Genomic DNA, 112,217 nt, shown 5'->3' with positions numbered 1-112,217 from the left:
CCCTCGCGGCGGGCGGCGACGTAAGCGGGGGCGGACGCGTAGCCGCCGAACCCGATCACGACGTCGACGCCGTGGGCGCGGATGTGCGCGCGCACCTGCGCGATCGCACGCCGGAAGCGCATGGGGAAGGCCAGCGCCTGCCCGCCCGGCCGTCGAGGGAACGGGACCTTGTCGACGATCAGCAGCTCGTAGCCGCGCTCGGGTACCAGCCGGGACTCGAGTCCCTCCTTCGTGCCGAGCACCAGCACGTTCGCCCCCTCACGGTCGCGGAGCAGATCGGCGACGGCGAGCAGCGGATTCACATGGCCGGCGGTGCCCCCGCCGGCGAGAAGGTACGTGGTCACCTCGTGACCTTACCCTTGCCACCCCGGCCGGACGACATCGACGACGTCTCCGCCGGGGCCGCCGCGGGGAGCGTGCGGGAGAACGCGAGCAGCACGCCGCTCGCCATCAGCACCGAGAGCAGAGCGGTGCCTCCCTGGGACATGAAGGGAAGGGGGACGCCGAGCACCGGGAAGATGCCGATGACGACGCCGACGTTGATGAGCGCCTGACCGACGATCCACACCACGATCCCGCCGGAGGCCACGCGGACGAACTGGTCGGGCGACCGGCGGATGATGCGGAAGGCGCCGATCGCGAAGGCGGTGAGGAGGCCGAGCACGAGCACACAGCCGATGAGGCCCAGCTCCTCGCCGACGATCGCGAAGATGTAGTCGTTCGCCGCCGCCGGGAGCCAGCCGTACTTCTCCTGCGAGTTGCCGAGACCGACGCCGAAGAAGCCGCCCTTGGCCATCCCCCAGATGCCATGGATCGCCTGGTAGCAGTTGCCGCCGTACTGGGACATGTCGCTGCAGTCGGCGTTGATGCGCCGCATCCGGTCGCCGCTGAAGATCGCGAGCGCTCCGACCGCGGCGCCGCCGAGCAGCACCGGGATGATGAAAAGGCGCAGCTTGACACCGGCGAAGAACAGGCAGCCGAGCACGACGAGCACGATGATCATCGCCGTGCCGAGGTCGTGACCGGCGAGCACCGTGCCGATCGCGAGCATCGAGACCGGCACGACGGGGATGAAGACGTGGTGCCAGATGCCCAGCCGCGCCTCCTTGCGCAGCAGCACGAAGGCGATCCAGATCGCGAGGGCGAGTTTCATGAACTCGGAGGGCTGCATCGTGAAGCCCGCCACCCTGATCCAGTTCTGGTTGCCGTCGGAGGAGACACCGAGACCGGGGACGAAGACCAGCAGCTGCAGCAGCACGCTGCCGATCAGCACCGGCCACGCGAACTTCTTCATCAGCCGGATCGGGATGCGGCTGATGACGAACATCAGCGGGACGCCGAGCAGCGCGAACACACCCTGCTTGATCGCCGCCTCGAAGGGCGCGGTGGGGTTCGCGCTGGTCGCCGAGAGCACCATGACGAGTCCGAAGACCGTGAGCAGCAACGCCGCCGAGGAGATCAGCAGGAACTCGGTCGAGACCGGGGTGAACAGTCTGCCGAGCGAGACGCGGGCCGCGAGGCCGCCGCGCGATGCGGCGTCGGAGGGTCCTCGGTCAGTCCGACCCGGGCGAGCCGTCTGCGTCATCGGCGCTCCCCCGCTCGATCCAGTGCTGCACCGCCTCGGCGAAGCGATGGCCGCGATCCGCGTAGCTGGAGAACTGGTCGAAGGATGCCGCCGCGGGGGCCAGCAGCACCGTGCCCTCTTCGCCGACGATCCCCGTCGCGAGTTCGACGACACGGGTCATGACATCTCCAGTGTCAGCGGGGATGACCTCGAAGACCGGCACGTGCGGCGCGTGTCGCCGGAATGCGGAGAGCACCGGCTCCCGTTCGACGCCGATGACGATCGCCGCTCCGGCGGTGGCACCGGCGTCGGCGACCAGATCGGAGAGGTCGACGCCCTTCAGGTCGCCGCCGACCACCCACACCGCACCGGGGTAGGCGCGCAGCGACGACGCGGCGGCGTGCGGGTTGGTCGCCTTGGAGTCGTCGACCCAGCGGATGCCGCGGTGCTCGGCGATCACCTGGATGCGATGTGCGTCGAGGCGGAACTCGCGCAGCGCGCGATGGATCGCGTCGGGGGGCACATCGAGCGAACGGGCCAGCGCCGCGGCGGCGAGGATGTTCTGCACGATGTGGGGTGCGGCGAGACCCGCGGCGCGGAGCTCGTCGACCGTGGTCAGCTCGAGCGCCTGACGACGCCTCTCGTCGAGGAACGCGCGGTCGACCAGGATCCCGTCCACCACGCCGAGGTCGCTCGGACCGGGGCTGCCGAGGTCGAACCCGATCGCGCGCGCCCCCTCGACGACGTCGGCCTCCTCGACCATGCGCATCGTGGCCTCGTCGGCTTTGTTGTAGACGCAGGCCACCCGGGTGTTCCGGTACACGACGGCCTTGGCGTCGCGGTAGGCCTCGGCGCCGCCATGCCACACGAGGTGGTCGTCGGCGAGGTTCAGGCACACCGCGGCATGGGGCGAGAGCTGCCCGACGGCGTCGGCGTTGCCGATGTACCAGAGCTGATGGCTGGAGAGCTCGACGACGAGCACGTCGAAGCCCTCCGGGTCACGCACGGCGTCCAGGACCGGTACCCCGATGTTCCCGCAGGGAGCGGCACGGAGCCCGCCCGCGACCAGCAGCGACGCGGTGAGCTGCGTCGTCGTCGTCTTGCCGTTGGTCCCGGTGATGAGCACCCAGTCGGCGGGCGTGCCGTCGGCGCGGACGACCTTGTCGCGCACGCGCCAGGCGAGCTCGACGTCGCCCCAGAGGGCGATGCCGGAGTCTCTCGTCCACCGGATGACGGGATGCGAGGGCGGGAAGCCCGGCGATGCGATCACGACCTCCGGCGCGAAGGCCTCGAGAGCCGGCGGCACCGCGTCGAGAGGACCCAGCACGAGACCGGCGCCGATGACCGGGACCAGGCGCTCGTGGTCCTCGGATGCGGCCTCGCTGAGCACCAGCACCTCGGCGCCCAGCTCGGTGAGCGTGTCGGCGACGGAGAAGCCGGTGACCGACAGCCCGAGCACGGCGACGCGCAGACCCTTCCAGTCCGCGTGCCAGCTGGTCAGGGCGTCGAGGCGCTCGCTCATCCGCTGACCTGGGTGAGCCAGTCGACGTAGAAGAGCCCGACGCCCACCGCCGCGAGGAGACCGGCGATGATCCAGAGGCGGACCACGATGGTCACCTCCTGCCATCCGCGCATCTCGAGATGGTGGTGGAAGGGGCTCATGAGGAAGAGGCGCTTGCCCCGGGTGATCTTGAAGTACGCGCGCTGCAGGATCACCGATCCGCTGGAGAGCACGTAGACGCCGGCGATGACCAGGAGCAGCAGCTCCGTGCGGGTGAGGATCGCCATCGCGGTGATGACGCCGCCGATGGCCATCGAGCCCACGTCGCCCATGAACACCTTCGCCTTGGGGGCGTTCCACCAGAGGAAGCCGATGAGCCCCGCGGCGAAGGCGGCGGCCACGGTCGCGAGGTTGAGCGGCTCCCGCACGTCGTAGCAGCCCTCGAGCGAGGCGGCGGCGCCGACGCAGGACTGCTGGAACTGGCGGAAGGCGATGAGGGCGTAGGAGCCCACCACGAGCACGCCGGAACCGGCTGCGAGACCGTCGAGGCCGTCGCTGAGGTTCACGCTGTTCGAGGTGGCGACGCCGATCACGGAGATCCAGGCGAGGTAGAGCAGCCAGCCGAGGATCGGGCCGCCGATCACCATCAGGTCGAGCCACGGGATGTCGCGGAAGAGCGAGACCGAGCTGCTCGCCGGGGTCTGTCCCCAGCGGTTCTGGAACGCCGGGAGCAGGGCGACCACGCCGAACGGCACGATCACGAGCAGCTGCCCGATGACCTTGCGCCAGCCGGAGAGACCGAGACTGCGCTGGCTGCGCACCTTCATGTAGTCGTCGATGAAGCCGACGGCGCCGAAGCCCACCATCACCCAGAGCACGAGGAGGGCGGAGAGCGAGGGCGTGCTGCCGCCGGCGTAGACGCCGGCGAGGTAGCCGACGATCGTGCCGGCGATGAAGATGAGCCCTCCCATGGTGGGCGTCCCGCGCTTCGCACCGTGACTCGGGTTCTCGACCGCTTCCGGGGTGCGGATGACCTGCCCCCAGCCCAGCTTCCGGAAGAGCTTCAGGAAGACCGGTGTCAGGAAGAGCGTGAAAGCGAGAGAGATGGCCGCCGCCATGATGAGTGACCTCACGAGAACGATTCTCCCAGACGGTCGCCCAGATGCCGAAGACCGGCCGAGTTCGAGGACTTCACCAGCACCAGATCACCCTCACGGAGTTCGTCCTTCAAGTAGTCGAAAGCGGCGTCGGCGTCGGGCATGTGGACGGCTTCGCCGTCCCACGACCCCTCGCCGACCGCGGCGAGGAAGAGCCGCCGCGCATCCGCGCCCACGACGACGATCCGCTGGATGTTCAGTCGCACGGCGAGAAGCCCGATGCGATCGTGCTCCTCCCCCGCGCTCTCGCCGAGCTCGCTCATCGCGCCCAGCACGGCGACGGTGCGCTGCCCGGGCGCGGCGATCTGCGCGAGGGTGCGCAGCGCCGCAGCCATCGAGTCGGGGCTCGCGTTGTACGCGTCGTTGATGATCCGCACGCGGTCGCCTCCGAGGGGCTGCATCCGCCAGCGCTCCGCGATCTCGACCGTCTCCAGCCGCGCCACCGCGTCGGAGACGGGGACCCCGAGCACCCTGGCGGCAGCGATCGCCGCCAGGGCGTTGCTCACGTGGTGGGCGCCGAGCACCTGCAGACGCAGCGGAAGCGCGCCGCTCGCCGTCTCCACGACGCAGGCCGTGCCGGTGGCGGACACCTCGATGTCGTGGGCGCGGACGTCCGCGCCCCCGGTCTGCCCGAACGCGACCACGTGCATGCCGCGCTCCTCGGCGATCGACCGCATGGCCGCCACGCGCGGATCGTCGGCATTCAGCACGGCGACGCCGTCGGCGCGCGCGACCTGCACGAGCTCCGCCTTCGCCTTCGCCGTCAGCTCGATCCCGCCGAAGCCTCCCGCATGGGCGAGTCCGACCATCAGCACCACGGCCACGTCCGGCTCGACGAGACCGGCGAGACGGGCGATGCTGCCCGCGCCGGCGGCGCCGAACTCGCTGACCAGGAAGCGGGTGTCGTGCGTGACCCGCAGCATCGTGAGAGGGGCGCCCACCTCGTTGTTGTAGGACGCCCGGGGCGCGATGGTCTCCCCCTCGTCCTGCAGGATGCGGGCGAGGAGGTTCTTCGTCGTCGTCTTGCCGTTCGAGCCGGTGATGCCGACCACGCGCAGGTCGCCGCCCGCGCGGACCCGGGCGACCACCTCACGGGCGAGGTCCGCGAGGGCCTGCACGACGTCAGGGACGACGATCTGGGTGACCTCGACGTCGACGACGTGCTCGACGACGGCGAGCACCGCGCCCGCCTCGACCGCGGCCGGGACGAAGAGATGCCCGTCGGTCACCTCGCCGGGCTTGGCGAAGAAGATCGAGCCCGGCTGCATGTTCCTCGAGTCGGTGTCGACGTTCCCGTCGACCACCGTCTCGGGGGCGTCTGCTCCGACGGTGCGCAGCTCACCTCCGAGGACGGCGGCGATCTCGGCGAACGTCAGGGCGATCATGGGTGTCTCCAGGCGCGGCGAATGCCGGTGTCATCCGAACTTGGGAAGGAGCGCGTCCATCGGTTCGGTCGACGGGGCTACGCGGTAGGTCTTCAGCACCTGGGTGAGCGCCTTCTGCAGAGCGGGCGCGGTTGCTGCGGACGAAGTAATCCTAGTCGGCTGGTCCATCGTGATCATCACGATGTACTGGGGGTCCTCGATCGGCGCCACCCCGACGATGCTCGTGAAGTAGACGCCGGGCTTGTAGCCGCCGCGACCGTCCGCCACCTGGGCGGTGCCCGTCTTGGTGCCGATCCGGTACCCGGGGACCTTGATCGTGTTGGCCAGCTCGCCCTGCACGGCGACGTTCTCCAGCATCCGGCGCACCTGCGCGGCGGTGTTCTCCGACACCACGCGCTCGGTGGAGGGCTTGACGGCGTGCTCCTTGCCCTCGGCGTCCTTGCAGGACTCGACCAGCGACAGATCGATCCGTTCGCCGCCGTTGGCGAGCGTCTGGTATGCGGATGCGACCTGCGCGGCGGTCACGGTGAAGTGCTGCCCGAAGGTGGTGGTGTACAGCGACTGGTTGTCCCACTTCTCCGGGGAGGCGACGCCGCCCGGCTCCTCGGCGTAGAAGTCCACCGCCGTCTTCTGCCCGACCCCGAACTTCTTCAGGTAGTCGTATCGGGTCTGCGGCGACACCTTGGTGCCGAACTTCGACAGCGCGACATTGGAGGAGTCGATCAGCGCCCCGGCGAGCGTGTAGTTGTTCTGGGGGTGCGAGAACGCGTCGTTGATCACGGCGCCGTTGGGGAACTTCTCCCGGCTGGACGCGGAGACCACGGTCCCGGGCGTCGCCGCGCCCTCTTCGAGCAGGGTCGCCGCGGTGATGGCCTTGAACGTCGATCCCGGCTCGTAGGTGTGCGAGAAGATCTGCGAGGTCCAGTAGTTCGACTTGGTCGCACCGACGTTGTTCGGGTCGAGCGACGGCCACTCGGCCGCGGCGCGGATCTTGCCCGTCTTGACCTCGACGACGAGGGCGCTGGCGCCCTGCGCGCCCTGCTTCTGAGCTTCTTCGGCGATCATCTGCTGGAGGTACCAGTTCAGGTCGCTGTCGATCGTGAGCTTCACCTCGCCGCCGTCGACCGCGGGCGTCTCCCGTTCGCTGCCCGGGATGATCACGCCGCCGGTGCCGCTGAGGTAGCTGCGCTCGCCGTTCTTGGGGGCCAGGCACGAGTCGTCCATCCGCTCGATGCCGTACTGGGCCTTGCCGTCGCCGTTGAGGAAGCCCACCACATTGCCCGCGACGGCCCCGTTCGGGTACACGCGCACGCTGCGGGAGGGCATCGCGAGGTACGGCAGCTTGAGTTCGCGGAGCTTCAGGTACTGCGCGGTGGTGAGGCCCTTGGCGAGTGGCGCGTACTGCGAGTTCGGGTTCGTGGCCCGTGCGTCGTCCACGACCTTGCGCACCTCGTCGCCCGTCTTGCCGATGACCTCGGCGATCCGGTCGCTGGCCTCCGCCCACGGCATCTTCGGCTTCGTCTCCGACTCGGGATCCTCCAGCTGGAAGATGACCAGCGGGTCGAGCTGCGCGTCGTAGACGAGCTTGCTCGAGGCGAGGACCGTGCCGTTCTCGTCGACGATGGAACCCCGGTTGCCGGCGATCGTGACCGTGGAGCCGAGGTTCCCCGTCTTGAGGGATGCCGCGATGTGGTCGTCGGCGTGCACCACCTGGATGTCGACGAGGCGCACGACGAAGGCGCCGAGGACCACGAGCACGAGCCCGAAGGCTGCGACGGTGCGACGACGTGGTCCGCGGGTTGCTCGGCTCGTCATGGGATGCTCCGTCCGGTTCTCGATGTGCTCAGTGCGTCTGGGGGGTGGGCAGGCCGTCGGTCAGGGACGGCGGGAGCGAGGACTTCTGCTCGCTGTCGTTGACCGGCTTGTCGGCGTCAGCGGGCGGCTTGGGGACGACCAGCAGGGAGTTGCCGACCTTGCCCGGTCCGTTCGGGTCGACGGTGGACGTCCAGCCCGACCCCTCGCCCGCCCCCAGCACCTTGCCGTCGCTGAGCCGGAGATAGGAGGCGCTGCCGGCAACGACGAGCCCCATCGCGGCGGCCTTGGTCGCGAGCGCCTGCGGCGAGCTGAGACCGGTCAGCTCCTCCTGCAAGGCGTTCTTCTCCAGGGCCAGCGCCCGCTGCTGCGAGGTGAGGTCGGCGAGGACGAAGGAGTCCTGCGTCGCGGCGAGCGAGATGCCCATCTGCGCTCCGCCGATGATCACGGCCCCGGCGACGGCCAGCAGCGCATAGGCGAGCTTGGGCCGGCGACGCGGCGACGGCGCCGAGACCGGACGCAGCCGGCGCTCGCGGGGGCGCTCCGGATCCTGCCGGCCGGGGGCGGCGAGCGGCTCTGCGCTCAGTGCGGAAAGGCTCATGCCGTCTCCCTGATCTTCTCGGCGGCGCGGAGACGCACCGGGATCGCACGCGGGTTGCGCGCGCGCTCTTCCTCACTCGCCTGCTCCGCACCCTTGGTGAGGATGCGGAACCTCGGCGCGTGTTCGGGCAGTTCGACGGGGAGCCCTGCAGGTGCGGTCGAGGCCGCGCCCGCGGCGAACGCCTGCTTCACGAGGCGGTCCTCGAGCGACTGGTACGACATCACCGCGATGCGGCCTCCCACCGCGAGCGCGTCCATCGCCGCCGGAATCGCGTCGGCGAGGGCGCTCAGCTCGGAGTTGACCTCGATGCGCAGCGCCTGGAAGACGCGCTTGGCGGGGTGACCGGAGCGCTGCGCGGCCGCGGGCGTGGCCGCGACCAGGAGGTCGACGAGCTCACCCGAACGGAGGATCGGCCGTTCCGCACGCGCTTCGACGATGAACCGCGCATAGCGGCCTGCGAGCTTCTCCTCGCCGTACCGCTCGAAGATGCGCCGGAGCTGCCCTTCGCTGTAGGTCGCGACGATGTCGGCGGCGGTGGTCCCGCGGGTCTGGTCCATCCGCATGTCGAGCGGCGCGTCCTTGGAGTAGGCGAAGCCGCGATCGGCCTCGTCGAGCTGCAGGGACGAGACCCCGAGGTCGAAGAGCATCGCGGATGCGTCCTGCGCGTGCAGGCCGATCTCGTCGTACACGGTGTGCACGAGACGCACGCGATCGCCGAACGGGGCGAGCCTCTCCCCCGCGATGCGCAGCGCGTCGGTGTCGCGGTCGAGGCCGATGAGCCGGATGCCGGGGAAGCGGTCCAGGAACGCCTCGGAGTGCCCGCCCATGCCGAGGGTGGCATCGACGAGCACGGCGCCGTCCTTCTCCAGGGCGGGGGCGAGCAACTCGATGCAACGCTCGAGGAGCACGGGGATGTGGATGTCGCGGAGGTTCATGATCTTCTGGGTCTCGTCGTGAGGGGTGACCTCCGGCTCTGATTCCCCTCCGCTCGACCCGGCACCGGGGAAGTGTGTCGGGGCGGAGCGGCGGGGCATCACAGCCGAGGTCAGAACAGGCCCGGAATCACCTCCTGCTCCAGATCGGCGTAGCTCTCCTCGTTGCTCGCGAGGTAGTCGTTCCAGGCCGTGGCATCCCAGATCTCGGCGTGGGCGCCGACACCGGTCACGACGAGCTCCTTCTCGAGCCCGGCGTACTGCCGCAGATGGGCGGGGACGGTGATGCGGTTCTGGCTGTCCGGCATCTCGGCGCTGGCGCCGGAGAGGAACAGCCGCAGGAAGTCGCGCGCCTGCTTGTTGCTCAGCGGGGCCTGGCGGATCCGCTCGTGGACCGCTTCGAACTCGCTGGTGCTGAACACGTACAGGCACCGTTCCTGACCTCGGGTGACCACGATGCCGCCGGCGAGGTCCTCGCGGAACTTCGCAGGGAGGATCACCCTCCCCTTGTCGTCCAGTTTCGGCGTGTGGGTCCCCAGCAGCATCGGCCATCACCCCCTCTGCGTCCGGCCAACTCGAGGTGATCCCCACTTTACTCCACTTCCCTCCACATTCAAGGAATATCTGACCGCGTCTCGGGGTTCTCTTGACCCCTCTTCCGCACATGTACGCAGAAAAGCCGCGGAATCATGCGGATTCCGCGGCAGTGGAGGACGGTGGAGCGTCAGTGGAGGAAAAGTGGAGGAACGAAAGAAGCCCGGATGCTCAGGGCATCCGGGCTTCGGAGATCAGAGGGCGGCGGTCAGCGCTCGCCCTGCCGCCGATCCCAGCGGTCGTTCATGCGATCCATGAAGGAAGCGGAGCCGGCGGACTCCTTCGCGTGCGAAGGGCGGGGGGCCTCGGTGCGTCGCACCGGGGTGAAGGCCACCATGACGCCGGCCAGCATCGCGAGGAACGCGACCACGCCGATGATGATGCTGAGGACGTTGCCGAGAGAGCTCCCGAGAGCGACGGCGGCGATCAGGCCGCCGACTCCCGCGAGCAGCAGCAGCGCTCCGTAGACGAGATTGCGGTAGCTGAGCGAGCGGTCGCCCGACGGCGCGGTGACGACGTCGGCATCGTTCTGCAGGAGATGGCGTTCCATCTCGTCGAGAAGCCGCTGCTCCTGTTCGGAAAGAGGCATGTCCATCCCCCTCGGGTTCGTCTTCCCATCTTACGCGCGCAGAAGCGCGAGTGGCCAGCATCCCGCCTCTCATTCGCTGCATCTAGGCTGAGAATCGTGTCTGCATCAGCTGCGGTCCCCGACGCCGTCGCCACCCGCCTCCGTCTCTTCGTCACCCGGATGAGGGAGGAGCGGGCCGCGGACGGCGACGACGCCGCCGCGTTCGTCGACGCCGCGTCCGCCACCCTTCGAGGCGGGAAGCGACTTCGAGCGCGTTTCTGCCGCACCGGGTGGGCGGCGATCGCCCGCCGCGAGGACCCCCGCGCGACGGAGTCGGACGCCCTGTGGGACCTCTGCGCCGCGCTGGAGGTCTTCCAGTCCGCCGCCCTCGTGCACGACGACCTGATCGACAACTCCGACGTCCGCCGCGGCCTCCCGGCCGCGCACCGCGCCCTCGAGCAGGCGCACCGCGATGCGGGCTGGCTCGGCGACTCCGAGGCTTACGGCCGCTCGGCGGCCATCCTCCTCGGCGACCTCCTCGTCGCGTGGAGCGACGATCTCGCCGAGCAGTCCCTCCACGACCACCCCCATGCCGCAGCGGTGAGGGCGGAGTACGCCCGCATGCGGCGCGACGTCACGGTGGGGCAGCTTCTCGATGTCGCCGAGGAGTCCGCCTGGAGCGTGCACGACTCCGCATCCCATGTCGAGCGGGCCCTGCGGGTGGCATCGCTGAAGTCGGCGAGGTACAGCGTGGAGCAGCCGCTCGTGCTCGGAGCCTGTTTCGCCGGCGCCTCCCCCGTCGCCCTGGCCGCCCTGCGCGCGTTCGGGCACCCCCTGGGGATGGCCTTCCAGCTCCGCGACGACGTCCTCGGCGTCTTCGGCGACGCGTCCGTCACCGGCAAGCCGGCCGGCGACGACCTGCGGGAGGGCAAGAGGACGGTGCTGATCGCGCTGACCAGGGCGGCACTCGCACCCGGGGCGCGGCGCACCGTCGACGAGGTCCTCGGGGATCCCGGGCTGGATGACTCCCAGATCTCCTCGCTCCAGGCGACCATCGTCGCCTCCGGCGCTCTGGAACGCGTCGAGGAGATGATCTCCGGCTATGCGGCGGAGGCCGATCGGGCTCTCATCGGAGCCCCGCTGGACCATGCGGCCGTCGGAGAGCTGCGCGACCTCCTCCGGGCGGCGACCAGCCGTACCCGGTGAGGACGCTCAGGCGAGCGTGCGCGCGACGCGCCGGACCTCGCTCTTGTGCCCGGCGAGCAGCGCGTCGATCGGGCTGCGCCCCAGGGTGTCCTCCTCGGCGAGCAGCCAGTCGATGACCTCGTCATCGGAGAACCCGGCGTCCTGCAGGGCGATGATCGTGCCGCGGAGAGACGGGAGCGGATGCCCGTCGACGACGAACACCCCGGGCACGGCGAGCGGCCCGTTGCGACGGGAGCCGATGAGGTAGTGCTCGTCCAGAAGACGTCGCACCCGGCCCTGCGATTCGCCGAGGATCTCGACGAGGTCGGGGATGGTCAGCCAGGCGGTCGATGCGGAAGCGTTCTCGGACACGTGCCCACTATCTCACGCCCGCCGTGCAGACGCATTTCGTCACTGCAGTAACACCAGTCTCATCAGCCACTCCTGTTGACATGCGTATACAACCATGCCAGCGTGTCAAGTGCTGTCCACAAGGGGGAACTGACATGAGCACCGCCACCGCCCGCGATCGCCGGCTGCCGCTGAGCCTGTCGGCCGTCGTCGTCGGCGCACTCGCCGCGACGCTCGCCGCCACCCCCGCCGGGGCCGAGGAGGTGCCCGCCGCCCGCGGAGACCTCCGCCCCGCCGGAGGCGCCGCGTCCGCTCTCCGCACCCCCTCAGCCGCGAAGCCGACGACCCATCAGGTACGTCAGGGGGACACCGTCTACGGCATCGCGAAGAAGTACGGCCTCCGCCCCGCCGACGTGCTCTCCTGGAACGGGCTCACCGCCCGCTCGGTCATCCATCCCGGACAGACGCTGCGTCTCGTTCCCCCCGCGAAGGCGCACGCCGCTCCTGCCGCGGCCACCGGAGCCGTGTACGTGGTCGCGCCGGGCGACACCGTGTACGCGATCGCGAAGCGGAGCGGGACCACCGTCGCGGCGATCCTCTCGGCGAACGGGATGAACGCGTCGTCGATCATCTATCCGGGTCAGAAACTGCGTCTCAACGCCGCACCGGCGGCCGCGCCGGCTTCCTCGTCAGCACCGGCCAGTACCGCCGAAGCCCATACCGTGCGCCCCGGAGACACTCTCTTCGCCATCGCGAAGAAGTACGGCACCACGGTGTCCGCCCTCCTCGCGGTCAACGGGCTCGGGGCCTCCGCGATCATCTACCCGGGCCAGACCCTCGACGTCCGGCCGCCTCGGAGCGGGGGCCAGCGCTTCACGACGCTCGATGCGACGCAGACGGCGAACGCCCGGCTGATCATCCGCATCGGGAAGCAGCTCGGCGTCTCCGAGCGCGGCATCGCCATCGCGCTCGCCACGGCGATGGTCGAGTCGGGACTGCGCAATCTCGACCACGGCGATCGTGATTCCCTCGGGCTCTTCCAGCAGCGCCCGAGTCAGGGCTGGGGCACCGCTGCGCAGATCCGCGATGCGGATCGCAGCATCCGGGTCTTCTACGGCGGTCGCCAGGACCCGAACGGGGCGAAGTCCCGCGGGCTCCTCGACATCGCCGGCTGGCAGGGCATGAGCTTCAGCGGAGCGGCGCAGGCCGTGCAGATCTCGGACTTCCCCGATCGGTACGGACAGTGGGAGCAGCAGGCCCACCGCTGGCTGGCGACCATCCGATGACCGCCTCCTCCCCCGCCTTCCTCGCCGGGAGGGCGAGCCGTTCCGCGGGCTCGCAGGCACTTCTCCCTAGACTCTCTTCGTGACCAATCAACAAGCCGACCCGCTCATCGGTCGGCTTGTCGACGGTCGGTACCGTGTCCGCGCGCGGATCGCGCGCGGAGGGATGGCGACCGTCTACGTCGCCACCGACCTGCGCCTCGAGCGCCGCATCGCGCTCAAGGTGATGCACGCGCACCTCAGCGACGACTCGGCGTTCCAGAGCCGTTTCATCCAGGAGGCGCGCGCGGCCGCGCGGCTGGCCGACCCTCACGTGGTCAACGTCTTCGACCAGGGACAGGACGGCGAGCTCGCCTACCTGGTCATGGAGTACCTGCCCGGCATCACCCTGCGCGAGCTGCTCCGTGAGCAGAAGCGGCTGAGCGTGCCGCAGACCATCACGATCATGGACGCGGTGCTGTCCGGTCTGGCCGCCGCGCACCGCGCCGGCATCGTGCACCGCGACGTCAAGCCCGAGAACGTGCTGCTCGCCGAGGACGGACGGATCAAGATCGGCGACTTCGGGCTCGCCAGGGCGACGACGGCGAACACCGCGACCGGGGCCCAGCTGCTGGGCACGATCGCCTACCTGGCGCCCGAGCTCGTCACCCGCGGCACCGCCGACGCCCGCAGCGACATCTACGCGCTCGGCATCATGCTCTACGAGATGCTGGTCGGCGAGCAGCCCTACAAGGGCGAGCAGCCGATGCAGATCGCCTTCCAGCACGCGACCGAGCAGGTGCCGCGCCCGAGCGTCCGCAATCCCGGGGTGCCGGAGCAGCTCGACGAGCTGGTGCTGTGGGCCACCGAGAAGGTGCCGGACGAGCGTCCGATCGACGCGCAGGAGATGCTCGACCGCCTGCGCGAGATCGAGCGCCAGCTCGACGTCAAGCCGCAGGTCACGGCCGCCGTCCCCGTGCCTCCGCAGAGCGCCGCGGACACCGGCGGGATGACCAAGATCCTTCCCGGGACCGGTGCGATCACCGGGCCGACGGATCCGGTGCCGCAGAACGTCGACAACGCGACGCTGCTGCGCCGTCGCACGGCGCACCGACGCTCCCGCGGGGCGCTGCTCCTCTCGCTCGTGCTCCTGCTGGCCGTGCTGGCCGGCGGGGCCGGGTGGTGGTTCGGTTCCGGCCCCGGCTCGCAGATCGCCGTGCCCGCACTGCAGGGCAAGACCTGGGACGAGGCGTCCGCGGTGCTGAAGAAGGACGGCTTCGTGCCGGTCCAGGTGCCGAAGAACTCGGTCGACGTGGATGCGGGCAGGACGATCGAGACCTCGCCCGGCGCCGGAGAGCGTCTCGACAAGGGCGCGAAGGTGCGGGTGGTCGTCTCGACCGGCCCCGCCGAGCACAAGCTCCCCGCACTGGCAGGACAGTCCCAGGACGACGTGCGCCGGATCCTCGCCGAGGCGAACCTCAACGTCACGGACAAGGCCGAGGAGTACTTCGCCGACATGCCTCGTGACCAGGTGCTGAACGTGCGGATCACCCCGCGCAAGGGCGGGGACGCCTTCGGCTGCGGCGAGGGATGCACCGTGTTCGAGCAGGACGCGGCGACGATCCAGGTCTCGCTCGGCGCGCTCCCGAACGTCGTCGACCGCCCCGTCGACGAAGCGGTGAAGACCCTCACCGACGTCGGGCTGCAGGTGAGCGGCGACCGGCCCGAGGAGTGGAGCGACACGATCGCGAAGGGCAACGTCATCCGGCATTCGGACCGCGCCGAGAAGGGCCTCTGGCGACCCGGCGACGCAATCCAGCTGGTGGTCTCGAAGGGCCCGCAGCCGGTGAAGATCCCCGACATCTCGGGCAAGAGCCTCGCCGATGCGATGAAGATCCTCCGCGACAACCATCTGAACCCCGTCACGAACGTGCCCGAGTTCATCTGGAACCTCTTCACCGCGACGGGAACGGATCCCGGCGCCGGCAAGACCGTCGACCGCGGCACAGAAGTGCGCGTCCGCGTCGCCGACTGAGGTCGGCGCGGTCACCTCCCGTTCACCGCCGGGTCGGCGAGACTTCACCGGATCGGCACGCGGGCTTCTCCGGCGCTCAGCAGTCTGGCGGTGTCACCCGCCGCCGATCTGGAGCCTCCATGCCCTCTCGACCCTCCCCGCTGCGCACGGCGATCCCCGTCGCGCTGACCGCCTGTCTCCTCGTGGGCGCGGCCGGCGCCGGCGCCGCGCCGTCCTCTGCTCAGGCCGCCGCCCAGGCGCCCTCGTTCTCGCGTGCCGCGACCTATCCGGTGTACCTCAACGTCCCCGCGGGGGTCGATCCCTCGCTGCCGACGGTGTCGGAGATCTCCACGATCACCGACGACGGCACCGTGATCTACACCGACGCCCTCGGAAAGCGCGTCGGCTTCCTCGACGTCACCGACCCGAAGGCGCCGAAGGGGATGGGGACCGTCTCGCTCGCCGATCTCGGCCACGCCGACGACCAGCCGACATCGGTCGCCGCCTACGGCGACTTCGTGCTCGTGGTCGTCGACGAGACCGGGGGTGAGTTCACCGCGCCGAAGGGCCGCCTCGACGTGCTGCGCGCCTCCGACCGCTCCCTGGTGCGCTCGATCGATCTCCAGGGCCAGCCCGACTCGATCGCCATCTCCCCCGACGGCGCTTATGCGGCGATCGCGATCGAGAACCAGCGCGACGAGGAGTTCCCCCCAGCGGGCGGGAAGAAGGGCGACCTCCCTCAGCTCCCGGGCGGCTTCGTCCAGGTGATCGCCCTGGGCGCCGACCCCGCGGCGTGGACGGCGATACCGGTCTCCCTCCTCGACGACGCCGGAGCCCCTCTGCCGATCGTCGCCGCCGCAGGCCTCGACACCCCGCAGGATCCCGAGCCCGAGTACGTCACGATCGACGCGAAGAACCGCCTGGCCGTGACCCTCCAGGAGAACAACGGCGTCGCGGTGATCGACCTGCCCACGCGTGAGATCCTCTCGGTCTTCGGGACCGGATCCGTCGCGGTCGACGGGATCGACGTCAAGAAGGACGGGAAGATCGACCTCACGGGCTCGATCCCCGCCACGCCGCGCGAACCCGATGCGATCGCTTGGGTCGGCGACGGCCTGGTCGCCACCGCCAACGAGGGAGACTGGAAGGGCGGCACGCGGGGCTGGACGGTGTTCGACGCGCTGACCGGCGAGGTGGCGTGGGACGCCGGGAACACCTTCGCCAACCTCGCGGTGCAGTATGGACTGCACAACGAGGACCGCGCCGCGAAGAAGGGCGCGGAGCCCGAGGGGCTCGCCTTCGCGAAGTTCGGCGACACCCCCTACGCCTTCGTCGCGAGCGAGCGGTCGAACTTCGTCGCCGTCTACGACATGACCGACCCGAGGAAGCCCGCCTTCCGCCAGGTGCTGTTCACCACCAACGGCCCTGAGGGCATCCTGCCGGTCCCCGAGCGCAACCTGCTGATCGTCTCGAGCGAGACCGACGACGCGCCCAAGGGGGTCCGCGCCGCCGTCAACGTCTTCTCCTTCGGCACCGGGACGACCGGACAGCCGAGCATCGTCTCCGACGTCGTCGGCGGTCACCCGATCGGATGGTCGGCGCTCGGCGCCCTCTCGGGCGACCCGGCCGATGCGTCGACGCTGTACGCGGCCAGCGACTCCGCGCTCTCCCCTGCGACGATCTACTCGGTCGACGTGTCCGCCGAGCCGGCGCGAATCACCTCCTCCTTCGCCGTGACAGAGGACGGCGCCCCCGCCGACCTCGACGTCGAGGGGATCGCCGCCGCGGCGGACGGAACCTTCTGGCTCGCCGTCGAGGGCGCGACCGGAGAAGGGAACGTCGTCGTCCACGCCGATGCCTCCGGAGCGGTACTGAAGCGGTACCCGCTGCCGGCCGAGGTGGCGGCCCATGTCGGGAAGTGGGGCTTCGAGGGCATCACGCTCACGGGCGCCGGCGCCGACCTGCAGGTCTACACCGTGCTGCAGCGACCGCTCTGGAACGACCCCGCCGATCTCGCGAAGGGCACGGTCGACGGCGAGGACGTCACCCGGATCGGCCGCCTGGACCCGGCGTCCGGGCAGTGGCGCTGGTACGGATATCGTCTGGAGGGCACCTCGGTCGCGGGCGACTGGATGGGCCTCTCCGAGATCACCGCGATCGGCGACGGGACGTTCGCGATCGTCGAGCGCGACAAGCTGAACGGCCCGGCGGCGGCGGTCAAGCGGGTCACCCGCGTCGACATCCCCTCCGACGACACCGGCGCGGTGTTCGGCGAGCCGCTGAAGGTGCTCGAGAAGAAGACCGCGATCGATGTGCTCCCCGCGCTGCGCACCACCGCGGGATGGACGCAGGAGAAGCTCGAGGGCTTCGCCAAGGCGGCCGATGGGCGGCTCTACGCCGTCACCGACAACGACGGGTTGAAGGACGCCACCGGCGAGACCGTCTTTCTCCGTCTCGGGGATGCCGCGCAGGTGTTCCCGGGAACCGAGACCCCCGCGACGCCGACTCTGAAGGCGTCCTCGACGACCGTCCGGGCGGGCGCGAACCTCACGCTCACCGGCACCGGCTTCCCGGCCGGCGCCGAGGTCCAGTTCACGCTGCACAGCACGCCCGTCGCGCTCGGGACGGCGAAGGCGGATGCCTCCGGCATCGTCTCACTGACCGCGACCGTCCCCTCTGCGACGACCGCGGGAGCGCACGAGATCGTCGGAGAGGCGGGCGACGCTTCCGCCCGCGTGTCGATCACCGTGACCGCGGGGAACGGTCCGGGCGACGGCGACGGCGGGCCGTCGGACGGCGGCCCCTCCGACGGCGGCGACCTGGCGACGACCGGCGGTGACAATGCCTGGCTGCTCCCCGTGGGGATCGGCGCGGGTGTGCTCCTCCTCATCGGGGCCGGGCTGCTGCTCGCCCGACGCCGCTCCTGACCGCGGACAGGGGAAGGGCGCGCCTCCGTGGAGGCGCGCCCTTCCCCTGCAGGTCATCCGGGGACCGGACTCAGCGCTTCTCAAGCTCCTCCGCCACGAGGAAGGCGAGCTCCAGCGACTGCATGTGGTTCAGCCGCGGATCGCACAGGCTCTCGTAGCGGGTCGCGAGGCCCTCTTCGTCGATCTGCTCGGAGCCGCCGAGGCATTCGGTCACGTCGTCGCCGGTGAGCTCGACGTGGATGCCGCCGGGGAACGTGCCGATGGCGCGGTGCGCCTCGAAGAAACCGCGCACCTCGTCGATGACGTCGTCGAACCGGCGGGTCTTGTAGCCGGTCGCGGAGGTGATCCCGTTCCCGTGCATCGGGTCGGTGACCCACAGCGGCGTCGCGCCCGACTCCTTGACGGCCTCGAGCAGCGGCGGAAGCGCGTCGCGGATCTTCCCCGCCCCCATCCGCGTGATGAAGGTGAGGCGTCCCGGCTCCCGCTCCGGATCGAGCTTGTCGATCAGCGCGAGCGCGGTCTCGGGCGTGGTGGTCGGCCCGAGCTTGACGCCGATGGGGTTGCGGATCTTGGAGAAGTAGTCGACGTGTGCCCCGTCCAGCTCACGCGTGCGCTCACCGATCCACAGGAAGTGCGCCGAGGTGTTGTACGGCGTGCCGGTGCGGGAGTCGATCCTCGTCATCGGGCGCTCGTAGTCCATCAGCAGCCCCTCGTGGCCGGTGAAGAACTCCACTCGCTTGAGCTCGTCGAAGTCGGCACCGGCCGCCTCCATGAACTTGATCGCACGGTCGATCTCCGCGGCCATACGCTCGTAGCGCTGGTTGGCGGGGTTCTTCGCGAAGCCCTGGTTCCACGAGTGCACCTCGCGGAGGTCGGCGAAACCGCCCTGGGTGAACGCCCGGATGAGGTTCAGCGTCGACGAGGCGGTGTGGTACCCCTGCAGCAGGCGTCCCGGATCGGCACGGCGAGATCCCTCGGTGAAGTCGTAGCCGTTCACGATGTCGCCGCGGTAGGCGGGCAGGGTGACGTCGCCCCGGGTCTCGGTGTCGCTCGAGCGCGGCTTGGCGAACTGCCCGGCCATCCGCCCCATCTTCACGACGGGCATGGAGGCGCCGTAGGTGAGGACGACGGCCATCTGCAGCACGGTCTTGATGCGGTTGCGGATCTGGTCGGCGGTCGCCCCGGCGAAGGTCTCGGCACAGTCCCCTCCCTGCAGCAGGAAGGCGTTGCCGGAGGCCGCGCGCGCCAGCCTCTCGCGAAGGTTGTCCACCTCGCCGGCGAACACCAGCGGCGGCAGCCCGGAGATCTGACCGGAGACCTCGGCGACCCGCTCGGAGTCTGACCACTGCGGCTGCTGCTTGATCGGCAGCGTGCGCCACTCGTCGAGCTTCCGCAGGTCATAGGCGCCGGGCGCCGTGGTCACGGGATCGGAGGCCTGGTGTTCCGGTGCGGAGAGCGGCTGTGGCATCCCCCCAGCTTAGTCGGCGGCGCATGCGCCCCGGGCCTCCGTGACGGGCCCAGCGCCGCGGTCAGCGGGTGCGCACCGGCATGCGGTCCTTGACCGTCGACGCGTACACGTCGTCGTACTGCTGGGCCCCGAGGCGCTGCAACGCGACCATGATCTCGTCGGTGACGGACCGCAGGATGTAGCGGTCGTTCTCCATCCCGGCGTAGCGGGAGAAATCCAGGGGCTCGCCGATCACGATGCCGACCCTCATCACCCGGGGGATGCGCTGGCCGATCGGCATCGCCGTGTCGGTGTCGACCATGATCACCGGGATGACGGGCACCTTCGCCTCGAGCGCCATCCGCGCGATGCCCGTGCGTCCGCGGTAGAGCTTGCCATCGGGGCTGCGCGTCCCCTCCGGGTAGATCCCGAGCAGGTCACCGCCGCCGAGCACCTGCAGGCCGGTGTTGAGGGACGCCTCGGAGGCCTTCCCGCCGGAGCGGTCGATCGGCAGCTGGCCGGTGGCCTTCATGAAGGTCTTCGTCGCCCAGCCCTTGATCCCGCGGCCGGTGAAGTAGTCGCTCTTCGCGAGGAACGACATCTTCCTGTCGATCATGAGCGGCAGGAAGATCGAGTCGGCGAACGAGAGATGGTTGCTCGCGAGGATGGCAGCGCCGGACACCGGGACGTTGTCGAGCCCCACGATCCAGGGTCGGAAGATCGCCTTGATCAGCGGCCCGATCACGACGTACTTCATCAGCCAGTAGAACATCGCCAGAAGTCTAGCCGCCGTGCGCCCGCCGCGCGGGCATGCATCGCCGCGCCCTCCGACGCGAGCATGAGACCGCTACCGAGTCCCACTTTCCACGCGACTGAATCCCATGACGTAGACTCGGTGCAACCAGTCCGACAGGTACCGAAGGAGCTGCCGTGGTTCAGTTCGAAGTCCCCGCGATCGTCCCCGCCGACCCCGAGGCGAACGTCACGGATCTGCTGGAGAAGCGGGTGGAGGCCACCCCGAACCTCGCGCTGTTCTCGGTGCCAGACGGGGCGGGCTGGCGGGACATCTCCGCGACGGACTTCCGCACGGCGGTGATCGCCCTCGCGAAGGGCTTCGTCGCCGCGGGCATCCAGCCCGGCGAGAAGGTCGGGTTCATCGCACGCACCACCTACGAGTGGACGCTCGTCGACTTCGCGCTGTTCTATGCGGGCGCCGTGATGGTGCCGGTCTACGAGACCAGCTCCCCCTCCCAGATCCAGTGGATCATGGAGGATTCCGGCGCGATCGCACTCATCGTCGAGTCCGCCGACCACTTCACCCGCGTCGACGAGGTGCGCAGCGAGCTGCCCCTGGTCCGCGAGGTGTGGCAGCTGCATCTGGGCGCGATCGATGCGCTGACCGCGCAGGGCGCCGGCGTTGACGACGCCGAGATCGAGCGCCGCCGGTCGCTCGCACGCGGTGAGGACATCGCGACCCTCATCTACACCTCGGGCTCGACCGGGCGTCCCAAGGGGTGCGTGCTCATGCACAGCAACTTCGTCGAGCTGGCCCGCAACGCGGCGAAGTCGCTCGACACCGTGGTCACGACGCCGGGCGCCTCGACCGTGCTGTTCATCACGACGGCGCACGTCTTCGCCCGCTTCATCTCCATCCTCGACATCCATGCGGGGGTCCGCACCGGGCACCAGCCCGACACGAAGCAGCTGCTGCCCGCGCTCGGCTCGTTCAAGCCGACCTTCCTGCTCGCGGTCCCCCGTGTGTTCGAGAAGGTCTACAACTCGGCCGAGCAGAAGGCCGAGGCCGGCGGCAAGGGCAAGATCTTCCGCTCGGCGGCGGCGGTCGCCATTGAGTACTCGAAGCTGCAGGAGAAGGGCGGGAAGATCCCCTTCGGCCTCAAGACCAAGTTCTGGCTGTTCGACAAGCTCGTCTACGGCAAGCTCCGCGAGGCGATGGGCGGCAACGTCGTCTACGCGATCTCGGGGTCGGCGCCGCTCGGGGAACGCCTCGGTCACTTCTTCCACAGCCTCGGCGTGGTGATCCTCGAGGGCTACGGCCTGACCGAGACCACCGCCCCCGCGACGGTGAACCTCGCCGACAAGTCGAAGATCGGCACGGTCGGCCCCGCGCTCCCGGGCGTCGGCGTCCGCCTCGCCGACGACGGCGAGATCGAGGTGCGCGGCATCAACGTCTTCAAGGAGTACTGGAACAACCCCGAGGCGACCGAGGCCGCATTCGACGACGGCTGGTTCCGCACGGGCGACCTGGGCTCCTTCGACGCGGAGGGCTTCCTCACGATCACCGGTCGCAAGAAGGAGATCATCGTGACCGCCGGCGGCAAGAACGTCGCACCGGCCGGTCTCGAGGACCCGATCCGCGCCAACCCGATCGTCGGACAGGTCGTCGTGGTCGGCGATCAGAAGCCGTTCATCTCGGCGCTGGTCACCCTCGACCCGGAGATGCTCCCCTCCTGGCTGGCGAACAATTCGCTGCCCGCCGACATGTCCCTCGCCGACGCCGCGAACAACGACGCGGTGCGCGCCGAGGTGCAGCGCGCCGTCGATCGGGCCAACAAGACGGTCTCCCGCGCCGAGTCGATCCGCAAGTTCACGATCCTGCCGGTGGAGTGGACCGAGGCGAGCGGACACCTCACCCCGAAGCTCTCGATCAAGCGCAATGAGATCCTGAAGGACTTCGCGGGCGAGATCGAGAAGATCTACAACGAGCCGGTGCAGACCACCAACGTCTCGATCGGCTGACTCCGGTCCGAACGGGGAGAAGGCCCGCACTCCGGTGCGGGCCTTCTCCCCGTCTCAGCGGACGGCGTCAGAACCAGGAGCTCTCCCGGACCTCTCGCATAGCGACCTTGCGCGTCTCGGGAGCCAGCCGCGAGAGGTACACCTTGCCGTCGAGATGATCGGTCTCGTGCTGGAGCGCCTGCGCGAGCAGCCCCTCGCCCTCGAGGACGACGGGCTTCCCGTCGAGGTCGATGCCCTCGACCCGGGCCCACGGGTGGCGGAGCGCATCGTGCCAGAGCCCGGGGACGGAGAGGCATCCCTCCCCCGTCGGCACCGGCTCGCCGCGCACCTCGGTGAGCACGGGGTTGAGCACATAGCCGATGTCGCCGTCGATGTTGTAGCTGAACGCGCGCAGCGCGACACCGATCTGCGGGGCGGCGACACCGGCCCGGCCGGGCAGCGCGACCGAGTCGATCAGATCGGCGACGAGCGCACGCACGCCGTCATCGATCTCCTCGATCGGCGCGCAGACCGTGCGCAGCACCGGGTCGCCGTACAGACGGATCTCGCGGGCGGTCATCGGACCGCCTTCGTGCGCAGTCCCTCGACCAGATGGGCGGCGAGCTCGCGCGCCGCCCGACGGGTTTCCGGGGCCAGGCTGGCGAAGTCGATCGCGCCGCCGCCGGCGATCTGGGCGTCGTAGGGCACCCGCACGACATGACGCACCCGGGTCGTGAAGTGGGCCTCGAGCTCGTTCAAGCGCACGAGAGGCGTGCCGGGCGTCGACTGGTTGAGCACGACGATCGCGTCGCGCGCCTTCTCGGCGAACCCGTTGGTCTCCAGCCACGTGATCGTCTCGGACGCCAGCCGGGCCTCGTCGACGCTGAGCCCCGAGACGATGACCAGCTGGTCGGCGAGATCGAGGGTCGCCCCCATCACCTCGTGGACGATGCCCGTGCCGGTGTCGGTGAGCACCAGGGAGTAGTAGTGCGCGGCGACGGCGGCCACGTCGCGGTACCCCTCCTCGCCGAACGCGTCGGCGACCCGGGGATCGGAGTCGGATGCCAGCACATCGAGCCTGGTGTGGTCGCGTGCGACCAGTGCGGAGATGTCGTGGTAGCCGCGGATGTCGTCCTTCGCCTTGGCGAGATCACGCACCGACTTGCCGTGCGCCCCCACGATCCGGTCGGCGAGGGTGCCGCGGTCGGGGTTGGCGTCCACCGCGATGACACGGTCGTCCCGCGCGTCGGCGAGAGCCATGCCCAGAAGGGCCGTCACCGCGGTCTTGCCGACGCCGCCCTTGCGGGACAGCACCGGGACGAACCGCGCGGTTCCGGCCAGCGGAGCCGAGATGCGTCCGGTCAGCTCCTTGCGAGCCTTGGCCTGCTTGCCGTCGCCGATGTTGATGCGCCGCCCGGAGATCGTGTACAGGAAGTGCGACCACGCGCCCTCGGGCTCGGGCTTCGCGATGCGGCTGGGATCGAGCAGGCGGTCGGCGGTGAGCAGGTCGGCGCTCTCGCGCGACGCCTCGCGCGAGGTCTCGCCGAGCCTCTTCGAGGTGAGCGTCACCTCGGCGGCGGGCTGTGGTCGGATGGGCTCGCGCGGTGCGACCGCGGTCTCCTCATTCATCACGTCGGTCTCCTTCTCGGCTTGCGACGCCGATGCGGCCTTCCGGGGCTCCGGCGTTCCGGCGCTCTCGGGTCGCGCACTGCGATCCTCCTGCGGCGCGGGCGTCGGGTTCGTGGTGTCGTCCTTCTGCGGGACGGATGTCGTGCGTGCGGCACGATCCGTCCGCGCCGGGGACTCCTCGCGCGGAGGATCGTGCTTCTGCACCGTGGGCTCCAGACGGGAGGAACGCTCCTCCCGTCCGACGGCCTCGCCCTGAGAGGGACGGGAAGGGGCGAGGCGGACGCGCTCCACCCGCTCCGGGCTCGCGGGACGGGCGGCGCCGGCCACCGGCACCTCCGCCGGGGCGGCCGCCTGCGGAGCGGTCGTCTCCTCCACCGCTGCGGGTTCCTCGACCGGACGCTTCACCTGCGGCGACGTCTCCGCGATGGGCTCCGCCGCGGAGACGGGCGCCGGGGCGGCCGCCCTCTCCGGAGCGATCTTCTTCCCGGCGGGCTTCCGCGGCTTCTTCTTCGCCCCGGCCGGCTTCGGCACGGGCTCCCCTGCAGCGGATGCGGAGGGCTCCGTCTTGGACGGCCGTGTCTCCGCAGCGGTCGCAGCCGGCAGCTCTTCGACGGTGACGATGTCCTCGACGTCGGAGGGCTCGGCGGATGCGGCCTCGGCCTCCTCCTCCACGACCTCGGCGACGATCGTCTCCGGCTCCGGCTCGGACTCCGTCTCCGGCTCGGACTCCGGCGTCTGCGCGATGGGCGCCGCGAGATCCGCCGGCAGCTCGATCACGATGCTGTCGTGGTTCAGACGCTGGACCGTCTCGTGATCCGCGAGCCCCGAGGTGTCGAGGAGCAGCTCCGGGGCGATCTCATCGCCCACGACCTCGTCATCCCCGAGGTCGTCCTCATCCGCGGCCGGGAGGGCGACGGTCACCTGGGCCGTCGCCCCCACCAGACCGATGGCGTCGTCGAGCGATGCGGCGTCGTCGAGGACGCCGAGGGTATCGTCGCCCCCCTGGTCGGGATTGTTCTTCGGCGTCATGGTCCACTCCAAGCTTGTGCGGGCGTATTCGCCCGCACAAGATTAGTGGGCCGGGCTGATGACGACCAAAAGATCACCGGCGTCGACCTGCTGCGTCGCGCTGATCGCGAGCCGTTCGATCACGCCGTCGACGGGGGCGGTGATGGCCGCCTCCATCTTCATCGCCTCGATGGATGCGACCGGTTCGCCGGCGCGGACGGCATCACCGACCTCGGCCTTCAGCGTCACCACGCCGGAGAACGGCGCAGCCACCTGACCGGGCTTGGAGGTGTCGGCCTTCTCGACCTCGTGGGCGTCGACCGCGATCGATCGATCGCGCACCGCGACCGGCCGGAGCTGACCGTTGAGCGTCGTCATCACCGTGCGCATGCCCCGGTCGTCCGCGTCGCCGATGGCTTCGAGGCCGACGTAGAGCTGCACGCCGCGGTCGATCTCCACCAGGTGCTCCTGCCCCGGGACCAGCCCGTACAGGTAGTCGCCGGTGTCGAGCACGGACAGATCCCCGTACTGCTCACGCGTCTGCGTGTACTCGCGGGTCGGCGCGGGGAAGAGCAGCTGGTTGAGGCGGTCACGGCGGGTGGCGCTGTCACCGGCAAGGGCCTGCTCGTCCTCGACGCTGATCTCGTTCAGCGTCGGGCGCACCGCGCGGCCGGCGAGCACCTTGGTGCGGAACGGCTCCGGCCATCCCCCGGGGAGGTCGCCCAGCTCGCCGGCCATGAAGCCGACGACGGAGTCGGGCACGTCGTACTTGCCGGGGTTCTCCTCGAAGTCTGCCGGGTCGGCCTTCACCGCTGCGAGGTGCAGCGCGAGGTCGCCGACCACCTTCGACGAGGGCGTCACCTTCGGCACGCGCCCGAGGATCGCGTTCGCGGCGGCATACATGTCCTCGATGAGTTCGAAGTCGTCGGCGAGGCCGAGCGCCTTCGCCTGCTGGCGGAGGTTCGAGAGCTGCCCGCCCGGGATCTCGTGGTGGTACACGCGGCCGGTGGGGCCGGGAAGGCCCGACTCGAACGGTGCGTACTGGTTGCGCACCGCTTCCCAGTACGGCTCGAGATCGGAGACGCCGTCCAGATCGATCCCGCTGTCCCGGTCGGTGTGCGCGAGCGCCGCGACCAGCGCGGAGAGCGACGGCTGGCTGGTGGTCCCGGAGAGGGGCGCGGAGGCCGCGTCCACCGCGTCGACGCCTGCTGCCGACGCGGCGAGCAGAGTGGCCAGCTGGCCGCCGGCGGTGTCGTGCGTGTGCAGATGCACCGGGACGTCGAAGCGCTCCCGCAGCGCCGTCACGAGCTTCGCCGCCGCAGCGGGGCGCAGCAGACCCGCCATGTCCTTGATCGCGAGCACGTGCGCGCCCGCCGACACGATCTGCTCCGCGAGGCGCAGGTAGTAGTCGAGCGTGTACAGGTCCTCCGCAGGGTTCAGCAGGTCGCCCGTGTAGCACAGCGCCACCTCGGCGACCGAGGAACCGGTCGCGCGGACCGCGTCGATCGCCGGGCGCATCTGCTCGACGTCGTTGAGCGCGTCGAAGATGCGGAAGATGTCCACGCCCGACGAGGCCGCCTCCTGCACGAAGGCGTCCGTGACCGCGGTCGGGTACGGCGTGTACCCCACCGTGTTGCGTCCGCGCAGCAGCATCTGGATGGCGATGTTCGGCAGGGCCGTGCGCAGCTTGTCCAGACGCTCCCAGGGGTCTTCCCCGAGGAACCGCAGCGCGACGTCGTAGGTCGCACCGCCCCAGGCCTCGACCGAGAGGAGGCCGGGCGTGAGCCGTGCGAGGTACGGCGCGGCCGCGGCGAGGTCGCGCGTCCGGACGCGGGTCGCGAGAAGCGACTGGTGCGCGTCACGGAACGTGGTGTCGGTGATCGCCAGCGCCTTCTGCTCGCGCAGGGCGCGGGCGAAGCCCTCCGGGCCGAGCTCGAGGAGCCTCTGACGGGATCCCGCGACGGGCTCGGCGGAGAGGTCGATCGCCGGGAGCTTGGTGCGCGGGTCGGCATGACCCGGGTTCGCGCCGTGCGGCTGGTTGACCGTGACGTCGACGAGCCAGTTGAGGATCTTCGTGCCGCGGTCCTTCGAGACGCGCCCGCGCAGCAGCTCGGGGCGCTCGTCGATGAAGGAGGTGCTGATGTCGCCGGCGACGAAGGCGGGGTCCTCGAGCAGCGCCTGGAGGAACGGGATGTTGGTCGAGACGCCACGGATGCGGAACTCGGCCAGCGCCCGACGCGCGCGGGAGACGGCCGCCCGGAAGTCGCGGCCGCGACAGGTGAGCTTCGACAGCATCGAGTCGAAGTGCGGGCTGATCTGCGCCCCCTGGTGCACGGTTCCGCCGTCGAGGCGGATGCCGGCGCCGCCGGGAGAGCGGTAGGTCGTGATCTTGCCGGTGTCCGGGCGGAAGCCCTGCGTGGGGTCCTCCGTGGTGATCCGGCACTGCAGCGCGGCTCCCCGCAGGTGGATGTCCTGCTGCTCGAGCCCGAGGTCGGCGAGGGAGGCGCCTGCGGCGATGCGGATCTGCGACTGCACGAGGTCGACGTCGGTGACCTCCTCGGTCACCGTGTGCTCGACCTGGATGCGCGGGTTCATCTCGATGAACACGACCTCGCCGGTGCGCTCCCCCGCGGTCTCGAGGAGGAACTCCACGGTGCCGGCGTTCACGTAGCCGATCGACCGCGCGAAGGCGACCGCGTAGCGGTGCAGGTCCTGACGTGTGCCCTCGTCGAGGTTCGGCGCGGGGGCGATCTCCACGACCTTCTGGTGGCGGCGCTGCACCGAGCAGTCGCGCTCGAACAGGTGCACGGTCTCCCCCGACGCGTCCGCGAGGATCTGCACCTCGATGTGACGGGGACGGACGACCGCCTGCTCCAGGAACATCCGCGGGTCGCCGAAGGCGCTCTGCGCCTCACGCATCGCCTCGGCGAGGGCGGGGGCGAGCTCCCCCTTGGTCTCGACGCGCCGCATCCCTCGCCCGCCGCCGCCGGCGACGGCCTTGGCGAACAGCGGGAACCCGATCTCCTCGGACTGCGCGACGAGTGCGTCCACGTCGTCGGAGGCTTCGGTGGAGCGGAGCACCGGCACGCCGGCCTCGATCGCGTGGCGCTTGGCCTCGACCTTGTTGCCCGCCATCTCGAGCACGCGGGCCGGAGGGCCGATGAACGCGATGCCCGCGGCGGCGGCCTTCTCCGCCAGCTCGGGGTTCTCGGAGAGGAAGCCGTAGCCGGGGTAGATCGCATCGGCGCCGGACTCGACGGCGACCCGGATGATCTCGTCGACGTCCAGGTAGGCGCGCACCGGATGGCCGCGCTCGCCGATCATGTAGGCCTCGTCGGCCTTGAGCCGGTGCACCGAGCCGCGATCCTCATGCGGGAACACGGCGACAGTGCGCGCCCCCACCTCGAATGCGGCACGGAAAGCGCGGATGGCGATCTCGCCTCGGTTGGCGACCAGGATCTTCTGGAACATGCACACCTCTGGATCAGTGCGCGCGAATCGCACGCACGAGCGGGGCTGAGTGTTCCCCCAGACTAGGGCACGGTAACGTGGTGTCTGTGCACGTACTCAGCGTCAGCTCCCTCAAAGGCGGTGTCGGCAAGACGACCGTGACCCTCGGTCTCGCGTCTGCGGCCTTCGCCCGCGGCATCCGGACCCTCGTCGTCGACCTCGACCCCCAGTCCGACGTCTCGACCGGGATGGACATCCAGATCGCCGGCCGCCTGAACGTCGCCGACGTCCTCGCCAATCCCAAGGAGAAGGTCGTCCGTCAGGCGATCACCACCAGCGGGTGGGCGAAGGTGCATCCCGGCACGATCGACGTGCTCATCGGCAGCCCGTCGGCGATCAACTTCGACGGCCCGCACCCGAGCGTCCGCGACGTGTGGAAGCTCGAGGAGGCCCTCGCGACCGTGGAGGCCGACTACGACCTCGTGCTGATCGACTGCGCCCCGTCGCTGAACGCGCTGACCCGCACCGCCTGGGCTGCCAGCGACCGCGTGATGGTCGTCACCGAGCCGGGACTGTTCTCCGTCGCCGCGGCCGACCGCGCGCTGCGCGCCATCGAGGAGATCCGCCGCGGACTCTCCCCCCGCCTGCAGCCCCTCGGCATCGTGGTGAACCGCGTGCGCCCGCAGTCCATCGAGCACCAGTTCCGCATCAAGGAGCTCCGAGACATGTTCGGCCCGCTGGTCCTCTCGCCCCAGCTTCCCGAGCGCACGTCGCTGCAGCAGGCGCAGGGCGCGGCGAAGCCCCTGCACATCTGGCCCGGCGACTCCGCGCAGGAGCTGGCGGCCGACTTCGACCAGCTGCTCGACCGCATCATCCGCACCGGTCGCGTGCCCGTCCCCGAAGCCGGCCCGCAGGCGTAAGCAGCGCGTTCGAACCGCTGCACCCGCTCGACGGCCAGGCCCACGCCTCGTCCGACTCGTCGAGCAGGGATCCTGGTCGTCGAGCGGGACCGCGCAGTCGAAACGCGCCGGCGCCGCCGTCAGGCCGTGCGCTGGGAGCGACGCGCCGCGAGCTCGTCGACAGGGTCGGGCGCGGTCGGATCGAACTCGACGAGGGTGGACTCCACCTCTCGCAGCACCTTTCCGACGGCGATCCCGAACACGCCCTGACCGCGGCTGACCAGGTCGATCACCTCGTCGTTCGACGTGCAGAGGTAGACCGAGGCGCCGTCGCTCATCAGCGTGGTGCCGGCGAGATCGCGGATGCCCGCAGCCCGCAGCTGCTCCACCGCGACGCGGATCTGCTGCAGGGAGATGCCCGTGTCGAGCAGGCGCTTGACGAGTTTGAGCACCAGGATGTCGCGGAAGCCGTAGAGACGCTGCGAACCGGAGCCGCTCGCGCCGCGGACCGTCGGGACGACCAGCTCGGTGCGTGCCCAGTAGTCCAGCTGACGGTACGTGATCCCCGCTGCGCGCGCAGCCACCGCACCGCGGTAGCCGACCTCGTCGTCCATGGCGGGGAGGCCGTCGGTGAAGAGGAGTTCGGTCACGAACCGCGGGTCGCCTGCGAGCTCATCCGCATTCATATTCCATCCTCCCTGAGGGCCGTTACCTCAACGGTAGAGCAGCACCCCGACACCGGCAATGACATCCGACCCACCGCGAAGGTGTGTCGCAACCTGTTCGTTACGAAACGAGTCTCGCGAGCGCGGAGGCCACCAGCAGACTGCGCACCTCGTCGATCCGCGCGGCCAGCTCCGGAGCCAGTTCGCCGGCCCGTCCGCGCGATGCCGCGTCCGTCCGGCGCAGCAGTGTCGCCAGCGCCGACTCGATCAGCGCCACCTCCCGTTCGGCGCCCTGACGGAGCGAACGGAGGTGCCGCGGCTCGATGCCGTGGCGATCGAGGGCCACGAGGCTGCGCAGCAGCGCGACGCTCTGGTCGGTGTAGGTCTCGGCGGCGGCCACCAGGCCGGTGCTGATCGCGTCGTTGAGCAGCTGCGGAGCCGCACCGGAGGCGGAGAGGAGCTCATCGCGACGATAGCGGCGCGCCTGCGGAGCGATCGACGGCGGCGCGACGACCGTGCGCGGATCGGCGGCGTCGTCGAGCTGCTCCCGGATCACGTCGAGCGGCAGGTAGTGGTCGCGCTGCAGCGTGAGCGCGGTGCGCAGGCGATCGACGTCGGCGGCCGAGAACTTGCGGTAGCCGGACTCCGTCCGCGACGGGGTGACGATGCCGCGCCCTTCGAGGAAGCGGAGCTTGCTGGCTGTGACCTCGGGGAAGTCCGGTGTCAGCCTGGCCAGGACCTGGCCGATGCTCAGCAGGCCCGAGGGCGCGGAGCGCTCCCGGGCCGATGCGGCCGCCATCAGTCGTTCGCCGCCGCGAGGTCGACCGGTGAGGCGAAGAAGTTCAGGCGGAACTTGCCGATGCGCAGCTCGTAGCCGTTCTGCAGCACGCTGCGGTCGACCCTCTCGCCGTTGACGTAGGTGCCGTTCAGCGAGCGCTGGTCGATGATCTCGAACGCCGCGCCGGATCGGGTGATCTCGGCGTGCCGGCGGGAGACGGTCACATCGTCGAAGAAGATGTCCGCCTCGGGGTGGCGCCCGACGGTGGTGACGTCGGTGTCGAGGAGGTAGCGCGCACCGGCAAGGGCGCCGGAACGGACCAGCAGCAGGGCGGAGCCCGACGGAAGGGCCGCGATCGCGGACTGCTCAGCCTCGGTCAGTTCGTGCCCGAACGGCACGAACGAGAGATCGGACTCATGCCCGAAGGTCTGCGTCACGTCGTGGCGCTGCTCGCCGCTGCGGTGGATCGCGTCGTCGCCGAATCGGCTCTCGCTGTCTGTCACGGGTGGCCCTCCTTGGCCTTCAAGCCTAACCGATGCGAGCGGCCGCCAGCGAGGGTCCGGCCCGGATCCGCCGCACGGGAAGCGTTGCGTAGGCTGGAGGTGTGCAGACGTCAACGCTCCCCCGAAGAATGCCTCTGTTCATCCTCCTCGCCGCCGTGCTGGCCGCCGTCTTCTGCCTGATGGCGCCGCAGCCCGCATCGGCCCACGACGAGATCGTCGGCACCGACCCGGCGGCCGACTCCTCGGTCGAGACGCTCCCCGCGCAGATGACCTTCACGTTCAGCGGGGACCTGCTCGACGCGGAGGGGACCGCCCAGGTGCAGGTCACCGACCCCTCCGGCAAGGTCGTCACCGACGGTGCGCCCCTCGTCGAAGGGCCCGTCGTCACGCAGAAGCTCACCGAGGGCGGCCCCGCGGGCGTCTACCGCGTGGCGTGGAAGGTGGTCTCCGGAGACGGGCACCCGATCGCCGGAGAGCTCTCGTTCACGGTGACCACCGGCACCGAACCCACCCCCGATCCGACGACCGCGCCGACCACGGAGCCCACCCGGGCCGCGACCGCCCCGCCCGTCACCACGGCGCCGACGTCGCAGCCGGCGGACGGCGGCTCGCCGTCGCCGTGGCTGTGGGTGCTGATCGCAGCCGGCGCCCTCGTGATCGCGGCGATCATCGTCTGGCTGGTGGCGCTGAGCCGCCGGAAGAGCGCCGGCGAAGGCGCTGCGCCCGACTCCGCAGGCCCCACCGAACGATAGGCTGGAACCATGCCACATTACGATGTCGTCATCCTCGGCGCGGGCCCTGGCGGATACGTCGCCGCCGTCCGCAGCGCCCAGCTCGGACTGTCCACCGCCATCATCGAGGAGAAGTACTGGGGCGGTGTCTGCCTCAACGTCGGCTGCATCCCCTCGAAGGCCCTCCTGAAGAACGCCGAGCTGGCTCACACCCTGAACCACAAGGCCGACTTCTTCGGCATCTCGGGCGACTTCACGCTCGACTTCGGCAAGGCCTGGGACCGCTCGCGCGACGTCGCGGACGGCCGCGTCAAGGGCATCCACTTCCTGATGAAGAAGAACAAGGTCGTCGAGTACGACGGCCGCGGCACCTTCACCGGCCCGAAGTCGATCTCCGTCGCGAAGTCGGACGGGACGACCGAAGAGGTGACCTACGACAACGTCATCATCGCCACCGGATCGACGGTGCGCCTGCTGCCCGGAGTGCAGCTCAGCGACAACGTCGTCACCTTCGAGGAGCAGATCCTCTCGCGCGACCTCCCCTCGTCGATCGTCATCGTCGGCGCCGGGGCCATCGGCATGGAGTTCGCCTACGTGCTGACGAACTACGGCGTGAAGGTCACCATCATCGAGTTCCTCGACCGCGCCCTCCCCAACGAGGACGCCGACGTGTCGAAGGAGATCACCAAGCAGTACAAGAACTACGGCGTCGACATCCTCACCTCCACCAAGGTCGAGACCGTCGTCGACAACGGCTCGTCGGTGACCGTCACCTACACCGGCAAGGACGGCGTCCAGGCCTCGATCGAGGCCGACAAGGTGCTCATGTCGGTCGGCTTCGCTCCCAACGTCTCCGGCTACGGCCTGGAGAACACCGGTGTGAAGCTCACCGAGCGCGGCGCCATCGACATCGACGACCACATGCGCACGAACGTCGAGGGCGTCTACGCCATCGGCGACGTGACCGCGAAGCTGCAGCTCGCCCATGTGGCCGAGGCGCAGGGTGTCGTCGCAGCCGAGACCATCGGCGGCGCCGAGACCATGACGCTGGGCGACTACCGCATGATGCCGCGCGCGACGTTCTGCTCGCCGCAGGTGGCCTCCTTCGGGCTCACCGAGCAGCAGGCCAAGGACGAGGGGCGCGAGATCAAGGTCGCGACCTTCCCGTTCATGGCCAACGGCAAGGCGCACGGCCTCGGCGAGCCGGTCGGCTTCGTCAAGCTGATCGCCGACGCCGAGCACCTCGAGCTCATCGGCGCCCACATGATCGGCCCGGACGTGTCCGAGCTGCTGCCGGAACTGACGCTGGCCCAGAAGTGGGACCTCACGGCGCTCGAGCTGGCCCGCAACGTGCACACGCACCCGACGCTGTCGGAGGCGCTGCAGGAGGGCTTCCACGGCCTCGCCGGACACATGATCAACTTCTGACGGGATACGCTCAGACGGGAGGGGCCCGGTGCGCATGCACCGGACCCCTCCCGTCTCTCAGTACCCGAGGGCGCGGGCGAGCTTCGAACCGGTGGACGGCTCGCGCGCACCGGCGGCGAAGATGGCGTGCTCCGCCCCGGCGAAGAAGACCAGACGTTCCTGGAGGCTCGAAGGCGCCGCGGGACCGAGCTCCAGCTCCCACTCCCGCCACTCGCGCTGGACGCCGGTGCGCAGGTCCGTCGCCCGCACGTGGTCGTCGACGAACTCGGCGACCACGCCGCCCACGCCGATCAGGTGATAGGCCACACGGGCGTTCTCGATGCGCGCGAGAGGGAAGAGCTCCTCCGTGGTCCAGGCGGAGATGACCTCCGCCACCGCCGCAGGGACCGCGTCGCCGTCGCCGAGCGGCCAGCCCAGCTCGACGCGCCCCTCCCCGGTGCGCGGACCCTTCACGTGCCAGCCCTCGTCGGAGCCGCCGGTGCGGCGGCGCAGCGCCACACCCGATCGGGCGAGCAGCATGTCCGCGGTGTCGAGATAGCGCGCATCGAGCTGACGGAGCTCGCCGGAGGTCACCCGGGCCACCCCGGGCGTCCCCTCCCAGACGGGGAGCGGCGTGTCCGGATCCACGTCGTACTTGCGCTCGATCTCGACGGCGCGCGTCGGTCCGGGTCCCTGTTCCCCCGCCGCCATCAGTCGTCGCTGGGGACGATGTCGTCGCTGGACTCGGTGAACCAGAAGCCCACCTCGGTCGGACCGTCGTGCGGCCCGGTGTGGGTCGGCGCCGTGCCGCGCCGGTAGATCACCTGGGTCGCGCCGTAGGGCACGATCAGGGAGTCCTGCTCGGTGTCGTCCAGGGGCAGGACCTGCCCGTCCAACGGGCCTCCGTGAAGTCGCGCGATTGCCATGTGCTCACCATAGCCGCATCCCCCGACCCCGGTCAGCCGACGGCGATGCCGAGCGCGGCCCCGGCGATCATCCACGGACCGAACGCGATGCGCGTCGTCCGGTCGGCGCGCTTCGCGGCCATCAGTACGAGCGCGTGTGTCGCTCCCAGCAGGAAGGCGGACGCTGCGCCGATCGCGAAGGCGCCCCAGCCGTGCCAGCCCAGGACCAGGCCGAGCACAGCCGACAGCTTCACGTCTCCCCCGCCCACCCCGTTCCGGCTCGCCGCGCGCATCGCCAGGTAGAAGGCGCAGAGCAGCGCCATCCCCAGCAGTGCCCGGATCGCGCGGGTCGCCTCCCCCGTGACGCCCCACTCGACGCCGACCAGCAGCACCAGCGCGGCGAGCGTCGGCAGCACGATGCGATTCGGCAGGCGATGCTCGCGGACATCGATCGCCACGAGCAGGAGGGCGACCGCGCCGAGGGCGAGGTGCACGAGGACCACGCCGAGATCATGGGGACCGGAGATCATCCCGGAAGGCTATGAGACCCCGGGGCCCGCCCGCGGCCGCCTGTGGACAACTCAGAGGTCGATGATCTCGAGCTCGACCTCGGCGATGTCCCCCTCGGCGAGCGACGCCGACTCCCGCACCTGCCTCTTCAGGGGCAGCAGATACCCCTCCGCGCCGGGGAAGATCGACGTGGTCCACCGTGTCGCGCCGATGCGCGCACGGACGCGGAGCGAGCCGAACCCCCGTGGTGGCGCCGGGAGCTCTCGGATGTCCTCGGAGAGCTCCTGCGGCATGGTCACGAAGAACCAGGACTCGACCCGCTTGTCCCAGCGCACGACGGGGGCGGAGAACTCGATCTGCATGTCCTCAGGCTATCCCCGGGCGGTCACGTGCGCCATGTCGGATGTCCGAACTACCATCCGAAGCGCACTTGAATTATTCGAATATCTCTTCGAGGATGGATGTATGGGGATCGGAACGCTCTCGCCCCTCTCCCTCGCCGATGAACGGGCGGGAGAGGTGCTGCGGCTGCGCCGCGAGATCGGCCGGATGCAGCGGCGGCGCAGCGAGGAGAGGCTGCTGCCCGTCCCGCCCGCGCTGGAGCCCGTCCTCCCCGGCGGCGGCCTGCTCGCCGGCGCCGTGTACTCGATCTCCCCCTCGCTCAGTCTGGTCTTCGCCCTGATGAGCGCCGCCTCGCATCGCGGATCGTGGTGCGCGGCGATCGGGATGCCGGACCTCGGGATCGAGGCCGCCGCCGCGACGGGGATCGATCTGAGCCGCCTCGTGCTCGTACCGGACCCCGGCCCGCGCTGGCTGGCCGTCGTGTCCGCGCTGGCCGAGATCGTGCCCCTCATCGCCGTGCACCCCTCCGCGCCTCCGCGCGACGCCGAGGCGGCCCGGCTCGCCGCCCGGCTGCGTGATCGGGGCAGCACCGTGCTCGCCACCTCCTCCTGGCCGCAGGGGGAGGGACTGATCAGCATCCACGATCCGCAGTGGGAGGGGATCGGCACCGGCTGGGGGCTGCTCTCCGACCGCCTCGTCACCGTGACGGCGCAGACCCGTACGCGCCCTCGACCTCAGAGCGTCCGCGTGCAGCTCCCCGGCCGGGGCGGCGGCGTCGATCAGGCCCCGGCGGCAGCGCTCCGCGATGCGGAGGCACCGGAGCAGGAAGGGCTCATCGCACTTCCCGCACGATGGGCGGAGGCGGGATGAACGGGACCACGAGGATGCATGTGCTGCGGTTCCCCGACTGGCCGCTGCGGGCGGCGCTCGGCACCCCGCCGCCGCACCCGCCCGCCGCCCTCGTGCGGCAGAACGTCGTCACCGCCTGCACGGCATCGGCGCGCGATTTGGGGGTGCGCATCGGTCAACGGCGGCGGCTCGCACAAGGCCGCGCGCCGATGCTGCGCATCCTCCCGCACGATCCCGCGCAGGACGAGCGGGCATTCATCCCCGTGCTGCGCCTCATCGAGGAGCACGCCCCCGGAGTGCTCCTGCTGCGCCCGGGAGCCGCCGCGCTGCGTTCGCGGGGGCTGTCGCGCTATCACGGCGGGGAGGCCGAGGCCGCGGAGGCCCTGCTCGCGATCCTCGCGGGCGCCGGCTACCCCGAGGCCGTGATCGGCGTGGCGGACGGCGCCTTCACCGCGGAGCTGGCTGCCGAGGGGGTGGGAGGCGCCCTTCCCCTCTCCGAGGCGCATTCCGGGCCGATGGAGGGGGCGGAGGAGAAGGAGACCACGCGCTGGCGGATCGTTCCGGCAGGGGGATCCGCCGCCTTCCTCTCCCCTGTCCCGGTGAGCTCCTTCGGCGACGACGAGCTCACCAGCCTGCTCGCGCGCCTCGGGGTGCGCACCCTCGGGGAGTTCGCCGCCCTCGGCGAGGAGGCCGTCCGCGATCGGTTCGGCGAGCACGGCGCCCGTCTGCACGCACTCGCCCGGGGTGCCGACTCCCGGCCACCCTCCCCACGGCCCCCCGATCCGGAACTGGTCCGCGAGGTGATGTTCGAGACGCCGCTCGGGCAGGCCGACCAGGTCGCCTTCGCCGTGCGTCGGACCGCCGATGCCGTGATGCTCGCACTCGCCGACGTCTCCGCCGTCTGCACCGAGGTGCGCATCGACCTCACCGACGACGACGGCCGCGTCTCCTCGCGCAGTTGGCTGCACCCGACCTGCTTCGAGGGCGCGGACATCGTCGACCGCGTGCGCTGGCAGCTCGAGGCCCTCGCCGCCGATTCCTCGACGGATGAGGGGGAGCACGATGCCGCGCACGACTTCCGGGGCGTCGTCGGAGTGCGCATCGCACCGGTCGCGATCGATGATGCCGCGCACCATCAGCCCGCCCTGTTCGGCCAGGCGAGCGATGAGCGCCTGCATCACGCCCTCTCCCGGGTGCAGACCATCGTCGGTCATCGCGGAGTGGTCACCGCCGCGGTGTCGGGGGGACGCTGGCTGGCCGACCGGCAGGTGCTCACCCCCTGGGGGGAGCGCCCGGTCGTGCCGCGCGACCCCTCCCGCCCCTGGCCCGGGAGCCTGCCCGGGCCGCACCCCGCCGAGGTTTTCGACCCGCCGCGGCCGATCCGGGTGCGCTCCGCCGACGCCCGGGCCGTCCTGGTCGATGAACGCGGAGAGCTCTCCGCCCCTCCCGCGTTCGTGGAGGACGCCGCCGTGGTCGGCTGGGCAGGGCCGTGGCCGGTGCAGGAGCACCGCTGGGACGCCGGCCGCGCCCGCACCGGACAGCGCTTCCAGCTCGTCGACGATCGTCAGCGGGCCTGGCTCGTCTGCCTCGCCGACGGCGAGTGGCATGCCGAAGGGAGGTACCGCTGATGGGCTGGCACAACCCCGGTATGCCGTGGAGCGAGCTGGAGCGCACGCTCAGCGGCCCGACCTCTCCCGTGTCCGAGCCCCCGTTCCGCCGCGAAGACCCCGGACCGCTGAGCCGGCACCGCGCCCCGGCGCAGCCGCCGAAGATCCTCCGTCCCGACGACGCCGTGCCCTATGCCGAGCTGCACGCCCACTCGTCGTACTCCTTCCTCGACGGGGCGTCCTCTCCGGACGACCTGCTCGCCGAGGCCGAGCGTCTGGGGCTCACCGCTCTGGCGATCACCGACCACGACGGCTTCTACGGCGCGGCGCGCTTCGCAGAGGCCGCGGAGCTCACCCGGGTGCAGACCGTGTTCGGCGCGGAGCTCTCGCTCGGCTGGTCGGATCTCGCCCCGACCCCGGCGCGGAGCGGCGCCCCCGATCCTGCCGGTGAGCACCTGCTGGTCCTCGCACGCGGGCTGGAGGGATACCACCGGCTGTCCTGGGCGATCACGCAGGCCCAGCTGCGCGGCGGGGAGAAGGGACGTCCGCTCTATGACATCGACGAGCTCGTCGCGGGCGCGGGAGGGCATTGGACGATCCTCACCGGCTGCAGGAAGGGCGCCGTGCGACGGGGCCTCGCCCGCGGCGACGCACGCACGCCGCTGCGACGCCTGATCGACCTGTTCGGCGCGGATCAGGTCGCCGTCGAGCTCATCGATCACGGCGATCCGCTCGACACGGGCCGCAATGACGCGCTCGCCGAGCTCGCCGCCGAGCTGCGTCTGCCGACGGTCGCGACCAACAACGTGCACTACGCCGCGCCCACGCGGGCCGGGCTGGCCGAAGCCGTCGCCGCGGTGCGCGCGACCGGCAGCATGGACGATCTCGACGGTTGGCTGCCGGCGCACGGGGCCGCGCATCTGCGCAGCGGTGAGGAGATGACCCGGCGCTTCCGGCGCTACCCCGGGGCCGTCGCGCAGAGCCTGCGGATCGCCGAGGACTGCGCCTTCCCGCTGCGGAGGGCCAAACCCGACCTGCCGCAGCTGGACATCCCCGGCGGGATTCCGCCGATGACGCATCTGCGGAACCTGGTATGGGCCGCCGTGCCCGTGAAGTACCCCCGGCTCGACGACAAGGGTCGATCCCGCATCGAGCGGGAGCTGAACGTCATCGAGGAGAAGGACTTCCCCGGCTACTTCCTCATCGTGCACGGCATCGTCACCGAGGCCCGTGACAGGGGCATCCTCTGCCAGGGGCGCGGCTCGGCCGCCGCGAGCGCGGTCTGCTACCTGCTGGGCATCACCGCCGTCGACCCCCTCCTCTACCGACTGCCCTTCGAGAGGTTCCTCGCCACCACCCGCAACGAGGAGCCGGACATCGACGTGGACTTCGACTCCAGCCGCCGGGAGGAGATCATCCAGTGGGTGTTCCGGGAGTACGGCCGAGGGCGTGCCGCCCAGGTGGCGAACGTCATCCAGTACCGTCCGAAGAACGCCGTGCGCGACATGGCCCGAGCCCTCGGGCACTCCCCCGGCCAGCAGGACGCCTGGTCGAAGCAGGTCGACGGCTGGAGCGCGGGGATCGAGGCGGCGGAGGGGAACGACATCCCCGAGGACGTGCTCGTCTACGCCGAGGAGCTGCTGAAGGCCCCACGGCACCTCGGCATCCACTCCGGCGGCATGGTGCTCACTGCGCGGCCCGTCGGCGAGGTCGTCCCCGTCGAGCATGCGCGCATGGCGAATCGCACGGTCATCCAATGGGACAAGGACGACGCGGCCTGGATGGGACTGGTCAAGTTCGATCTGCTGGGGCTCGGGATGCTGGCCGCGCTTCGACACTGCTTCGACCTCATCGCGGAGGCCACCGGCGAGACCTGGCAGCTCGACACCATCCCGAAGGAGGAGCCCGCGGTATACGACATGCTCTGCCGCGCCGATTCGATCGGGGTGTTCCAGGTGGAGTCGCGCGCGCAGATGGGACTGCTCCCGCGCCTGCAGCCCCGCGGTTTCTACGAGCTCGCCGTGCAGATCGCGCTGATCAGGCCGGGGCCGATCCAAGGCGGAGCCGTGCACCCCTTCGTGCGACGCAAGGTCGAGAAGGACCGGATCGCGAAGGCCAACCGGGAGCGTGCCGCCCGGGGCGAGCCCGCGGACGAGCAGCAGGAGATCCCCTACGCGCATCCGGACCTGAAGCCGGTGCTGGAGCGGACGCTCGGGATCCCCGTGTTCCAGGAGCAGCTGATCCAGATGGCCTCGGTGCTCGGAGACTGCACCGCCGATGAAGCCGACCTGCTGCGGAGGGCGATGGGGTCGAAGCGCGGGCTGGAGAAGATCGACCGCATCCGCGAGTCGCTGTACGCCGGGATGCGGCGCCATGGTCTGGACGAGGAGACCGCCGACCGCATCTACGCCCAGATCCAGGCGTTCTCGAACTTCGGCTTCGCGGAGTCGCACTCGCTGTCGTTCGCTCTGCTCGTGTACGCCAGCTCCTGGCTCAAGCTGCACTATCCGGCGGCGTTCCTCGCCGGGCTCCTCCGTTCGCAGCCGATGGGCTTCTACTCGGCGTCGACGCTGACCTCCGACGCCCGCCGGCACGGGGTGGAGGTCCTCCGCCCCGACCTGCACCGTTCCGGGGCGACCGAGACCCTCGAGAGGATCGCCGACGGCGAGGCGGCCACCGGAGCGGACACCTGCCTGTCCCCTCAACAGCCGCCCTCGGGCGTCTTCGATCGCTCCGCTCCGGACGAGTCCGCCGCGCATCGGAGGGACGGCCGGTTCGCGGTGCGGCTCGGCCTCGCCGGTGTCCGCGGCATCGGCGAGGCCATGGCGAAGAGGATCGTGGCCGCGCGGGAGCAGGACGGTCCCTTCCGCGACCTCCCCGATCTCGTGCGCCGGACGGATGCCACGACCGCCCAGCTCGAGGCGCTGGCCACCGCCGGAGCGTTCGACTGCCTGGGGGTGAGCCGACGCGAGGCCATCTGGCTGGCCGGCTCCGCGGCGGAGGATCGCGCCCGCTATCTGCCCGGAACCGCGATCGCCGTGCAGCCTCCGCTGTTCTCGGACCAGACCAGCTACGAACGCCTCGCGGCCGATCTCTGGGCCACCGGCGTCTCGATCGACGACCATCCGATGGCGCACTTCCGCGGCACGCTGCGCGAACGCGGTGTGCTGAGCGCCGACCAGCTGCGCACGCATGAGACCGGGCGCCGCATCGAGGTCGCCGGGCTGGTCACCCACCGGCAGCGACCGGCGACGGCGAGCGGCATCACCTTTCTGAATCTCGAGGACGAGCACGGGCTCGTCAACGTGATCTGCTCGGCCGGCGTCTGGGGACGATACCGGCGCGTCGCCCGCGACTCCCCCGCGCTCATCGTCCGCGGCATCCTGGAGAGATCCGCGGAGGGCGTGGCGAACGTGCTCGCCGATGCGTTCGAGGATCTGCGCACCGGCCTGGCCCACCGCTCCCGGGACTTCCGCTGACCATACGACCGGCGACCGGCGACCGGCCCGGGACGGTAGTCGGAGCCGACCGGCAGCCGGCGCAGGGCCTCGCCGGCGAGCGGACGCACGGCCCGCCGCCGCCCGCTTGTCCCGCGGCCGCCGCCCCGCTATCCCCCGACGGCCTCCCTCCGGAGCGCCCGGGCCGACCAGCGTCCGCGGTCTTTCGCCACCTCGATCGGGTGGGCGAACGCCTCGGAGATGGTCTCGCCGGTGAGCACCCTGTCGACCTCTCCGGAGGCGATGATCGCACCGTCGGAGATGACCAGCGCATGCGTCGTCGTCTCCGGCAGCTCCTCCAGGTGATGGGTCACCAGGATGCTCGTCAGTCCGGGATCGCGCTGCGCCAGGGCGTCGACGGTCTCGAGGAACTGCTCGCGCGCGGCGACGTCCAGCCCGGTCGTCGGCTCGTCCAGGAGCAGGAGGTCGGGGGCGGCGACGAGGGACCGCGCGATCAGCGTGCGCCCCCGCTCCCCCTGCGACATCGTGAACCAGCTCGCCTCGCGGCGGCCGACCAGCCCCACCTCATCGAGAACCGCGTGCGCCCGGGCGATCTCCTCGTCCGAGGGCGCCCAGCGCATCGGGGTCTCGATCGTGCCGGTCAGTCCGGTGAGCACCACCTGCGTCGCAGTCAGCGGCGACCCGAGGGGGTGCCGGGGATTGACGTGACCGATGCGCTGCCGGAGGGCCTGCAGGTCGACCCGGCCGATCCGGTGGCCGAGAACGTCCACGGTGCCCCCGGAGGGATGGGTCTGCGCCCCGCAGAAGCCGAGGATCGTGCTCTTGCCTGCGCCGTTCGGCCCGAGCAGCGCCCACCGCTCCCCCGCCCGCACGGTGAACGACACGTCGTGGAGGATCGGCCGGCCGTTGCGCCGGAAGTGCACGCCCCGCAGATCGAGCACGGCCGCATCGGCCACCGCGTTCACCGCGCTCATGCCAGCCCCTCCGCGACTCCGGCGAGATGCCCTCGGCTGAGCGCGGCCGCCGCCGCCGCATCCCTGCCCGCCACCGCATCGGCGAGCCGGACGTGCGCGTCGTGATCGGCGTCGTCTCCGTAGGCGCCCCGGATCCGCAGCATGTCGACCATGGTCTGGCGGAGCCGCGGGGTGAGGGCGTCGAACAGCTCCTGCAGCACCGGGTTGTGTGCGGCGGACACGACGGCGCGGTGGAAGCGGAGGTCGGCGTCGACGTGGCCCTCGATCAGCGAACGGGGCTGCTCCCCACCCGGGCGGGAGAGGTCGCGCTCGGCGAGGGCCTTGCGGATCGCACGGACATCCGCCGGCGTCCGCCGCGCGGCGGCCAGCGCGGCCGCTTCGCTCTCGATCGCCGTGCGCGTCTCGATCACCGCGAGGATGTCGGCGCGGCGCAGCACCTCGTCCCAGTCGTCCCGCACGTCGAGGGAGGCCACGAACACGCCGGCTCCCTGCCGCGTCACCAGCACGCCGCGGCCGGCGAGCTGACGGATCGCCTCCCGCACCGTCGACCTGCCGACCCCGAGCTGCGGGGCGAGCGTCGTCTCTCCCGGGAGCTTCTCCCCGAGCGCCCATTCCCCGGAGCGGATGCGATCGAGCAGCAGCTGCGCCGCCCTGTCTGCGAGTGTCTCGCGGATGACCTGTGCCATAGATGATCTCTCTGCTTGTCTGAGGAGTTGTGTTACAGTCTAGCCATGCTTCCCCAGGGTCTTCTCCTCCTTATCCGCCACGGCGGGGCCTAGCACGACCGGCTCCCCGCTGTGGGGACAGCGCGCGACGGCGCGCGGGAGCCGGTCGCAGAACCGAATCAGGAGAAGAACGACCATGACCGCATTCCCCACCCTGTCCACCCCGGCGGGCCCCGTTCCCGCCGACGCGCCGCCCTGGAACCGCCAGCGCGCGTCACAGATGCCGTCGCACCGCTATCGCGACGTCCACTCCCGCGTCGATGTCCCCGTCGAGGAGCGCCGATGGCCCTCGCAGCGGCTCACGGCCGCACCGCTCTGGGTGCCCGTCGACCTCCGCGACGGCAACCAGGCGCTCGCAGAGCCGATGGACCCGGCGCGCAAACGGCGCTTCTTCGAGCTCATGGTGGCGATGGGCTACAAGGAGATCGAGGTCGGGTACCCGTCCGCCTCGCAGACCGACTACGACTTCGTGCGCCTCATCGCGGACACCGACATCGCACCGGACGACGTGACGATCGTGGTCTTCACTCCGGCCCGCGACGACCTGATCTCGCGCACCGTCGAGTCGATCCGCGGCATCCGCAATCCCGTCGTCATCCACATGTACACGGCCACCGCGCCGATCTGGCGCGATCTCGTGCTCGGCCGCGATCGTCCGGCGCTGACCGAACTGATCCTGGCGGGCGGCCGCGACGTGCTCCGCGCCGCCGGCGACCTTCCGAACGTGCGGTTCGAGTTCTCGCCCGAGGTGTTCAACCAGACCGAGCCGGAGTACGCCCTGGAGATCTGCGATGCGATGACCTCGCTCTGGGACGCCTCCCCCGATCGGCCGGTGATCGTCAACCTCCCCGCGACCGTCGAGATCGCCACTCCGAACGTCTACGCCGACCAGATCGAGTACATGCACCGGAATCTCGCCCGGCGCCGGGCGGTGATCCTCTCGGTGCATCCGCACAACGACCGCGGCACCGGCGTCGCCTGCGCCGAGCTGGCCGTGCTCGCCGGGGCTCAGCGCGTGGAGGGCTGCATCTTCGGCAACGGAGAGCGCACCGGGAACGTGGACATCGCCACGCTCGCCCTGAACCTCCATGCACAGGGCATCGATCCGATGATCGACTTCTCCGACATCGACGAGATCCGACGCACGGTCGAGCACGCCAACCGGATCGACGTGCATCCTCGGCATCCCTACGTCGGCGACCTCGTGCACACCGCGTTCAGCGGCACGCATCAGGATGCGATCCGCAAGGGCTTCGCCGAGCACCGCGTTCGCGCGACGGCGGAGGGGCGCGCCGAGGCCGACATCGCGTGGCAGGTGCCGTACCTCCCCATCGACCCCGCCGACATCGGCCGCAGCTACGACGCCGTGATCCGCGTGAACTCGCAGTCGGGCAAGGGAGGGATCGCCCATCTGCTGGAGAGCGGGTACGGCGTGGAGCTCCCCCGTCGCCTGCAGATCGACTTCGCGGGCCGGGTGCAGCGGCACACCGACGCGACCGGCGACGAGGTCTCGTCGTCAGATGTCTGGCAGCTCTTCCACGACGCCTATCTCATCGAGGCGGATGCAGGCGTCGAACTGCGCGGCTACGCGGCGTCCGAGTCGGGCACGCGCGTCGAACTGCGGATCGACGGAGAACCGCGCATCGCGGATCACCGCGGCGTCGGGCCGGTCGAGGCGCTGGCATCGGCTCTGTCCGCGCACGCCCTCGGAGAGGACGCTCCCATCGAGATACTCTCCCTCCATCAGACCAGCGTCGGCACCGGGAACCACTCGGACGCCTTGACGCTGCTCGAGTACCGGACGCCGGACGGCCCGCGCTGGGTCGCCGGACGGGACGCCTCGGTGCTCGGCGCGAGCCTCGGCGCGGTGCTCACCGCCGCGCGCAGGCTCCGCACCGGCCGCGTCACCGTCGTGACCGGCTGACCCGGTGGCGGGCGGGGCGTCCTCACCCCCGCCCGCTACCGTGGCACGCGCACAGTCGCTCCGAGCACGACCCCGGCGACCGACACGACAGCGGCGAGAGCGAACAGCAGCATGAAGCGCGACTCCGACGCCGCCCCGGCGAGGACGAGCATCGTGAGCGGAGTGCCGAAGGCGGATCCGACCGTGCGCAGCACGCCGTTCACGCCCACCGCCGCCGCGATCTCGTCGCGAGGCACGAGCCGTGACACCAGATCGGCGGCGAGGGCGAATCCGATCCCGTTCCCGAGGCCGACCAGGGAGAAGAAGATCACGACGGCGACCAGCGATCCGGGGATCAGCGCCGCCCCGGCGCCGCCGATCGCCATCGCCAGCAGGGCCAGCACCGCGACCACGGCCGCCGGCATGTGCGCGAGCAGCATCGGGGCGAGCCGGCCGCCCAGGAACACCAGGACCGCGCCGGGCAGCATCGCGAAGCCCGTCTGCGCCACGTCCATCCCGAACCCCTCCGGCGGCACCGCCTGGAAGAGCACGGGCAGCCCGACGTAGAACAGATAGGGGATGAAGCCGAGCAGCAGGGTGAGGAGGTTGACGGCCGCCAGCGCGGGCTTCGAGAGCACACGGACGTCGACCAGCGGATGCGCAGCCCTCTTCTCCACGGCCCAGAGGGCGACGAACGCGGCGACCGCCAGCACGGCGAGCCCCAGCACCGCCGGGCTCGCCCATCCCCAGGCCGATCCCTGGGCGACGGAGACGAGGAGGGAGAGCAGGCCGATCGCCAGCAGCATCGCACCCGCCCCGTCGAGGCCGCCCGCCCCCTCGACGCGGACGGAGCGCGGCACGCGGGTCGCGACGAGCACGATGCTCAGGACGCCGAGCACGGCGCCGACGACGAAGAGCCACGGCCAGCTGAGGGTCTCGGCGATGAACCCGCCGATCACGAGGGCCGCCCCGGCCCCCAGGCCGAGGGTGCCGCTGAGCCATCCGACGGCGGAGGGCTGTTCCTCGGCGGGGAGGTGCCGTCGCACGATGGCGAGGGCGAGCGGGAAGGACGCCGTCGAGGCTCCCTGCAGCACGCGGCCGAGCAGGAGCAGCGGATAGGCGCCTCCGACGATGCAGAGCACGCTGCCCGCGACGAAGGCGACCATCGAGACGAGAAGCAGCCTCCGGTGCCCGAAACGGTCGCCGAGGGCACCGAGGATCGGGGCGGCGATCGCACCGCTGACCAGGTAGGAGGTGAGCACCCAGCCGCCACCCGTCGCGTCGAGGCCGAGTCCCTCGACGAGGGCGGGCAGCGCCGGCACGAGCAGGGTCTGCATCAGGGAGTACGAGAGCACGGCGCACAGCAGAGCGGGAAGGAAGCCGCGGTGGCGGCGGATCGACGGCACCGCGACGGGCACGGGAGAGGTCATGGAGGCCTTTCTTGATCGGAACGGATGATTCCGTTCCGATCAATCTACGCCTCCCACCTTCGCGGCGCTACCCTGGGGACGTGGAGTCCGTCAGCCAGCCCGCCGCCGATCGGGGGCGCGCCAAGGAGGCCCGCGCGAACGACCGCGCGGTGCTCGAGGCCGCCCGAGACGTCTTCGCCGAGCAGGGCTTCGACGCTCCCACCTCCGCGATCGCCAAGAGGGCGGGCGTGGGCGTCGCTTCGGTGTACCGCCGCTACGGCTCGAAGGACGAGCTAGTCCACGCGCTGCGGCTGCTCGCCCTGGAGGACGTGATCCGGATCGCCCGCGAGGTCGTCGACGAGCGTCCGGAGTCCACGGTCGCCCGCTTCCTCACGAGGCATCTGGAGGAGGCGGCGAGCCCCCTGGCGACGACGTTCGGCCGGCGCCTCCCGACGACCCCCGACATCGACGAGGCCGCGGACCGGCTGCGCGGCGCGCTCGAGACGCTCATCGCCGTCGACCGCGCGCGCGGTCTCGTGCCCTCGGACTACACCGCCGGAGACGTCATGATGGCGATCGCGCACCTGCGGCCCCATCTGGCGATCGCGCCCGCGGATGCGACGGGGCTGCACCTGCGGCAACTCGACCTCTACCTCGCGGGCCTCCGACAAATCGCCGTCGGCGCCGCCGTCCAGCGCGGGGCCGCCCTCACGTGGGAGGAATGGGTCGGCTTCAACAGCGAGCCCTGATCAGCCCGAGTCCGCCCGCCCCTCCGCGATCTCCTCGCGCAGCCCTTCCAGGGCGATCACGTCGTCCTCGGAGCCCGCGTGCGGCGCACGGAACCAGTGCGCATACACCTCGATCTCCATCAGCCGCCACTCCAGGTCGAAGAGCGCGATCATCTCCTCGTCGACGAAGAGGGCGGTACGGGCCTCCGCGGGGAGGTCGCGGAGATCGCGCTCGGGCGGGGCGACGGCGAGCGTCTCCCAGTCGACCAGGCGCAGGCCGCTCGCGTCGAGGAACTGGTTCGCGTGATGCGGCTCGCCGTGGGTCGGCACCCATCGGTCGCGCTGACGGCGGGCCTGCGCCGCCAGCCCGTGATAGCGGGCCTCCCATGTCGCGAGCTCGTCCCCCACGCCGGAGAGCAGCCGTCGCGCCTCTTCGCCGAGCGGACCCGCGCCCCACGGCGCGGCGAGCTCAGCGCCCATCCGATGCGCGAGGCCCGGAGCGATGCGCGGAGACCACACCGGCGCGCTCCGCGGCGGCGGACAGGCGTGCAGCTGCTGCAGCAGCGCCACCACCCTTTCGACGTGGGAAGGCGCGCACGCCTCGGCCTCGTCCGGCGACCTCCCGTCAAGCCACGGGGTGACACTCAGCCATCCTCCGGCCGCCGCCGCGACGAACTCCCCGCCGCGCGAGCGGAGCGGGGCGACAACGCCGGTGAAGCCCTCCTCCGCGAGTTCGACGGCCCCGCGGTAGGCCGACAGGATCAACTCCGCGGTGCGGAATCCGGCGGGCAGGTCGAGCGTCGCGAACAGCGCCGCGCCGTCGGGGTCGTCGATCCGCCAATGATGCGCGCCGAACCCGACCGGCAGGTACCGGGCCCGGACGGCCCTCGGCTCCCACTGGGTGCCGACGATCTGCAGGACGTCATCCTCGGAGGGGCTCTCCGGCGGCGTGCGCATCAGATCCGCTCACGCCTGCGGGAACGACGCCGACCAGTGCACCTCGGTCTCGCGGTACCCCTCGCGCGCATAGAGGCGGCGAGCGCCGTCGTTGTGTCCGAAGACGTTCAGTGCGAGGACGGGCAGCCGCTCCTCCCGGACCATCTCCGCGGCGGCACGGAGGCTCTGCGTCCCGGCTCCCCGGCCGCGCGCGCCCTCATCCATCTCGATGTCGTAGATGAAGCCGCGCTGGTCGCCGAGGTGGACCCACAGCAGTCCGAGGCGGAGGCCGTCCTCGTCGTGCACGATCATCAGCCGATGACCGGCCGTCGCCGGCCCGTCCGGGAGGAGCTGGGCCATCTCCTCCTCCGCCTGGGAGATCGCCTCGTCGAGACTGGCGGCGGCGCCGCTCGCGAAGCGCTCCTGCGCGTATCCCAGGTCGGACGCAGCCCGATAGGCGGCGTACTCCTCGTCGTTCATCGGCTCCAGCCGCACGCCCACCGGCTCGGTCACGGACGCCACCGAGATCTGCATCTTGGTGGCGACGCGCTGCGGGTGCGACGCCGCCGCCAGCGCCGCCATCAGGTCGTCGCCGGGATGCTGGCCGAACATCAGCTCTCCCGACCACCCCTCCTCCCGAGCGAGGGCGCTGAGCTCCTGCCACAGCCACCCGCCGTCCGGCGCCTCGGCATCGCCCAGGACGGTCCGCGGTCCATCGCGGAACAGCCACAGCGACGCTGCCGGTTCCTCGTGCACACGGATCTCTCCGCGATCCAGCTCCGGGATCTCGAGTCTCCGCCCCTCCGCGGCCGCCTGCCGCGAGACGGCGCGTTCGACCGCCCTCTCGATCAGCCGGAGGCGCTCGGGGCCGTCCTCGACGATCCGCCAGCCGTCCGGACCGCTCACCAGAAGCGCTCCTTCGGAGGGGCGGGCCTCTTGTCCGCGCCTCCCCAGCGGTCGGCCTCCGCCTTCGCCGCGGACGCGGCCGCGTCGGCCTCGCGCAGGGCGACGTCCGCAGCGACGACGGGATCGACGGCCGCCAGCGTCAGCGTGGTCTGCGATCGACCCGCACCGCTCCCGGACGCCCGGCAGTCGAGCACCTGGGCCCGCCACGCCACGGTCGAGCCCGATGCCGGAGCCGGATCACCGTGCCGTCGGCCGGTGCCGATCTCGGTGACGGCGATCACTGCGCCGTCGGCATCGTCGGCCTGCATCACCTCGACCATGCTCCCGCGCGGGATGCGGGCGGAAGCCGCGAGCACGATCGTTCTCTCCATGTCTCCACCATAGGCATCTCCGCCCGGGGCGGCACCCCGCATCCGTCGGTCTGATAGTGTCCCGGGGTGGTGTTGCCCGAATCGGACAGGTGGGGGCTGCCGGCATTCCGGTAGCCCGAGACGCCTCAGAAGAGCCCTTGCGACCAGCCGCGCAGTGATCGAACTGCCCTGAGTCGACGGTTCCGCGCATCCGGCCGCCGGTGGTGCCGAACGTCCGCGTTCCCCTCCACCCACGTCTCCGGAAGGCATCCGCATGCCCATCGTCCTCTTCCTCCTCGCCGTCGCCGTCTTCGCGCAGGGCACCTCGGAGTTCATGCTCGCCGGGCTTCTCCCCGGCATCTCCTCCGATCTGGGCGTCCCGCTCGGACGGACCGGCCTGCTCACCTCCGCCTTTGCGGCGGGGATGGTCCTCGGCGCCCCCGCCATGGCGGTGCTGAGCCGGCGGTTCTCGCCGCGCTGGTCGTTGACGGCGTTCCTGGCGCTGTTCATCGCCGCCCACGTCGTCGGCGCCCTCGCGGACGGGTTCGCCGTGCTGCTGCTCACCCGCGTCGCCGCCGCGATCGCCAACGCGGGCTTCCTCGCCGTGACGATGTCGACCATCGTGCGCATCGTGCCGCCCGAGAGGCAGGCCCGAGGCCTCTCCGTCGTGCTGGGCGGAACGACGCTGGCCCTGATCGCCGGAGTTCCGGGCGGAGCGCTCGTCGGCGAGCTGCTCGGCTGGCGGGCGACCCTCTGGGCCGTCGCGCTGCTGTGCGTCCCGGCCGCCCTCGGCGTCATGCTCATGGTGCCGGCGCGCCCCGCGGCGTCCGCCCTGTCGGGCCCGAGCGGGCTGCGGCGGGAGTTCGGCGCCCTGCGCCGCGGGCCGGTGATCGGCTGGCTCCTGCTGGGCGCCCTGGTGAACGCGGCGACCTTCTGCACCTTCACCTACCTGGCGCCGCTCGCGCTCGGCCCCGCCGGTCTCCCCCGGCAGGCCGTGCCGGGGCTGCTCGCCGTGTTCGGCGTCGGCGCGTTCCTCGGCGTCGCGTTCGCGGGGCGGGTCGCCGACCGGCACTGGCGGCGTCTCATCGGCGTGGCGGGGCCCGCATTGCTGGGCGGGTGGCTGCTGCTCGCCGCCGGCGCCGGCGCCCCGGCCGCGGTGTGGGTGCTGGCCCCGGTCCTCGGTGCCCTCTCCTTCGCACTCGGCAGCACGCTGATCGCGCGCGTGGTGGCCTCCGCGCAGTCCGAGGCGCCCACGATGGCCGGAGCGTTCGCGACCATGGCGCTGAATGTCGGCGCCGTGGCGGGACCCGCCGTCGGCGGGCTGTTCCTCGACCTGCCCGATGCCCGCGGCGCCGTGCTGGTGAGCGCGGCGATGGTCCTCGTCGTCGCGGCGGCCTGGCGGATCCCCGCCGTCCGCAGGACGCTCGGATAGGCGTGGGGCGCCGTCGCCTCCCCAGACGACGGCGCCCCGCGCTCCGGCCGTTCAGAACCTCTTGGCGTAGGTGACCGAGCGATCGGTCGGGCGGAAGCCCAGCCGCTCGTACATGCCGAGCGCTCCGCTGGGGTTCTCCGAGTCGACGTCGAGGATCGCCGAGACCAGTCCCCGATCCCGGTATCCGCGGAGCGCCTCCGCGATCACCGCGGACGAGAGCCCCTGACCGCGACGCTCGCGGATCACCCCGATGCCCTCCAGATAGCCGAACGGGCCGCCGTTCGGCTCCCACTCCCCCTCGTTGATCTCCGTCAACGCGAAGGCGACGACCCGGTGCGGATCCTTCCCGTCTCCCGCGCCCGTCACGATGAGCCGCGAGAGCTCCGCGGAGAACTCGCCGAGACGCGTGCTCTTCTCCCACTCCCGTCGGGAGACGGGCTGCGATCCCCAGTGGTCGCGGAACGCGTCGTTGAAGGCGATGCGCGTCGCCTCGGACAGCCGGTCCGTGAACGGCACGACGGAGAGCCCCTCGGGAAGGGCCCGATCGGGGATCGGGGCGGAGAGATCCCTCTTGAGGGTCAGCCACCAGCGCACCGGGGCGAAGCCGGCGGCGGCATACAGGGCGAGGTTCGCCGTGCACTCCTCGCGGCTGCCGACGCAGAGCATCGCCGGCAACGAGGAGTCCGAGGAGGCGAGCAGCTGTCGCCCCCGGGCCTCCTGCCAGGCGAGCAGCGCCCGGCCGATGCCCAGCCCGCGATACCCGGGATGGACGACGCCGTCGAGCGACACCTCCACCTCCGTCTCCGCCGTGTCCGCCGCGCGCGCCTCGGCGTAGGCGATCGGCTCCCCGTTCGCCGCGAAGCCGATCACGGTGTCCGTGCGGGGGTCGAACGGATCCGCATCGAACCCCGCCTCGATCCCGTCGCGCTCGATGAGGTCCTGCGGGTGGTCCACCAGCCCGGCCGCGGAGACCAGAGCGTGGATGCCGTCGAGGTCGGCCCTGGTAGCGGGCCTCCAGGTCAGCGACGTCCCCCCGACGTCGGCGGGCAGCTCCGGGAGCGTCTCCGGGGCCGGGACCCTCGCGCTCAACGGCATCACGTTCGTCATCGCGTCTCCTCGCGGTTATTTCTATCGTTGATGATACGATCGTAGTCCATACGATATTTAGAGATTCCTGAACGGAGCGCATATGACCGGCGAGCAGACCGAGACGGTGCTGAGGATGGACGTCGCCACGAAGATTCTCGTCTGGGTCGTCTGCGGTGCCGCGGGCGTCGGCCTGGGCCTCGTCCTGCCCTGGCTGCTGCAGAACCTCAGCACCTGGCCGATCCCCTACCTCGACGTGCTGAAGTTCCTCGGCTCCTTCGACGCGCCGATCATGGTGGTCGGGCGTCCCGTCGTGCTGGGGGCGATCGGCCTGGTGATCGCCTTCTTCCTCACCTACCACAGCGCGATCCTGACGATCGGCGACGAGCGCATCGTCGTGCGCGAGGGCGACGACGAGCGGGTGATCGAGCGGCGGCAGATCGCCGGGGTCTATCGGCACGGACAGAAGGTGCGCGTCGAGTCCCCGGAGGGGCGGGTGCTCTTCGACGACGACGTGGAGGGCGGTCGGAAGGCCATCGCCGCCGCGTTCCTCCGGCACGGATACCCGTGGGAGGGCTCCGAAGGGGCCGCGCAGGAGACCACGGCATGAGCACGCAGGAGATCGCCGTCTCGGCGCGCACCCTGATCGAGGGGAGCTTCGGCGCTGAGGGCGTCGCGCCGCTCGACACCCTCTACGACGTCGGCCTGGCGCTCGGCCTGCCTGAGCAGACGGTGCGTCTCACGATCCGGCGGATGCAGGCCTCCGGCCTCCTCCGGCAGGTCGGACGGGGACGTGCCGGACACCTCGTCCGCACCGAGGAAGGCACGCGGGACGAGCGCGCGGCACTGCGTCTGCTGGACTTCGCGTTCGCGCAGGACCGCGGCCTCGCCCGATGGGACGGCTCCTGGCGGCTGTACGCCTTCTCGATCCCCGAGTCGCAGCGGGCGGAGCGCGACGGCCTGCGCGCCCTGCTGGTCTCCCTGGGCGCGGCCGCCCTGGCGCCGGGGCTGTACGTCACACCGCACGACCTGCACGAGGAGCTGGCCCGCGTCGTCCCCGAGGCCACGGTCTCCGAGCGCCTCATCACCGCTGCCACGGACGCGCTGCGCGTGCCCGGTTGCGCGGACGACCGGGCGATCGCGGAGCGGCTCTGGCCCGCGGACGAGGTCCTCGCGGCCTGCCGTCCCCTCGAGGCCGCGATCGCCGCGCTCCCCGATCCGGCCGGCATCGACGAGATCGCCGTCACCGCACAGGCCCTTCGTCTCAGCGAGGGCCTCGACCACGCGCTGCGCGCCGATCCGCTGCTGCCCCTCGAGCTGCGCCCGTCCCCGTGGCCGCCGAGCCGCGTACGGGCCCGGTTCCTCGAGTCCTGGGAGCGCCTCGAGGCTCTGGCTCCGGACCTTCCCGTGTTCGCGGGCCCCGATGCCCGGACGGTGCCCTGAGCCCGCCGGAGACAGGCCCTCTCAGGGCAGGCACTCCTCCACGAGGTCGGCCAGCTCGTCCACCCGCTGATGCGTGCCGAGGCCCCGGGTCACGAAACCGAGGCTGTAGTCGTGCCCGGGCGAGTGCCAGGCCGCGCTGCCGCCCAGGCCACCCATGCCGGTCTCCCCTCCGTCGACGCGCATCCCGAGCGCCCAGTCCGCCTCGTCACCCGTGAACCCGTCACGAGCGGCGCCGACGCCGGTCACCGCCTCACGGAGCAGCGGCTCCCCGAGGCGGGTGCGCAGCCGTCCCCTCCCCTCCGGCGCGAGCGAGGCCGCGAGGTCGTCGTACCAGCGGGCCAGCGACACCGCATCCGTGTGCAGGCCGACCGCGGGGAAGCTCGTCCTCCGCCAGCGGGCGCCGTTCAGCAGCGCCGGATCGAGCAGACCCGCGGGGCGGGTGAGAGCCCGCACCGCCGTCGGAGAGGCCAGGTACGGGGCGACCCACCCCTCGTCGACCACCTCGAGGTCGGCGACCGCGGCGAGCTCGGACGCCGGCACCCCGAACCGGAAGACCGCCCCGACCAGGTCGCCGAGGAGCGGCGCGGCGTCTGCGACGGAGAGCGCACCGACGGCGGCGAGCACACCATCGATCAGGTGCCCGTACGTCGAGGCGTGCTCGACGGATCCGAAGCCGTCCGGATGCTCGGGCGCCGAAGCGGCGAGATCGTCCCTCAGCGCGCGTGCGTCGTCGGTCGCCAGGTCCGCGACCCGTGCGGAGAAGGCGAACTTCCCGGCGCGATGGGTGAGCACATCGCGCAGCGTCGTGGTCCGTCCCGGGTCGTCGCGGTATCCGGCCCATACCTCGGCGACGGGGGTGTCGAGCCCGATGGCGCCATCCGCGACCGCGGCGAGGACGGCCGCGGCCGCGATCGGCTTTCCGGTCGAGAACACCTGGACGAGCGTTCCGGGGACCCAGGGCGAGCCGGCGGCGTCCTTCGTCCCGCCGCAGATGACGAGCAGCGGGCGCCCTCGCCTCAGCACCGCGAGCTCGGCGCCGAGCTCGCGGCCGTCGGCCAGCATCCGCTCGAAGGCGCGGGCGACCGGGGCGAGTACGGGGTCGAGGTGGCTGATCTGCGGCATCCGGGCCATCCTATGATCCCGCGCTCGACTTGACCTTGACATGGTGACAAGGTGTGATGTGGGTGTCGGAGGTGGTCGAGATGACCGGGATGATCACAGGATTGGACAGTGCGCTGCGGGCGCCGGACGCATCGACGAGGCTGCAGGCGGCGCTCACCGCGGGCACCCGCCCCTCGGACGAGCAGATCGACGCCCTGATCGCACGGTGCGCTGTCGAACCGGACTTCTTCGTCCGGGACATGCTCACCTGGGCGCTGGTGCGCCACGATCACGTGACGGTCGTCGACCGGCTCCTCGTCGAGCTCGACGGCGGTGCCCCCCAGGCGCGGAGTCAGGCGCTGCACACCCTGTCGAAGATCGGCGATCCCCGCGCCTGGGAGGCGATCACCGCGGGGCTGCTGCGGGACGCGGACGACGAGACCGCGCGCGCCGCATGGCGCACCGCCGCCGGCCTGGTGCCCACGGACCGGGAGACCTGGCTCGCCGCCCAGCTGGCCTCGCAGCTCGGACGCGGCGACCGGGACCTGCGGCTGAGCCTGAGCCGGGCGTTCGCCGATCTCGGCCCGGTCGCTCTGCCGGCCGTCGACGCGGCCGCCGCCGACGACGACCCCGAGGTGCGCGCGCACGCCCTGGCCACCGCACGCCTCATGAGCGACCCCGAGGAGGGGTTCGACGCCGCGCTCGCCGAAGCACGGAGGGCCGTCGCACTGCGCGGGGCGCCCTCCGCGCCGGAGGGCGGGTGCTGATCGGCGAGGTGTCCGCGGCATCCGGGATCAGCACCCGGATGCTGCGGCACTACGACCGGATCGGGCTCGTCTCGCCGAGCGGACGCACCGCAGGCGGATACCGGCGCTACGCCGATGCCGACCTCCGCCGCCTCTTCCACGTGGAGGGGCTGCGGACGCTCGGACTCAGCCTCCGGGAGATCGGCGAGGCCCTGGACGGACAGGCGTTCGACGCCGGCGCCCTCGTCGCGCGGTTGACGGAGCGGACACGCCGGCGACTGCAGGAGGAGCAGCAGCTCCTCGCGAGACTCGAGCAGGTGCGGGCGACCGGCCCCGCCGACTGGCCGGACGTGCTGCGGACGATCGGTCTGATGCGAAGGCTGCAGGCCGCGAGCCCGGCCGAGCGCCAGCGCGCCGCCCTCGGCGCCGACCACGACCGCGATGCCGTGGTGCTCGTCGAGGCCGCGCTCAGCGAGCCGGAGGTCAACGTCGCCGGCACGCTCCAGTGGGCGCTCGCCCAGAACGGCGACGAGGCCGTGCCTGCCCTGGCGTCGGCGCTCTCCTCCGCCGACGCCGACCGGCGGCTCCGCGCCGTCGAGGCGCTCCGGAAGATCGGCACCCCGACCGCGCGGGACGCGCTATCCCGCGCCGCCGGGCACCCGGACATCCGGGTGGCGGCGCCGGCGACCCTCGCTCGCGGACGCACCGGCGACCACGGGGCGATCCCCGCCCTTGTCGCCCTCGTCTCGGACGGTCCCGACGACGTCGAGGCCGCCGAGGTACTGGCGGAGCTGGCCGTCGACCACAGGTCCTCATCGGCGATCGCGGACGCGCTCGCCGAGGCGTATGAGGCCGGGGACGAGCATGCCCGGCGGAGAGTGATCGCCGCCCTCACCGAGCTCCCCGGCTCCGCGGCGGAAGCGCTGCTCGTCCGTGCTCTCGACGATCCCGATCGCGGGACGTCCCTCACGGCCGCGGCGGTCCTCCGCTCCCGGAACCGGGAGGGAGGACGAACGGATCAGATCCGCACGTAGGAGGCACCGCTCTGCTGGGCCTCGACGATCGCGACGACGGCCGCGGGGACGATCCCGACCCCCGGCCGGAGCGCGTCGGCCGGAATCCCGCGCTTGCCCATCCCGATGCGACAGGCCTCGACGGTCGTGCCGTCGGGGAACTCCGCTCCAGGGATCTCCACACCGTGCGCGCCCGATGCCAAGCCGTCCAGCGCCGCACCGTTCACGATGATCCGCACGGTCAGCGCCAGATCGGCCTCCCGCAGGGTCCTCGCCGACCCGAGGGCCCGCGCGACGTCGGCGGGAGCGTCGGAGACGTGGAGGACGACGGTCTCGCTGGGGCTCATGGTGGACACGCTTTCTGTGCTCAGGCGAAGGAGAGGAAGAGTTTCTGGAGCTCCGTGGTGGTGAGCCCGTCACGGGTCTCTGCGGCGTCGGGCGCGGCGATGCACTCCTCCATCGCCTCCGCGACGATCACGAACCCCGCCCGGTTCAGCGCATGGGTCACCGCCGCGAGCTGGGTCAGCACGTCGCGGCACGACGCGTCCTCCTCGACCGCGGCGACGACGGCGTCGAGCTGACCCCGCGCGCGCTTCAGCCGGTTCACGAGACGCCGACGGGCGTCGTCGTCCCGCTCCGTCATCAGACGATCTCCTGCGGCTGCTCCCGCTCCTGCTCGGCGATCTTCGCCCGCACCTCGTCCATGTCGAGCCCCTTGACGGCGCCGATCACCTGATCCAGCTGCGCGCCGCCGAGGGCGCCGGGCTGGGCGAAGACGAGGATCTGGTCACGGAAGGCCATCAGCGTGGGGATCGACGTGATCCCGAAGCCGGCGGCGAGCTGTTGCTGCGCCTCGGTGTCGATCTTGCCGAAGACGATGTCGCCGTGCTCCTCGGAGGCCTTCTCGAAGACGGGCCCGAACATGCGGCACGGACCGCACCACTCCGCCCAGAAGTCCAGCAGCACGATCGGGCTCTCGCGGATGGTGGTGTCGAGGTTCTCGAGGGTGATCTCGGTCGTGGCCATGGCTCCCAGCATACCCCCTGGGGTATCGGAGGGATACGATGGCGGCGTGATGCAGCCCTCCCCGACGATCCGGACCCTCGGGATCCTCGGAGCCGGCCGCCTGGGGACCGTGCTCGCCCGCCTCGCGGTCACCGCCGGCTATCGGGTGCTCGTGGCCCGCTCGGGAGACCCGGCGCCCATCGCCCGTGCGGTCGCCTCGATCGGGGCGACCGCCGTGCTCCCGGAGGACGCCGCGGAGGCGGATGCGGTGGTGCTCGCCCTTCCCCTGGGGCGGCACACGGACCTGCCCGCGGAGAGACTGCGCGGGCGGCTCGTGCTCGACGCGATGAACTACTGGTGGGGCGCCGACGGGATCCGCCCCGACCTCGACGATCCGCACACCTCGACGAGCGAGACGGTGCAGCGGCTCCTCTCCGGGTCCCGCGTGGTCAAGGCCTTCAACCACATGGGCTATCACGAGCTCGAGGACGAGGCCCGCCCGCCGGGCGCGGAAGGGCGCAAGGCGATCGCGATCGCGGGCGACGACCCCCGCGATCTGGCCGCCGTCACGGAGATCGTCGACGCCCTCGGCTTCGACCCGGTGGTCGCCGGGCCGCTGTCGTCCGGGATCATGCTGGAGCCCGGCGCGGAGGCGTTCGGCGCCGACGTGCCGGCGGCGGAGCTCCGAGCGATGCTCGAGGCCTTCCCCTCCTCGCAGCGCGGGATCATCGTGGCGCGGGCGCGGCACCGCTAGAGGCGGCCGCTCACGCGCCAAGCAGGTCGAGCGCGACCCGGGCCAGGGCGGCGGCCTCCGTGCGCGTCGGCGCTTCGGCGAGCCCCAGCAGGCGCCGGCGGTGCGATTCGCCGAGGAGCAGCGCGAAGAGGGCTTCGGCCCGCGGAGGATCCGCTGCGGGGAGGCGGAGGTCGAGCGCGGCGACGTAGCTCTCCGGACCGTCGCGGTAGAACGCGGCGGCGAGCTGCGGGAACGTGCGCGCCTCGGCGATCATCAGCCGGTGCAGTCCGATCGCCTCGTCGGAGTGCAGTGCGAAGACGATCTTCGACGCCAGCTGCTCGAGCCCGTCCCCCTCGTCCGGTCGCGTGAGCGTGCGGTCGCGCAGCCGCTCGACGGCGGCGAGGAAGATCTCGGCGCGGTCGCCGAAGTACGCGTAGATGGTCCTCTTGGTCACATGCGCCTCGGCGCGGATGTCGTCGAGCGTCACCTGGGGGTATCCGTCGGCGATGAGCAGCCGCACCGCCGCGTCGAGGATGTCGTCGCGGCGCTGCGCGCGCTCACTCTCGGTCGGCCGGCCGCGCTTGCGCGCACCGGGGGCGCCCTGCCCCGCATCCGTCATGCGTCCTCCTCGTTCCACCCCATTCTATAATGATACGGTTTTTGTATCATTAATTGCGGTTCGGCGAGAAGGAACATCACATGCCCTCGACAGACAGGAAGCGTCCGGCGCGCAGGACCGGACCGGCGACCCCGGCGATTCCCCCGACGGACGGGCTGCTCGACTTCTACCGTCAGATGGTCTTCATCCGGCGGTTCGAGGAGCGGGCGGCGCGCGCCTACACCGAGGCCAGGATCGGCGGATACTGCCACCTCAACCTCGGCGAGGAGGCGACCGTCGCCGGGCTCATGGCCGCCCTGCGCCCCGACGACTACGTCTTCACGAACTACCGGGAGCACGGCTACGCCCTGGCCCGCGGGATCGCCCCCGAACGCATCATGGCCGAGCTCTACGGACGCTCGGACGGCGTCTCGAAGGGATGGGGCGGCTCGATGCACATGTTCGACATCGCCGCCCGCTTCATGGGCGGATACGGGATCGTCGGGGGCCAGCTGCCGCTGGCGACCGGAGCCGCCCTCGCGATCCAGTACCGCGGCGGGTCCGAGGCGGTGGTCTGCCTGATGGGCGACGGGACCACGAACATCGGCGCCTTCCACGAGTCGCTCAACCTCGCCGCGCTCTGGAACCTGCCGATCGTCTACGTCGTCGTCAACAACGGCCTCGGGATGGGCACCACCGTGGAGCAGTCGTCGGCGGAGCCGGAGCTGCACCGCCGGGCCGCCGCGTACCGGATGCTCGCCGCCCGCGTCGACGGCAACGACCCCGCCGCCGTCCGTGATGCGGCGCTGGAAGCCCTCGAGAGCGCGCGGACCGGACGCCCCTATCTGCTCGAGACGATGTCCGGGCGCCTCAAGGGGCACTCGGTCGTCGACCCCGCCCGCTATCGCAGCCGGGAGGAGGCGGAGCGTCTCAAAGCGTCCGATCCGGTGGCCGCGTTCGCCGTGCGGCTCCACGAGACGGGGCTGCTCACCGATGAGCTCATCGCCGAGATCGACGCCGAGGCGCTGGGGGCCGTCGCCGGGGCGGTCGCCTTCGCCGAGGCGAGTCCCCATCCCGACCCGTCCACCCTCTTCGACCACACCTATGCGACGCCGGTGCCCAACGACTCCCGGAGACTCCCGGGCGAGGCGCTCTTCCCGGCCGCGCCGAGGCCCGCCGCCGAGCCCGCAGGGGTGCGGGCATGAGCGTCATCAGCTACCGGCAGGCCCTGCACGACGCCCTGCGCGCCGAGATGCTGCGGGATGAGGACGTGTTCCTCATCGGTGAGGAGATCGGGCTCTTCGAGGGCTCCTACAAGATCACCGCGGGCATGCTCGACGAATTCGGACCGCGACGCGTCAAGGACACGCCGATCGCCGAGGAGGGGTTCACGGGCGCCGCGGTCGGCGCCGCGATGCTGGGCCTGCGCCCGGTGGTGGAGATCATGACGATCAACTTCTCGCTGCTCGCACTGGACCAGATCGTCAACCACGCCGCAAAGATCTACGGCATGTTCGGCGGCCAGGCACGGGTGCCCATGGTCATTCGCACCCCGGGCGGCGGCGGGCAGCAGCTCGGCGCGACGCACTCCCAGAACGTCGAGCTCTACTACGCCTTCGTCCCCGGGATGAAGGTGGTCGCCCCCTCGAACCCGGCCGACGCGAAGGGGCTGATGCTCGCGGCGATCCGGGACGACGACCCCGTGCTGGTGCTGGAGAACCTCGCGCTCTACAACACCACGGGAGAGGTCCCGGACGACCTCGCGCCGATCGAGATCGGGCGGGCGAACGTCGCACGGACGGGACAGGACGTCACCGTCGTCGCGTATTCGCGCATGGCCGCCGTCGCGCTCGAGGCGGCCGACGCCCTCGCCCGCGAGGGGGTCGACGTCGAGGTGATCGACCTGCGCAGCCTGCGCCCTCTGGACCGGGACACGATCATCGCGTCGGTCAGGAAGACGAACTGCGCGGTCGTGCTGGAGGACGACTGGCTCACCTACGGGATCGGCGCGGAGATCGCCGCGACGATCTCCGACGGCGCGTTCGACTGGCTCGACGCCCCGGTGCGCCGCGTCGCGATGGCCGAGGTGCCGATGCCCTACGCCAAGCCGCTGGAGACGGCGGCTCTCCCCTCCACCGCCGATGCGATCACCGCGATCCGCGAGACCCTCGACGCCGTGTCACGGCGCCGCTGAGAGATTCCGAACCGAGAAGAGGAACCATGATCGACATCCTCATGCCCCGCCTGTCCGACACCATGACCGAAGGCGCCGTGGCCGCATGGCACAAGAGGCCCGGCGATGCCGTCGCCCCCGGCGACCTGCTGGTCGAGATCGAGACCGACAAGGCGCTGATGGAGCAGGAGGCCTACGACGCCGGCATCCTCGCCGAGATCCTCGTCGCCGAGGGCGAGAACGCCGCGATCGGGACGCCGATCGCCCGTCTCGACGACGGATCGGGGCCCGCGCCGCGGGAGGACGCCGACACGGGCACGGCGGATCCCGCCCCCGCGCCCGCGAGGGCGGCGACGCCGGAGGCCGCGGAGACGCCCTCGCTGCAGATCCCGGCGCGCGCCGCGGAGGACACCGCGCGCCGGCCGGCGACGCCGCTCGTGCGCCGACTCGCGCGCGAACGGGGCATCGAGCTGGCCGCGCTGACCGGCAGCGGACCGGGAGGGCGGATCGTGCGCGCCGACCTCGACGCCCTCGACGAGGCACAGGACGGTGCCTCCGCATCGGAGACCGAGCCCTTCGATACGATCCGTCAGCAGATCGCGCGGCGCCTCTCGGAGAGCGCGGCCGGGACGCCGACGTTCACCGCGACGGCGTCCGCCGCCGTCGGCGAGCTGATGGCGCTGCGCGCACGGATCAACGACGCCCAGGAGGGCACGGGGATCCGCGTCAGCCTGAACGACCTGCTCGTCCGCGCCGTCGCCCTGACCCTGCGCGCCCATCCGGGGGTCAATGCGTCGTACTCCGGCGAGGGGCGGGGTGCGACGATCCGGCACTCCCGGGTGCACGTCGGCATCGCCGTCGCCTCACCCGCAGGCCTCGTCGTCCCCGTGATACCGGATGCGGACCGTGCCGCGGTCACCGCGATCTCCGCGGTGTCGAAGGAACTCGTCGCGAAGGCCGCCGGGCGTCGCCTCACCGCCGCGGACATGTCCGACGGCACGTTCACCATCAGCAACCTCGGCATGTTCGGGGTCGAGAGCTTCACTGCGATCATCAACCCGCCGCAGGGGGCGATCCTCGCGGTCGGGGCGGTGTCGGAGCACCTCGCCCTCGTCGACGGGGAGGTCGTCGCCGTCCCGCGGCTGCGCGTCACCCTCACCGCCGACCACCGGATCATCGACGGCGCGCTCGCGGCACAGTTCCTCGCGACGCTCTGCGCCCTGCTGGAGGAGCCGCTGCGGATCGTCGCCTGAGACGGGCCCGTCTCAGGCGGCCGTCGCGGCCCCGGGCCGCTCGTGTCCGGTGATGCCCGGGAGGTCGTCGGAGGCCACCTCCCGGGCGAGAGCCTTCGCCAAACCGGAGCGCGTGCGGTAGCCGGTCGCCCGCGCGACCGAGGTCATCGGCTCCCCTCCCCGCAGCCGGGCGATGGCGATGTTGAGCCTCGCCTGCGCGCGCCAGCGCTGGAACGGGATCCCGGTCTCCTCCTGGAAGACCCGCTGCACGTGCCGCACGCTCACCCCATGGTCGTCGGCGAGCTCCGCGAGAGTACGCGTCGACCGGACGGCGGCGCGGGCGAGGCGGGCGATCACCGGGTGCGTGGGAGGGACGAGCACGAAGTAGGACGAGCCGAGTCCCTGCAGCGCACGCCCGAGCGCCTCGCGCAGCGGCGCGACCTGCGCGGCGGAATGCGGGGCGACGCCAAGGATCGTGGTCATGATCGCCGTGATCTCGGGCACGACCCCGAGCTTGAGCATCCTGGTCGGGGGCGCGTCGTCCCCGTCGAGGAAGGGGCCGAGCACCAGGGAGCCCTGCTCGTAGCGGGCAGCGTGCGGCACTCCCGCCGCGAGCCACACCGACTCCTGCGCTCGCAGGGTCATCCGGATGCCGTCGACAGTCAGATGCGCCGCGCCGGCTGCCACGTAGACCAGATGCGGCACCGCGTGGACATGGGTTGGGTGTCCGAGGAAGCGGATGACGTTCTCGGGTTCGAGGTGCTGAAGCCTCAGGGTCGACTCGTTCATCGTTCGCGCTCCTCCCGTTCTCGCCATGTCGCCTTGGTCACGCTTTCGCGTCGCCTCCGGATCAATCTGACCGCGGGTCAAGCTTAGCCTTGCCTTACCTATCATCCATCCGGCGGTGCGCTTTCGCATCGCCCGTCTCGAGGTGCACATGCGATCCCGCTTCTCCCCGTCCGCTGCGCTAGCCGCCATCGCGATCGCCACAGGACTCGTCCTCTCCGGGTGCGCCGCGCCCTCGTCCTCCACTCCCGAGAAGACGGCAGCGTCATCCGAGGCGAGCACACGGGTGGTCAAGACGGATCTCGGCAACGTCACCATCCCGACGAAGCCGAAGAGGGTCGTCCTGCTGAACTACGCGCTCGCGGGCTACCTCTACGACCTCGACGTGCCGGTGACCGCGATGACGTCGGAGGCCACCAACACGGACGCGAAGTTCTCCGACTTTTGGGCGGAGGACGCCGAGGCGGCCGGCACCGAGTTCATCACCTGGAGCCCCGAGGGCTTCGACCTCGAGGGCATCCTGGCGCTCAAGCCCGATCTCATCGTCGGCGGCGGACTGGGCTACCCGCTCATGATGGCGACCAAGGCCTACGATCAGCTCTCCGCGATCGCCCCGACGGTGGTCGTCTCCGGCAAGCTCACCGAATGGCAGCAGCAGTACGAGTTCCTCGCCGACTCCGTGTTCGGCAAGCGCGACGTGTACGAGAAGGCTCTGGCCTCATACGACGCCAAGGTGCAGAAGGTGCGCGACGCGATCGAGCCGCCGGCCGGCGAGTCGGTCTTCCTGAGCTTCACCGCCGACCAGCGCCCCTTCGTGCTCATCGAGGACCGCGGGCTGCCGAAGATGTTCACCGACCTGGGATTCCGCCCCGCCCCGCTGTTCGCCAGCGGCAAGTTCACGCCCTACACCGCCGGGGGCGACTCCTTCGAGATCTCCACCGAGCAGGCCGGCCAGCTGTTGACGCAGGACTCCCTGTTCGTGTTCGGCTTCAACGCGGAGACGGTCGATCTGGCCACGCTCCGCAAGAACCCCGTGTACGCCGCCCTCCCCGCGTTCCAGAAGGATCAGGCGTACCAGTTCCCGTACTGGTCGCAGCGCGCGGACTTCGACGAGTCGATGAAGCTCCTCGACCTCGTCCAGCAGCAGTTCGCGAAGTGAGAGCCCCCGCATGACGCACCGCCGGTTCACCCCGCATCCCCTCGTGCTGCGCCGTCTGACGGTCCTGCGCGCGACCGACGTCACTCCGCGCATGCGCCGGGTGACGCTCGGCGGGCCGCAGCTCCGGGCGTTCGAGAGGGACGGGCTCCGGCATCCGGCCTTCGCGAGCCCGATGTTCGACGACCACGTCAAGCTCCTGTTCGCGACCGAGGGTCCCGTCGAGCCCGTGCTCCCGGTGCAGCTCGCCCACGGCATCGACTGGCCGCCGGCGCCGACCAGGGCCGGGCGCGACTACACGCCGCGAAGGGTCGGGGACGGCGAGCTCGACCTCGACTTCGTGCTGCACGCGGACGACGACGAGCCGGGGCCCGCCGAGGCATGGGCGCGGCGAGCCACGCCCGGCGCCGAGCTGTGGGCGGTCGGGCCGAAGTCGTCGACGCTCGTCCCGGAGGACGCCGACGGCGCGATCCTCATCGGCGACGAGACGGCGCTCCCGGCGATCGGCCGCTTCTTCGAGGAGAGGCCGATCGCCGGCCCCGCCCACGCGATCGTCGCGGTCGGCGATCCGTCGGCCCGCCAGGAGCTGGCGCTGCGCGCCGACGATCTGATCACCTGGGTCGTCGCCCGCCCCGGCGACCCGGAGGCGCTGGAGCGCGCGGTCATCGCCCTCGGCGACGCCCCGTTCGCCGGCCGCCCCTACGTCTGGGCGGGTGCGGAGTCGCGCGCGCTGCTGCCGGTGCGCCGTCTCCTCTCCCGCACGCACGGCGTGCCCCGTTCCCGACTCGACATCACCGGCTACTGGCATGCACGGGAGGTCGAGCAGACGGATGCGACGGCCGCGGCGGGCGCCGCGCGAAGCACCGCAGAAACCCCCGTCGAATCACCCGCGGCGTGGTTCGCGGTGCGCACCGCGCTGCAGCTCGGCGTCTTCGACGCCGCGGAGGGACCGGGGTCATCCCTCTCGGGGATCGCGGAGACGGTGGGGGCGGACACCGGTGCGCTCGGCCCCCTCCTCGACCTCCTCCTCTCACGGGGATACCTGGCCGAGGACGGCGGGCTCATCCGGCTGGCCGACGCGGGGATGGAGCTGATGGCCGACGAGCACGAGCGCGAGGGTTTCGACGGCTTCGAGGCGGACCGGCTCCTGGCGCTGCACGATCTGGCCTCCGCGTTGCGCGGGAAGGGCACGGCCTGGGCGCATCGGCACGGTGGGTCGCTCGCAGTGATGGCGCAGCACGACGACGGGCTGCGGGAAGAGCTCGCCGAGCAGGCCGGAGGGCTCGCATACCTGATGCCGGCACTGTGCGCGGCGAGCCCCTGGCCCCAGGGCGCCCGCCTCGCGGTCCACGGCCCGGGCGCGGAGACGGTCGCCGACGCCCTGCGCTCGGCTGGAGACGACGCACGATGCGTGCTCGTGGACCATGCCGCAGACGCCGAGATCCACGCGCGAGCCCTGACGCATCGGACCGATGACGAAGTGCGGGCCTACCTCGCGGGGGTCGAGGGCGTCTCGCAGCTGATCCTGATCGAGCCCACCCACGCCGATGCGCTGAGCCCGCATGCGGCCGAGGAGGGGCTCCTCCACCTCGCCGTCACCGGCTCCGCGCGCCGGAGCGCCGACCGGCTGCGGGAGCTGGCCGCCGAGGCCGGCTGGGACGGAGACGGGGACCATGAGCTCGGCTGGGGAGTGACCTGTCTCGTGCTCCGTGCCGGAGCCCGCTCCGCCACGCGGACATCGTGACGGCGCCGCAACCGGTCCTCGAGGCCCGGCCTGCGGGCGCTCCGACCCTGCTGCGGGGCGGAGGGCTGCTGCTCTCCGTCATCCTGCTCGTGCTCGCTGCGCTCGCGAGCGTCATGATCGGCTCCGCACTCCTCTCCCCCGCCACGGTGCTCTCGGCGCTCTTCACCCCCGACGGCTCCGTCTCGCAGATCACGGTGACCGACGTGCGTGTGCCACGCACCCTTCTCGGGATCACCGTGGGCGTCGCCCTCGGTGTCGCCGGCGCCCTCATGCAAGCCCTCACGCGCAACCCCCTCGCCGATCCCGGGCTGCTCGGAGTGAACGGAGGCGCGGCGTTCGCCGTCTCGGTCGGCGTCGCCGCGTTCGGCCTGGTCCGCATCTCCGACTACATCTGGTGGGCCTTCGCGGGGGCGGCGCTCGCCGGCTTCCTCGTGTTCGCAATCTCGGCACGGAGCCGTTCGGGTGCGACACCGGTGCGGTTGACTCTCGTCGGCATGGCGCTGAGCGCCGTCTTCCTCGGGGCGTCGACGCTGCTGACCCTCATCGACCCCCGCACCTTCGACCGCATGCGCTTCTGGGGCGTCGGGTCGATCACGGACCGCCCGGAGGCGACCCTCGCGACGATCCTCCCGTTCGTCGTCGCCGGCGCCCTGCTCGCGCTCCTCTCCTCACGAGCCCTCAACGCGTTGGCCCTCGGCGATGACGTCGCCCGCGCCGTGGGCGTGCGGGTGGGGGCCACCAGGCTGGCCGGCTTCGCGGCGATCCTGCTCCTCTGCGGCGCGGCCACGGCGGCGGCCGGGCCGATCGCGTTCGTGGGACTCATGGTCCCGCACGCGGTCCGTCGCCTCACCGGTCCCGATCAGCGCTGGATCCTCGCCTATGCGCTCGTCCTCGCCCCCGTGCTCGTGCTGGTCTCGGACGTGATCGGGCGACTGGTCGTCTGGCCGGCCGAGCTCCAGCTCGGCGTCGTGACCGCGCTCGTCGGCGGCCCCGTGCTCATCGCCCTCGTCCGCACCTCCCGGAGGGCGACGTGGTGACCCCTGCGCCGGCCGCGGTCGCGCTGCGCTGCGGGCCCTTGAGTATCCGGCTCCGCCGCCGTCCGCTGATCGTCGGGGCGGTGCTCGCCGTGATCGTGATCGCACTGCTGCTGCTGGCACTGACGATCGGCGCGGGCGGCATCGAGCCGCCGTCCCTGCTCCATGCCCTCAGCCCCGACGCCACCGCCGCGGAAAGACTGGTGTTCGAGTGGCGCGCTTCGCGCGCTCTCGCAGCGACCCTGTTCGGCGCCTGCCTCGCGATCGGCGGGACGGTGTTCCAGACCCTCACGCGAAACCCCCTGGGCAGCCCGGACATCATCGGCCTCGGCGCAGGCTCATACGCCGGCGTCGTCGCCGCGATCATGATCGGCGGATCCGGCTTCTTGGCCCTCGCCGCCGGCGCCCTCGTCGGCGGGCTCGTCTCCGCCGCCCTCGTGTACCTGCTCGCGTTCAAGAGGGGGATGCACGGCTTCCGCCTGATCGTGGTCGGGATCGCGCTCGGCGCGATGCTCCGCGCGCTCACATCCTGGTTCAGCGTGAAGGCGGATCTCGACGCCGCTCTGAAGGCGGCCATCTGGGACGCGGGATCCCTGGGCGGGATGACCTGGTCACCGCTCGGCGCGGCCGCGATCGCGGCCCTCGCACTGAGCCTGGCCCTCCCCGCCGTGTCCCGCATGCTGTCGATGATCGAACTGGGCGATGAGGCCTCATCGTCCCTCGGGCTGAGGACCGAGGGCGCCAAGGCCGTGCTCGTGCTCATCGGCGTCGGATTCACCGCCCTCGTCACCGCGGTCACGGGACCGATCTCCTTCATCGCCCTCGCGGCCCCCCAGATCGCCCGACGCCTCGCAGCCCAGGGCGCCAGAGCCGGTCTGCTGCTCTCCGCACTCGTCGGCGCGGTGCTCCTCGCCGGCGCCGACCTCGTCGCCCAGTACCTCCTTCCGGGCGTCCGTCTCCCCGTCGGCGGGGTGACCGTCGTCATCGGCGGCCTCTACCTCGTCTGGCTCCTGATCCGAGAGGGGAAGCGCGCATGACCGCACACCTCCCGCCCGCGTCCGACATCCTCGCGGAGCGCATCACCGCCGGCTACGGCAGGGTCCCCGTGCTCGACGCCCTGGACGTCCGCATCCCGGCCGGATCGTTCACCGCGATCATCGGCCCAAACGCCTGCGGCAAGTCCACGCTCCTCCGCGCGCTCGCGCGGCTGCTACCCGTGGGCGCGGGGCGCGTGCTGCTCGGCGAGCAGGACATCGGCGATCTCTCGAACAGGGACCTCGCCCGCCGCGTCGCCCTGCTCCCGCAGTCCCCGATCACGCCGGAGGGCATCACCGTCGCCGACCTCGTCGCCCGGGGCCGCTACGCGCATCAGAGCGTGCTCCGGCAGTGGTCGCGGGAGGACGAGCGGGCCGTCGACGACGCTCTCGCCGCCGCCGGGGTCTCGGACCTCGCAGGACGTCACGTCGACGAGCTCTCCGGCGGGCAGCGCCAGCGCGCGTGGATCGCGCTCGCGCTGGCGCAGGAGACGGAGGTGCTCCTGCTCGACGAGCCGACGACCTTCCTCGACATCGCGCACCAGGTCGACGTCCTCGAGCTGGCGGCCCGTCTGCGCGAGGAGGGGCGCACGGTGGTCGCGGTGCTCCACGAGCTCGCGATGGCGGCGCGCTACGCCACGCACATCATCGCGATGCGCGACGGACGGGTCATCGCGCAGGGCGAGCCCCGCGAGATCGTCACCGCCGAGCTGGTCCGCGAGGTCTTCGACCTCGACGCGCAGGTCATCCCCGACCCGGAGACCGGGGCACCGGTGGTGCTCCCCCGCGGCGTCCGGCGTGGAGGCCACGGCTGACGAGGTGCCGGTCCCGCTAGACAGCGAGGTCCGGCGCCCGGCCGCACCATTCGATCAGGACGACGCCGACCACGATGAAGGCGATCCCGGCGATGGCCCCCGGGGTGAGCCGCTCGGCGAACACCAGCCAGGCCACCACCGCCGTCAGGGCGACCCCCACGCCCGACCACGTCGCGTAGGTCGCCGCGAGGGATGCGCCCTGCGACAGCGTGGCGAACAGCAGGGCGAACGCGGCGAGGTAGCCGCCGATCGCGGAGACCCACCAGATCCAGGCGGCCTCGGCCTCGACCGCGGCGCGGAGGGAGCTGGTGGCGAAGACCTCGGCGGCGATCGCACCGATCAGGAAAAGCCAGCGCATGCAGCTACTGTACCGGACGTCCGGTTTGTTTCCAACGATCGGACGTCCGATAGGTTCTTCGTGACGGAAGGAAGCAGCACCGATGCCCGACGACCGCGCACGCCGTTCCCGCGACCGCATCCTCGACGCCGCCGGCCGCGTCCTGGTCCGGGATGGCGGCGACGCCGTGACGATCGCCGCCGTCGCCCGCGAGGCGGGCGTCAGCAAGGGCGGTCTCTTCTATCACTTCGCGTCCAAGGACCTCCTCGTCGAGGGACTCGTCGAACGCTACGTGGCCGCGTTCGATGCACTCATCGCCGAGGCCGGCACGCAGCCGGGTGCGGCGACCCGCGCGTATCTGAGGTCCGCGGCGAGGCCCGGCGCCCCCGCAGGTCAGCCCGTCGTCGCGCTCCTCGCCGCGGCGGTGGTGCATCCGCGATCGCTCGACGCGCTGCGCGAGCGGTACCGCGCCTGGCAGCGCCGCCTCGACGACGACGGCCTGCCCCCGGGGATCGCGGCGACCGTGCGGTTCGCGGTCGACGGCATGTGGCTCGCGGATACCCTCGCCCTGGCCCCCGCCGAGGGACGGACGAGGGCGCGCGTCGTCGAGCACCTCGAGGGGCTGCTGCCCGACGCGGATCCGCCGGCCCCGACGTACTGACCTAGACCGGCAGCGATGCTCCGGCACGACGGAGCAGCAGCGTGTCGAGTTCGGCGGCCACCTCCTCCGGCGCCGCCCGCCGGATCGCGTGCCGATGACGTCCGTGCACGCCCGGCACCCAGGAGGTGACGGCGAGTCCGTCGATGCCCGCCTCGCCGGGCCCGCTCCACTCGAACGCCTCCCACCCCGGGTCCGCGGCGAGGAGCACCGCGATGAGGTCCCAGCTCGGCCGCCCGTTCCCGAAACCGCTGTGCAGCTGGTAGGCGGTGGAAACCGGGCTCTCGCGGCCGTGCGCGGCCAGCAGTCCTCGCCCCGTGACCACGTCGTACCCGGTCTCCCATCCGACGAAGTCGATCGGGCCGGGCCAGTCGCGCAGGAAGACGCGGGTCCGCTCGGGGTCCTCGGCGAAGTTGTACTCGGGCAGTGCCGCGGCATCGGCAGGCCCTCCGCCGAAGCAGCCGCCCATCACCACCGTGCGCGCCACCGCACGGCGTGCGAGCTCTGCGCCGGTCAGCGGCGACACCTCATCGGGCCCGGAGGCCAGCAGCCCGGTGAGGTTGCCGAAGAAGCCGAGAGACACCACCGTGATGCCGCCCTCCGGCGCGCCTGCGAGCACCCGGCGGAAGAGCGCGATCGCTTCGTCGTCCGGTTGAGCGTCGTCGGTGCCGAAGAGCCGCGACGTGCCGCGGACGAACTCCTCGGGCCCTGTGGTCCCTGACGCCGGGATCTGCGCGCCGACGGGGACGTCGCTGCCGTAGTAGCGGTTGATCGCCCGCACCAGCCGAGGGCCCCACACGCTCGCCGTGTTCACGTTGATCCCCTGCAGCCGGATGCGGCCCGCGAGGTCGAGCACATGCGCGACCGCGAGCGCGCCCACGTCGTCGACGTCGTCGTGGATGTCCGTCTCGACGAAGAGCGGGATCACGGCCGGCCCTCCCCCGGCGAGAGACGCCGCTGCCCTCGGGAGAAGTACGTCGCGAGCTCATCCTCCACCGGGGCGACGCGCCGCGGCATGGAGCCGTCGCGGAGCGACCCGGTGGCCGCGATCGCCGCCGCCACGCTGTCCCGCGCCGCGACGGGCGATGTGGTGGTCGCGCCCCCGTCACGGATGAACCGCAGGAACTCCGCCAGGATCGCGACGTCGGCACCACCGTGCGTCCCCTCGCCCGAGGGGATGGTGACGTCGCGGTCGCCCTCCGCTCGGTACTCCGAGCGCCGGTTCCACAGTCGCACCACGCCGACCCCGTCATCGCCCAGGTTCTCCAGGCGCCCTTCGGTGCCGATCACCGTGTAGTTGCGCCAGTAGTCCGGCGTGAAATGACACTGCTCATAGCTCGCGAGCACCCCGTTCCCGAGGCGCATCAGCATCATCGAGACGTCTTCGACGTCGATCACCGGATTGAGCTCGGTCTGCGCCAGCGGCGGCCAGTTCTCGTACGACGCGAGGGTTCCCATCAGCCGGTCGGAGTTGTCGCGGCGGTCGGTCACGCGGTCGTAGACCATGAGATCCCCCATCGCCGTGATCTCCCGACTCGATGCGCCCGCGAGGTAATGGATCACGTCGATGTCGTGCGACCCCTTCTGCAGGAGGAGGCCGGTGCCCTTCGCCCTCTCGGCGTGCCAGTCCTTGAAGTAGAAGTCGCCGCCGTGGCCGACGAAGTGCCGGCACCAGATCGTCCGCACCTCGCCGATCGCCCCCTCCGCGATCAGGTCGTGCATGATCTCGACGAAGGGCATGTGCCGCATGTTGTGCCCGACGTAGAGCTTCGTGCCGGTTTCGTACGCGGTGCGCAGGATCGCGTCGCAGTCCTCCGTCGTCGTCGCCATGGGCTTCTCGAGGTACACCGGGATCCCGCTGCGGAGCAGGTCGATCGCGATCTCGGCGTGGGTGTGGTCCGGCGTGAGCACGAACACCCCATCGAGGGCGAGCCCCTCCAGGTCGCGATGGGAGCCGACGATCGCGGCGGAGGGGAACGCCGCGGCCGCTCGTTCCCGACCGTTCTCCGTCACGTCGGCCACGGCCGCCACCCGCGCCTCCCCCTCGGGGAGATAGGCGAGGAGCCGGCTGCGGGATCCTGCGCCGACGGCGCCGAGTCTCAGTGTCATCTCAGTCCTTCTCTTTCCTGTCCCGTTCTCAGGCCGTGCGGGTCACGGTGACGTCGTCGACGGCGAGTCCACCGCCGAGGCGGAGGCCCCAGACCAGCCGGTAGTCGGCATGGTTCTGGGTGGTGAACTGCACGGTACGTCGTTCGACGGCGCCGACCGCTCCCGTCCAGCTGGTCACGCCGACGTCCGCCGTCGCCCCGGTTCCCTGGCTGCGCGCCAGGAAGTAGTGGTACCCGCCCGCTCCGGGCGACGCGGAGGTGCGCGACGAGAACGACACCTCGTAGGAGGCGCCGGGGGCCAGCACGATGTCGGCGGGATCCGAGTAGAGGAACTCGTACCAGTCGGTGCTCGCCGGCGCTGTGCCGTAGGCGGATCGCGTACCGGCGACCACCTGCGCGGGATCGGTCGTCAGCGTGCCGTAGGCGCCGCCGAATCCGGGAGTGAAATGGCTTCCCGCCCATTGCGGCGACTCGAAGTCGAAGCGCACCCCGTTCGTGTTCGGCAGAGAGCGGGCGAGGAGGACGGTCTCCCCCTTGGCCATCGTCAGCGACACCGAGCTCACGGCGGCGCCGACGGGCATGTCGGCGGAGGCGTTGTGGATCGGCCCGGGGGCGGGCAGCGCGATCGTCTTCGTGCCCGCGACGGCGGCGTGCACGCTGATCCATGCGTCATTGACCTCGATGTTGTCCCCGGAGTCGAGGTACACCCACACGCCGGAGTCCCGGTAGACCTTGCGGAGCACGGCGGCGGGGACCGGCGGCGTCGAGGCCAGCACCGAGCGCCATCCGCTGAGCTGCCGGGAGGCGATCACGGGCAGCTGGGCGGAGTCCGTCGACCGGGCGAGCACCGTCATGTCCGTGTCCGTCGGGACGAACAGCGGCTCCAGTGCGATCTCTCCGCCGTAGACGTTCGCGTCGCCGGGGAACGACGCCGCGGTCAGGCGGTACGACACCGGCGCGAGGCCGGCGTTGGCGGTCTTGACGATGGTGATGTCGTCGATCGCGATGGCTCCGCCGCCGTGCACGCCCCAGATCAGGTGGTAGTCCGGAAAGTCCCCGATCGTCAGATCGAACGACTTCTCGTAGACGCCGCTCGCGCCGTCCGTCCACTGCTGCGAGCCGACGTCCCGCGGCACTCCGCCCGTCGCCGTCCGCGCCACGAAGTAGAAGTAGGCCCCGGAGCCGGGGGCGGTGAGCGTACGGCACCGGAACGTCACGCGATAGCGGGCCCGTGCCTCGAGGGGAAGCGCCGACGGCACCGTGTAGAGGAACTCGAACCAGTCCGTCGTCGACGGCGCCGATCCCTTCGCGGACCGGGTGCCCGCCACGACCTCTCCCGGGACCGTGGTGAGCACGCCGCTCGATCCGCCCGCCCCCGCGCTGTACGATGGCCCGAACGAGCCGGACTCGAAGTCCTGGACGTGCACCGGGTGAGCCGGATCCGGCGGGGACTGCGGCGGCGCGGTGTGCTCGTCGAGCGTGAAGCCGGTGAGCTGCGCGACGCGCGATGCCGAGAGGCCGTCGGCGCCGGCATATCCGGGAGCCCATCCCCAGACGAGTGTCCGCCCCCCGCCCTTGAGGGCGTCGACGGCCTGCCGCTGCGCGGTCGTGAGACGGAACGCGTCCGGGAAGACGTACACCTTGTACCGATCCGGCACCTTCCCGTCGACGAGGTCCTCGATGAGGTAGCGGTCGAAGGGCGCCCCGGCCTTCGCGAGCTCGCCGAAGCCCTGTCTGCTGGTCAGCGTCGGCCCCTCGTAGAGCTTCGCCGTCGTGTCGGTCTCGCCTGCGAGGGAGAATTCGGCCTCCTCCACCGAGATCACGGCGACCTGCGAAGAGCGCCCCCGCGGCACGTTGAGCGAGTAGTCACCCCACCGCTTGAGCGCGGTGAACTCCTTTGCGAACGCGGGGTCGTCGTACCAGAGCCCGGAGGACTGGTCCATGTACCACATGCCTGTGCCGTGGGTGAGCGCCTGCCCGAAGGCGCGGCGGACGATCCCGATCGACTCCGCCATCGTCGTGGCGTAGACGAACGAGGTCCCGGCCGGAGCGAAGTGGGTGCGGTCGTCCGACTCGTCGATGAAGAGCTTCCCGTGCGCCGCGACGCTCTCCGCGTAGGTGCGCAGGCCGCCGTCGTCGCCGGGGGCCCGCCGGTAGTAGGAATGCGGCGAGGTGATCATGTCGATCGAGGCCAGACGGTGCAGCTTCGCCGCCGCGCGATGGTGCTGCTCCTGCGGGAGATAGCCCTGGTCGGGCGTGTAGCCGTAGAGCACCGAGGTCAGCAGTGCGCCGCCGCTCTCGTCTTTGATGATCGAGGCGAAGTGGTCGATCGCGGTCGCGACGACCTCGTGGAACGCCTCGTAGTAGTCGATCACCCGCTGCCCCGCGACGGGGTCGCGGAAGAGTCCGCTCACCGTGGCGCGACGATCGGCCGCGGAGGGGATCACCACGTCGTCGAAGGTCGCCGCCGGGTCTCCCCAGGCCGCGCGCAGCGCGGACACGCTGTTGCCGTACTTCGCCCGGAGGTGGGAGATCCATGCCGTCCGCATCGCCGGCGTCGTGTCCGGAAGGTGGTCGGCGTTGAAGTACAGCCACTCGCCGAAGAGCCCCGCGGCGAGCGTGATTCCCATCACGCGATGCCCCTGCGGCCCGTCCAGGATGTGTCGCACCATCGCACGGAGGCGATCACCCGCCTCTGCGCGCCAGACCGCCGACGCGAAGGAGGCGTCCCGATCGAGTCCCGAACCCGGGATCGCATAGCTGAGCACGTCCGACGGGTGGGAGTCGAGCCACCAGGAGGGCGCCCAGAGGTGGATCCGCGGAAGCGCGTAGCCCGAGGGGACCCGGCTGTCGAACGTCTGGAGTACCCGATCGATGACCGTGAAGTCCTGCTGCCCCGGCCCCGTCCACCCGAGGTCGAGGTAGACCCCCTTCTCGATGAACGAATAGAACTCGACCTGAGCTCCGGTGAAGACCTGTCCGTCGTGCGCCGAGACCTCCTCCTCGAAGAGGTACATCGGGAACCGAGGGTGCCCGTCGACGAACAGCGTGGGCGCGCCGCGGTGCGGGGCGACGGCGAACGACGGCCGCGTGGGGCCTCCTCCGCCCGTCGCGGCGCCGGGGCGGGCGGTGTCGGCGCCGGCGCGCGCAGGCGCGTCGAGCAGGCCGACGATGAGCGGCAGCGTCATCGCGCCGAGGAACGTTCTTCTCTTCATCGAGGTCTCCGTCTGTCGGGTGGGGAACGATCAGGGCGCGGTCAGCCCTTGAGCCCGGAGAACGCGATGCCCTCCATCACTCGGCGGTGCATGACCAGGAAGAGGACCATGATCGGGAGCATCGCCATCAGGGCGGCGGCGAGCATGGTCGGGTACTCGGCGCCGTGCTCCCCCGTGAAGGATGCGAGCCCGACCGAGAGGGGCATCATGTCCTGGGTGTTCACGACGACGAGAGGCCAGAGCAGCGACGACCACGAGGCGAGCATGGTGAGGATCGCCAGTGCGCTGAGACCGGGCTTGGCGAGCGGCAGCATCACCCTCCAGAAGATCTGGAACGGGTTGGCGCCGTCGATCCGCGCGGCCTCCTCCAGCTCCTTCGGCAGGCCGAGGAAGAACTGCCGCATCATGAAGATGCCGAAGGCGTTCACCAGCCCGGGGACGACGATCCCGGGGAAGGTGTTGAGCCAGCCGAGCTGCTGCACGATCTGGTACTGCGGGATGAGCAGCAGCGTGCCGGGCACCATGAGCATCGACAGCACGATCGAGAACAGCAGGTTCTTCCCGGCGAACCGCATCCGGGCGAACGCGTACCCGCCGAGGGCGCAGAGGATCAGGGTGAGCACCGTGGTGGAGACCGCGATGATCGCGGTGTTCATCATCTGGGTGAGGAACGGGATCTGCGCGAACACGCCGGCGTAGTTGTCGAGGCTCCACGTCGTCGGCCACAGCGTGGGCGGCACCGAGGTGATCTGGTCGTTCGTCATGAACGTGGCGAGCACCTGGTAGACGAACGGGAGCACCATCACGATCCCGCCCGCCGCGAGGGCGATGTGGGTCCCGAGCTGACGTCGCAGGGGGGTCGCAGCGGCGCGGTCACGAGACATAGTGCACCCACTTCTTCTGGATCCGGAACTGCAGTGCGGTCAGCAGTGCGATGAGGACGATGATCACGACCCCGATCGCCGAGGCGTACCCCTTGTCGTTCTGCAGGAATCCCTCGCTGTAGAAGTAGTAGACGAGGGTCTGCGATCGTGCGGCGTTCGGCCCCGTGCCCAGCATCACGAAGATGAGGTCGAACACCTGGAAGCTGCCGATGAGCGTGAGCACGGTGATGAAGAACGTGGTCGGGGTGAGGAGGGGCGCCGTGATGCTGCGGAACTGGCGCACGGGGCTCGCTCCATCGAGGGCGGCCGCCTCGTAGAGCTCGGCCGGGATGCTCTTCAGACCGGCGCTGAGGACGATGATGTTGAACCCGAGCGAACTCCAGATCCCCACCACGGCGATGGCGACGAGTGAGACCCCCGGCGTGGACAGCCAGTAGGGGCCGCGGATGCCGAACAGCGAAAGGAAGGCGTTGAGTAGTCCGAAGTCGCCGTTGTAGAGCATCCGCCACACGATCGCGACCGCCACCGGCATCGTGACGACCGGCAGGAAGTAGAGCACCCGGTAGAACCCGGCGAACCGCAGTCCCGGACGGTTCAGCAGCGCCGCGACCACGACCGCGATGGGCACGCTGACCAGCATCACGATGCTGTAGATCAGGGTGTTCAGCAGGGCGGTGCCGAAGTTCGGGTCCTGGAAGAGCCGGAGGTAGTTGGTCGCCCCCGTCCAGGTGATGTCGCCGAAGAAGCCCCATTTCGTGAAGCTGTACGCGAGGGTGGTCAGCAGCGGAGCGAGGAAGAACACGGCGAGCAGCCCGAGCACCGGGAACAGGAAGAGGTACGGCCACACCCCGTCCCCCGCGCCACGACGCCGGCCGCGGGCGGTGCGGGCGCCCTCTCGCGCTCGCACCGCTGCGACGCTCATCTGCGTCGTCGCCACTACTCGCCTTCCTGGGCCAGGGCGGCGTTCATCGCCTCCGCGAGCTCGGCGCAGGCCTTCTCGACCGTCTCCGAACCGCTGTAGGCCTTCGTCAGGTAGTCGGCTTCGAGCTTGTTCCACGCGGCGGTGTTCAACGACACCGGGTACGGGGCGGCGTGCTGAGCCTCATCGACGAAGATCTTGAGGTCCCAGTCGGGGAAGGCGTCGAGGAACGCCCCGGACGCGTGGGTGAATGCGGGGATACCGAGCCCCGCCTTCGCGTAGCGCGTCTGTCCCTCCTCCGAGGCGAGGAAGGCCTGGAACTGCTGCGCGGCCTCCTTGTGCGGTGAGAAGGCCGAGACCGCGTCCGCCCCGCCCTGGATGGTGGTGACGAGGTCGGAGGGCCCCTTCGGCATCGGCGCGAGCTTGACGTCGGCGGCGATGGCGCTGTCCTTGAGGGAGTTGGCGTTCCAGGGGCCCGACCACATCATCGCGAGGCGCCCGGATGTGAAGTACTGCGCGGCCGGGGTGTCGTTGAGCTGCTGCACCGACGGCGCGGCTCCCGCCTTGATGAGATCGACCCAGACCTTCACGCCGGCGATCGTGGCCGGATCGTCGTAGCCCGACTTCTTGCCGTCCTCGGAGATCACGTGGCCGCCCGACTGATAGATGGTGTTGTAGTAGGTCTCCTGATTGGTGTTGGGTGCGGAGGCGGCCCCGAACACGCCCTTCGATCCGAGGGCGTCCGAGATCGCCGCCGCGTCCTTCTGGAAGTCGTCGAGGGTCCACCCCTCGCGCGGTTCCTCGACGCCGGCCTCCTGGAACAGTTTCGCGTTGTACCAGACGCCCATCGTCGCGAAGCTGGAGGGCGCCGCGTAGACCTGGTCGTCGATGGTGTAGCTCGCGAGCTGTGCCGCGGCGTAGTCCTTGCGGTCGAAGTCGCCGCTCTTCTCCAGCGCCGTGAGCGGCTCGATCGCGCCGCCCTGCGCGTAGAGCTTGAAGTTCGGCTCGTTGATCCAGAACAGGTCGGGCAGCGTCTTGCTCGAGGCCTGCGTCTGGAGTTTGGTCCAGTACTGGTCCCAGGGCAGCGCCTGGATGTTGACGGTGATGTTGGGGTGCTTGTCCTGGAACGCCTTCGCGGTCTCCTTGTAGACGTTCAGCGCGTTGGAGTCCCAGATCACGTACGACAGCGTGATCTTGGCGTCCGGGGCGTCACCGCCCTGGGCGGAACAGCCGGACAGGGCGAGGACGCCGGCCATTGCTCCGGCGCCGGCGGTCAGGATGACGCGTGTGATCTTCATCGATGCAGCCTCTTCGGTTCTCGGGTTCGGGGTGCGGGATTAAATTCCCAACTTGCCGTTTAAATGTATCGAGGCGATATTCCCCCTGTCAAGGCACCGATTGCTACTCGCCGGCGCCCAGGACGCGCGCGGGACGGGGGAAGCCCGGCGCCGTGCGGCCGAGGCGTGCGAGATTCGCGTCCACCTGCACGAGCGCCGCGCGGACCGCACCGATCGAGGTCGCATCCGATCCGAGGGTCGAGAGCTCCAGAGGCGCACGCCCCTCCCCCAGGATCCGATCGAGGTGCGATCTCACCGGGTTCAGGATCGTGTCGCCGCCTCGGGACACCCCGCCGCCGAGCACGATCAGCTCGGGGTCGACCGCGAGCGCCATCGCGGCGATGCCCCTGGCGAGCGCCCCGGCGAACCCGTCGAGAGCCTCGGTCGCCACCGGGTCGCCCCGTTCCGCCGCGGCGAACATGGCCTCCCTCGTCGGCTCGATTCCGTGGGCGGAGAGCCCCTCGACGAAGGCCGGAGCAGACGCCCAGCCCAGTTCGGGCAGCGCGCCGACGAGACCCGCGCCGCCTCGCACCCCGCGATGCGGCTCGCCCCCGAGCAGGAGCCCGGCGCTCGTCCTGTTGCCGGAGAGGATGAACACGACGTCCTGCGCCTCCGTCGCCGCACCGCGCCAGTGCTCCGCCACGACCGCCATCGTGCTGTCGCTCTGCACCACCGCCGGCACGCCGAGGCGCCGCCCGAGCGAGGAGCGGACGTCGGTCCCCGCCCATCCCGGCATTCCATCGCCGCCGTAGGCGAGGACCACGCCGCGAGCGTCGATCACGCCGGGGACGCCGACACCGGCCAGCCACACACCGCCGGCCTCGACACCCGCCTCCGCGCACGCGCCGACGAAGGCCTCAGCTGCCGCATCGAAGCGCTCAGACACCGTCGCACCGGCATCGACGGCGCATCGCGCCGTGCCGAGCGGTTCGCCGGCGAGGTCGGCGATGCGCGCCGTCACAGAGTGCACACCGATGTCGATCCCGACGACGTGTCCGGCATCCGCCGCGAAGACATAGCGCTTCGCAGGCCGGCCCGGGCGGCTGGGGCGCTCGGCGTCGTCGGCGCCGGATATCCATCCGAGCGCGAGCAGGTCCTTGAGCACGTCCTCGATCGCCGTGCGGGAGATCCCGAGCTCCTGGGCGAGCTCGGTTGCGGTCTGAGCACGCTCGCGCACGGACAGGAGGACCGCATGGGAGTTCATCCGGCGGAGCAGGGAACGATCCCCCGCGTCGAGGCGCAAGTCAGTCATCGCTCAAAAATAGCGCGAACTTGGATATCTCCGCGCAGGCTCGACGGTGCGGGCTCAGCGTCGCAAGAAGCGTCGCGCCATCGCTGACAGCTCCCCCTCGGTGGGGTCCCACCCGCCGGAGAGAACGCGGAAGACCAGCGGACCGACGAGCTCGGCGACGAGAGCGTCGTCGCGCTCCCCCTCGAACGCGCCCGCCGCACCCGCCCGGCGGATCACGACCCGCGCGGCCTCGCCGAGCACATCGCCCCCCCGCACCAGCTCGGCGACCTTTCCGTCGTGCTGCGCCTCCCCCAGGAGCGCGCGGTACGCGAGACCCGCGTCAGAGCGGGTGAGAAAGGTGGACAGGGCCGACAGGAACGCGGAGATATCGGCCTCCGGATCGGCGCCCGGCGGCAGCGTCAGCTCGCGGACCGCGTCGGCAGCACTCGCCTCGAGCAGGATCTCGGCCTTCGACGACCACCAGCGGTAGACCGTCTGTCTGCCGACCTTGGCGCGCTCCGCGATGCCCTTCATTGTCATCGCGGCATATCCCTGTTCGACGAGCATGTCATCGGCGGCATGGAGCACCGCCAGCCGTGCATCCTCGCTGCGCGGGCGCCCGAGAGGCTTCGACGTCTCACCCATGCTCCGACGCTACCACTTTCGGTGCTTGATGTTCCGGAATGACTGAGAATAGAATTACAAGACACTTTGACTCGAAAAAAGGACACACCGTGAACGTCATCCGAGGGACCGCACAACGCGCCGCACACCGCCCCACCCTCTCCCGCGAGGTGGTCGTCACCGGACGCGAGCAGCTGACCGAGCGGATGCTGAGGGTGACGTTCGGCGGGGACGACCTCGCCGCCGTGGTGCACGGCTCTGCAGGGTCGTGGGTCAAGCTCTTCGTCCGCCGCCCCGGCGATGACGGCGAACACGGGCGCGCGTTCACCGTGCGCGGCTACGACCCGCTCCGCGACGAGATCGAGGTCGACTTCTTCCTCCACGACGGAGGCACGATGCCCCGCTGGGCGAGGGGCTGCCGGATCGGCGAGCCCGCACGGGTCGGCGGCCCCCGGCGCGGCCACCCCTCCTCGGGGATCGCCACGTCATTGACCCTCTTCGGCGACGAGACCGCCTTGCCCGCTGTCGCCGCGATCCTCGCCCGCGAGCACGGCGATCGCCCGGTCCGCGCCTTCGTGGAGACCGGGGATCCCCGCGATCGGCAGGACATGGACCTCCCGCGGGGCGTGCAGCTCACCTGGCTCGACCGGCGAGCAGGGGACACCCCGGGAGCACGGCTCGTCTCCGCCGCATCGAGGGAGCGCTTCGGGGCGGCCGCCGGAGTGTGGTTCGCCGCCGAGGCGGGTTCCGCGGCCCTGTTCCGCCGCATGCTCCACGACCAGGACCTCGCAGAACTGCACGTGAAGGGCTACTGGCGACGCGGCGTCGGCGACTATCGCGACTGATCCACACGACAGACGATTTAACGAGACACTGTGCTTCGTATCGTGCTACTCTTTCGATACATAATGACTCGATATATGGGAGCCTCATGACATCCGCACCTTCCCGCACTCCGCGGCGCGCGATCGCGGCGACCGCGTTCGCCTTCCTCGTCACGATGATGGGCACGACGATCCCCACCCCGCTGTACTCGATCTACTCCGCCGAGCTCGCCTTCTCCCCCCTCACCGTGACCGTCCTCTTCGCGGTCTACGCACTGGGGGTGGTCGGCGCGCTCTCCTTCTTCGGGCGGTTGTCCGACGACCTCGGCCGCCGCCCGGTGCTGATGATCGCCGTCGCGCTCGCACTGCTCAGCGCGACGCTCTTCCTCCTTCCGCCGTCCCTGCCCCTCCTGATCGTCGCCCGGGTGATCTCCGGGCTCGGCGCAGGCTTCATGAGCGGCGCGGGGACCGCGGCGGTGATCGACCTGTTCCCCGCCGAGAGGAAGGGCGCCGCCGGGACGCTCGCCGTCACAGCGAACACCGGTGGGCTCGCCCTCGGCACGCTGCTGGCGGGCGCCCTCGCCTCCGCCGTGCCGCATCCGCTGGCGATGCCCTTCGCCGCCCACCTCGTTCTCTGCGCGATCGCCCTCCTCTGCCTGTGGCTCTGGACCCCCGCGCCCGAGTCCCGCGGTCGCGTGCGCATCCGCCCCCACCGTCTGCACGTGCCGGCGTCGGTCCGCGGCCCCTTCGCCCGAGCCGTGCTGGCCGCAGGAGCCGGCTTCGCGGTGACCGGCGTGCTCACCGCGGTCTCGGCGCTCTTCCTCGCGCGCGAGCTCCGCCTCGAGAGCCATGCCCTCGCAGGGTTCGTCGTGTTCCTCGCGTTCGCCGGCATGGCGGTCGGCCAGGTCGTCGCCCGCCGGACGTCCCCGCGCGTCGCACTTCCCGCGGGATGCGGCGGACTCGTCGTCGCGGCGGCCGTCCTGGCCCTCGCACTCGCGACGGCGACCCTCGCTCCCCTCCTCGTCGCGGCCGCGATCCTCGGCATCGCCGGAGGCCTCTGCCTGAACGCCGGGATCGCCACGACGGTGGAACAGGTCCCGGCCGCGCATCGCGGAGAGGTGTCCTCCTCCTTCTTCGCTGGCCTCTACGTGATGCTCGCGGTGCCTGCGATCGGCGTCGGACTGCTGGCCGGCACGATCGGACTCCGCCCGGCCGGCCTGGTCTTCGCGGCCGCGGTCGCCGCCCTCGCGACCGTCATCGGGGTCGTCGAGGTCGCCGCTCCCCGCGACCGGCGCGCGAAGGCCGGCTGACGACGCGCAGGGCTACGATGGAGGCCGTCTCCCGTCCGCCCAGAGGAGGTCTCCGATGCCCGAACGGCGCGTCCCCGTCGCCCCGCAGCAGGTCGACGCCCCGCTCACCCGCTCCGCGGTGTTCCTCGTGGTCACGGTCGCCGATGACGCGATCGACCGGGTGCGCGAGACGGTCGGCGGCATCGGGGACCTGGTGAAGTCGGTGGGCTTCCGCGACCTGGACGCCGGCCTGTCCTGCACGGTCGGCATCGGCGCCGCGGTGTGGCCCGCGCTCACCCGCAGCTCCCTCCCCGCCGAACTGCATCCCTTCCGCGAGATCGCCGGAACGGTGCACACGGCGATCTCGACGCCCGGAGACCTCCTCTTCCACATCCGCGCCGAGCGGCAGGACCTGTGCTTCGAGTTCGAGCGGCTGCTGCTCGAGGCGCTCGGCGACGGCGTGCGCTGCGAGGACGAGGTCGCGGGCTTCCGCTACTTCGACGCCCGCGATCTCCTCGGTTTCGTCGACGGATCCGCGAACCCGGTCGGACCGGACCTGCCGGAGAGCACTCTCGTGGGTGCGGAGGATCCGGCCCACGTCGGCGGCAGCTACGTCGTCGTCCAGAAGTATCTGCACGATCTGGATGCCTGGCAGAGCGCCTCCACAGCCGAGCAGGAGGCGATCATCGGCCGCCGCAAGGCCGACGACGTCGAGCTCGATGACGCTCCCGCGGATGCCCAGAAGGCGCACAAGACGCTCGCCACCATCACCGATGGCGACGGCGAGCACGACATCCTCCGGGACAACATGCCGTTCGGCAGTCCTGCCGCCGGCGAGTTCGGCACCTATTTCATCGGATATTCGCGACGGCTCTGGGTCACGGAGCGGATGCTGGAGCGGATGTTCATCGGCGACCCTCCCGGTCTCCACGACCGGCTGCTCGACTTCTCGACCGCGCGGACGGGGACGACCTTCTTCGCGCCCTCCGCGCAGTTCCTCGCCGCCCTCACCTGAGGGATCGGCCGCGGGAGGAACCCGGCACCGTCTCTCCGTCCAGCCCGAGGTGCGCGCGCAGAGCCCGCGAGAGCCCGTCGACGTGATCGAGCTGGACCGGGGTGAGCGCATCGACGAACAGTTCCTTCACCGCGTGGAGATGGGGCACGGACCCCGTGCGGAACCTCTCCCGCCCGGCATCCGTGATCAGCACGTCGACACCGTGGGCGACCTCGGCGCAGGCCGCACGGGCGATGAGCCCGCGTCGCTCCATGCGTCCGAGGTGATGGGACAGCCGGCTGCGCTCCCAGCCGATCGCCTCCGCCAGCTCCGAGGACCGCATCCGCCGTCCCTCCGCCTCGTTGAGCGCGAGCAGCACCCGGTAATCGCCGGTCGACAGGGATGACTCGTCCTGCATCCGCGTCGCGAGCCGATCCCGCAGCGCCTCAGCGGTCTCGATGTAGTCGCGCCAGACGCGCAACTGATCCTGCGTCGGCGAGCTCCGCGGCTTCTGCTGCCCCATTCCACCTCCCGGGAATTGATGCGTCAACTGTAGCGTTCACTGAATTGACACGTCAATCCGGAAGGACCGGGCGACGGGAGGAGCCTGATGATGACCACGGGGAGCGCGCACTTCGAGTTCGGGCTGAACTCCTTCGGCGACATCGCCACCGACGGCGGCAGGATCCAGACCGACGCCGAGGCGCTGCGCCTGCTGATCGAGGAGGCGCAGCTCGCCGAATCCGTCGGCCTCGACGTGTTCAGCGTCGGGGAGCACTACAAGGAGGACCAGGTCGACTCCGCGACGCCGGTGCTGCTCGCCGCAGCAGCGCAGGCGACGTCGGCGATCGGACTCGGCACGTCGGTGACGGTCTTGTCCACCCAGGACCCGGTCCGCCTGTACCAGGAGTTCGCGACCGTGGACGGGATCTCCGGAGGGCGCACCCAGATGGTGCTCGGACGGGCGTCCGCGATCGAGTCCTTCCCCCTGTTCGGATACGACATCGCCGAGTACGAGCAGATCTTCGAGGAGAAGCTCGACCTCTTCCTCCGCCTGATGCGAGAGGACCGCGTGACGTGGTCGGGCGCCTACCGGCCACCGCTCGACGACGTGCGCCTGCACCCGCGCATGCCCGACGGCGGCATCCCCGCCTGGATCGGGATCGGCGGCAGCCCCGACTCGGTGATCCGGGCCGCCCGGCACGGCCTCCCGCTGATGATGGCGATCATCGGCGGACGACCCGAGCGCTTCGCCGGCCACGCCGAGCTCTATCTCCGCGCGCTCTCGTCCTTCGGACACGCCGAGCTGCCGATCGCCCAGCATTCGCTCGGGCTGATCGCCGACACCGACGAGGAGGCCAGGAGCGTGCACTGGGAGCACTGGCGGCCGGTCGTGACGCAGCTCAGCGAGGAACGCGGCTTCTACCCGCCGACCGCCGAGCGCTATGCGGAGGAGACCGACACCGGCGCGCTGTTCGTCGGCTCGCCGGAGACGGTCGCCGCGAAGATCGCCGCCGTGGCGCGCGCGAACCATCTGTCCCGCTTCGATCTGAAGTACGACCTGCGGCATCTCCCCCGCGAGGTCAGGGAGAAGAGCATCCGCCTGTTCGGCGAGCGCGTCGCCCCTCGCGTGCGGGAGCTCCTCGACGCGGACCCGGGCGAATGGCGGCTCACCGGCCGACGCCCGGCGCAGATCGTCAAGGGCGGCAAGGCCGTCCACGCCTGAGCATCCATCTTCCGACCGAGAGGACCATCTCATGAACGTCTCCGACATCGAGTTCGGCATCGACACCTTCGGCGATCTGCCCCGCGACGACCGCGGCGGGATCGTCTCCTACGGCGCGGCCATCCGCGCCACGCTGGCCGAGGCGGTGCTCGCCGACCAGCTGGGGATCGACGCGATCGCGATCGGCGAGCACCACCGCCCCGAGTTCGCGATCTCCACGCCCGAGACCGTGCTCGCCGGCATCGCCACCGCGACCAGCCGCATCCGGCTCGGCTCCGGGGTCACCGTGCTCTCCTCGGACGACCCGGTACGCGTGTTCCAGCGGTTCGCGACGGTCGACGCGCTCTCCGACGGACGCGCAGAGGTCATCCTGGGGCGAGGCTCCTTCACCGAGTCCTTCCCGCTGTTCGGGTACGACCTGTCCGACTACGAGCTGCTCTTCGACGAGAAGATCGACCTGTTCCACCGACTGCTCGACGAGAAGCCGGTCACGTGGGAGGGCACGACCAGGGCGCCGCTGCACGAGGCGGACGTGTTCCCGAAGACCGACGGCGGGCGCCTGCGCACCTGGGTGGGCGTGGGAGGCACCCCGCAGTCGGTGCTCCGCACCGCGCACTACGGATTCCGGCTCATGCTCGCGATCATCGGCGGCGCCCCCGCGCGGTTCGTCCCCTACGTCGACCTCTACCGCCGCGCCGCCGAGCAGCTCGGCACGACGGCCCACCCGGTGGGCATGCACTCCCCCGGGTTCATCGCCGCCACCGACGAGGAGGCGAAGGAGCTCTTCTACCCCGGCTACCGTGAGGTGCGCGACCGCATCGGCGCCCTGCGGGGCTGGCCGCCGCTCCAGCGCTCCGAGTTCGAGGCCGACGTCGCCCGGGGCTCGCTCTACGTGGGCTCCCCCGAGACGGTGGCGCGACGGATGGCCGACGCGATCAGAACGCTCGACGTCGGCCGCTTCGACCTGATCTACACGGCGGGCGGGGCGATGGCCGCGAGCGCCCGGCTCCGCGCCGTCGAGCTCTACGCCACCCGTGTCATCCCGATGGTGCGGGAGCTCCTCGCCGAGGCCCCGGCCCGTCCGGCGGCTACGGGAGAGGCGTTCCGGCGATGAGCGGGATCCGCGGCACGATCGGGATCCTCGGCGCCGGCAAGGTGGGGACGGTGCTCGCGCGCCTGGCGCTCGCCGCCGGGTACCGGGTGCTCATCTCGGGCTCGGGCGATCCGGCGCGCATCGCCCTGACGATCGAGGTGCTCGCTCCGGGCGCGGTGCCGGTGACCCCGGAGGACGCCGCATCCGGGGCCGATATCGTGATCCTCGCGCTGCCGCTCGGCAAGCACCGTCGACTGCCCGCAGCGGAGCTCGAGGACAGGCTCGTGGTCGATGCCATGAACTACTGGTGGGAGACCGACGGCATCCGCGACGACCTGAGCGATCCCCACGCGTCGACGAGCGGGCTCGTGCAGGACTTCCTCTCCGGCGCACGGGTGGTGAAGGGCCTGAACCACATGGGCTACCACGACCTCGAGGAGGAGTCGCGCCCGGCGGGGGCTCCGGGGCGGAAGGCGATCGCGGTCGCCGGGGACGACCGCGACGACGTCGACGCGGTGATGGCCTTCGTCGACGCGCTGGGCTTCGATCCGGTGTTCGCCGGGCCCCTCGCCGCCGGCGTGCTCCTCCAGCCCGGCATGCCGACCTTCGGAGCCGACGTCCCCGCCGCCGAGCTCCGGGAGCTGATCCTCGCGGCGCGGGCCGAGGCGTTCGGCGACTCCGGTCGGGCGGGCGCGCCCGGCCGGGGCGATCTCGCCCACGACGGCGCGGACATGCTTCCGTAGACGGTGATCGCGGAGGACTTCGGAAGGAACGGCAACGCCCCCGCGGCACGGGCCGACCCGTATCGCGGACGGAGTCCCGTTCCGCGGGCCCACCTCCCCACTCCGTCCGTTCTTCGGGACGACGGCAGCGGAACGGGACACGTCCCGACCTCCCTCCCGTGGCGTGTGGCCGCAGCGGACCGCGTCCCGAGGCTCACCCGCACGCGGCGAGCCGTTCGGGCAGCGTGATGCTGCCGTCGCGGTCGTCCGCGGAGTGGATCCCGAAGCTGATCTCGAGGCTCCCGTCGGCCCGGCTGACGAGGTACGCGCCGTCGGCGAAGGGCTGATACCCGTCGTCGCTCCCCACCCTGCCGGCCTGGACTCCCCAGATCCCGTCGACGGCGTACACCCGGCCGATCTCGAGGAACAGGAAGGAGCGCTCCTGCACGGCATATCCGGTCGGGCAATCCCCCTGGAAGATCGTCGTCGCCGGGGCGGCCCCGATCAGGAGAAGCCAGAGCGCGACGACCGCTGCGGCGGCGAAGGAGAGGATGCGCAGCAGCACGGCGAGGAGCAGCGACCACCCCGAGGCGCGGATCAGGCAGGAGACCGCGGCGAAGAGCACCAGGAGGAGCAGAAGGAGCAGTCCGCTGACCAGATCGCCGCCGTACCGGAAGAGCAGCACCCGCTCCAGGCCGCCGTGGATCCGGCCGAGGACGGCGAGGGCGACGACGACGGCGGCCAGCACCCCGAAGAGACCTGCGGCGCCGAGGAAGACCCGTTGGGGTGCGCGGGCGTCGAGCTCGTCCATGCCTCCCCCATCCGCCATCCCCTCAGTATCGGGACTGCGGATGGGAGACCGCCGAGACCGGCTCAGTGCGTGCTCCGAGACTCGTCGGGTCGAGGCTTGCGGAGGAACAGGTACCAGACGCCGAGGCCGAGCAGGATCAGGACCATCGCCGCGCCGAAGATCCGCGTCCCGGTCAGCGCCCAGTCGATCTCGGTCTCCCCCGTGATCGCGATGATCAGCACATGGATCGCGATCGTCCCTCCGCCGCTACCGGCCTGCGGACGCACCCCGGATCCGTTCAGGGCGACGATCGAGCACACGATCCAGCCCAGCCAGGACGCCAGGAGGAGCCAGAGCGCCGTCTTCAGCCAGGGGTTCATCCGCCTCTTCGGGCCGGGGACGTGCGGCTGTTCCATGTCTTCCGGGCCCCTCGTTCAGGGGTTCCGGCGCCGCGGCCGCGGGACCACGGTGCCGAGGTGCTCGCTGCCCGGCACCGGCTCCGGGAGTCCCCGCCGCCGCCGAAGGCGCACGGCGATGATCGTCCGGATGAGGACGATCGCGCTCGCGACCCAGACGACGCCGCCGATGACGAACCCGACGGCGAAGGTCGACAGTTCGCCGGGGCCGCGCCGAAGGGAGAGCACGATCAGCGCGACCATCACCACCGAGATGATGCCGACGAGGACGAACTGCCCGCCGAGAGAGAACACCGCTCGTGAGGAGGATCCGTTGCTCCAGGCCGGACCGGCCTCGGCCTTGGTGTAGATCCGCAACTCGCCGTCCTCGGCGCCGCGGAGCGCCTTGACCTTCTCGCCCCTCGCGCGTCGGGACGCGACCTCGTCGAGGAGCGCCTGGTCCCGCTCCTGCTGCGGCGTCAGCACGGGACGGACCTGCCGGCGGTCGTCCCGGTCGCCTCGCCCGTACTCGGTCATGATCGCAAGCCTAAGCGGCCCGGCGCCCTCCGTCCGCGCTACGGTGGCGGTGTGGACGCACCAGACCCGCTGCCCGACCGCCCGGCCCCCGACAATCCGCAGGGCAAGCTCGTCCTGCTCCGGCACGGCGAGACCGAGTGGTCGCGAAGCGGCAGGCACACCGGCCGCACCGACATCCCGTTGACACCGCGCGGAGAGGAGCTGGCGCGGGCCGCGGGGAAGCTCGTGCGCGACTACGACTTCGGACTCATCCTGAGCTCTCCGCTGCAGCGGGCGCGCCGGACGGCGGAGCTGGCAGGTCTCGCCGCCGAGGTCGATCCGCTGCTCGTCGAATGGGACTACGGCGGGTATGAGGGGCGCACCACCGCCGACATCCGCGCCGAGCTCGGCTACAACTGGACGGCGTTCAACCACGGCGTCATCCGCGGCGAGACGCCCGGCGAGACCGTGGAGGAGGTCGCCGCGCGGGCCTCGCGGGTGCTCACGAGGGTGCTGCCCGCGATGGCCGACGGCGACGTGGCGCTGATCGCTCACGGCCACTATCTGCGGATCCTCACCGCCGTGTTCCTGCGCGCGGCGCCGCGTTTCGGGGCGCAGATCACCCTCGACGCCGGCTCGGTGTCGGTGCTCGGGTTCTCTCGCGAGCAGCCGGCGATCCTCGCCTGGAACCACGGCCCGCAGCTGCCGCTCAAACCGTCCGAGTCGTAGGGTCCCGCTGTCGGCGGTCCGAGGGACGATGGTCACATGGCCGACGGATACGACACCGGATTCCTCACGACACCCGTCCCCTTCCCGGTCGCGCCCGGCGGCGCCCGGCGGCTCGACTACCCGAGGTTCACGGTGCTGCTCGACCCGGAGCGGCGCCTCGCAGCGGCGACCGGCGTGAACATCGACGGCTCACGCCTGCTCGATCTGCCGCGCGCCGGTGAGTGGCGGCTCGATCCGCGCATCGGGGAGGAGCTGCAGACCGGACCGGCGGTGTACACGCGCAACGACCTCGACCGCGGCCATCTCGTGCGCCGCCGCGACCCGGGGTGGGGCGAGCCCGCCGATGCCAGGGCGGCGATGGAGGCGACGTTCTTCTATCCGAACGCCGCCCCGCAGGCCGCCGGATTCAACCAATCGAAGGAGCTCTGGCTCGGCCTGGAGGATCACGTGCTCTCCTACGCGGAGTCGACCTCGCAGCGCATCTCGGTGTTCACCGCGCCGGTGCTCGGCGACGACGACCCGCCCTATCGTGGCATCCGGATTCCGCTCCGGTTCTGGAAGGTCGCCGCCTGGTGCGGCATACGAGGCCTCGTGACCGCCGGGTTCCTCCTCGACCAGTCGGAGCTGGTGGACACCCGCGACGGGCTGCTCGCCGCGCCGCCGCTCGGAGCCTTCCGCACGTTCCAGGTGCCGGTGGCCGAGATCGCGACGCTCACGGGACTCGACCTCGGGGTGATGCCCGAGGCCGATGTCCTCCGTGCGCAGACGGTGCACGCGGAGAGCTGGCGGAGGCTGACCTCCGCGGCGGACGTCCTCCTCTGAGACCGCCGCGCCCTGTCCCGCCACCCCGGTGAGCGCCGCGCACGCGGTTCGCGGCGGAGGAGTCACTCGGCGACCGGCGGCGCCGTGCCGGCGGATGTCGCGGGGCGTCGCCGGTCAGAACGAGCGGGTCCCCCGCCCACGATGCAGGCGATCGCGCCGACCACCAGCCCGAGGACGACGCCCAGGCCGGGCAGCTCGCCGCGGAGCACCCAGTCGAAGAAGGCCGCGACAGAGGGGATCACGGCGAACAGCAGGGACACCCGGGCGGCGCCGCTCCGGCGGACCGCGGCCATGTACACCGTCGTGCCGATCGCGGCGCTGAGGACGGTCATCGCCGCGAGACTCACCACGGCGAGGCGCGGATCCCCGAGGTCCGGGGGTGTGACCAGCGCCCAGATCGCCATGGGCGCCGCGGAGACGAGCTGACCCGCCGCACTCGCCGGGAGCGGATCGACGTCCGACAGGAACCGCTGCTGGTAGACGCCGCCTGCCGACATCCCGCACAGCGCGAGCAGCGGGAGGATCAGCGCGGCATCCAAGCCGTCCACCGTGATCCGCCCCGCGAAGGCGAGCACGATCGCCGCGACGCCGAGCAGCAGGCCCACCACGCCGCGGCGCGTCGGTCGCTCCCCCAGCCACAGAGCGGCCAACGCCGCCGTCGTCAGCGGGTTCATGGCGATCACGAGTGCCGTGAGCGTCGGCGGCACGCCGAGACGCATCCCCTCATAGGCGAAGCCGAACTGTGCGGCCTGCATGAGCAGGCCTACGACGACCACATGGCCCCACTGCCGGCCGCGCGGCCACTGCCTCCGACCGAGCACGGCCACGATCACGAGCAGGAGGCCGGCGAGCGTGAAGCGGACGAGGAGCACCCACGGCGCCGAGAGCTCGCCCAGCGTCACGGCGCCGAGGGGGTATCCGAGCCCGTACAGGAGGACGATGAGGACCACATGGTTCAGGCGGAGCGTCATGCTCTCCATGCTTCTCGCGGACGCTCACGGCGTCCAATATCGATCAGCAATTATGATCGATCACTTATCGCGATCGGACTATGCTGGCCGCATGAGCACCCTGGACGTCGTGCCGCTGCGGTCCTTTCTCATGATCGCCTCCTGTGGGGGCTTCCATCGCGCCGCGGCTGCGCTGCACCTCAGCCAATCCGCCGTGAGCCAGCACGTGCGCCGTCTGGAGCAGGTGGTCGGCGCGCCGCTGGTCGAGCGCAGAGGGCGGCAGATGACCTTCACTCCCCGCGGAGAGCTCCTGCTCGCCGAGGCCCGCCGCATCCTCGACCTCCACGATGAGGTCCTCCGCGCCGTCAGCGTTCCCGGGCACGTCGACACCCTGGTGCTGGGATCGACCGAGCACGGTGCGGAGCAGATGCTCCCGGAGATCGTCGCGGCGCTGGGCGAGGTCGCCCCGGACACCGAGCTCCGTCTGCGCCTCGATCGCACGGCGCGCGTCGCCGAAGCACTCGACGCAGGGCGCCTCGACCTCGCGGTCGTGCTCGAGATCGGTGCGGCGAGCCCAGCGCAGAAGCGTCTCAGGCTCGACTGGTTCGCCGCGCCCGACTGGACGACGCCCGAACACGAGGCGGTACCGCTCGTACAGTTCGATCCCCCCTGCGTCATGCGTCCGGCCGTGCTCGAGCTCATGGCCGTGCATGAGCGCCCGTTCCGCACCGTCGTCGAGGTGGGCGACCTCGCCGGAGGCCAGTCCGCCGCCCGCTCCGGCCTCGGAGCGATCCTGCTCCCCGTCGTCGATCGCGGACTCGAAGGACTGCGCCCCGTGGCGGGCCTCCCCGAGCCGCCTCCCGTGCGCATGGTCGTCCGCGCCCGCGACGGCGTGCCCTCCCGGATCGTCGGCGCCGTGCAGAAGGCGGTCGACGCGGCGTTCGCCTGAGCCCGGCTTCCTCGGGACGGGCCGGCCCTCCGCAGGTGTGCGACCATAGCCCCATGACCTCAGCGGATCCGGTGACCGGGCGCAGAGACGGCCGCCTCCGCCGCTCCCCCGCATCGTGAGCGACGTCTCCCCCGCCCCGCCGCGCCGCCGCCTCGGCATCGGTGTCACCGTGGCCCTGGGGTTCGCAACCATCCTGGTCGTCGCCCTCTGCGCGCCCTCAGACCCTCCGCCGACGCTGCTTCCACTCTCGTCGGCGGGAATCCTCTACGGCCTCGCGATGTGCGTCCGCGGCCGCACAGCACCGCTGATCGAAGCCTGCGCGGCGGCGCTGATCGGCGCGGTCTTCCTCGTATCCGGTGTCATCGCCCTGGTCCTCTCGCCGGGCGGGATCGTCACGTCGCTCGTGATGATCGCCCTCGGTGTCGGCTGCGGCGTCGGCGCATTCCTGCACGTCCGCGCCTGGATGGCAGAGCGCGGCGCCGGAAGGGAGGCTCGATCGGAGGGTGCGCCGGCGGGCTGACGCGGGAAGACCGATGTCCGCGCCCCGCCGGATTCCTCAGCCAGGCGACGAACTCCGCCTCGGAACGCGGGCTGTCGGTACTCGCCCGCATGGCGGGACTCCCTGCGTCGCCGCGCCCGTCGATCTAGAGGACGACCTCGACGTCGACGGTGTCGCAGATCGGCGTGATCCGCGTCAGCTGCTCGACCATCAGATCACGATCCTCCTGGGGCACCGAACCGCCGTCGCGGTCGAGCGCGACGATCCCGAGGGCAGTGAGCGCGTCACGAATGTCCTCGGGAGCCTCTTCTGCGCCCTTCCGCGCATCCTCGTAGATCGACACGAACACGCCCTTCTCAGACTCGTCCGCCTCGCGGAGCCTGGTCGCGAGATCGTTGAACGCTGTGCAGGCCCCCTTGACATCCGATCCTGCGCCCTCGGGACCTCCGGTCCCCGAGTCCGCGCTCTCCGATGCCGAAGGCACGGGCGTCGACGGCTTGTCCGGGGCCGGCACCGCGGAACACGCCGCCAGCACCGGCAACAGAGCCAGCACCGCCGTTCCGGCGAGCAAGAGCGCCCACGTTGTTCGGCGCGATGTGGACAGGCGCGCGGTGGCGGAACTCAGAGATGTGGTGTTCGTCATGGGATGCCTCCGGCCGTTCGAATGCCGCACGCCGGGAGCGGGTGCCGTCGAGCCGGGCACGGACGGCACACCTGCCGCGCGTCGCTGACCGACGCTGCGATCTGGTGTCCGCCTCCGTGCGGCGATGGCCGTGGTGTGAGCGACCTCGTCGCCCCCGCTTTCGCGGTGGTCCAGGTCTGCCCACGCCCCACCTGCCACTCTCACCGACCCTGCCTCCCCCACGCGGTCTGTGCTGCGCGCCCTAGCTTGGCATACCGGATCGGCATACGGCACCGGCGCGGTGGCATCAGGCGGTGAACACCCGCGCCGCCTCGGCGAGGGTGCCGGTCGCGGGCTGGTAGTACGCCCATTTTCCGCGCTGCTCGCGGGTGACGAGCCCGGCCTCGACGAGGAGCTTCATGTGGTGCGACACGGTCGGCTGCGAGAGTCCGACGGGTTCGGTGAGATCGCACACGCACATCTCGCCGCTCGCGCTCGCGGTGATCAGCGAGAACAGCTTCACCCGGTTCGGGTCTCCGAGCGCCTTGAACACCTTCGCAAGCCGCTGCGCCGTCGCGTCATCGACCATCGCATCAGTCGCAGGCGCGCAGCACGACGCCTGCGCGGGTGGCACGTCGATCGCCAGGGGGAGAACTGTCATGCGCCCATTCTGCCTCACATATTGACGGATATCGATACGTCGGGCAGGCTCTTCATATCGAAGAACATCAATGCATGGAGGCTGGGGTGGATTCCGTCATCGTCATCGGTACAGGCCCGCAGGGACTCGCGGCGGCCGCGCACCTGCTCGGGCGCGGCCTGAACCCGCTCGTCCTGGAGGCCGGGGCCGGTCCGGCCGCGGCGGTGGCCGAATGGGGGCACGTGCGCCTGTTCTCGCCGTGGACGGAGCTCATCGATGCGGCGTCGCGGCGTCTGCTGGAACCGACCGGCTGGGCGGCGCCGACTCGGGGGTACCCGACCGGGGCGCAGTGGATCGAGCAGTACCTCGCACCGCTCGCGGACGTCCTCGGCGACCGCGTTCGATACGGGGCGCGTGTGGTCGGTGTCGGCCGCAAGGGTCGCGATCTCTCGGTCGATGCGGGTCGTGCCGAGCAGCCGTTCGTCGTGCATGTCGAGCGCGCGGACGGCAGCGAGGAGCGGATCGAAGCCAGCGCCGTGATCGACGCGTCGGGCACCTGGCTGACACCCAGTCCCGCGGGCGCCGACGGGCTCCCCGCTCTCGGCGAGCGTGCAGCGGTCGATGCGGGTCTCCTGGAGCACCGCATGCCCGCGATCGAGGATGCCAGCGCGCTGGCGGGTCAGCACGTTGTGGTGGTCGGCAATGGGCACTCTGCCGCGACGACGATCGGAATCCTGTCGCGGGTAGTGAAGCGCGAGCCCGGGACGCAGATCAGCTGGGTGCTGCGCCGCGGCACGGTCGGGAATACTTTCGGTGGCGGCAGCGCCGACGAGCTGCCCGAGCGCGGGGCGCTGGGCCAGCGAGCCAAGAAGGCCGTCGAAGATGGCCTCGTCGATCTGGTCACCGGGTTCCGCACCGAGCAGGTAGTGATCGAGGGCGGCCAGGCGGTGCTCGTTGCCGAGGACGGCCGACGACTGGACCCGGCCGCGCGGGTCTTCGTCGCGACCGGCTTCCGCCCCGATCTGTCCTTCCTCTCCGAGATCCGTCTCGATCTCGATATGCGCCTGCATGCCCCGTCGAAGATCGCTATGGAGGTTGACCCGAACCTGCACTCCTGCGGCTCGATCCGGGCCACCGGCGCGGCCGACCTCGAGCAGCCGGAGCCGGGGTTCTTCATCGTGGGCGCGAAGTCCTACGGCCGCGCGCCGACGTTCCTCGCCCTGACCGGGTTCGAGCAGGTACGCAGCGTCGTCGCCGCGATCGCTGGGGATCACGAAGCCGCCGAGCGCGTAGACCTCGTCCTGCCAGACACGGGCGTGTGCGGAGGCTCCGGCCTCTCCGACGCGCCCGACGAGTCTGCTGACGCGGGGTCGTGCTGCGCGCCGACCCCGCAGCTCATCCAGCTCGGCGGCTTCGGTCGTGAGATAGCCGACCGGCACCGCGAAGCTCGACTCAGGCGAGCAACTCCGCCAGCAGTGCCTCGACGCGACCCTTGATCTCGTCTCGGATCGGACGCACCGCGTCAATGCCCTGCCCGGCGGGGTCGTCGAGTTTCCAGTCCTCGTATCGCTTGCCCGGGAAGAAGGGGCAGGCGTCCCCGCAGCCCATCGTGATCACGACGTCGGAGTCCTGGACCGCCTCGGTCGTGAGGACCTTCGGGGCCTCAGCGGTGATGTCGATGCCCTCTTCGCGCATCGCCTCGACCGCGACCGGGTTGATCCGATCAGCGGGCAGGGACCCGGCCGAGCGAACCTCGACGCGGTCGCCCGCGAGGTGGCGGAGGTACCCAGCGGCCATCTGGGAACGGCCGGCATTGTGGACGCAGACGAACAAGACGGATGGCTTCTGGTCGATCATGGTGTTTCGACTTTCTTTCAGTCAGTGAGCGTGGCGAGGAGGCCGCGGACGCGGTCTTCGACGTCGTGGCGGATCGCTTCGACCCCTTCCGGGGAAGCGAGGGCCGGGTCGCCGACGGCCCAGTCCTCGTAGCGGACGCCGGGGATGATCGGGCACACGTCCCCGCAGCCCATGGTGATCACCACGTCGGCCGCACGCACGGCGTCATCGGTGAGCGGCTTCGGGAATGCCGTCTCGGCCTCCTGCTCGCCCTCGATCTCGGTGAGCAGCGAACGCACGTGCGGGTGCACGTCTGAGGCAGGGGTGGAGCCCGCTGACCGCGCGATGACGCGACCGCCTGCGAGCTGGTTGACGATCGCGGCGGCCAGCTGGGAACGGCCCGCGTTCTGCACGCACACGAACAGCACCTGCGGCACCCCGGCCGACCGATCACGGGTCAGATCGGCCAGGCGCTGCCGTGCGAACCGCTCGGTGAGCGGGATCATGTGCGCCGTCAGCTTCGCCGAACGGACCAGGCCGGCGTAGGACTCGCGCACGATCGCGATCACGAGATCCCGGTTCAGACCGGTCAGCTCGTCCGCGAGCTCCTCCGCGAGACGGGTCACCCGAGCGTCCATCTGCTGCAGGGCCTCGGCCCGCGCTGCGGTGTCTTCAGGCTCGTCCGCTGCGGCAGCGGCGGGGGCGAACGCGTCGAGGAGGGCCGCGACGGCGCGTTGCCTGCCCGGGGCGATGCGGTAATACACCCAGGTGCCGCGACGCTCGGACAACAGCATTCCGGTCTCTTTCAGCACCTTCAGGTGATGGGAGACGGTCGGCTGGGACACGTCAGCGAGTTCGGCGAGGTCGCAGACACACGATTCGCCGCGCGGATCGGTCGCGATCGCGGACAGCATCCGCAGCCGAAGCGGGTCAGCGAGCGCCTTCAGCGCTCCGGCCACGGTGGTCGCGGCCTCGGTCCCGATGGCGTGGGCCATGGACGGTGCACACGCGTCGGCGTCGGAGATGACGGTGGTGTCGGTCATGACGTCCTCGATTCGGTCACGGTGGTGGCGTAGGGGTCGGTGTGGAACCAGGCGCGGGCGGCCCAGAGTGAGACGTAGACGAGGCCCACGAGTACGGGCACCTCGATGAGGGGGCCGACGACGCCGGCGAGGGCTTGCCCGGAGGCGGCGCCGAAGGTGCCGATCGCGACCGCGATCGCGAGCTCGAAGTTGTTGCCCGCGGCGGTGAACGCGAGCGTGGCCGACCGGGCATAGCCGAGACCGAGGGCCTTGCCGAGCAGGATGCCCGCGAACCACATCAGCGCGAAATAGACCAGCAGCGGCAACGCGATGCGGGCGACGTCCATCGGGTGGGAGGTGACCTGCTCGCCCTGCAGCGCGAACAGCAGCACGATCGTGAACAGCAGCCCGTACAGCGCCCACGGCCCGATCCTCGGGAGGAACTTCTCCTCGTACCAGTCGCGCCCCTTGCGCTTCTCGCCGACGAACCGGGACGCGAAGCCCGCGACGAGCGGGACGCCGAGGAACACGAGCACGTTCAGCGCGATCTGCCAGACCGAGGTCTCCAGTCCCTGCGCATCCAGTCCGAGCCAGCCCGGCAGCACGGTGAGGTAGAACCAGCCCAGCAGGGAGAACGCGACGACCTGGAACACGGAGTTGATCGCGACCAGCACCGCGGTCGTCTCCCGGTCGCCGCAGGCGAGGTCGTTCCAGATCACGACCATGGCGATGCAGCGGGCGAGCCCGACAATGATCAGCCCGGTCCGGTACTCCGGCAGATCGGGCAAGAAGATCCACGCGAGTGCGAACATGACCGCGGGCCCCACGAGCCAGTTCAGCACGAGCGAGGAGACGAGGAGCTTCTTGTCACCGGTGACGGCGGCGACCCTGTCGTAGCGGACGTTCGCAAGCACCGGGTACATCATCACCAGCAGGCCCAGTCCGATCGGGATCGAGATCCCGCCGACCTCCATCGCGGAGAGCGCGTCTGAGAGTGCGGGCACGAAGCGGCCGAGCAGGAGGCCTGCGACCATGGCGAGGCCGATCCAGAGCGGCAGCCACGTGTCGAGGGCGGAGAGCCGTTTCGGAGCAGTGCGAGTCAGGGTGCCGGTCATGCGAGCAGTTCCTCGATCTTCGCCGTGTAGACGGGTTTCGGGTGTGCACCGATCAGGACGTCCGCCCGTTCCCCGTTCGCCGCGCGGCCGGTGCCTGCGGCGCCGATGACGATCTCGATCTCTTGTATTGACACACTTCTATATTGAACACTATCTATTCAAGATGCAAGACCAAGGGGTGTCACGAGTGTGTGCGCCGCCTGCGTCGACCTCGATCGCAGGAAGGCATCGGAAGTCGGCGGAGCTCGGGCCGCCTCTGGCGACCGCTTTAGCCAGGATCGGCTCCGGACTCCACATCCCAGCTCGCCGCCGTGGCAGCGATGCCCTCGGGGCCGTTGTCGGTAACACCGCTCATTGAGTTCTCCCAGGGATGTCATCAAGCGCACAAATCTCACCGCCATTAGCTTCTTCCGTCCCCCCGGACGGACGAGAAGGAGAGACGTCGACATGGATGTGCGAGAACTGGTGCCCCGGTTGCCCCGGCGCGCCTGGATCATCACCGGCGCAGCCGTCATCGTGCTAGCTGGCGCAGGGGTGTGGCTGTCCGCCGTCCTCCTGCCGTCGAAGAACGAGGCCGAGACCATCACCCGCACCCAAGCCGCAAGCGTGGAGACGCTGCAGCAGACCGTCACCTCCAGCGGCACGGTCAGCCCGGCGATCAACGATGATGTGAATTTCGCCGTTTCCGGCACCGTGACCGATGTGGCCGTCTCCGAGGGAGACGTCGTCGAGAAAGGCGCCGTGTTGGCCACCGTCGACACCCTGGACCTGAACGCCGCTCTCCTGGCAGCCAAGGCCACACTCGCCGAGGCGAAGGACACCCTGTCCAACGCGAACGACACCAACGACGGCAGCGCTGCGGCCGAGGCTCGCGCGGCGGCCGCCTCCGCCGCCGTCGATGCGGCCGCCGCTGCCGTAGCGGAAGCCGAATCAGACCTCGGAGAGGCAACGCTCCGTGCTCCCGCGGCCGGCCTGATCGTCCGCGTCAACGTCAGCACGGGCGACAAGATCACAGGCTCGTCCGGTGGTTCCTCTCCCGCCGGCTCCGCAGCCGCATCCGGCGGCACGCAAGGAGCGCCGGGGGCGTCCAGCTCGTCGTCGTCCGGATCCTCCTCTACGAGTGCGGCTGCCTTCACTCTGGTCAGCACCGATTCGTGGGTGGTCGAGGTGAACGTCGGCGAGACGGACATCGCGAACGTGAAGACGGGGCTTCAGGTCGAGCTGACCACGTCGGACAGCCAGAAGCTCTTCGGCACCGTCACCGAAGTGGGCCGAGTCCCGTCCACCTCGTCGGGTGCGGCGAAATACCCCGTGAAGATCGCCATCACCGGCGACGGCAAGGGGCTCTTCGACGGCATGGACGTCGACGCGGATATCGTGTACCGACGACGCACCGACGTGCTGACCGTTCCATCGGCGGCCGTCACCACGAGCGACGGGAAGAGCACCGTCACAGTCGTCGCGAAAGACGGCGCTCACAAGAAGACCACCGTCGAGGTCGGCGAGACGGCCGGCGGTCTCACGGAGATCATCTCCGGCATCAAGGAAGGCGATGAGGTGCTCGTCGCCGAATTCACTCCCGGCGAGGGCAACACGGGCCAGTTCCCCGGTGGCGGCCGTGGCGGCCAGGGAGGTTTCCCCGGCGGCGGCCTCCCGGATGGGTTCCAGCCCCCGTCCGGCGGCTTCCCCGGTGGGGGCCGGGGCGGTCAGGGTGGCACTCCGTGAGGGCCGAGGAGAAGCACGCGACGGTGGCAGCTGAGGCGGGCTCGGATACCCCGGTCATAGATCTTCGTGAGGGTCGCAAGACGTATCGCAGCGGTGAGATCGAGTTCGAGGCCCTCCGCGGCGTCGATCTGACGGTGACCGAGGGCGAGTACGTGGCGATCATGGGCCCCTCCGGCTCGGGAAAGTCCACTCTGATGCACGTCCTCGGCTGCCTCGATGTGCTGACCTCCGGCAGCTATCGGCTGGGCGGTGAGGATGTCGAGAAGCTCAGCGAGGTCGAGCTCGCCGAGGTCCGGAACCGTCGAATCGGATTCGTGTTCCAGCAGTTCCACCTCCTGCCCTCGCTGTCGGCCTGGCGGAACGTGGAACTGCCGATGATCTACGGCAAGGTCGACAGGACCGAACGCCGCGAGCGCGCAGAGATCGCGCTGGGCAGAGTGGGTCTCTCTGACCGTCTGCACAACCGGCCCGGCGAGCTGTCCGGCGGCCAGCAGCAGCGGGTCGCGGTCGCTCGTGCTCTGGCAGGCGATCCCACGATGATCCTCGCCGATGAGCCGACGGGCAACTTGGACTCGGCGTCGACCGAGGACGTGCTGACGCTGTTCGACGAGTTGCACGAGGCAGGTCGCACGATCGTGCTGATCACGCACGAGCACGATGTGGCCAGCCGCGCTCGTCGCATCGTGTCGGTCCGCGATGGACGGATTCACGCGGACGAGGCGGTGACGGCATGAACTGGTCGGAGACCGTCTCCACGGCATGGCACGCGATTCGCACGCACACCCTGCGCTCTCTTCTGACGATCCTCGGGATTCTGATCGGCATCTCGGCGGTCATCGTGACCGTCGGACTCGGCCTGGGCACCCAGAAAGACGTCAGCGAACAGATCAACGCCCTGGGCAGCGATCTGCTGATCGTCTCCCCCGGTTCCAGCACCGACTCCTCGGGGTTCCGCGGAGGGTTCGGGACCAGCAACACGCTCACCCTCGCCGATGCGGAGGCGCTGGGTTCCGACGTCTCGGCACCGGACGTGCGGGCGGTGGCACCCGAGAAGACCTCGTCGCTCGCCCTGGAGGCGAACGCGACCAATTGGACCACGTCCGTCACCGCGACGACGGTCTCGTGGCAGGAGGTACGCTCTCGCGAGCTGACATCCGGTGAGTTCTTCACTCAGGACGATGACGACGCCAACCGACGCGTCGTCGTGCTCGGCTCGCAGACCGCTCAGGAGCTCTTCGGCCGCACCGGCGTCGTCGGCCAGAGCGTCACGATCGACGGCACGGCCTTCCAGATCATCGGTGTCCTTGCGGAGGCCGGTTCCAGTTCGGAGAGCAGTCTCGACGACGTCGCCGTGATCCCGATCTCGACGGCGGCGAACACCGTGATGGGCGGCACGAACTCCCGCAGCGTGTCGACCATCTATGTGAAGGCGGCATCGGATGCCGTGCTGGCCGGGGCCTACCAGGAGGTGCAGTCCGTCCTGCTGAACCTGCATGCCATCACGGATGCCGACAACGCGGACTTCACAGTCGAGAGTCAGACCGCGCTGGTCTCGACCGCAACCGCCGTGTACCAGACGCTCACGGTGCTGCTCACCGGCGTCGCCGCGCTCTCGCTGCTGGTCGGCGGCATCGGGGTCATGAACATCATGCTGGTGTCGGTCGCCGAGCGCACCCGTGAGATCGGGCTTCGGAAGGCGCTCGGCGCGCCACCGGTCGCGATCAGGCGGCAGTTCCTCAGCGAGGCCGCGATCCTCGGACTCGCCGGCGGCCTGCTCGGCGTCGTCTTCGGTCTGGTCGCGACCTGGATCCTCCCCGGCCTGATCGGCAGCTCCCTGGTCGTCTCGGTCCCGATCGTCTTCCTCGCACTCGGCATCGCCGTCGCGATCGGCCTCGTCTTCGGCGTCTACCCGGCCACCCGAGCAGCACGCCTCGCACCCATCGACGCTCTACGCAGCGAATGACCCCTTTGGAGGCCAACCCATGAACACCGACACTTCTGCTCGAGCCGGTCGCAGTCGTACCGCACCGCTGCTCGCCGGTGCGGTCGCCGCCGCGCTGCTGCTCGCCGGCTGCTCCAGCACCCAGTCCGCAGAACCTGCCGCCACGGAGAAGACCCCTCAGGCGGACACCTCGCAGAAGGCGCCGACACCCCGTGGCGCATTCGGCCTGATCGCTGCGGCTCAGGAGGGGCAGCTGCAGGTGCAGGGGCGGGACTCACAGACCACTGTGCGCTACACCGGCGACACCACGGTGCGCCGCACCGTGACCGTCGACGTCTCCGCGCTGAAGGTCGGCGACTGCGTCGTGGCGATCGGCGGCCCGGACGAGGCCGCCACGACCATCACCGTCACCGAAGCTGTGGACGGAGAGTGCCCCGGAGGCTTCCCCGGCGGCGGAGGCGGGTTCCCCGGGGGCGCCTCCGGAGGCGGCATGCCGACCGATCGACCCGATCGAGGTGATCTCCCGGACGGTGCGCCCACGGACATGCCGGAGGGTGGCCCCGGAGGGAGCTTCGGCGGCTTCACGGCGGGCGCCGTCACGGCTGTGGCATCCGGCTCGGTGACCGTCGATGCGAAGGATGCCGAGGGGAAGACCGAGAGCACGACGATCGTCGTGAACGGCGACACCGCGGTCAGCGCGACAACAGACTCCACGACCGCCGAGATCGCGGTCGGTCTGTGCGTCACCGCGCAAGGCGAGGCCGACGACGCCGGCGGCTACGATGCCACGACGCTGACGCTGTCGCGGCCCGGCGACGACGGCGAGTGCACGGGGATGGGCGGGTTCCGTGGCGCCCTCGGCGCACCTCCTGCCGATCGGGGAGGCGACCGTGAGTGAGGCGAAGGACGTTCGGACGCCCAGGAGGTCGGCGCTCGCTCGCGCCATTCGCGCCGTGGCGGGTACGCCCAGACGCCGCATCATCGCGGGTTCCACGGCAGCGACGGTCGTGCTCGTGCTCGCGGGCGGCGCGATCTACGCGTCGACCCGGACCAGCGATGGCAGATATCGCACCGCCGTCGCGGAGAACGCCGACATCTCGGAGACGCTCGCCCTCTCCGGGCAGATCTCGGCTGCGACGAGCAGGGATGTCGCATTCCAGACCGACGGGACCGTGGCCGACGTGCTGGTCGCGCTCGGAGATTCGGTCGCGGCGGGTCAGACGCTCGCCACGCTCGACCCTGCCGGCCTCGACTCCGCTGTCGCCGATGCGACGGATACGCTCGCACGGGCTCAGCAGCAGCTCGAAGAGGATCTCGAAGCCCAGAGCTCCGGAGTCTCCTCGTCGCGGGATACGTCCGCAACGCCCCAGGGGGGCCGGGGCGCGGCGACCCCCGGCGGTCAGAGCACAGCGCCCCCGTCCGGCGGAGGGCCGACCACGCCGCCGCCGGACGGCAGCGGTGACGGCACCTCGACAGATCCGGCGGTCACCGCCGCGATCGCCGCGGTGACCGCGGCGCAGAAGGCGCTCCTCGCCCAGTACGAGGTCGCGACCCAGGCTCAGGATGCCTCGACACAGGCACTGACCTCGGCACAGACCGCCTGCGAGCCGTTCAAGAACGCGACGATCGAGGCCGGCGAGGTCGTGCCGGACGAGCCCGCCGAGGGCGAGACCGGCGCGGAGGCCGAGGGCACCTCGGGGACCAACCTCGACGAGGTGCAGGCGCTTCTCGCGCAGTGCCAGCAGGCGCTCGCCGATGCAGACGGCGCACAGCAGACGACCTCTGCCGCGCAGAGCAGCCTCAGCGACCTCGCAGCGGAGCTCGACTCCGCCGTCACCTCGCTGCAGCAGGCGTTGGGCAGTTCAGCAGGGACGAACGCACCGACGCCGCAGAGTGGCGACGCAGGTGAGCAGGATGCCTCGACGTCCTCGTACGGGCGCTCATCCGCGCCGACCTTCGAGGCTGCGGTGCACACGACGTCGTCCGCGTCGACCACGCGGACGACGGCCGCTCTCGATCCCGGTCAGCAGTCCGGCGGATCCACGACGGTGACCGCCGAGACGATCCTCGCCGACCGCGCTGCCATCGACGCCGCCGAGGCAGCGCTGGCCGTCGCCCACCGCGACCGTGGCTTCGCGACGTTGACCAGTCCGATCGACGGCACCGTGGTGTCCGTCGGCCTGGCTGACGGTGATTCGGTGTCGGCCGGCTCGACGGATGCCGTGATCACCGTACAGGCGGCCGACGGCTATGTCGTCGAGACCACCGTCCCGTTGTCCCGCATCGCCGGTGTCGAAGCCGGGCAGACGGCCGCGGTACGGCTTCCGGCGTTCGACGACGACTACACCGCGACGGTCTCGTCCATCGGCATCCTCAACGTGTCCGACACCTCGACCCCGTCGTACACGGTGACGATCGCGCTGGACAAGACTGACGACGACATCCGCATCGGTGCGACCGCACAGGTCGTCGTCACCCTGCAGACGGCGAAGGACGTGCTGACCGTCCCGCTGTCGGCTCTCTCCCGCTCGGGGAGTTCGCAGACGGTCACCGTGCTGCGCGACGGCCAGACCAGGAGCGCTCAGGTGAAGACCGGCGCGATCGGTACGGAGCGCGTCGAGATCACCGACGGGCTTTCGGCAGGAGACGTGGTCGTGCTCGCAGACCTCAGCCGCTCGCTCGTCGATGATTCCGACTCATCCGGAAACCTCAGCGGTCTCGGTGGCAACGGGCAGAACCGGCAGGGCTTCCCCAACGGATTCTCGCCGGGAGATCTCCCGGAGGGCATCCGACCGCCCTCCGGATGAGGTGAGGGCGAATGAACCGGAACGAAGGGCAGAATGAGCCGATGGGCAGCACTCCTCGCAGCAGACGGCGGCTCTCGCACCTCGACGGTTCCCCCGTACGGGTGCTGGTCGTCGACGACGAGCCCGGGCTCTGCGACGTCCTGGCCCTCGCGCTTCGGCACGAGGGCTGGGTGGTGCGCACGGCGATGAGCGGCGCCGAGGCCATCCGCGCCGCCCGAGAGATGAGGCCGGACGCGGTCGTCCTCGACGTGATGCTGCCCGACTTCGACGGCAACGCCGTGCTTCGTCGGTTGCGGGAGAACGGCGACGACATGCCTGTGCTGTTCCTCACGGCGAAGGACGCCCTCGCCGATCGGCTTCATGGCCTGAATTCAGGGGGTGACGACTACGTCACCAAGCCGTTCGACCTGCGCGAAGTCGTTGCACGACTGCGGTCGCTGATCCGGCGCACCGCCCGCATGGTCGACGAGGACACCGGACCGCAGGTGAGGGTCGGAGATCTGGTTCTGGACGAGGAGACCTACGACGTGTCACGAGACGGAACTCCCATCGACCTGTCTCCCACCGAGTTCGAGCTGCTGCGGTTCCTCATGCAGAACGCCCGCAGGGTGCACAACAAGCTCGACATCCTCGAGCGCGTCTGGGACGCCGACTACACGGGGAAGCCGAGCGTCGTCGATCTCTACATCTCGTACCTGCGCAAGAAGATCGACTCGCTCGGTCCCCCGATGATCCACACCGTGCGCGGAGTGGGGTACATGCTCAGGCCCTCCTCCGATCCTCAGCCGGATGGTGACGGATGAGCAGGCGCGAGCCCTGGTCGCTGCGTCGCAGGCTGCTGTTCGGGGTCACACTGCTCGTCGCGGCGATCGCCGTCACCAGCGGTGTCATCACGGTCACCGCGTCGCACGGCCAGCTCGTGGGCCGGCTCGACCAGCAGTTGCTGGACTCGGCCGCGCGCACGCGGAGGATCTCCGAACGGATTCCCGACCCCGCTGCGATGCCCCGGCCATCGCAGAACGAGCGACCACCCGCCACGGAGTTCCTGCCTGGGCAGGGTTCCGGAGCGTTGGTCATCCTTGTCGTGGATGGCGAGCCGCTCACATCCGGATATGTGGGCGACGACGGGCAGGCACGGCAGCTGACCGATGCGCAGATGAGGGCTCTTCTCGGGTTGACGGCGTCCGCGGAGCCGCAGACCGTCGATCTCGGCGGCGACCTCGGCCGCTACCGCGCCGTACGCACCGAAGTCGACGGCGGTCGGGTCTCGGTCATCAACGGGCTCTCCCTGGACGACGTCGAGGCGACGACGGTGAGCCTGATCCTCACCACGACCATCGTCGGCCTGCTCGGGCTGGGACTGGCCGCGGGATTCGGGCTGCTCATCGTGAGGGTCGCGATCCGGCCCCTGGATCGGATCGCCACCATCGCCACCAGGGTGTCGCGTCGGCCGATGGACCAGATGGTTGCTGTGCCCGAACGCGTCCCTGACGAGGACACCTCTCCCCGGACCGAGGTCGGCCGCGTGGGCCTGGCGCTGAACGACCTCCTCGGAAGCGTCGAATCCGCTCTGACCGCCCGTGAGGCGAGTGAGCAGCGCCTGCGGCAGTTCGTCGCCGACGCCAGCCATGAGCTCCGCACGCCGCTCGCCGTCGTCAAGGGATACGCCGACCTCGCCGCTCAAGGCATCATCGACCTGCCCGCCGACGCCAGACGTCCGCTCGACCGGATCAGCGCGGAAACAGCGAGGATGACGACCCTCGTGGAGGATCTGCTGCTTCTCGCGAGACTCGACGAGGGCACCGAGCTGCGCACCGTGACCGTGGGCTTCTCGCGCCTCGTCGGAGACGCGGTCGCCGATGCACGGATCGCCGGTCCCGACCACATCTGGGACCTGGATCTGCCCGAAGAGGAGATCGACATCATCGCCGATCCGCAACGACTGCACCAGATCGTCGCGAACCTGCTGGCGAATGCGCGAACCCATACTCCACCTGGCACGACCGTGCGAGTCCTCGTGACCCCGGCTCACGATGGGGTGGAGCTGACCGTCGCCGACAACGGCCCCGGCATCTCCGCGGAAGCGATCGGCGACATCTTCGAACGGTTCACGCGCGTCGATGCATCGCGGACCCGCGCCAGCGGCGGCAGCGGTCTCGGCCTCGCGATCGTACGCGCCATCGTCGAAGCGCACCACGGCCGCATTCGCGTGACGAGCAGCCCTGGACACACCGTCTTCATCGTGTATCTGCCCATGTCGGCGTCGGCGGTCGGGGACAGTCCCGAGCGCTGACGTCGCGCGCCCCTCGCGACCGCACGTCGATGACATCGCCCTGCGTCGACTCCGGCTTGTGGTCAGCACGACGCCTTCCGGACCGATCAGCGCTGCGGAGCCACAACGGCGACGCTTCTGGGTCCGAGGGGAAGGGTGCCGCCGAACGGCAGCCAGCGTTCCTGGTCGGCGGACCGGGTGACCAACGCGCCCGCGCCCGGGATCGTCACCGTGAGCTCGACAGGTTCGTCGTCATAGTTCGCGACGACGACGGCCCGCGATCCGTCCGCCGCCTGGTAGACGGCGAACGGATGCTCACGGACAGCAAGCCGGCACGCTCACGCCAAACGAGTTCGCGATCGACGGATCACCAGGCCGTCAGCTCACCCGTCAGCAACTCACACGCGATTCACGCAACAACGTCCCTGGACATCACAGCTAGTCCGACCGCGCAGCCAGCGCCCGGGTGCTGGTGAGCGGTGCCGTGCGGGCCGTCGGCTCCATCTGCAGATCGTCGCTCCAGGGTCACCGAGGCGCGACCGCGCGCTGCAGCCGGGCGCCGAGTCGCTCGAGCGCGGCGACGAGGCTGCGTCCCTCGATCACCTCGAAGTCGACGCCGATCTGCGTCACCCACAGGGCGAGGTGGTCGGGGTCGGCGGATCCGAGCTCGACGCAGCATGAGGCCGCATCGACGGCTTCGATCCTGACCGGGACGACGAGCTTGGCAGCGACGATCTCTGCGGGGGCGTGCACGAGGATCCGGGCGCGGTGCACCCATCCCGCGTGGAGCACGCGATCGACGACGAAGTCGACCTCGTCGTGCTCGGGGATCGCACGGGGGCGGAACCGCTTGCCCGTCGGCAGGCGGGGACGCATCCGGTCCACGCGGAACACGCGCCAGTCGTCGCGGTCGAGATCCCACGCCAGGAGGTACCAGAGCGAGCCCCACCCGACCAGGCGCTGCGGTTCCACGTGGCGCGATTCCTCCGCGCCCTTCGGTTTGACGTAGCCGAACCGCAGCCGCTCGTGCCCGTGGATCGCTGCGGCGACGCGGCTGACCACGGTGAGGTCGAGCGCCGGGCCGGCGCCGGGCACCACGGCGGCGGCCCGGCGCACCGCTTCGACACGATGCCGGAGGTGGGACGGCATCACCTCCTCGAGCTTCGCGAGCACCGCGATCGAGGTCTCCTCGACGCCGAGGCGTCCGCCCGCGGCAGCGCTGAGACTCACCGCGACGGCGACGGCCTCGTCGTCGTCGAACAGCAGCGGAGGCATCGTCGCCCCGGCGCTCAGCCGATACCCGCCCGCGGCTCCCGGGCGGGCGTCCACCGGGTATCCGAGGGAGCGCAGTTTGCCGATGTCGGCACGCACCGTGCGGGTGCTCACGCCCAGGCGTTCGGAGAGGGCCCCGCTCGTCCAGTCGCGGCGCTGCTGGAGCAGCGTCAGCAGCTCGAGCAATCGCGCCGACGTCCCCAACATGCTCGCAAGTATTTCATCGATCGCGGAACAAAACCTTCCGCATTGCCCGAGAGGGTTGAGGTATGAACGCACACACCACCATCACCTCGTTCCGCATCGACATCCCGCAGAGCGCCCTCGACGATCTCGAGGCCCGGCTCTCATACACACGATGGGCGGCCACCCCGCCGGGACGCGACGATCGCGCCGACTTCAGCCGCGGCATCCCGCAGTCCTATCTCCGCGAACTCGTCGAACACTGGCGCGACGGCTTCGACTGGCGGGCGCAGGAGGCCGCGCTCAACGCCTTCCCGCAGTTGCTGACCGAGATCGGCGGGCAGACATTCCACGCCGTGCACGTCGCGTCGTCGAACCCGGATGCGACACCGCTGCTGCTGTGCCACGGCTGGCCCGGATCGTTCATCGAGTACCGGCACCTGATCCCATTGCTGACCGAGGACTTCCACGTCGTCATCCCGTCTCCGCCGGGCTTCGGGTTCTCGACCCCGCTGTCCTCGACGGGCTGGGAGGTCGGTCGCACCGCAGACGCGTATGGCGAGATCATGACCCGCCTCGGCTACAACCGCTTCGTCGCTCACGGCAGCGACCTCGGCTCGGGCATCGTCTCCCAGCTCGCCTCCGCGCATCCCGAACGCGTGATCGCCACCCACCTCGCGAGCGAGCAGCGCCTGCTCGGCCTGGTCGGGGTGATCTTCCCGATGCCCGACGGGCTCGCGCCCGAAGAGCAGTCCGAGCTGACCCCGCTGAGCGTGGCGGCCGCATCCGAACGCGGATATCTCGAGATGCAGAACCACAAGCCCGACACCATCGGCGCCGCCCTCGCGGACTCCCCCGTCGGCCAGCTCGCCTGGATCGCGGAGAAGTTCAAGACCCGCGGCGACCGCCGCCCCACGCCGAGCGACTCGGTCGACCGCGACGACCTGCTCGCGAACGTGAGCCTCTACTGGTTCACCAACAGCGGTGAATCGAGCGCGCAGTTCTACTACGAGGCGGCGCACTCCGGAATGCCGCCCGCGATGGGCGCACCGGTGCCCGCAGGGTGGGTCGTGTTCGACGCGCACCCGCTCGTGCGCCGCGTCATGGATCCGCAGCAGATGATCGGCCATTGGACGGAGTTCGCCGAGGGAGGCCATTTCCCCGCCCTGGAGGAACCCGAGCTTCTCGCACGCGACATCCGCGACTTCGTTCGCAGCCTCGGCTGAGGATCTCGTCCGCGCGGGATCGGACAGGGCCGAATGAAGGAAGCCCTGGTGAGGAGTGAAGTCTCACCAGGGCTTTTCGGTCGGGCTGACAGGATTTGAACCTGCGACCCCTTGACCCCCAGGTGGCAGGAGCAGGGCTCATAGCTCACCTGACCTGGGGTTTTGTGTTTCAGGAGCGCGCTCTGCGCGTCACGTTTTGCATGGTTTGCAGGCTGTTGGTCACCTAATTGGTCCACTTACTTAGATTCGCGGAATCATGCCCCGAGTGCCCCGCGCACGAGTTCAACGAGCGTCAGCGCCACGGCCACCCCCTTCGCTCGACCACAGTGACGCAACTTGCTGAACTCCGAGACCTGGCGCTCGCGATGTTTTCGCCAGCAGCTACCCCGTCATTGTCAGAGGTGTCCACTACGGTCGTGACCAGGAGGACATATGGCAGGCACCGATACGATTCGCGGAATCGCATACCAGCAAGCGCATGCCATCCACCTCGCCATCGAAGTCGTCGAGCAGTATCCCGAGCGTCAGATCCGCGTTGAAGGCATGGACGATGTAGTGGACATCGAAGTGCTTGATGCGGATGGTTGCCTCGTCAGCGCGCATCAGATGAAGAGCCGCTCGGGTGCGCCGTGGACACCGAAGCCGATTGCCGATGTCATTCGGCGCTGGGCCGATCTCAACCAGCCAGATGCCACGTTCACGTTCGTCACCAACGGAGAGCTAGGGCCCGGCGCGCAGACACTCAGCGACATCCTCGCAAGCTCCGAGCCTGACCGGACAGGCCGACTGGCGACAGAACTGGACATACCTGAAGCGCTCGCCGAGCGTCTGATGTTCGCGCGCATCCACGTCGATCCGTCCTCCGTAGGCGCTCTGCTTGAGTCCGCCGAGCGACGTATAGCCGCACGGCTCGACCCGCTCCTACGCGACAAGGAACAAGAAGCAGTGCAGCGCGTCGACCGCCTGGTCAGGGTACTCATGGAGCGTGCGGCGCACACCGACCCATCTAGGCGATTATTCACGGCAGACGAACTCAGGACGCTGATCGGCGGTGAACACGGAGAACGAGCTGAGTACCAGTGGGCCGGCACGCTGAAAGACACCTACTTAGCGACAGCTGCGAGCGCCCTGCCCGCGCTTGTACCGCTCACTCTGACCCCACTTGGAAGCGACCCTGTTGTCGAGGCGCAGACCCTCCTCAATATGAAAGCAGCATCCGTGTCGGGGCCGACCGGAACCGGCAAGTCCAGCGCGATACAAATGCTTCAGTCGTCGGCCGCAGCCTCTGGACGTGCAGTTGTGGTTTGCAGGGCCGAGACCTACATACCCGGACGCATTGGAGCTCTCGTCGCGGATGCGCTCGGCTTCAGTGTGGACAAAGCGATTCCCACCTACGCCGGCCGCAAGGTTCTCGCTGATCCCGACGCTGTCGTCGTCATTGACGGCGTCTCCGAAATCCCCGATGCCACACTCGAACATCTCGCGGAGGATCTGAAACCCCTACTCAGTCGGCCGGGCTTCGCATCGGTCGTGTTGGTCGGGCGTGATCCTGCGGTACTACGCCGCGTGCTGGAACCCGCCCCCACGCAAGAAGCGTTCAGCGTCACACCCCTCGCACATTCCGACCAGGAGCGACTCATCGAGTCGATTGTTGGACCGACTGCATCCGGATTGTCACAGATCCAGGCTCGCGCGGAGCATGTCCTCGGAGATGGCGCACGAAACCCGATGCTTCTCACCATTTTCCTGAAAGCGGGTGCAGCTGGATCCGCCGAGCTATCGCGAAGCGCCGTGTATGAGAGATTCCTTTTGCATCTGGCCGAGCGAGCACCGTCCGTCGACGCCCAAACCTACTTGCCCTTGCTGGGGGTTGTTTTCGCTCGTCTGCTCAGCTCCCAGCGTCGGTACTCGGACCGATACGAATGGATCGCCAGCACCGACGAGGCGGCAAAATCTCTCTCGTCCAGAACCGACGGTGCCAGTGCGCGCGCAGCGGGCCTCCGCATCGGACTGATTACCGAAGTGGGGATGGGTGTGGTCGCGCCGATTCACGACTCTCTCGCGGACTACCTCGCGGGGACCGCGGTCGCTGCGGGTCTCGCCCCGTTGCCCTCCGTTCTCCACCCGACTCAGTCAGAGTGGGTGGTCTTCGCCAGCGAACTTGGCGTCGACGTCTCTGACCGCGTCTCACGGGACCTGCCGTTCTTATCCGTGCGCGTTGCGCGCGCAGATAACCACTTCCCCGGCATCGGCAGGTACGCACATCGAGTAACAGAGCTTCTCGACGCGCTTCTTGGGACGACCGGTTGCACCGTCCAGGTGAAGGAAACCCTCGACGGGCGCTGGGTCCTACGAGCGACCGACGCCTCCGGCACCACCATCGGTGCGACAGTCGTCGAACACGAACGCGGACCCCTATACGGGGCCGTGCGGCTCTGGCGGCTGACACTGCGTGCTCGACTCGGAGCAGTACCGCCTGCTATCTCCCCCCGTCCGCGCTCCGCCGAGGAGGCTCAAACCCGGGTCAAGGAGTTCGTTCGACAGCGTCAACGTGATCTCGATGTCCTCCTAGATACCTTCCCCGATGTCCAACGCGCCCACTTACTAGATCGGCTACGTCCGCTTGGCCTCACTTTCTTCATCGGCGAGAGAGAAGAGATCTGGGGAGCAGAAGACTGGCCAATGTCCTATGTCACAACCGTGGAAACTTGTCTACTCCAGACCCCGCCCGCCGAGAGGCTCGGCCAGACATCCGCATCACATTTTCTCGACGGTGGACCTGCACATGCTGCGGCAACGGACGTTCAGAAGGCAGTTGAACAGCTCACAGACACATCGGGATGGCTCGCATGACGAAGGAAATCTGGACTGCAGTGGACAAGCTCGCCAACAAGTGGCGAAGCTCGCAGACCGTGCATCGGGTGGTTTCAGTGATGCCACGAGATGGCGTCCCCCCTAAGGAGCCGTTGACGAAGATGCTTGCCGAGTTTCGTGCGAGTTCGATGCGTGCGCACGCACTGCGCCTCAACTCAGAGCTGAGCTACTTGATAAGTCAGCCGATGCTCGGGCATGTAAAGAGGCCGGACACTTTCGAGGCGTGGCTTTTCTCGGCATACGAAATCGAGGCCGCGTTCCGTCTTCAACTCGCGTGGCTTCGCGCACAGCTTCCCGGATACCCCCTACTCCGAGTGCCTCAACTCGTCGCGAACACCCCATTCACCACGAACGAGTTCAGTTGGAAAGCCGTCTGGGCTCGTGGAGACATGGGTCGCGGCTTTCAGCTCACACCCCCACCCGCCCTCGTAGTTGGGGCTGAGCGAATAGACGCGAGCCATGAACTGCAGGAGCTGGCTTCCGCGCTTCGAGCGTCAGAGGCGTGGCAACGGCTCGCCGTCACCCGCTCCGCACTGACCGAGCCTGACCGTCAGCAGCTTCGCACCGAATGTATGGCTCTTCGCGCGGCAGTGTCATCTGAGCACGTCGATGATTTCGAGCCGCATTTCGCACTTAAACGCCATCAGTTCCGTGAGGAGCAGATGAGGGAAGCCATCGCTCGGCTAACGGGACGAGCGGCGGCCTACGCGAATGCGTTTACCGACGCGGCGGACACGATCGACTTTGCTGTTGACGGCGTGCTTCCACAACTCGTGACCTACGGTCGCCCCAAGGATGTTGGAGCCGTCGCCGACCTCGACTTCCTCGGCGAGAATCAGATCGCTTTCCAGCCAACTGTCCCGATCTTCGGGACCGGCATGCTGGTGTTCGTATCAGATCCACTCGTCGAGGAGGTAGGACAAGTCACCGGAGCAAGCTTCAACTTCGGCAAAGGGGTTGAAAACAACCGCGCCACGCTACGACTGCTACCTGCTGCCGCTGCCAGCTGGGCGCTGTGATCCTGCGAGGTGCTGTCAGATGCGGCAGGCGCCACATTGAGTTGAAGTTGTCGTCTCGCACTGCGCACGGATAACGCGCTCGATGGCCGGCCGCGCTCCCCACTACCTTGGAGGCAGTCGCTTCGCCAACGGGGCTGGCTCGCGTCAGCTCGCTAGTTGTGATGTCCAGGGAGGTTGTTGAGTCTGCTGATGGGTGGGGCTCCGATCGCGGA

At 70.5% G+C, this 112,217-nt stretch carries 106 protein-coding genes (1 of these 106 running past the window's edge); 49 read left to right on the top strand and 57 right to left on the bottom strand.

The window, feature by feature from the left end; genetic code table 11:
* The 10 genes from ABWO84_RS08585 to ABWO84_RS08540 form a co-directional block, all read right to left on the bottom strand.
* On the bottom strand, nt 1-344 hold the 5' portion of the coding sequence (locus tag ABWO84_RS08585; protein ID WP_353114103.1) for a UDP-N-acetylglucosamine--N-acetylmuramyl-(pentapeptide) pyrophosphoryl-undecaprenol N-acetylglucosamine transferase. It extends 733 nt beyond the left edge of the window; the window shows 344 of its 1,077 coding nt (coding positions 1-344); the start codon lies at nt 342-344; its stop codon lies beyond the left edge, outside the window.
* On the bottom strand, nt 341-1,585 hold the full coding sequence (ftsW, locus tag ABWO84_RS08580) for a putative lipid II flippase FtsW (protein ID WP_353114102.1): 1,245 nt from the start codon (nt 1,583-1,585) through the stop codon (nt 341-343). The genes ABWO84_RS08585 and ftsW overlap by 4 nt, the downstream gene beginning before the upstream one ends.
* Complete coding sequence (gene murD / locus ABWO84_RS08575; protein WP_353114101.1) at nt 1,554-3,086, bottom strand: UDP-N-acetylmuramoyl-L-alanine--D-glutamate ligase; 1,533 nt, start codon at nt 3,084-3,086, stop codon at nt 1,554-1,556. The genes ftsW and murD overlap by 32 nt, the downstream gene beginning before the upstream one ends.
* On the bottom strand, nt 3,083-4,198 hold the full coding sequence (gene mraY, locus ABWO84_RS08570; protein WP_353114100.1) for a phospho-N-acetylmuramoyl-pentapeptide-transferase: 1,116 nt from the start codon (nt 4,196-4,198) through the stop codon (nt 3,083-3,085). Before mraY ends, murD begins: the two co-directional genes overlap by 4 nt.
* Nucleotides 4,195-5,607, bottom strand: coding sequence for a UDP-N-acetylmuramoyl-tripeptide--D-alanyl-D-alanine ligase (locus ABWO84_RS08565; protein ID WP_353114099.1), 1,413 nt, complete (start codon nt 5,605-5,607; stop codon nt 4,195-4,197). The genes mraY and ABWO84_RS08565 overlap by 4 nt, the downstream gene beginning before the upstream one ends.
* Before the next feature lie 30 nt (nt 5,608-5,637).
* Entirely contained in the window at nt 5,638-7,422 is a 1,785-nt protein-coding gene (locus ABWO84_RS08560) for a peptidoglycan D,D-transpeptidase FtsI family protein (RefSeq protein WP_353114098.1), read from the bottom strand.
* Nucleotides 7,423-7,450: 28 nt separating this feature from the next.
* On the bottom strand, nt 7,451-8,020 hold the full coding sequence (gene ftsL / locus ABWO84_RS08555; RefSeq protein ID WP_353114097.1) for a cell division protein FtsL: 570 nt from the start codon (nt 8,018-8,020) through the stop codon (nt 7,451-7,453).
* Nucleotides 8,017-8,955 carry a 16S rRNA (cytosine(1402)-N(4))-methyltransferase RsmH gene (gene rsmH, locus ABWO84_RS08550; RefSeq protein WP_353114096.1) on the bottom strand — a complete coding sequence of 313 codons (939 nt, stop codon included), beginning with the start codon at nt 8,953-8,955 and terminating at the stop codon, nt 8,017-8,019. The genes ftsL and rsmH overlap by 4 nt, the downstream gene beginning before the upstream one ends.
* A gap of 110 nt (nt 8,956-9,065) precedes the next feature.
* On the bottom strand, nt 9,066-9,497 hold the full coding sequence (gene mraZ / locus ABWO84_RS08545; RefSeq protein WP_353114095.1) for a division/cell wall cluster transcriptional repressor MraZ: 432 nt from the start codon (nt 9,495-9,497) through the stop codon (nt 9,066-9,068).
* 257 nt (nt 9,498-9,754) lie between these two features.
* Nucleotides 9,755-10,135 carry a DUF3040 domain-containing protein gene (locus tag ABWO84_RS08540; protein WP_353114094.1) on the bottom strand — a complete coding sequence of 127 codons (381 nt, stop codon included), beginning with the start codon at nt 10,133-10,135 and terminating at the stop codon, nt 9,755-9,757.
* 96 nt (nt 10,136-10,231) lie between these two features.
* Here ABWO84_RS08540 and ABWO84_RS08535 point away from each other — a divergent pair, with 96 nt between their 5' ends.
* Nucleotides 10,232-11,320 carry a polyprenyl synthetase family protein gene (locus ABWO84_RS08535; protein ID WP_353114093.1) on the top strand — a complete coding sequence of 363 codons (1,089 nt, stop codon included), beginning with the start codon at nt 10,232-10,234 and terminating at the stop codon, nt 11,318-11,320.
* Nucleotides 11,321-11,326: 6 nt separating this feature from the next.
* Here ABWO84_RS08535 and ABWO84_RS08530 read toward each other — a convergent pair whose 3' ends face one another.
* Nucleotides 11,327-11,671: an Rv2175c family DNA-binding protein gene (locus ABWO84_RS08530; RefSeq protein WP_353114092.1), complete on the bottom strand. Its 345-nt coding sequence runs from the start codon at nt 11,669-11,671 to the stop codon at nt 11,327-11,329.
* Nucleotides 11,672-11,805: 134 nt separating this feature from the next.
* On the opposite strand from ABWO84_RS08530, the gene ABWO84_RS08525 reads away from it, so the two are divergent.
* The 3 genes from ABWO84_RS08525 to ABWO84_RS08515 all read left to right on the top strand — a co-directional run bounded on the left by ABWO84_RS08525 (nt 11,806) and on the right by ABWO84_RS08515 (nt 17,853).
* Nucleotides 11,806-12,936: a LysM peptidoglycan-binding domain-containing protein gene (locus tag ABWO84_RS08525; protein ID WP_353114091.1), complete on the top strand. Its 1,131-nt coding sequence runs from the start codon at nt 11,806-11,808 to the stop codon at nt 12,934-12,936.
* A gap of 79 nt (nt 12,937-13,015) precedes the next feature.
* Nucleotides 13,016-14,947 carry a Stk1 family PASTA domain-containing Ser/Thr kinase gene (gene pknB, locus ABWO84_RS08520; protein WP_353114090.1) on the top strand — a complete coding sequence of 644 codons (1,932 nt, stop codon included), beginning with the start codon at nt 13,016-13,018 and terminating at the stop codon, nt 14,945-14,947.
* A 119-nt stretch (nt 14,948-15,066) separates the two neighbouring features.
* Nucleotides 15,067-17,853: an esterase-like activity of phytase family protein gene (locus ABWO84_RS08515; RefSeq protein ID WP_353114089.1), complete on the top strand. Its 2,787-nt coding sequence runs from the start codon at nt 15,067-15,069 to the stop codon at nt 17,851-17,853.
* Between the two features lie 70 nt (nt 17,854-17,923).
* Here the strand turns inward: ABWO84_RS08515 and ABWO84_RS08510 are convergent, their stop codons facing one another.
* Nucleotides 17,924-19,321, bottom strand: a complete 1,398-nt coding sequence (locus ABWO84_RS08510) for a class II 3-deoxy-7-phosphoheptulonate synthase (RefSeq protein ID WP_353114088.1) — start codon at nt 19,319-19,321, stop codon at nt 17,924-17,926.
* Between the two features lie 61 nt (nt 19,322-19,382).
* Nucleotides 19,383-20,072 (bottom strand): lysophospholipid acyltransferase family protein, encoded by a 690-nt coding sequence (locus ABWO84_RS08505; protein ID WP_353114087.1) that lies wholly within the window; start codon nt 20,070-20,072, stop codon nt 19,383-19,385.
* A 158-nt stretch (nt 20,073-20,230) separates the two neighbouring features.
* Between ABWO84_RS08505 and ABWO84_RS08500 the strand changes: the two genes are divergently transcribed.
* The gene (locus ABWO84_RS08500) at nt 20,231-22,057 is read left to right on the top strand and encodes an AMP-dependent synthetase/ligase (protein WP_353114086.1); all 1,827 of its coding nucleotides are present in this window, start codon (nt 20,231-20,233) and stop codon (nt 22,055-22,057) included.
* 67 nt (nt 22,058-22,124) lie between these two features.
* Here the strand turns inward: ABWO84_RS08500 and def are convergent, their stop codons facing one another.
* Genes def through ABWO84_RS08485 form a run of 3 tightly spaced genes read right to left on the bottom strand, consistent with a single transcriptional unit; the run spans nt 22,125 to nt 28,144 of the window.
* Nucleotides 22,125-22,616, bottom strand: coding sequence for a peptide deformylase (def, locus tag ABWO84_RS08495; RefSeq protein WP_353114085.1), 492 nt, complete (start codon nt 22,614-22,616; stop codon nt 22,125-22,127).
* On the bottom strand, nt 22,613-24,694 hold the full coding sequence (locus ABWO84_RS08490; RefSeq protein WP_353114084.1) for a MinD/ParA family ATP-binding protein: 2,082 nt from the start codon (nt 24,692-24,694) through the stop codon (nt 22,613-22,615). Before ABWO84_RS08490 ends, def begins: the two co-directional genes overlap by 4 nt.
* A 42-nt stretch (nt 24,695-24,736) precedes the next feature.
* Complete coding sequence (locus ABWO84_RS08485) at nt 24,737-28,144, bottom strand: pyruvate carboxylase (RefSeq protein WP_353114083.1); 3,408 nt, start codon at nt 28,142-28,144, stop codon at nt 24,737-24,739.
* 86 nt (nt 28,145-28,230) lie between these two features.
* Here ABWO84_RS08485 and ABWO84_RS08480 point away from each other — a divergent pair, with 86 nt between their 5' ends.
* Nucleotides 28,231-29,043, top strand: a complete 813-nt coding sequence (locus tag ABWO84_RS08480) for a ParA family protein (protein WP_353114082.1) — start codon at nt 28,231-28,233, stop codon at nt 29,041-29,043.
* Nucleotides 29,044-29,162: 119 nt separating this feature from the next.
* Here the strand turns inward: ABWO84_RS08480 and ABWO84_RS08475 are convergent, their stop codons facing one another.
* From ABWO84_RS08475 to ABWO84_RS08465, 3 genes are all read right to left on the bottom strand, one after another.
* Complete coding sequence (locus tag ABWO84_RS08475) at nt 29,163-29,708, bottom strand: MerR family transcriptional regulator (RefSeq protein WP_353114081.1); 546 nt, start codon at nt 29,706-29,708, stop codon at nt 29,163-29,165.
* 100 nt (nt 29,709-29,808) lie between these two features.
* A complete protein-coding gene (gene ftsR / locus ABWO84_RS08470; RefSeq protein WP_353114080.1) occupies nt 29,809-30,486 on the bottom strand; it encodes a transcriptional regulator FtsR in 678 nt (225 codons plus the stop codon).
* Complete coding sequence (locus ABWO84_RS08465) at nt 30,486-30,968, bottom strand: FHA domain-containing protein (protein ID WP_353114079.1); 483 nt, start codon at nt 30,966-30,968, stop codon at nt 30,486-30,488. The genes ftsR and ABWO84_RS08465 overlap by 1 nt, the downstream gene beginning before the upstream one ends.
* Before the next feature lie 128 nt (nt 30,969-31,096).
* On the opposite strand from ABWO84_RS08465, the gene ABWO84_RS08460 reads away from it, so the two are divergent.
* Nucleotides 31,097-31,720 carry a copper resistance CopC family protein gene (locus tag ABWO84_RS08460; RefSeq protein WP_353114078.1) on the top strand — a complete coding sequence of 208 codons (624 nt, stop codon included), beginning with the start codon at nt 31,097-31,099 and terminating at the stop codon, nt 31,718-31,720.
* Nucleotides 31,721-31,729: 9 nt separating this feature from the next.
* A complete protein-coding gene (lpdA, locus tag ABWO84_RS08455; protein WP_353114077.1) occupies nt 31,730-33,127 on the top strand; it encodes a dihydrolipoyl dehydrogenase in 1,398 nt (465 codons plus the stop codon).
* A gap of 57 nt (nt 33,128-33,184) precedes the next feature.
* On the opposite strand, the gene ABWO84_RS08450 is transcribed toward lpdA, so the two are convergent.
* Genes ABWO84_RS08450 through ABWO84_RS08435 form a run of 4 tightly spaced genes read right to left on the bottom strand, consistent with a single transcriptional unit; the run spans nt 33,185 to nt 34,883 of the window.
* Nucleotides 33,185-33,817 carry a CYTH domain-containing protein gene (locus tag ABWO84_RS08450; protein WP_353114076.1) on the bottom strand — a complete coding sequence of 211 codons (633 nt, stop codon included), beginning with the start codon at nt 33,815-33,817 and terminating at the stop codon, nt 33,185-33,187.
* The gene (locus ABWO84_RS08445) at nt 33,817-34,032 is read right to left on the bottom strand and encodes a response regulator (RefSeq protein ID WP_353114075.1); all 216 of its coding nucleotides are present in this window, start codon (nt 34,030-34,032) and stop codon (nt 33,817-33,819) included. Before ABWO84_RS08445 ends, ABWO84_RS08450 begins: the two co-directional genes overlap by 1 nt.
* A 32-nt stretch (nt 34,033-34,064) precedes the next feature.
* Entirely contained in the window at nt 34,065-34,541 is a 477-nt protein-coding gene (locus tag ABWO84_RS08440; RefSeq protein ID WP_353114074.1) for a prepilin peptidase, read from the bottom strand.
* A gap of 51 nt (nt 34,542-34,592) precedes the next feature.
* On the bottom strand, nt 34,593-34,883 hold the full coding sequence (locus tag ABWO84_RS08435; RefSeq protein ID WP_353114073.1) for a DUF1905 domain-containing protein: 291 nt from the start codon (nt 34,881-34,883) through the stop codon (nt 34,593-34,595).
* Nucleotides 34,884-34,986: 103 nt separating this feature from the next.
* Here ABWO84_RS08435 and imuA' point away from each other — a divergent pair, with 103 nt between their 5' ends.
* Genes imuA' through ABWO84_RS08420 form a run of 3 tightly spaced genes read left to right on the top strand, consistent with a single transcriptional unit; the run spans nt 34,987 to nt 40,798 of the window.
* On the top strand, nt 34,987-35,733 hold the full coding sequence (imuA', locus tag ABWO84_RS08430; protein ID WP_353114072.1) for a DnaE2-dependent mutagenesis accessory factor ImuA': 747 nt from the start codon (nt 34,987-34,989) through the stop codon (nt 35,731-35,733).
* Nucleotides 35,730-37,340, top strand: coding sequence for a DNA polymerase Y family protein (locus ABWO84_RS08425; RefSeq protein WP_353114071.1), 1,611 nt, complete (start codon nt 35,730-35,732; stop codon nt 37,338-37,340). The genes imuA' and ABWO84_RS08425 overlap by 4 nt, the downstream gene beginning before the upstream one ends.
* A complete protein-coding gene (locus tag ABWO84_RS08420; protein ID WP_353114070.1) occupies nt 37,340-40,798 on the top strand; it encodes an error-prone DNA polymerase in 3,459 nt (1,152 codons plus the stop codon). The genes ABWO84_RS08425 and ABWO84_RS08420 overlap by 1 nt, the downstream gene beginning before the upstream one ends.
* A 128-nt stretch (nt 40,799-40,926) precedes the next feature.
* On the opposite strand, the gene ABWO84_RS08415 is transcribed toward ABWO84_RS08420, so the two are convergent.
* Together ABWO84_RS08415 and ABWO84_RS08410 are read right to left on the bottom strand one after the other, a co-directional pair.
* Nucleotides 40,927-41,751, bottom strand: a complete 825-nt coding sequence (locus tag ABWO84_RS08415; protein ID WP_353114069.1) for an ABC transporter ATP-binding protein — start codon at nt 41,749-41,751, stop codon at nt 40,927-40,929.
* The gene (locus ABWO84_RS08410) at nt 41,748-42,437 is read right to left on the bottom strand and encodes a FadR/GntR family transcriptional regulator (protein WP_353114068.1); all 690 of its coding nucleotides are present in this window, start codon (nt 42,435-42,437) and stop codon (nt 41,748-41,750) included. Before ABWO84_RS08410 ends, ABWO84_RS08415 begins: the two co-directional genes overlap by 4 nt.
* A gap of 175 nt (nt 42,438-42,612) precedes the next feature.
* Between ABWO84_RS08410 and ABWO84_RS08405 the strand changes: the two genes are divergently transcribed.
* A complete protein-coding gene (locus tag ABWO84_RS08405; protein ID WP_353114067.1) occupies nt 42,613-44,400 on the top strand; it encodes a 2-isopropylmalate synthase in 1,788 nt (595 codons plus the stop codon).
* A 35-nt stretch (nt 44,401-44,435) separates the two neighbouring features.
* Here ABWO84_RS08405 and ABWO84_RS08400 read toward each other — a convergent pair whose 3' ends face one another.
* Nucleotides 44,436-45,809, bottom strand: coding sequence for an MFS transporter (locus tag ABWO84_RS08400; protein ID WP_353114066.1), 1,374 nt, complete (start codon nt 45,807-45,809; stop codon nt 44,436-44,438).
* A gap of 80 nt (nt 45,810-45,889) precedes the next feature.
* Here ABWO84_RS08400 and ABWO84_RS08395 point away from each other — a divergent pair, with 80 nt between their 5' ends.
* Entirely contained in the window at nt 45,890-46,537 is a 648-nt protein-coding gene (locus ABWO84_RS08395; RefSeq protein ID WP_353114065.1) for a TetR/AcrR family transcriptional regulator, read from the top strand.
* Here ABWO84_RS08395 and ABWO84_RS08390 read toward each other — a convergent pair whose 3' ends face one another.
* The 3 genes from ABWO84_RS08390 to ABWO84_RS08380 are packed head-to-tail and all read right to left on the bottom strand — an operon-like array spanning nt 46,538 to nt 48,729.
* On the bottom strand, nt 46,538-47,473 hold the full coding sequence (locus tag ABWO84_RS08390) for an aminoglycoside phosphotransferase/kinase family protein (RefSeq protein ID WP_353114064.1): 936 nt from the start codon (nt 47,471-47,473) through the stop codon (nt 46,538-46,540).
* 9 nt (nt 47,474-47,482) lie between these two features.
* Nucleotides 47,483-48,358 carry a GNAT family N-acetyltransferase gene (locus ABWO84_RS08385; protein ID WP_353114063.1) on the bottom strand — a complete coding sequence of 292 codons (876 nt, stop codon included), beginning with the start codon at nt 48,356-48,358 and terminating at the stop codon, nt 47,483-47,485.
* The gene (locus ABWO84_RS08380; protein WP_353114062.1) at nt 48,355-48,729 is read right to left on the bottom strand and encodes a hypothetical protein; all 375 of its coding nucleotides are present in this window, start codon (nt 48,727-48,729) and stop codon (nt 48,355-48,357) included. The genes ABWO84_RS08385 and ABWO84_RS08380 overlap by 4 nt, the downstream gene beginning before the upstream one ends.
* A gap of 253 nt (nt 48,730-48,982) precedes the next feature.
* Between ABWO84_RS08380 and ABWO84_RS08375 the strand changes: the two genes are divergently transcribed.
* On the top strand, nt 48,983-50,140 hold the full coding sequence (locus ABWO84_RS08375) for a Cmx/CmrA family chloramphenicol efflux MFS transporter (RefSeq protein ID WP_353114061.1): 1,158 nt from the start codon (nt 48,983-48,985) through the stop codon (nt 50,138-50,140).
* A gap of 51 nt (nt 50,141-50,191) precedes the next feature.
* Here the strand turns inward: ABWO84_RS08375 and ABWO84_RS08370 are convergent, their stop codons facing one another.
* Nucleotides 50,192-51,247, bottom strand: coding sequence for a GNAT family N-acetyltransferase (locus ABWO84_RS08370; protein WP_353114060.1), 1,056 nt, complete (start codon nt 51,245-51,247; stop codon nt 50,192-50,194).
* 82 nt (nt 51,248-51,329) lie between these two features.
* Between ABWO84_RS08370 and ABWO84_RS08365 the strand changes: the two genes are divergently transcribed.
* Both ABWO84_RS08365 and ABWO84_RS08360 read left to right on the top strand, forming a co-directional pair.
* The gene (locus tag ABWO84_RS08365) at nt 51,330-51,836 is read left to right on the top strand and encodes a YqeB family protein (RefSeq protein WP_353114059.1); all 507 of its coding nucleotides are present in this window, start codon (nt 51,330-51,332) and stop codon (nt 51,834-51,836) included.
* Complete coding sequence (locus ABWO84_RS08360; protein ID WP_353114058.1) at nt 51,833-52,669, top strand: PaaX family transcriptional regulator; 837 nt, start codon at nt 51,833-51,835, stop codon at nt 52,667-52,669. Before ABWO84_RS08365 ends, ABWO84_RS08360 begins: the two co-directional genes overlap by 4 nt.
* A gap of 21 nt (nt 52,670-52,690) precedes the next feature.
* Here the strand turns inward: ABWO84_RS08360 and ABWO84_RS08355 are convergent, their stop codons facing one another.
* Complete coding sequence (locus tag ABWO84_RS08355; RefSeq protein ID WP_353114057.1) at nt 52,691-53,791, bottom strand: serine hydrolase domain-containing protein; 1,101 nt, start codon at nt 53,789-53,791, stop codon at nt 52,691-52,693.
* Between the two features lie 80 nt (nt 53,792-53,871).
* Here ABWO84_RS08355 and ABWO84_RS08350 point away from each other — a divergent pair, with 80 nt between their 5' ends.
* Complete coding sequence (locus ABWO84_RS08350; protein WP_353114056.1) at nt 53,872-54,537, top strand: HEAT repeat domain-containing protein; 666 nt, start codon at nt 53,872-53,874, stop codon at nt 54,535-54,537.
* Complete coding sequence (locus ABWO84_RS08345; RefSeq protein ID WP_353114055.1) at nt 54,531-55,550, top strand: MerR family DNA-binding transcriptional regulator; 1,020 nt, start codon at nt 54,531-54,533, stop codon at nt 55,548-55,550. Before ABWO84_RS08350 ends, ABWO84_RS08345 begins: the two co-directional genes overlap by 7 nt.
* Here the strand turns inward: ABWO84_RS08345 and ABWO84_RS08340 are convergent.
* From ABWO84_RS08340 to trxA, 3 genes are read right to left on the bottom strand one after another with little or no spacing between them, the layout of a single operon-like run.
* Nucleotides 55,535-55,876, bottom strand: a complete 342-nt coding sequence (locus ABWO84_RS08340) for a DsrE family protein (protein WP_353114054.1) — start codon at nt 55,874-55,876, stop codon at nt 55,535-55,537. The two genes, ABWO84_RS08345 and ABWO84_RS08340, sit on opposite strands and share 16 nt — an antisense overlap.
* A 20-nt stretch (nt 55,877-55,896) precedes the next feature.
* Complete coding sequence (locus tag ABWO84_RS08335) at nt 55,897-56,172, bottom strand: metal-sensitive transcriptional regulator (protein WP_353114053.1); 276 nt, start codon at nt 56,170-56,172, stop codon at nt 55,897-55,899.
* Nucleotides 56,172-56,555, bottom strand: coding sequence for a thioredoxin (trxA, locus tag ABWO84_RS08330; protein WP_353114052.1), 384 nt, complete (start codon nt 56,553-56,555; stop codon nt 56,172-56,174). The genes ABWO84_RS08335 and trxA overlap by 1 nt, the downstream gene beginning before the upstream one ends.
* Before the next feature lie 49 nt (nt 56,556-56,604).
* Here trxA and ABWO84_RS08325 point away from each other — a divergent pair, with 49 nt between their 5' ends.
* Nucleotides 56,605-57,288, top strand: coding sequence for an NADPH-dependent F420 reductase (locus ABWO84_RS08325; RefSeq protein ID WP_353114137.1), 684 nt, complete (start codon nt 56,605-56,607; stop codon nt 57,286-57,288).
* 10 nt (nt 57,289-57,298) lie between these two features.
* Here ABWO84_RS08325 and ABWO84_RS08320 read toward each other — a convergent pair whose 3' ends face one another.
* Nucleotides 57,299-57,886, bottom strand: coding sequence for a TetR/AcrR family transcriptional regulator (locus ABWO84_RS08320; RefSeq protein ID WP_353114051.1), 588 nt, complete (start codon nt 57,884-57,886; stop codon nt 57,299-57,301).
* Between the two features lie 80 nt (nt 57,887-57,966).
* Between ABWO84_RS08320 and pdhA the strand changes: the two genes are divergently transcribed.
* From pdhA to ABWO84_RS08305, 3 genes are read left to right on the top strand one after another with little or no spacing between them, the layout of a single operon-like run.
* A complete protein-coding gene (pdhA, locus tag ABWO84_RS08315; protein ID WP_353114050.1) occupies nt 57,967-59,070 on the top strand; it encodes a pyruvate dehydrogenase (acetyl-transferring) E1 component subunit alpha in 1,104 nt (367 codons plus the stop codon).
* Complete coding sequence (locus ABWO84_RS08310; protein WP_353114049.1) at nt 59,067-60,059, top strand: alpha-ketoacid dehydrogenase subunit beta; 993 nt, start codon at nt 59,067-59,069, stop codon at nt 60,057-60,059. The genes pdhA and ABWO84_RS08310 overlap by 4 nt, the downstream gene beginning before the upstream one ends.
* Before the next feature lie 26 nt (nt 60,060-60,085).
* Complete coding sequence (locus ABWO84_RS08305) at nt 60,086-61,291, top strand: dihydrolipoamide acetyltransferase family protein (RefSeq protein WP_353114048.1); 1,206 nt, start codon at nt 60,086-60,088, stop codon at nt 61,289-61,291.
* Nucleotides 61,292-61,303: 12 nt separating this feature from the next.
* On the opposite strand, the gene ABWO84_RS08300 is transcribed toward ABWO84_RS08305, so the two are convergent.
* Entirely contained in the window at nt 61,304-62,059 is a 756-nt protein-coding gene (locus tag ABWO84_RS08300) for a helix-turn-helix domain-containing protein (RefSeq protein WP_353114047.1), read from the bottom strand.
* Between the two features lie 115 nt (nt 62,060-62,174).
* On the opposite strand from ABWO84_RS08300, the gene ABWO84_RS08295 reads away from it, so the two are divergent.
* The 5 genes from ABWO84_RS08295 to ABWO84_RS08275 are packed head-to-tail and all read left to right on the top strand — an operon-like array spanning nt 62,175 to nt 67,839.
* A complete protein-coding gene (locus ABWO84_RS08295; protein WP_353114046.1) occupies nt 62,175-63,215 on the top strand; it encodes an ABC transporter substrate-binding protein in 1,041 nt (346 codons plus the stop codon).
* A gap of 10 nt (nt 63,216-63,225) precedes the next feature.
* Nucleotides 63,226-64,956: a siderophore-interacting protein gene (locus tag ABWO84_RS08290; protein WP_353114045.1), complete on the top strand. Its 1,731-nt coding sequence runs from the start codon at nt 63,226-63,228 to the stop codon at nt 64,954-64,956.
* Nucleotides 64,953-65,993 carry a FecCD family ABC transporter permease gene (locus ABWO84_RS08285; RefSeq protein ID WP_353114044.1) on the top strand — a complete coding sequence of 347 codons (1,041 nt, stop codon included), beginning with the start codon at nt 64,953-64,955 and terminating at the stop codon, nt 65,991-65,993. The genes ABWO84_RS08290 and ABWO84_RS08285 overlap by 4 nt, the downstream gene beginning before the upstream one ends.
* A complete protein-coding gene (locus ABWO84_RS08280; RefSeq protein WP_353114043.1) occupies nt 65,987-67,027 on the top strand; it encodes a FecCD family ABC transporter permease in 1,041 nt (346 codons plus the stop codon). The genes ABWO84_RS08285 and ABWO84_RS08280 overlap by 7 nt, the downstream gene beginning before the upstream one ends.
* Nucleotides 67,024-67,839 (top strand): ABC transporter ATP-binding protein, encoded by an 816-nt coding sequence (locus ABWO84_RS08275; protein WP_353114042.1) that lies wholly within the window; start codon nt 67,024-67,026, stop codon nt 67,837-67,839. Before ABWO84_RS08280 ends, ABWO84_RS08275 begins: the two co-directional genes overlap by 4 nt.
* 16 nt (nt 67,840-67,855) lie before the next feature.
* On the opposite strand, the gene ABWO84_RS08270 is transcribed toward ABWO84_RS08275, so the two are convergent.
* Complete coding sequence (locus tag ABWO84_RS08270) at nt 67,856-68,197, bottom strand: DMT family transporter (protein ID WP_353114041.1); 342 nt, start codon at nt 68,195-68,197, stop codon at nt 67,856-67,858.
* 82 nt (nt 68,198-68,279) lie between these two features.
* Here ABWO84_RS08270 and ABWO84_RS08265 point away from each other — a divergent pair, with 82 nt between their 5' ends.
* Nucleotides 68,280-68,837, top strand: coding sequence for a TetR/AcrR family transcriptional regulator (locus ABWO84_RS08265; RefSeq protein WP_353114040.1), 558 nt, complete (start codon nt 68,280-68,282; stop codon nt 68,835-68,837).
* A 1-nt stretch (nt 68,838) separates the two neighbouring features.
* Here the strand turns inward: ABWO84_RS08265 and ABWO84_RS08260 are convergent, their stop codons facing one another.
* From ABWO84_RS08260 to ABWO84_RS08225, 8 genes are all read right to left on the bottom strand, one after another.
* Nucleotides 68,839-69,762 carry a nucleoside hydrolase gene (locus ABWO84_RS08260; RefSeq protein WP_353114039.1) on the bottom strand — a complete coding sequence of 308 codons (924 nt, stop codon included), beginning with the start codon at nt 69,760-69,762 and terminating at the stop codon, nt 68,839-68,841.
* Complete coding sequence (locus tag ABWO84_RS08255) at nt 69,759-70,943, bottom strand: Gfo/Idh/MocA family protein (protein ID WP_353114038.1); 1,185 nt, start codon at nt 70,941-70,943, stop codon at nt 69,759-69,761. Before ABWO84_RS08255 ends, ABWO84_RS08260 begins: the two co-directional genes overlap by 4 nt.
* A gap of 28 nt (nt 70,944-70,971) precedes the next feature.
* On the bottom strand, nt 70,972-74,157 hold the full coding sequence (locus tag ABWO84_RS08250) for a hypothetical protein (protein ID WP_353114037.1): 3,186 nt from the start codon (nt 74,155-74,157) through the stop codon (nt 70,972-70,974).
* Between the two features lie 41 nt (nt 74,158-74,198).
* Nucleotides 74,199-75,041, bottom strand: coding sequence for a carbohydrate ABC transporter permease (locus ABWO84_RS08245; protein ID WP_353114036.1), 843 nt, complete (start codon nt 75,039-75,041; stop codon nt 74,199-74,201).
* Nucleotides 75,031-75,978, bottom strand: a complete 948-nt coding sequence (locus ABWO84_RS08240) for a carbohydrate ABC transporter permease (RefSeq protein ID WP_353114035.1) — start codon at nt 75,976-75,978, stop codon at nt 75,031-75,033. The genes ABWO84_RS08245 and ABWO84_RS08240 overlap by 11 nt, the downstream gene beginning before the upstream one ends.
* Entirely contained in the window at nt 75,978-77,258 is a 1,281-nt protein-coding gene (locus tag ABWO84_RS08235; protein WP_353114034.1) for an ABC transporter substrate-binding protein, read from the bottom strand. The genes ABWO84_RS08240 and ABWO84_RS08235 overlap by 1 nt, the downstream gene beginning before the upstream one ends.
* 103 nt (nt 77,259-77,361) lie before the next feature.
* Nucleotides 77,362-78,549 (bottom strand): ROK family protein, encoded by a 1,188-nt coding sequence (locus ABWO84_RS08230; protein ID WP_353114033.1) that lies wholly within the window; start codon nt 78,547-78,549, stop codon nt 77,362-77,364.
* 54 nt (nt 78,550-78,603) lie between these two features.
* Nucleotides 78,604-79,173 (bottom strand): TetR/AcrR family transcriptional regulator, encoded by a 570-nt coding sequence (locus ABWO84_RS08225; protein WP_353114032.1) that lies wholly within the window; start codon nt 79,171-79,173, stop codon nt 78,604-78,606.
* 89 nt (nt 79,174-79,262) lie between these two features.
* Here ABWO84_RS08225 and ABWO84_RS08220 point away from each other — a divergent pair, with 89 nt between their 5' ends.
* The 3 genes from ABWO84_RS08220 to ABWO84_RS08210 all read left to right on the top strand — a co-directional run bounded on the left by ABWO84_RS08220 (nt 79,263) and on the right by ABWO84_RS08210 (nt 82,280).
* Nucleotides 79,263-79,997, top strand: coding sequence for a siderophore-interacting protein (locus tag ABWO84_RS08220; protein ID WP_353114031.1), 735 nt, complete (start codon nt 79,263-79,265; stop codon nt 79,995-79,997).
* A gap of 86 nt (nt 79,998-80,083) precedes the next feature.
* On the top strand, nt 80,084-81,286 hold the full coding sequence (locus ABWO84_RS08215; RefSeq protein ID WP_353114030.1) for an MFS transporter: 1,203 nt from the start codon (nt 80,084-80,086) through the stop codon (nt 81,284-81,286).
* Nucleotides 81,287-81,341: 55 nt separating this feature from the next.
* Nucleotides 81,342-82,280 (top strand): Dyp-type peroxidase, encoded by a 939-nt coding sequence (locus ABWO84_RS08210; RefSeq protein ID WP_353114029.1) that lies wholly within the window; start codon nt 81,342-81,344, stop codon nt 82,278-82,280.
* On the opposite strand, the gene ABWO84_RS08205 is transcribed toward ABWO84_RS08210, so the two are convergent.
* A complete protein-coding gene (locus ABWO84_RS08205; RefSeq protein WP_353114028.1) occupies nt 82,273-82,782 on the bottom strand; it encodes a MarR family winged helix-turn-helix transcriptional regulator in 510 nt (169 codons plus the stop codon). The genes ABWO84_RS08210 and ABWO84_RS08205 overlap by 8 nt on opposite strands.
* Before the next feature lie 90 nt (nt 82,783-82,872).
* Here ABWO84_RS08205 and ABWO84_RS08200 point away from each other — a divergent pair, with 90 nt between their 5' ends.
* Genes ABWO84_RS08200 through ABWO84_RS08190 form a run of 3 tightly spaced genes read left to right on the top strand, consistent with a single transcriptional unit; the run spans nt 82,873 to nt 85,821 of the window.
* The gene (locus tag ABWO84_RS08200; protein ID WP_353114027.1) at nt 82,873-83,985 is read left to right on the top strand and encodes an LLM class flavin-dependent oxidoreductase; all 1,113 of its coding nucleotides are present in this window, start codon (nt 82,873-82,875) and stop codon (nt 83,983-83,985) included.
* A 31-nt stretch (nt 83,986-84,016) separates the two neighbouring features.
* Nucleotides 84,017-85,099 (top strand): LLM class flavin-dependent oxidoreductase, encoded by a 1,083-nt coding sequence (locus ABWO84_RS08195; protein ID WP_353114026.1) that lies wholly within the window; start codon nt 84,017-84,019, stop codon nt 85,097-85,099.
* Entirely contained in the window at nt 85,096-85,821 is a 726-nt protein-coding gene (locus tag ABWO84_RS08190) for an NADPH-dependent F420 reductase (RefSeq protein WP_353114025.1), read from the top strand. The genes ABWO84_RS08195 and ABWO84_RS08190 overlap by 4 nt, the downstream gene beginning before the upstream one ends.
* Before the next feature lie 193 nt (nt 85,822-86,014).
* Here ABWO84_RS08190 and ABWO84_RS08185 read toward each other — a convergent pair whose 3' ends face one another.
* The 3 genes from ABWO84_RS08185 to ABWO84_RS08175 are packed head-to-tail and all read right to left on the bottom strand — an operon-like array spanning nt 86,015 to nt 87,522.
* Nucleotides 86,015-86,629 (bottom strand): hypothetical protein, encoded by a 615-nt coding sequence (locus tag ABWO84_RS08185; RefSeq protein WP_353114024.1) that lies wholly within the window; start codon nt 86,627-86,629, stop codon nt 86,015-86,017.
* A gap of 44 nt (nt 86,630-86,673) precedes the next feature.
* Nucleotides 86,674-87,006, bottom strand: coding sequence for a hypothetical protein (locus ABWO84_RS08180; RefSeq protein WP_353114023.1), 333 nt, complete (start codon nt 87,004-87,006; stop codon nt 86,674-86,676).
* Nucleotides 87,007-87,024: 18 nt separating this feature from the next.
* On the bottom strand, nt 87,025-87,522 hold the full coding sequence (locus ABWO84_RS08175; RefSeq protein ID WP_353114022.1) for a hypothetical protein: 498 nt from the start codon (nt 87,520-87,522) through the stop codon (nt 87,025-87,027).
* Between the two features lie 51 nt (nt 87,523-87,573).
* On the opposite strand from ABWO84_RS08175, the gene ABWO84_RS08170 reads away from it, so the two are divergent.
* Nucleotides 87,574-88,230 (top strand): histidine phosphatase family protein, encoded by a 657-nt coding sequence (locus tag ABWO84_RS08170; protein WP_353114021.1) that lies wholly within the window; start codon nt 87,574-87,576, stop codon nt 88,228-88,230.
* Nucleotides 88,231-88,266: 36 nt separating this feature from the next.
* Nucleotides 88,267-89,052, top strand: coding sequence for a DNA/RNA non-specific endonuclease (locus ABWO84_RS08165; protein ID WP_353114020.1), 786 nt, complete (start codon nt 88,267-88,269; stop codon nt 89,050-89,052).
* A 62-nt stretch (nt 89,053-89,114) separates the two neighbouring features.
* Here ABWO84_RS08165 and ABWO84_RS08160 read toward each other — a convergent pair whose 3' ends face one another.
* Complete coding sequence (locus tag ABWO84_RS08160) at nt 89,115-90,023, bottom strand: DMT family transporter (RefSeq protein WP_353114019.1); 909 nt, start codon at nt 90,021-90,023, stop codon at nt 89,115-89,117.
* A 91-nt stretch (nt 90,024-90,114) separates the two neighbouring features.
* Between ABWO84_RS08160 and ABWO84_RS08155 the strand changes: the two genes are divergently transcribed.
* Together ABWO84_RS08155 and ABWO84_RS08150 are read left to right on the top strand one after the other, a co-directional pair.
* Nucleotides 90,115-90,951, top strand: coding sequence for a LysR family transcriptional regulator (locus ABWO84_RS08155; protein ID WP_353114018.1), 837 nt, complete (start codon nt 90,115-90,117; stop codon nt 90,949-90,951).
* Nucleotides 90,952-91,066: 115 nt separating this feature from the next.
* Entirely contained in the window at nt 91,067-91,471 is a 405-nt protein-coding gene (locus ABWO84_RS08150) for a hypothetical protein (RefSeq protein WP_353114017.1), read from the top strand.
* 124 nt (nt 91,472-91,595) lie between these two features.
* Here ABWO84_RS08150 and ABWO84_RS08145 read toward each other — a convergent pair whose 3' ends face one another.
* Nucleotides 91,596-92,093, bottom strand: a complete 498-nt coding sequence (locus ABWO84_RS08145; RefSeq protein WP_353114016.1) for a hypothetical protein — start codon at nt 92,091-92,093, stop codon at nt 91,596-91,598.
* A 286-nt stretch (nt 92,094-92,379) separates the two neighbouring features.
* On the bottom strand, nt 92,380-92,733 hold the full coding sequence (locus ABWO84_RS08140; protein ID WP_502915404.1) for an ArsR/SmtB family transcription factor: 354 nt from the start codon (nt 92,731-92,733) through the stop codon (nt 92,380-92,382).
* 74 nt (nt 92,734-92,807) lie between these two features.
* On the opposite strand from ABWO84_RS08140, the gene ABWO84_RS08135 reads away from it, so the two are divergent.
* Nucleotides 92,808-94,208 carry an NAD(P)-binding domain-containing protein gene (locus ABWO84_RS08135; RefSeq protein WP_353114135.1) on the top strand — a complete coding sequence of 467 codons (1,401 nt, stop codon included), beginning with the start codon at nt 92,808-92,810 and terminating at the stop codon, nt 94,206-94,208.
* Here ABWO84_RS08135 and ABWO84_RS08130 read toward each other — a convergent pair.
* From ABWO84_RS08130 to ABWO84_RS08115, 4 genes are read right to left on the bottom strand one after another with little or no spacing between them, the layout of a single operon-like run.
* Entirely contained in the window at nt 94,165-94,569 is a 405-nt protein-coding gene (locus ABWO84_RS08130) for an arsenate reductase ArsC (RefSeq protein ID WP_353114015.1), read from the bottom strand. The genes ABWO84_RS08135 and ABWO84_RS08130 overlap by 44 nt on opposite strands.
* A 17-nt stretch (nt 94,570-94,586) precedes the next feature.
* On the bottom strand, nt 94,587-95,591 hold the full coding sequence (locus ABWO84_RS08125) for a metalloregulator ArsR/SmtB family transcription factor (RefSeq protein WP_353114014.1): 1,005 nt from the start codon (nt 95,589-95,591) through the stop codon (nt 94,587-94,589).
* Nucleotides 95,588-96,685: an ACR3 family arsenite efflux transporter gene (gene arsB, locus ABWO84_RS08120; RefSeq protein ID WP_353114013.1), complete on the bottom strand. Its 1,098-nt coding sequence runs from the start codon at nt 96,683-96,685 to the stop codon at nt 95,588-95,590. Before arsB ends, ABWO84_RS08125 begins: the two co-directional genes overlap by 4 nt.
* Nucleotides 96,682-96,819 (bottom strand): hypothetical protein, encoded by a 138-nt coding sequence (locus tag ABWO84_RS08115; RefSeq protein WP_353114012.1) that lies wholly within the window; start codon nt 96,817-96,819, stop codon nt 96,682-96,684. The genes arsB and ABWO84_RS08115 overlap by 4 nt, the downstream gene beginning before the upstream one ends.
* 400 nt (nt 96,820-97,219) lie before the next feature.
* Between ABWO84_RS08115 and ABWO84_RS08110 the strand changes: the two genes are divergently transcribed.
* The 7 genes from ABWO84_RS08110 to ABWO84_RS08080 are packed head-to-tail and all read left to right on the top strand — an operon-like array spanning nt 97,220 to nt 105,452.
* The gene (locus tag ABWO84_RS08110) at nt 97,220-98,410 is read left to right on the top strand and encodes an efflux RND transporter periplasmic adaptor subunit (protein WP_353114011.1); all 1,191 of its coding nucleotides are present in this window, start codon (nt 97,220-97,222) and stop codon (nt 98,408-98,410) included.
* Nucleotides 98,407-99,144, top strand: coding sequence for an ABC transporter ATP-binding protein (locus ABWO84_RS08105; RefSeq protein ID WP_353114010.1), 738 nt, complete (start codon nt 98,407-98,409; stop codon nt 99,142-99,144). Before ABWO84_RS08110 ends, ABWO84_RS08105 begins: the two co-directional genes overlap by 4 nt.
* Entirely contained in the window at nt 99,141-100,373 is a 1,233-nt protein-coding gene (locus tag ABWO84_RS08100) for an ABC transporter permease (RefSeq protein WP_353114009.1), read from the top strand. The genes ABWO84_RS08105 and ABWO84_RS08100 overlap by 4 nt, the downstream gene beginning before the upstream one ends.
* 19 nt (nt 100,374-100,392) lie before the next feature.
* Nucleotides 100,393-101,250 (top strand): hypothetical protein, encoded by an 858-nt coding sequence (locus ABWO84_RS08095; RefSeq protein ID WP_353114008.1) that lies wholly within the window; start codon nt 100,393-100,395, stop codon nt 101,248-101,250.
* Between the two features lie 55 nt (nt 101,251-101,305).
* Nucleotides 101,306-103,159: a permuted SH3 domain-containing protein gene (locus ABWO84_RS08090; RefSeq protein ID WP_353114007.1), complete on the top strand. Its 1,854-nt coding sequence runs from the start codon at nt 101,306-101,308 to the stop codon at nt 103,157-103,159.
* 41 nt (nt 103,160-103,200) lie between these two features.
* Complete coding sequence (locus tag ABWO84_RS08085; protein WP_353114006.1) at nt 103,201-103,962, top strand: response regulator transcription factor; 762 nt, start codon at nt 103,201-103,203, stop codon at nt 103,960-103,962.
* Nucleotides 103,959-105,452 (top strand): sensor histidine kinase, encoded by a 1,494-nt coding sequence (locus ABWO84_RS08080; protein WP_353114005.1) that lies wholly within the window; start codon nt 103,959-103,961, stop codon nt 105,450-105,452. Before ABWO84_RS08085 ends, ABWO84_RS08080 begins: the two co-directional genes overlap by 4 nt.
* Before the next feature lie 504 nt (nt 105,453-105,956).
* Here the strand turns inward: ABWO84_RS08080 and ABWO84_RS08070 are convergent.
* Complete coding sequence (locus ABWO84_RS08070) at nt 105,957-106,910, bottom strand: helix-turn-helix transcriptional regulator (protein ID WP_353114004.1); 954 nt, start codon at nt 106,908-106,910, stop codon at nt 105,957-105,959.
* Between the two features lie 62 nt (nt 106,911-106,972).
* On the opposite strand from ABWO84_RS08070, the gene ABWO84_RS08065 reads away from it, so the two are divergent.
* From ABWO84_RS08065 to ABWO84_RS08055, 3 genes are all read left to right on the top strand, one after another.
* Nucleotides 106,973-108,112, top strand: a complete 1,140-nt coding sequence (locus tag ABWO84_RS08065) for an alpha/beta fold hydrolase (protein WP_353114003.1) — start codon at nt 106,973-106,975, stop codon at nt 108,110-108,112.
* Nucleotides 108,113-108,544: 432 nt separating this feature from the next.
* Complete coding sequence (locus ABWO84_RS08060; protein WP_353114002.1) at nt 108,545-110,965, top strand: NACHT domain-containing protein; 2,421 nt, start codon at nt 108,545-108,547, stop codon at nt 110,963-110,965.
* Complete coding sequence (locus ABWO84_RS08055) at nt 110,962-112,005, top strand: hypothetical protein (protein WP_353114001.1); 1,044 nt, start codon at nt 110,962-110,964, stop codon at nt 112,003-112,005. The genes ABWO84_RS08060 and ABWO84_RS08055 overlap by 4 nt, the downstream gene beginning before the upstream one ends.
* Nucleotides 112,006-112,217 lie beyond the last annotated feature (212 nt).

The organism is Microbacterium sp. (genome assembly GCF_040394595.1).
In the GTDB taxonomy this organism is placed as follows: domain Bacteria; phylum Actinomycetota; class Actinomycetes; order Actinomycetales; family Microbacteriaceae; genus Microbacterium.
Note: the sequence above shows the minus strand (reverse complement) of the source record. Positions and strands in the feature narration are given on the sequence as shown.

Bases quoted from the DNA above. Each gene is read 5' to 3' on its own strand.
- ABWO84_RS08565 (WP_353114099.1), bottom strand. From the start codon at position 5,607: ATGATCGCCCTGACGTTCGCCGAGATCGCCGCCGTCCTCGGAGGTGAG.
- ABWO84_RS08300 (WP_353114047.1), bottom strand. From the start codon at position 62,059: ATGAACGAGTCGACCCTGAGGCTTCAGCACCTCGAACCCGAGAACGTC.
- ABWO84_RS08525 (WP_353114091.1), top strand. From the start codon at position 11,806: ATGAGCACCGCCACCGCCCGCGATCGCCGGCTGCCGCTGAGCCTGTCG.
- ABWO84_RS08255 (WP_353114038.1), bottom strand. From the start codon at position 70,943: ATGACACTGAGACTCGGCGCCGTCGGCGCAGGATCCCGCAGCCGGCTC.
- ftsL (WP_353114097.1), bottom strand. From the start codon at position 8,020: ATGAGCCTTTCCGCACTGAGCGCAGAGCCGCTCGCCGCCCCCGGCCGG.
- ABWO84_RS08230 (WP_353114033.1), bottom strand. From the start codon at position 78,549: ATGACTGACTTGCGCCTCGACGCGGGGGATCGTTCCCTGCTCCGCCGG.
- def (WP_353114085.1), bottom strand. From the start codon at position 22,616: ATGACCGCCCGCGAGATCCGTCTGTACGGCGACCCGGTGCTGCGCACG.
- rsmH (WP_353114096.1), bottom strand. From the start codon at position 8,955: ATGAACCTCCGCGACATCCACATCCCCGTGCTCCTCGAGCGTTGCATC.
- ABWO84_RS08325 (WP_353114137.1), top strand. From the start codon at position 56,605: ATGCAGCCCTCCCCGACGATCCGGACCCTCGGGATCCTCGGAGCCGGC.
- ABWO84_RS08100 (WP_353114009.1), top strand. From the start codon at position 99,141: ATGAACTGGTCGGAGACCGTCTCCACGGCATGGCACGCGATTCGCACG.
- ABWO84_RS08180 (WP_353114023.1), bottom strand. From the start codon at position 87,006: ATGGAACAGCCGCACGTCCCCGGCCCGAAGAGGCGGATGAACCCCTGG.
- ABWO84_RS08510 (WP_353114088.1), bottom strand. From the start codon at position 19,321: ATGCCACAGCCGCTCTCCGCACCGGAACACCAGGCCTCCGATCCCGTG.
- ABWO84_RS08265 (WP_353114040.1), top strand. From the start codon at position 68,280: ATGCCCGACGACCGCGCACGCCGTTCCCGCGACCGCATCCTCGACGCC.
- ABWO84_RS08145 (WP_353114016.1), bottom strand. From the start codon at position 92,093: ATGACGAACACCACATCTCTGAGTTCCGCCACCGCGCGCCTGTCCACA.
- pdhA (WP_353114050.1), top strand. From the start codon at position 57,967: ATGCCCTCGACAGACAGGAAGCGTCCGGCGCGCAGGACCGGACCGGCG.
- ABWO84_RS08425 (WP_353114071.1), top strand. From the start codon at position 35,730: ATGAACGGGACCACGAGGATGCATGTGCTGCGGTTCCCCGACTGGCCG.
- ABWO84_RS08305 (WP_353114048.1), top strand. From the start codon at position 60,086: ATGATCGACATCCTCATGCCCCGCCTGTCCGACACCATGACCGAAGGC.
- ABWO84_RS08055 (WP_353114001.1), top strand. From the start codon at position 110,962: ATGACGAAGGAAATCTGGACTGCAGTGGACAAGCTCGCCAACAAGTGG.
- ABWO84_RS08335 (WP_353114053.1), bottom strand. From the start codon at position 56,172: ATGACGGAGCGGGACGACGACGCCCGTCGGCGTCTCGTGAACCGGCTG.
- ABWO84_RS08070 (WP_353114004.1), bottom strand. From the start codon at position 106,910: ATGTTGGGGACGTCGGCGCGATTGCTCGAGCTGCTGACGCTGCTCCAG.
- ABWO84_RS08135 (WP_353114135.1), top strand. From the start codon at position 92,808: ATGGAGGCTGGGGTGGATTCCGTCATCGTCATCGGTACAGGCCCGCAG.
- imuA' (WP_353114072.1), top strand. From the start codon at position 34,987: ATGGGGATCGGAACGCTCTCGCCCCTCTCCCTCGCCGATGAACGGGCG.
- ABWO84_RS08165 (WP_353114020.1), top strand. From the start codon at position 88,267: ATGGCCGACGGATACGACACCGGATTCCTCACGACACCCGTCCCCTTC.
- ABWO84_RS08375 (WP_353114061.1), top strand. From the start codon at position 48,983: ATGCCCATCGTCCTCTTCCTCCTCGCCGTCGCCGTCTTCGCGCAGGGC.
- ABWO84_RS08400 (WP_353114066.1), bottom strand. From the start codon at position 45,809: ATGACCTCTCCCGTGCCCGTCGCGGTGCCGTCGATCCGCCGCCACCGC.
- ABWO84_RS08435 (WP_353114073.1), bottom strand. From the start codon at position 34,883: ATGCAGATCGAGTTCTCCGCCCCCGTCGTGCGCTGGGACAAGCGGGTC.
- ABWO84_RS08450 (WP_353114076.1), bottom strand. From the start codon at position 33,817: ATGGCGGCGGGGGAACAGGGACCCGGACCGACGCGCGCCGTCGAGATC.
- ABWO84_RS08060 (WP_353114002.1), top strand. From the start codon at position 108,545: ATGGCAGGCACCGATACGATTCGCGGAATCGCATACCAGCAAGCGCAT.
- ABWO84_RS08415 (WP_353114069.1), bottom strand. From the start codon at position 41,751: ATGAGCGCGGTGAACGCGGTGGCCGATGCGGCCGTGCTCGATCTGCGG.
- ABWO84_RS08410 (WP_353114068.1), bottom strand. From the start codon at position 42,437: ATGGCACAGGTCATCCGCGAGACACTCGCAGACAGGGCGGCGCAGCTG.
- ABWO84_RS08365 (WP_353114059.1), top strand. From the start codon at position 51,330: ATGACCGGCGAGCAGACCGAGACGGTGCTGAGGATGGACGTCGCCACG.
- ABWO84_RS08360 (WP_353114058.1), top strand. From the start codon at position 51,833: ATGAGCACGCAGGAGATCGCCGTCTCGGCGCGCACCCTGATCGAGGGG.
- ftsW (WP_353114102.1), bottom strand. From the start codon at position 1,585: ATGACGCAGACGGCTCGCCCGGGTCGGACTGACCGAGGACCCTCCGAC.
- ABWO84_RS08155 (WP_353114018.1), top strand. From the start codon at position 90,115: ATGAGCACCCTGGACGTCGTGCCGCTGCGGTCCTTTCTCATGATCGCC.
- ABWO84_RS08080 (WP_353114005.1), top strand. From the start codon at position 103,959: ATGAGCAGGCGCGAGCCCTGGTCGCTGCGTCGCAGGCTGCTGTTCGGG.
- ABWO84_RS08140 (WP_502915404.1), bottom strand. From the start codon at position 92,733: ATGACAGTTCTCCCCCTGGCGATCGACGTGCCACCCGCGCAGGCGTCG.
- murD (WP_353114101.1), bottom strand. From the start codon at position 3,086: ATGAGCGAGCGCCTCGACGCCCTGACCAGCTGGCACGCGGACTGGAAG.
- ABWO84_RS08290 (WP_353114045.1), top strand. From the start codon at position 63,226: ATGACGCACCGCCGGTTCACCCCGCATCCCCTCGTGCTGCGCCGTCTG.
- ABWO84_RS08095 (WP_353114008.1), top strand. From the start codon at position 100,393: ATGAACACCGACACTTCTGCTCGAGCCGGTCGCAGTCGTACCGCACCG.
- ABWO84_RS08540 (WP_353114094.1), bottom strand. From the start codon at position 10,135: ATGCCTCTTTCCGAACAGGAGCAGCGGCTTCTCGACGAGATGGAACGC.
- ABWO84_RS08355 (WP_353114057.1), bottom strand. From the start codon at position 53,791: ATGCCGCAGATCAGCCACCTCGACCCCGTACTCGCCCCGGTCGCCCGC.
- ABWO84_RS08310 (WP_353114049.1), top strand. From the start codon at position 59,067: ATGAGCGTCATCAGCTACCGGCAGGCCCTGCACGACGCCCTGCGCGCC.
- ABWO84_RS08200 (WP_353114027.1), top strand. From the start codon at position 82,873: ATGACCACGGGGAGCGCGCACTTCGAGTTCGGGCTGAACTCCTTCGGC.
- trxA (WP_353114052.1), bottom strand. From the start codon at position 56,555: ATGGCCACGACCGAGATCACCCTCGAGAACCTCGACACCACCATCCGC.
- ABWO84_RS08490 (WP_353114084.1), bottom strand. From the start codon at position 24,694: ATGACGCCGAAGAACAATCCCGACCAGGGGGGCGACGATACCCTCGGC.
- ABWO84_RS08445 (WP_353114075.1), bottom strand. From the start codon at position 34,032: ATGGCAATCGCGCGACTTCACGGAGGCCCGTTGGACGGGCAGGTCCTG.
- ABWO84_RS08340 (WP_353114054.1), bottom strand. From the start codon at position 55,876: ATGAGCCCCAGCGAGACCGTCGTCCTCCACGTCTCCGACGCTCCCGCC.
- ABWO84_RS08205 (WP_353114028.1), bottom strand. From the start codon at position 82,782: ATGGGGCAGCAGAAGCCGCGGAGCTCGCCGACGCAGGATCAGTTGCGC.
- ABWO84_RS08225 (WP_353114032.1), bottom strand. From the start codon at position 79,173: ATGGGTGAGACGTCGAAGCCTCTCGGGCGCCCGCGCAGCGAGGATGCA.
- ABWO84_RS08065 (WP_353114003.1), top strand. From the start codon at position 106,973: ATGAACGCACACACCACCATCACCTCGTTCCGCATCGACATCCCGCAG.
- ABWO84_RS08390 (WP_353114064.1), bottom strand. From the start codon at position 47,473: ATGCGCACGCCGCCGGAGAGCCCCTCCGAGGATGACGTCCTGCAGATC.
- ftsR (WP_353114080.1), bottom strand. From the start codon at position 30,486: ATGGCGGCCGCATCGGCCCGGGAGCGCTCCGCGCCCTCGGGCCTGCTG.
- ABWO84_RS08485 (WP_353114083.1), bottom strand. From the start codon at position 28,144: ATGTTCCAGAAGATCCTGGTCGCCAACCGAGGCGAGATCGCCATCCGC.
- ABWO84_RS08160 (WP_353114019.1), bottom strand. From the start codon at position 90,023: ATGACGCTCCGCCTGAACCATGTGGTCCTCATCGTCCTCCTGTACGGG.
- ABWO84_RS08250 (WP_353114037.1), bottom strand. From the start codon at position 74,157: ATGAAGAGAAGAACGTTCCTCGGCGCGATGACGCTGCCGCTCATCGTC.
- ABWO84_RS08440 (WP_353114074.1), bottom strand. From the start codon at position 34,541: ATGATCTCCGGTCCCCATGATCTCGGCGTGGTCCTCGTGCACCTCGCC.
- ABWO84_RS08350 (WP_353114056.1), top strand. From the start codon at position 53,872: ATGACCGGGATGATCACAGGATTGGACAGTGCGCTGCGGGCGCCGGAC.
- lpdA (WP_353114077.1), top strand. From the start codon at position 31,730: ATGCCACATTACGATGTCGTCATCCTCGGCGCGGGCCCTGGCGGATAC.
- ABWO84_RS08420 (WP_353114070.1), top strand. From the start codon at position 37,340: ATGGGCTGGCACAACCCCGGTATGCCGTGGAGCGAGCTGGAGCGCACG.
- ABWO84_RS08275 (WP_353114042.1), top strand. From the start codon at position 67,024: ATGACCGCACACCTCCCGCCCGCGTCCGACATCCTCGCGGAGCGCATC.
- ABWO84_RS08380 (WP_353114062.1), bottom strand. From the start codon at position 48,729: ATGGAGAGAACGATCGTGCTCGCGGCTTCCGCCCGCATCCCGCGCGGG.
- ABWO84_RS08245 (WP_353114036.1), bottom strand. From the start codon at position 75,041: ATGTCTCGTGACCGCGCCGCTGCGACCCCCCTGCGACGTCAGCTCGGG.
- arsB (WP_353114013.1), bottom strand. From the start codon at position 96,685: ATGACCGGCACCCTGACTCGCACTGCTCCGAAACGGCTCTCCGCCCTC.
- ABWO84_RS08175 (WP_353114022.1), bottom strand. From the start codon at position 87,522: ATGACCGAGTACGGGCGAGGCGACCGGGACGACCGCCGGCAGGTCCGT.
- ABWO84_RS08370 (WP_353114060.1), bottom strand. From the start codon at position 51,247: ATGACGAACGTGATGCCGTTGAGCGCGAGGGTCCCGGCCCCGGAGACG.
- ABWO84_RS08475 (WP_353114081.1), bottom strand. From the start codon at position 29,708: ATGAATGCGGATGAGCTCGCAGGCGACCCGCGGTTCGTGACCGAACTC.
- ABWO84_RS08460 (WP_353114078.1), top strand. From the start codon at position 31,097: ATGCCTCTGTTCATCCTCCTCGCCGCCGTGCTGGCCGCCGTCTTCTGC.
- ABWO84_RS08185 (WP_353114024.1), bottom strand. From the start codon at position 86,629: ATGGCGGATGGGGGAGGCATGGACGAGCTCGACGCCCGCGCACCCCAA.
- ABWO84_RS08405 (WP_353114067.1), top strand. From the start codon at position 42,613: ATGACCGCATTCCCCACCCTGTCCACCCCGGCGGGCCCCGTTCCCGCC.
- ABWO84_RS08125 (WP_353114014.1), bottom strand. From the start codon at position 95,591: ATGACCGACACCACCGTCATCTCCGACGCCGACGCGTGTGCACCGTCC.
- ABWO84_RS08190 (WP_353114025.1), top strand. From the start codon at position 85,096: ATGAGCGGGATCCGCGGCACGATCGGGATCCTCGGCGCCGGCAAGGTG.
- ABWO84_RS08195 (WP_353114026.1), top strand. From the start codon at position 84,017: ATGAACGTCTCCGACATCGAGTTCGGCATCGACACCTTCGGCGATCTG.
- ABWO84_RS08560 (WP_353114098.1), bottom strand. From the start codon at position 7,422: ATGACGAGCCGAGCAACCCGCGGACCACGTCGTCGCACCGTCGCAGCC.
- ABWO84_RS08320 (WP_353114051.1), bottom strand. From the start codon at position 57,886: ATGACGGATGCGGGGCAGGGCGCCCCCGGTGCGCGCAAGCGCGGCCGG.
- ABWO84_RS08270 (WP_353114041.1), bottom strand. From the start codon at position 68,197: ATGCGCTGGCTTTTCCTGATCGGTGCGATCGCCGCCGAGGTCTTCGCC.
- mraZ (WP_353114095.1), bottom strand. From the start codon at position 9,497: ATGCTGCTGGGGACCCACACGCCGAAACTGGACGACAAGGGGAGGGTG.
- ABWO84_RS08515 (WP_353114089.1), top strand. From the start codon at position 15,067: ATGCCCTCTCGACCCTCCCCGCTGCGCACGGCGATCCCCGTCGCGCTG.
- ABWO84_RS08085 (WP_353114006.1), top strand. From the start codon at position 103,201: ATGGGCAGCACTCCTCGCAGCAGACGGCGGCTCTCGCACCTCGACGGT.
- ABWO84_RS08130 (WP_353114015.1), bottom strand. From the start codon at position 94,569: ATGATCGACCAGAAGCCATCCGTCTTGTTCGTCTGCGTCCACAATGCC.
- ABWO84_RS08210 (WP_353114029.1), top strand. From the start codon at position 81,342: ATGCCCGAACGGCGCGTCCCCGTCGCCCCGCAGCAGGTCGACGCCCCG.
- ABWO84_RS08215 (WP_353114030.1), top strand. From the start codon at position 80,084: ATGACATCCGCACCTTCCCGCACTCCGCGGCGCGCGATCGCGGCGACC.
- ABWO84_RS08505 (WP_353114087.1), bottom strand. From the start codon at position 20,072: ATGTTCTACTGGCTGATGAAGTACGTCGTGATCGGGCCGCTGATCAAG.
- ABWO84_RS08235 (WP_353114034.1), bottom strand. From the start codon at position 77,258: ATGAAGATCACACGCGTCATCCTGACCGCCGGCGCCGGAGCAATGGCC.